The 109756-nt window shown below is 67.8% G+C and carries 109 protein-coding genes, 1 tRNA gene and 2 pseudogenes (1 of these 112 cut by a window edge); 63 read left to right on the plus strand and 49 right to left on the minus strand.

Going from position 1 to position 109756, the window contains the following annotated elements; translation table 11 throughout:
* The first annotated feature begins 53 nt into the window (after positions 1 to 53).
* Genes AC2YG9_RS21020 through AC2YG9_RS21035 form a run of 4 tightly spaced genes read left to right on the plus strand, consistent with a single transcriptional unit; the run spans position 54 to position 3989 of the window.
* Positions 54 to 1142 (plus strand): S41 family peptidase, encoded by a 1089-nt coding sequence (locus AC2YG9_RS21020; protein ID WP_487299956.1) that lies wholly within the window; start codon positions 54 to 56, stop codon positions 1140 to 1142.
* Between the two features lie 3 nt (positions 1143 to 1145).
* The gene (locus tag AC2YG9_RS21025) at positions 1146 to 1784 is read left to right on the plus strand and encodes a LysE family translocator (protein WP_487299957.1); all 639 of its coding nucleotides are present in this window, start codon (positions 1146 to 1148) and stop codon (positions 1782 to 1784) included.
* Positions 1781 to 3547, plus strand: a complete 1767-nt coding sequence (locus AC2YG9_RS21030) for a VanW family protein (RefSeq protein WP_487299958.1) — start codon at positions 1781 to 1783, stop codon at positions 3545 to 3547. Before AC2YG9_RS21025 ends, AC2YG9_RS21030 begins: the two co-directional genes overlap by 4 nt.
* Positions 3548 to 3569: 22 nt before the next feature.
* A complete protein-coding gene (locus tag AC2YG9_RS21035; protein WP_487299959.1) occupies positions 3570 to 3989 on the plus strand; it encodes a hypothetical protein in 420 nt (139 codons plus the stop codon).
* A gap of 6 nt (positions 3990 to 3995) precedes the next feature.
* Here the strand turns inward: AC2YG9_RS21035 and AC2YG9_RS21040 are convergent, their stop codons facing one another.
* A complete protein-coding gene (locus AC2YG9_RS21040; RefSeq protein WP_487299960.1) occupies positions 3996 to 4466 on the minus strand; it encodes an SRPBCC family protein in 471 nt (156 codons plus the stop codon).
* The gene (locus AC2YG9_RS21045; RefSeq protein WP_487299961.1) at positions 4459 to 4806 is read right to left on the minus strand and encodes an ArsR/SmtB family transcription factor; all 348 of its coding nucleotides are present in this window, start codon (positions 4804 to 4806) and stop codon (positions 4459 to 4461) included. Before AC2YG9_RS21045 ends, AC2YG9_RS21040 begins: the two co-directional genes overlap by 8 nt.
* A gap of 143 nt (positions 4807 to 4949) precedes the next feature.
* On the opposite strand from AC2YG9_RS21045, the gene AC2YG9_RS21050 reads away from it, so the two are divergent.
* From AC2YG9_RS21050 to AC2YG9_RS21095, 10 genes are all read left to right on the plus strand, one after another.
* On the plus strand, positions 4950 to 5159 hold the full coding sequence (locus AC2YG9_RS21050) for a hypothetical protein (protein ID WP_487299962.1): 210 nt from the start codon (positions 4950 to 4952) through the stop codon (positions 5157 to 5159).
* A 75-nt stretch (positions 5160 to 5234) separates the two neighbouring features.
* Entirely contained in the window at positions 5235 to 5672 is a 438-nt protein-coding gene (locus tag AC2YG9_RS21055; RefSeq protein ID WP_487299963.1) for a hypothetical protein, read from the plus strand.
* Positions 5673 to 5837: 165 nt separating this feature from the next.
* A complete protein-coding gene (gene lon / locus AC2YG9_RS21060) occupies positions 5838 to 8237 on the plus strand; it encodes an endopeptidase La (protein WP_487299964.1) in 2400 nt (799 codons plus the stop codon).
* A gap of 167 nt (positions 8238 to 8404) precedes the next feature.
* On the plus strand, positions 8405 to 8680 hold the full coding sequence (locus tag AC2YG9_RS21065) for an HU family DNA-binding protein (protein ID WP_271065445.1): 276 nt from the start codon (positions 8405 to 8407) through the stop codon (positions 8678 to 8680).
* 86 nt (positions 8681 to 8766) lie between these two features.
* Positions 8767 to 9204 (plus strand): DUF1036 domain-containing protein, encoded by a 438-nt coding sequence (locus AC2YG9_RS21070; RefSeq protein ID WP_487299965.1) that lies wholly within the window; start codon positions 8767 to 8769, stop codon positions 9202 to 9204.
* 73 nt (positions 9205 to 9277) lie between these two features.
* Positions 9278 to 9730, plus strand: a complete 453-nt coding sequence (locus AC2YG9_RS21075; RefSeq protein WP_487299966.1) for a DUF1036 domain-containing protein — start codon at positions 9278 to 9280, stop codon at positions 9728 to 9730.
* 42 nt (positions 9731 to 9772) lie between these two features.
* Positions 9773 to 9849: transfer RNA gene (locus AC2YG9_RS21080), tRNA-Val, on the plus strand.
* Between the two features lie 5 nt (positions 9850 to 9854).
* Positions 9855 to 10619: a TSUP family transporter gene (locus AC2YG9_RS21085; RefSeq protein WP_487299967.1), complete on the plus strand. Its 765-nt coding sequence runs from the start codon at positions 9855 to 9857 to the stop codon at positions 10617 to 10619.
* A 40-nt stretch (positions 10620 to 10659) separates the two neighbouring features.
* Entirely contained in the window at positions 10660 to 11457 is a 798-nt protein-coding gene (locus AC2YG9_RS21090; RefSeq protein ID WP_487299968.1) for a DUF1295 domain-containing protein, read from the plus strand.
* A gap of 4 nt (positions 11458 to 11461) precedes the next feature.
* Positions 11462 to 12490 (plus strand): SAM-dependent methyltransferase, encoded by a 1029-nt coding sequence (locus AC2YG9_RS21095; protein ID WP_487299969.1) that lies wholly within the window; start codon positions 11462 to 11464, stop codon positions 12488 to 12490.
* Here the strand turns inward: AC2YG9_RS21095 and AC2YG9_RS21100 are convergent.
* The 6 genes and pseudogenes from AC2YG9_RS21100 to AC2YG9_RS21125 all read right to left on the minus strand — a co-directional run bounded on the left by AC2YG9_RS21100 (position 12487) and on the right by AC2YG9_RS21125 (position 16417).
* A complete protein-coding gene (locus AC2YG9_RS21100; RefSeq protein WP_487299970.1) occupies positions 12487 to 13023 on the minus strand; it encodes a GNAT family N-acetyltransferase in 537 nt (178 codons plus the stop codon). The two genes, AC2YG9_RS21095 and AC2YG9_RS21100, sit on opposite strands and share 4 nt — an antisense overlap.
* A 71-nt stretch (positions 13024 to 13094) precedes the next feature.
* Positions 13095 to 13292 carry a cold-shock protein gene (locus AC2YG9_RS21105; protein ID WP_487300086.1) on the minus strand — a complete coding sequence of 66 codons (198 nt, stop codon included), beginning with the start codon at positions 13290 to 13292 and terminating at the stop codon, positions 13095 to 13097.
* Between the two features lie 156 nt (positions 13293 to 13448).
* Positions 13449 to 13646: pseudogene (locus AC2YG9_RS21110) on the minus strand (cold-shock protein); the annotation flags it as partial.
* Positions 13647 to 13868: 222 nt separating this feature from the next.
* Entirely contained in the window at positions 13869 to 14402 is a 534-nt protein-coding gene (locus AC2YG9_RS21115) for an SRPBCC family protein (protein WP_487299971.1), read from the minus strand.
* 399 nt (positions 14403 to 14801) lie between these two features.
* The gene (locus tag AC2YG9_RS21120) at positions 14802 to 16040 is read right to left on the minus strand and encodes an RNA polymerase sigma factor (protein ID WP_487299972.1); all 1239 of its coding nucleotides are present in this window, start codon (positions 16038 to 16040) and stop codon (positions 14802 to 14804) included.
* Positions 16040 to 16417: a YciI family protein gene (locus tag AC2YG9_RS21125; RefSeq protein ID WP_487299973.1), complete on the minus strand. Its 378-nt coding sequence runs from the start codon at positions 16415 to 16417 to the stop codon at positions 16040 to 16042. Before AC2YG9_RS21125 ends, AC2YG9_RS21120 begins: the two co-directional genes overlap by 1 nt.
* A gap of 230 nt (positions 16418 to 16647) precedes the next feature.
* Here AC2YG9_RS21125 and AC2YG9_RS21130 point away from each other — a divergent pair, with 230 nt between their 5' ends.
* Together AC2YG9_RS21130 and AC2YG9_RS21135 are read left to right on the plus strand one after the other, a co-directional pair.
* A complete protein-coding gene (locus tag AC2YG9_RS21130; RefSeq protein ID WP_487299974.1) occupies positions 16648 to 17634 on the plus strand; it encodes a hypothetical protein in 987 nt (328 codons plus the stop codon).
* A complete protein-coding gene (locus AC2YG9_RS21135; protein WP_487299975.1) occupies positions 17635 to 18642 on the plus strand; it encodes a hypothetical protein in 1008 nt (335 codons plus the stop codon).
* 5 nt (positions 18643 to 18647) lie between these two features.
* Here the strand turns inward: AC2YG9_RS21135 and AC2YG9_RS21140 are convergent, their stop codons facing one another.
* A complete protein-coding gene (locus AC2YG9_RS21140; RefSeq protein ID WP_487299976.1) occupies positions 18648 to 28145 on the minus strand; it encodes an FG-GAP-like repeat-containing protein in 9498 nt (3165 codons plus the stop codon).
* A 259-nt stretch (positions 28146 to 28404) separates the two neighbouring features.
* Here AC2YG9_RS21140 and AC2YG9_RS21145 point away from each other — a divergent pair, with 259 nt between their 5' ends.
* The 5 genes from AC2YG9_RS21145 to AC2YG9_RS21165 all read left to right on the plus strand — a co-directional run bounded on the left by AC2YG9_RS21145 (position 28405) and on the right by AC2YG9_RS21165 (position 32394).
* Complete coding sequence (locus AC2YG9_RS21145) at positions 28405 to 29094, plus strand: hemerythrin domain-containing protein (RefSeq protein WP_487299977.1); 690 nt, start codon at positions 28405 to 28407, stop codon at positions 29092 to 29094.
* Entirely contained in the window at positions 29084 to 29530 is a 447-nt protein-coding gene (locus tag AC2YG9_RS21150; protein WP_487299978.1) for an ester cyclase, read from the plus strand. Before AC2YG9_RS21145 ends, AC2YG9_RS21150 begins: the two co-directional genes overlap by 11 nt.
* A 3-nt stretch (positions 29531 to 29533) precedes the next feature.
* Complete coding sequence (locus AC2YG9_RS21155; protein WP_487299979.1) at positions 29534 to 30145, plus strand: TetR/AcrR family transcriptional regulator; 612 nt, start codon at positions 29534 to 29536, stop codon at positions 30143 to 30145.
* 69 nt (positions 30146 to 30214) lie between these two features.
* Positions 30215 to 31423 (plus strand): patatin-like phospholipase family protein, encoded by a 1209-nt coding sequence (locus AC2YG9_RS21160; RefSeq protein ID WP_487299980.1) that lies wholly within the window; start codon positions 30215 to 30217, stop codon positions 31421 to 31423.
* Positions 31423 to 32394: a hypothetical protein gene (locus AC2YG9_RS21165; protein WP_487299981.1), complete on the plus strand. Its 972-nt coding sequence runs from the start codon at positions 31423 to 31425 to the stop codon at positions 32392 to 32394. The genes AC2YG9_RS21160 and AC2YG9_RS21165 overlap by 1 nt, the downstream gene beginning before the upstream one ends.
* Here the strand turns inward: AC2YG9_RS21165 and AC2YG9_RS21170 are convergent, their stop codons facing one another.
* Positions 32395 to 33339, minus strand: a complete 945-nt coding sequence (locus AC2YG9_RS21170) for a DUF808 domain-containing protein (RefSeq protein ID WP_487299982.1) — start codon at positions 33337 to 33339, stop codon at positions 32395 to 32397.
* Between the two features lie 39 nt (positions 33340 to 33378).
* Positions 33379 to 33648 (minus strand): hypothetical protein, encoded by a 270-nt coding sequence (locus AC2YG9_RS21175; RefSeq protein ID WP_487299983.1) that lies wholly within the window; start codon positions 33646 to 33648, stop codon positions 33379 to 33381.
* 139 nt (positions 33649 to 33787) lie between these two features.
* Between AC2YG9_RS21175 and AC2YG9_RS21180 the strand changes: the two genes are divergently transcribed.
* Positions 33788 to 34525: an SDR family NAD(P)-dependent oxidoreductase gene (locus AC2YG9_RS21180; RefSeq protein WP_487299984.1), complete on the plus strand. Its 738-nt coding sequence runs from the start codon at positions 33788 to 33790 to the stop codon at positions 34523 to 34525.
* On the opposite strand, the gene AC2YG9_RS21185 is transcribed toward AC2YG9_RS21180, so the two are convergent.
* Positions 34522 to 34695: a DUF2256 domain-containing protein gene (locus AC2YG9_RS21185; RefSeq protein ID WP_487299985.1), complete on the minus strand. Its 174-nt coding sequence runs from the start codon at positions 34693 to 34695 to the stop codon at positions 34522 to 34524. The genes AC2YG9_RS21180 and AC2YG9_RS21185 overlap by 4 nt on opposite strands.
* 56 nt (positions 34696 to 34751) lie before the next feature.
* Between AC2YG9_RS21185 and dusA the strand changes: the two genes are divergently transcribed.
* The 5 genes from dusA to AC2YG9_RS21210 all read left to right on the plus strand — a co-directional run bounded on the left by dusA (position 34752) and on the right by AC2YG9_RS21210 (position 40606).
* Positions 34752 to 35741 (plus strand): tRNA dihydrouridine(20/20a) synthase DusA, encoded by a 990-nt coding sequence (dusA, locus tag AC2YG9_RS21190; RefSeq protein ID WP_487299986.1) that lies wholly within the window; start codon positions 34752 to 34754, stop codon positions 35739 to 35741.
* Between the two features lie 49 nt (positions 35742 to 35790).
* Positions 35791 to 36243 carry a group III truncated hemoglobin gene (locus tag AC2YG9_RS21195; protein WP_487299987.1) on the plus strand — a complete coding sequence of 151 codons (453 nt, stop codon included), beginning with the start codon at positions 35791 to 35793 and terminating at the stop codon, positions 36241 to 36243.
* A gap of 126 nt (positions 36244 to 36369) precedes the next feature.
* Positions 36370 to 37335 (plus strand): nucleoside hydrolase, encoded by a 966-nt coding sequence (locus tag AC2YG9_RS21200; protein ID WP_487299988.1) that lies wholly within the window; start codon positions 36370 to 36372, stop codon positions 37333 to 37335.
* 21 nt (positions 37336 to 37356) lie between these two features.
* Positions 37357 to 38808 (plus strand): hypothetical protein, encoded by a 1452-nt coding sequence (locus AC2YG9_RS21205; RefSeq protein ID WP_487299989.1) that lies wholly within the window; start codon positions 37357 to 37359, stop codon positions 38806 to 38808.
* Between the two features lie 13 nt (positions 38809 to 38821).
* A complete protein-coding gene (locus AC2YG9_RS21210; RefSeq protein WP_487299990.1) occupies positions 38822 to 40606 on the plus strand; it encodes a multicopper oxidase family protein in 1785 nt (594 codons plus the stop codon).
* 79 nt (positions 40607 to 40685) lie between these two features.
* On the opposite strand, the gene AC2YG9_RS21215 is transcribed toward AC2YG9_RS21210, so the two are convergent.
* The 3 genes from AC2YG9_RS21215 to AC2YG9_RS21225 form a co-directional block, all read right to left on the minus strand.
* The gene (locus AC2YG9_RS21215; RefSeq protein WP_487299991.1) at positions 40686 to 41198 is read right to left on the minus strand and encodes a TIGR02281 family clan AA aspartic protease; all 513 of its coding nucleotides are present in this window, start codon (positions 41196 to 41198) and stop codon (positions 40686 to 40688) included.
* A 106-nt stretch (positions 41199 to 41304) separates the two neighbouring features.
* Positions 41305 to 41538 (minus strand): DUF1289 domain-containing protein, encoded by a 234-nt coding sequence (locus AC2YG9_RS21220; RefSeq protein ID WP_487299992.1) that lies wholly within the window; start codon positions 41536 to 41538, stop codon positions 41305 to 41307.
* The gene (locus AC2YG9_RS21225) at positions 41535 to 42005 is read right to left on the minus strand and encodes a PaaI family thioesterase (protein ID WP_487299993.1); all 471 of its coding nucleotides are present in this window, start codon (positions 42003 to 42005) and stop codon (positions 41535 to 41537) included. Before AC2YG9_RS21225 ends, AC2YG9_RS21220 begins: the two co-directional genes overlap by 4 nt.
* Before the next feature lie 205 nt (positions 42006 to 42210).
* On the opposite strand from AC2YG9_RS21225, the gene AC2YG9_RS21230 reads away from it, so the two are divergent.
* The 5 genes from AC2YG9_RS21230 (at position 42211) to AC2YG9_RS21250 (ending at position 46519) form a co-directional block, all read left to right on the plus strand.
* Positions 42211 to 42537 (plus strand): hypothetical protein, encoded by a 327-nt coding sequence (locus AC2YG9_RS21230; RefSeq protein WP_487299994.1) that lies wholly within the window; start codon positions 42211 to 42213, stop codon positions 42535 to 42537.
* Positions 42538 to 42662: 125 nt separating this feature from the next.
* Positions 42663 to 43316 (plus strand): TonB family protein, encoded by a 654-nt coding sequence (locus AC2YG9_RS21235; RefSeq protein WP_487299995.1) that lies wholly within the window; start codon positions 42663 to 42665, stop codon positions 43314 to 43316.
* The gene (locus tag AC2YG9_RS21240) at positions 43313 to 44005 is read left to right on the plus strand and encodes a TonB family protein (RefSeq protein ID WP_487299996.1); all 693 of its coding nucleotides are present in this window, start codon (positions 43313 to 43315) and stop codon (positions 44003 to 44005) included. Before AC2YG9_RS21235 ends, AC2YG9_RS21240 begins: the two co-directional genes overlap by 4 nt.
* A gap of 101 nt (positions 44006 to 44106) precedes the next feature.
* The gene (locus tag AC2YG9_RS21245) at positions 44107 to 45321 is read left to right on the plus strand and encodes an acyl-CoA dehydrogenase family protein (protein ID WP_487299997.1); all 1215 of its coding nucleotides are present in this window, start codon (positions 44107 to 44109) and stop codon (positions 45319 to 45321) included.
* Positions 45322 to 45373: 52 nt separating this feature from the next.
* Positions 45374 to 46519, plus strand: coding sequence for an acyl-CoA dehydrogenase family protein (locus AC2YG9_RS21250; RefSeq protein WP_487299998.1), 1146 nt, complete (start codon positions 45374 to 45376; stop codon positions 46517 to 46519).
* A 60-nt stretch (positions 46520 to 46579) separates the two neighbouring features.
* Here the strand turns inward: AC2YG9_RS21250 and AC2YG9_RS21255 are convergent, their stop codons facing one another.
* A complete protein-coding gene (locus AC2YG9_RS21255; RefSeq protein ID WP_487299999.1) occupies positions 46580 to 47143 on the minus strand; it encodes a hypothetical protein in 564 nt (187 codons plus the stop codon).
* A gap of 146 nt (positions 47144 to 47289) precedes the next feature.
* Between AC2YG9_RS21255 and AC2YG9_RS21260 the strand changes: the two genes are divergently transcribed.
* Positions 47290 to 47967 (plus strand): nitroreductase, encoded by a 678-nt coding sequence (locus AC2YG9_RS21260; RefSeq protein ID WP_487300000.1) that lies wholly within the window; start codon positions 47290 to 47292, stop codon positions 47965 to 47967.
* A 525-nt stretch (positions 47968 to 48492) separates the two neighbouring features.
* Complete coding sequence (locus AC2YG9_RS21265) at positions 48493 to 50295, plus strand: hypothetical protein (protein ID WP_487300001.1); 1803 nt, start codon at positions 48493 to 48495, stop codon at positions 50293 to 50295.
* Here the strand turns inward: AC2YG9_RS21265 and AC2YG9_RS21270 are convergent.
* From AC2YG9_RS21270 to AC2YG9_RS21280, 3 genes are all read right to left on the minus strand, one after another.
* Positions 50265 to 51134 carry a hypothetical protein gene (locus AC2YG9_RS21270; RefSeq protein WP_487300002.1) on the minus strand — a complete coding sequence of 290 codons (870 nt, stop codon included), beginning with the start codon at positions 51132 to 51134 and terminating at the stop codon, positions 50265 to 50267. The two genes, AC2YG9_RS21265 and AC2YG9_RS21270, sit on opposite strands and share 31 nt — an antisense overlap.
* A 36-nt stretch (positions 51135 to 51170) precedes the next feature.
* A complete protein-coding gene (locus AC2YG9_RS21275; protein WP_487300003.1) occupies positions 51171 to 51749 on the minus strand; it encodes a 3-keto-disaccharide hydrolase in 579 nt (192 codons plus the stop codon).
* Between the two features lie 223 nt (positions 51750 to 51972).
* Entirely contained in the window at positions 51973 to 53772 is a 1800-nt protein-coding gene (locus AC2YG9_RS21280; RefSeq protein WP_487300004.1) for an aminopeptidase P family protein, read from the minus strand.
* 231 nt (positions 53773 to 54003) lie between these two features.
* On the opposite strand from AC2YG9_RS21280, the gene AC2YG9_RS21285 reads away from it, so the two are divergent.
* Positions 54004 to 54540 (plus strand): carbonic anhydrase, encoded by a 537-nt coding sequence (locus AC2YG9_RS21285; RefSeq protein WP_487300005.1) that lies wholly within the window; start codon positions 54004 to 54006, stop codon positions 54538 to 54540.
* A gap of 55 nt (positions 54541 to 54595) precedes the next feature.
* On the opposite strand, the gene AC2YG9_RS21290 is transcribed toward AC2YG9_RS21285, so the two are convergent.
* The 5 genes from AC2YG9_RS21290 to AC2YG9_RS21310 form a co-directional block, all read right to left on the minus strand.
* Complete coding sequence (locus tag AC2YG9_RS21290) at positions 54596 to 55081, minus strand: hypothetical protein (RefSeq protein ID WP_487300006.1); 486 nt, start codon at positions 55079 to 55081, stop codon at positions 54596 to 54598.
* Between the two features lie 65 nt (positions 55082 to 55146).
* Complete coding sequence (locus AC2YG9_RS21295; RefSeq protein ID WP_487300007.1) at positions 55147 to 56022, minus strand: 50S ribosomal protein L11 methyltransferase; 876 nt, start codon at positions 56020 to 56022, stop codon at positions 55147 to 55149.
* Positions 56023 to 56076: 54 nt separating this feature from the next.
* A complete protein-coding gene (locus AC2YG9_RS21300) occupies positions 56077 to 56607 on the minus strand; it encodes a hypothetical protein (protein ID WP_487300008.1) in 531 nt (176 codons plus the stop codon).
* Between the two features lie 57 nt (positions 56608 to 56664).
* The gene (locus AC2YG9_RS21305) at positions 56665 to 57354 is read right to left on the minus strand and encodes a GNAT family N-acetyltransferase (protein ID WP_487300009.1); all 690 of its coding nucleotides are present in this window, start codon (positions 57352 to 57354) and stop codon (positions 56665 to 56667) included.
* Between the two features lie 43 nt (positions 57355 to 57397).
* A complete protein-coding gene (locus tag AC2YG9_RS21310) occupies positions 57398 to 58606 on the minus strand; it encodes a serine hydrolase domain-containing protein (RefSeq protein WP_487300010.1) in 1209 nt (402 codons plus the stop codon).
* 75 nt (positions 58607 to 58681) lie between these two features.
* Here AC2YG9_RS21310 and AC2YG9_RS21315 point away from each other — a divergent pair, with 75 nt between their 5' ends.
* The 6 genes from AC2YG9_RS21315 (at position 58682) to AC2YG9_RS21340 (ending at position 63358) form a co-directional block, all read left to right on the plus strand.
* The gene (locus AC2YG9_RS21315; RefSeq protein ID WP_487300087.1) at positions 58682 to 59284 is read left to right on the plus strand and encodes a TetR/AcrR family transcriptional regulator; all 603 of its coding nucleotides are present in this window, start codon (positions 58682 to 58684) and stop codon (positions 59282 to 59284) included.
* Between the two features lie 106 nt (positions 59285 to 59390).
* Positions 59391 to 60380 carry a hypothetical protein gene (locus AC2YG9_RS21320; protein ID WP_487300011.1) on the plus strand — a complete coding sequence of 330 codons (990 nt, stop codon included), beginning with the start codon at positions 59391 to 59393 and terminating at the stop codon, positions 60378 to 60380.
* A gap of 3 nt (positions 60381 to 60383) precedes the next feature.
* Positions 60384 to 61049: a hypothetical protein gene (locus AC2YG9_RS21325; RefSeq protein WP_487300012.1), complete on the plus strand. Its 666-nt coding sequence runs from the start codon at positions 60384 to 60386 to the stop codon at positions 61047 to 61049.
* A 79-nt stretch (positions 61050 to 61128) separates the two neighbouring features.
* Complete coding sequence (locus AC2YG9_RS21330; protein ID WP_487300013.1) at positions 61129 to 61902, plus strand: SDR family NAD(P)-dependent oxidoreductase; 774 nt, start codon at positions 61129 to 61131, stop codon at positions 61900 to 61902.
* Between the two features lie 40 nt (positions 61903 to 61942).
* Entirely contained in the window at positions 61943 to 63082 is a 1140-nt protein-coding gene (locus AC2YG9_RS21335; protein ID WP_487300014.1) for a serine hydrolase domain-containing protein, read from the plus strand.
* Between the two features lie 111 nt (positions 63083 to 63193).
* Entirely contained in the window at positions 63194 to 63358 is a 165-nt protein-coding gene (locus AC2YG9_RS21340) for a hypothetical protein (RefSeq protein WP_487300015.1), read from the plus strand.
* On the opposite strand, the gene AC2YG9_RS21345 is transcribed toward AC2YG9_RS21340, so the two are convergent.
* Entirely contained in the window at positions 63355 to 64251 is an 897-nt protein-coding gene (locus AC2YG9_RS21345; protein WP_487300016.1) for a sulfotransferase domain-containing protein, read from the minus strand. The two genes, AC2YG9_RS21340 and AC2YG9_RS21345, sit on opposite strands and share 4 nt — an antisense overlap.
* A 61-nt stretch (positions 64252 to 64312) precedes the next feature.
* Positions 64313 to 65266: a hypothetical protein gene (locus tag AC2YG9_RS21350; protein WP_487300017.1), complete on the minus strand. Its 954-nt coding sequence runs from the start codon at positions 65264 to 65266 to the stop codon at positions 64313 to 64315.
* 107 nt (positions 65267 to 65373) lie between these two features.
* Between AC2YG9_RS21350 and AC2YG9_RS21355 the strand changes: the two genes are divergently transcribed.
* The 4 genes from AC2YG9_RS21355 (at position 65374) to AC2YG9_RS21370 (ending at position 68479) form a co-directional block, all read left to right on the plus strand.
* Positions 65374 to 65694 (plus strand): ArsR/SmtB family transcription factor, encoded by a 321-nt coding sequence (locus AC2YG9_RS21355; RefSeq protein ID WP_487300018.1) that lies wholly within the window; start codon positions 65374 to 65376, stop codon positions 65692 to 65694.
* Positions 65691 to 66071: an SRPBCC family protein gene (locus AC2YG9_RS21360; protein ID WP_487300019.1), complete on the plus strand. Its 381-nt coding sequence runs from the start codon at positions 65691 to 65693 to the stop codon at positions 66069 to 66071. The genes AC2YG9_RS21355 and AC2YG9_RS21360 overlap by 4 nt, the downstream gene beginning before the upstream one ends.
* The gene (locus AC2YG9_RS21365) at positions 66059 to 66673 is read left to right on the plus strand and encodes an ATP-dependent Clp protease proteolytic subunit (protein WP_487300020.1); all 615 of its coding nucleotides are present in this window, start codon (positions 66059 to 66061) and stop codon (positions 66671 to 66673) included. Before AC2YG9_RS21360 ends, AC2YG9_RS21365 begins: the two co-directional genes overlap by 13 nt.
* A 66-nt stretch (positions 66674 to 66739) precedes the next feature.
* Positions 66740 to 68479, plus strand: coding sequence for an N-acyl-D-amino-acid deacylase family protein (locus AC2YG9_RS21370; protein WP_487300021.1), 1740 nt, complete (start codon positions 66740 to 66742; stop codon positions 68477 to 68479).
* Here AC2YG9_RS21370 and AC2YG9_RS21375 read toward each other — a convergent pair whose 3' ends face one another.
* A complete protein-coding gene (locus tag AC2YG9_RS21375) occupies positions 68480 to 69442 on the minus strand; it encodes a hypothetical protein (protein WP_487300022.1) in 963 nt (320 codons plus the stop codon).
* 145 nt (positions 69443 to 69587) lie between these two features.
* On the opposite strand from AC2YG9_RS21375, the gene AC2YG9_RS21380 reads away from it, so the two are divergent.
* The gene (locus AC2YG9_RS21380; RefSeq protein ID WP_487300023.1) at positions 69588 to 70760 is read left to right on the plus strand and encodes an acetyl-CoA C-acyltransferase; all 1173 of its coding nucleotides are present in this window, start codon (positions 69588 to 69590) and stop codon (positions 70758 to 70760) included.
* Between the two features lie 388 nt (positions 70761 to 71148).
* Positions 71149 to 71610 (plus strand): surface-adhesin E family protein, encoded by a 462-nt coding sequence (locus tag AC2YG9_RS21385; protein WP_487300024.1) that lies wholly within the window; start codon positions 71149 to 71151, stop codon positions 71608 to 71610.
* A 70-nt stretch (positions 71611 to 71680) separates the two neighbouring features.
* Here AC2YG9_RS21385 and AC2YG9_RS21390 read toward each other — a convergent pair whose 3' ends face one another.
* Entirely contained in the window at positions 71681 to 71875 is a 195-nt protein-coding gene (locus AC2YG9_RS21390) for a hypothetical protein (protein ID WP_487300025.1), read from the minus strand.
* Between the two features lie 162 nt (positions 71876 to 72037).
* On the opposite strand from AC2YG9_RS21390, the gene AC2YG9_RS21395 reads away from it, so the two are divergent.
* From AC2YG9_RS21395 to AC2YG9_RS21405, 3 genes are all read left to right on the plus strand, one after another.
* Positions 72038 to 72244: a hypothetical protein gene (locus AC2YG9_RS21395; RefSeq protein WP_487300026.1), complete on the plus strand. Its 207-nt coding sequence runs from the start codon at positions 72038 to 72040 to the stop codon at positions 72242 to 72244.
* A gap of 46 nt (positions 72245 to 72290) precedes the next feature.
* The gene (locus tag AC2YG9_RS21400; protein ID WP_487300027.1) at positions 72291 to 73058 is read left to right on the plus strand and encodes an EAL domain-containing protein; all 768 of its coding nucleotides are present in this window, start codon (positions 72291 to 72293) and stop codon (positions 73056 to 73058) included.
* A 91-nt stretch (positions 73059 to 73149) separates the two neighbouring features.
* Positions 73150 to 73503, plus strand: coding sequence for a hypothetical protein (locus AC2YG9_RS21405; protein ID WP_487300028.1), 354 nt, complete (start codon positions 73150 to 73152; stop codon positions 73501 to 73503).
* Between the two features lie 91 nt (positions 73504 to 73594).
* On the opposite strand, the gene AC2YG9_RS21410 is transcribed toward AC2YG9_RS21405, so the two are convergent.
* The 4 genes from AC2YG9_RS21410 to AC2YG9_RS21425 form a co-directional block, all read right to left on the minus strand.
* Positions 73595 to 73978 (minus strand): hypothetical protein, encoded by a 384-nt coding sequence (locus AC2YG9_RS21410; RefSeq protein ID WP_487300029.1) that lies wholly within the window; start codon positions 73976 to 73978, stop codon positions 73595 to 73597.
* A gap of 136 nt (positions 73979 to 74114) precedes the next feature.
* Positions 74115 to 74630, minus strand: coding sequence for a phage tail protein (locus tag AC2YG9_RS21415; protein WP_487300030.1), 516 nt, complete (start codon positions 74628 to 74630; stop codon positions 74115 to 74117).
* 242 nt (positions 74631 to 74872) lie between these two features.
* Positions 74873 to 77116: a PAS domain S-box protein gene (locus AC2YG9_RS21420; RefSeq protein ID WP_487300031.1), complete on the minus strand. Its 2244-nt coding sequence runs from the start codon at positions 77114 to 77116 to the stop codon at positions 74873 to 74875.
* 270 nt (positions 77117 to 77386) lie between these two features.
* Positions 77387 to 79714 (minus strand): UvrD-helicase domain-containing protein, encoded by a 2328-nt coding sequence (locus AC2YG9_RS21425; RefSeq protein WP_487300032.1) that lies wholly within the window; start codon positions 79712 to 79714, stop codon positions 77387 to 77389.
* A gap of 154 nt (positions 79715 to 79868) precedes the next feature.
* Here AC2YG9_RS21425 and AC2YG9_RS21430 point away from each other — a divergent pair, with 154 nt between their 5' ends.
* Positions 79869 to 80096 (plus strand): hypothetical protein, encoded by a 228-nt coding sequence (locus AC2YG9_RS21430; protein ID WP_487300033.1) that lies wholly within the window; start codon positions 79869 to 79871, stop codon positions 80094 to 80096.
* Here the strand turns inward: AC2YG9_RS21430 and AC2YG9_RS21435 are convergent.
* Positions 80074 to 80286, minus strand: a complete 213-nt coding sequence (locus AC2YG9_RS21435; RefSeq protein ID WP_487300034.1) for a ribbon-helix-helix domain-containing protein — start codon at positions 80284 to 80286, stop codon at positions 80074 to 80076. The genes AC2YG9_RS21430 and AC2YG9_RS21435 overlap by 23 nt on opposite strands.
* Before the next feature lie 86 nt (positions 80287 to 80372).
* Here AC2YG9_RS21435 and AC2YG9_RS21440 point away from each other — a divergent pair, with 86 nt between their 5' ends.
* Positions 80373 to 81161, plus strand: a complete 789-nt coding sequence (locus tag AC2YG9_RS21440; protein WP_487300035.1) for a Coq4 family protein — start codon at positions 80373 to 80375, stop codon at positions 81159 to 81161.
* Between the two features lie 81 nt (positions 81162 to 81242).
* Positions 81243 to 81962 (plus strand): YrzE family protein, encoded by a 720-nt coding sequence (locus tag AC2YG9_RS21445; RefSeq protein WP_487300036.1) that lies wholly within the window; start codon positions 81243 to 81245, stop codon positions 81960 to 81962.
* A 37-nt stretch (positions 81963 to 81999) separates the two neighbouring features.
* Here AC2YG9_RS21445 and AC2YG9_RS21450 read toward each other — a convergent pair whose 3' ends face one another.
* A complete protein-coding gene (locus AC2YG9_RS21450; protein WP_487300037.1) occupies positions 82000 to 82470 on the minus strand; it encodes a hypothetical protein in 471 nt (156 codons plus the stop codon).
* A 53-nt stretch (positions 82471 to 82523) separates the two neighbouring features.
* Entirely contained in the window at positions 82524 to 83183 is a 660-nt protein-coding gene (locus AC2YG9_RS21455; protein ID WP_487300038.1) for a TetR/AcrR family transcriptional regulator, read from the minus strand.
* A gap of 213 nt (positions 83184 to 83396) precedes the next feature.
* On the opposite strand from AC2YG9_RS21455, the gene AC2YG9_RS21460 reads away from it, so the two are divergent.
* Positions 83397 to 85793: a TonB-dependent receptor gene (locus AC2YG9_RS21460; RefSeq protein ID WP_487300039.1), complete on the plus strand. Its 2397-nt coding sequence runs from the start codon at positions 83397 to 83399 to the stop codon at positions 85791 to 85793.
* 57 nt (positions 85794 to 85850) lie between these two features.
* Complete coding sequence (gene ku / locus AC2YG9_RS21465) at positions 85851 to 86696, plus strand: non-homologous end joining protein Ku (RefSeq protein WP_487300040.1); 846 nt, start codon at positions 85851 to 85853, stop codon at positions 86694 to 86696.
* On the opposite strand, the gene ligD is transcribed toward ku, so the two are convergent.
* The 4 genes and pseudogenes from ligD to AC2YG9_RS21485 form a co-directional block, all read right to left on the minus strand.
* Positions 86693 to 89365 carry a DNA ligase D gene (gene ligD / locus AC2YG9_RS21470; RefSeq protein WP_487300041.1) on the minus strand — a complete coding sequence of 891 codons (2673 nt, stop codon included), beginning with the start codon at positions 89363 to 89365 and terminating at the stop codon, positions 86693 to 86695. The two genes, ku and ligD, sit on opposite strands and share 4 nt — an antisense overlap.
* Positions 89366 to 89416: 51 nt before the next feature.
* Positions 89417 to 89535 (minus strand): annotated as a pseudogene (locus AC2YG9_RS21475) (hypothetical protein); the annotation flags it as partial.
* 18 nt (positions 89536 to 89553) lie between these two features.
* Complete coding sequence (locus AC2YG9_RS21480) at positions 89554 to 90429, minus strand: hypothetical protein (protein WP_487300042.1); 876 nt, start codon at positions 90427 to 90429, stop codon at positions 89554 to 89556.
* A 71-nt stretch (positions 90430 to 90500) separates the two neighbouring features.
* On the minus strand, positions 90501 to 91682 hold the full coding sequence (locus AC2YG9_RS21485) for a vWA domain-containing protein (protein ID WP_487300043.1): 1182 nt from the start codon (positions 91680 to 91682) through the stop codon (positions 90501 to 90503).
* Positions 91683 to 91834: 152 nt separating this feature from the next.
* On the opposite strand from AC2YG9_RS21485, the gene AC2YG9_RS21490 reads away from it, so the two are divergent.
* From AC2YG9_RS21490 to AC2YG9_RS21510, 5 genes are all read left to right on the plus strand, one after another.
* Positions 91835 to 92365: a hypothetical protein gene (locus AC2YG9_RS21490; protein ID WP_487300044.1), complete on the plus strand. Its 531-nt coding sequence runs from the start codon at positions 91835 to 91837 to the stop codon at positions 92363 to 92365.
* A 55-nt stretch (positions 92366 to 92420) separates the two neighbouring features.
* The gene (gene folD, locus AC2YG9_RS21495; protein ID WP_487300045.1) at positions 92421 to 93314 is read left to right on the plus strand and encodes a bifunctional methylenetetrahydrofolate dehydrogenase/methenyltetrahydrofolate cyclohydrolase FolD; all 894 of its coding nucleotides are present in this window, start codon (positions 92421 to 92423) and stop codon (positions 93312 to 93314) included.
* A gap of 430 nt (positions 93315 to 93744) precedes the next feature.
* Positions 93745 to 94089, plus strand: coding sequence for a c-type cytochrome (locus tag AC2YG9_RS21500; RefSeq protein WP_487300046.1), 345 nt, complete (start codon positions 93745 to 93747; stop codon positions 94087 to 94089).
* The gene (locus AC2YG9_RS21505) at positions 94089 to 95495 is read left to right on the plus strand and encodes a D-arabinono-1,4-lactone oxidase (RefSeq protein WP_487300047.1); all 1407 of its coding nucleotides are present in this window, start codon (positions 94089 to 94091) and stop codon (positions 95493 to 95495) included. The genes AC2YG9_RS21500 and AC2YG9_RS21505 overlap by 1 nt, the downstream gene beginning before the upstream one ends.
* A 99-nt stretch (positions 95496 to 95594) precedes the next feature.
* The gene (locus AC2YG9_RS21510) at positions 95595 to 96830 is read left to right on the plus strand and encodes a PAN domain-containing protein (protein WP_487300048.1); all 1236 of its coding nucleotides are present in this window, start codon (positions 95595 to 95597) and stop codon (positions 96828 to 96830) included.
* A 212-nt stretch (positions 96831 to 97042) separates the two neighbouring features.
* On the opposite strand, the gene AC2YG9_RS21515 is transcribed toward AC2YG9_RS21510, so the two are convergent.
* From AC2YG9_RS21515 to AC2YG9_RS21530, 4 genes are read right to left on the minus strand one after another with little or no spacing between them, the layout of a single operon-like run.
* Positions 97043 to 97651 carry an ABC-type transport auxiliary lipoprotein family protein gene (locus AC2YG9_RS21515; protein ID WP_487300049.1) on the minus strand — a complete coding sequence of 203 codons (609 nt, stop codon included), beginning with the start codon at positions 97649 to 97651 and terminating at the stop codon, positions 97043 to 97045.
* Positions 97648 to 98586 (minus strand): MlaD family protein, encoded by a 939-nt coding sequence (locus tag AC2YG9_RS21520; RefSeq protein ID WP_487300050.1) that lies wholly within the window; start codon positions 98584 to 98586, stop codon positions 97648 to 97650. The genes AC2YG9_RS21515 and AC2YG9_RS21520 overlap by 4 nt, the downstream gene beginning before the upstream one ends.
* Positions 98586 to 99428 (minus strand): ABC transporter ATP-binding protein, encoded by an 843-nt coding sequence (locus AC2YG9_RS21525; RefSeq protein ID WP_487300051.1) that lies wholly within the window; start codon positions 99426 to 99428, stop codon positions 98586 to 98588. Before AC2YG9_RS21525 ends, AC2YG9_RS21520 begins: the two co-directional genes overlap by 1 nt.
* Positions 99425 to 100540: an ABC transporter permease gene (locus AC2YG9_RS21530; RefSeq protein WP_487300052.1), complete on the minus strand. Its 1116-nt coding sequence runs from the start codon at positions 100538 to 100540 to the stop codon at positions 99425 to 99427. Before AC2YG9_RS21530 ends, AC2YG9_RS21525 begins: the two co-directional genes overlap by 4 nt.
* A 152-nt stretch (positions 100541 to 100692) precedes the next feature.
* Here AC2YG9_RS21530 and AC2YG9_RS21535 point away from each other — a divergent pair, with 152 nt between their 5' ends.
* The gene (locus AC2YG9_RS21535) at positions 100693 to 102486 is read left to right on the plus strand and encodes a DUF4153 domain-containing protein (RefSeq protein WP_487300053.1); all 1794 of its coding nucleotides are present in this window, start codon (positions 100693 to 100695) and stop codon (positions 102484 to 102486) included.
* On the opposite strand, the gene AC2YG9_RS21540 is transcribed toward AC2YG9_RS21535, so the two are convergent.
* From AC2YG9_RS21540 to AC2YG9_RS21550, 3 genes are read right to left on the minus strand one after another with little or no spacing between them, the layout of a single operon-like run.
* Entirely contained in the window at positions 102418 to 103851 is a 1434-nt protein-coding gene (locus AC2YG9_RS21540) for a Mur ligase family protein (protein WP_487300054.1), read from the minus strand. The genes AC2YG9_RS21535 and AC2YG9_RS21540 overlap by 69 nt on opposite strands.
* A 52-nt stretch (positions 103852 to 103903) precedes the next feature.
* The gene (locus AC2YG9_RS21545) at positions 103904 to 104203 is read right to left on the minus strand and encodes a BlaI/MecI/CopY family transcriptional regulator (protein ID WP_487300055.1); all 300 of its coding nucleotides are present in this window, start codon (positions 104201 to 104203) and stop codon (positions 103904 to 103906) included.
* Entirely contained in the window at positions 104203 to 104655 is a 453-nt protein-coding gene (locus AC2YG9_RS21550) for a MotA/TolQ/ExbB proton channel family protein (protein ID WP_487300056.1), read from the minus strand. Before AC2YG9_RS21550 ends, AC2YG9_RS21545 begins: the two co-directional genes overlap by 1 nt.
* Positions 104656 to 104770: 115 nt before the next feature.
* Between AC2YG9_RS21550 and AC2YG9_RS21555 the strand changes: the two genes are divergently transcribed.
* Both AC2YG9_RS21555 and AC2YG9_RS21560 read left to right on the plus strand, forming a co-directional pair.
* Positions 104771 to 105958, plus strand: a complete 1188-nt coding sequence (locus AC2YG9_RS21555; RefSeq protein WP_487300057.1) for an aspartyl/asparaginyl beta-hydroxylase domain-containing protein — start codon at positions 104771 to 104773, stop codon at positions 105956 to 105958.
* A gap of 1 nt (position 105959) precedes the next feature.
* The gene (locus AC2YG9_RS21560) at positions 105960 to 107264 is read left to right on the plus strand and encodes a glucoamylase family protein (protein ID WP_487300058.1); all 1305 of its coding nucleotides are present in this window, start codon (positions 105960 to 105962) and stop codon (positions 107262 to 107264) included.
* Here the strand turns inward: AC2YG9_RS21560 and AC2YG9_RS21565 are convergent.
* The 3 genes from AC2YG9_RS21565 to AC2YG9_RS21575 all read right to left on the minus strand — a co-directional run.
* Positions 107218 to 107472 (minus strand): hypothetical protein, encoded by a 255-nt coding sequence (locus AC2YG9_RS21565; protein ID WP_487300059.1) that lies wholly within the window; start codon positions 107470 to 107472, stop codon positions 107218 to 107220. The genes AC2YG9_RS21560 and AC2YG9_RS21565 overlap by 47 nt on opposite strands.
* Positions 107473 to 107504: 32 nt before the next feature.
* Positions 107505 to 107834 carry a hypothetical protein gene (locus tag AC2YG9_RS21570; RefSeq protein WP_487300060.1) on the minus strand — a complete coding sequence of 110 codons (330 nt, stop codon included), beginning with the start codon at positions 107832 to 107834 and terminating at the stop codon, positions 107505 to 107507.
* Between the two features lie 165 nt (positions 107835 to 107999).
* On the minus strand, positions 108000 to 109756 hold the 3' portion of the coding sequence (locus AC2YG9_RS21575; RefSeq protein ID WP_487300061.1) for a hypothetical protein. The gene runs 718 nt beyond the window's last position; the window shows 1757 of its 2475 coding nt (coding positions 719-2475); its start codon lies beyond the right edge, outside the window — the gene reads right to left on this strand; its stop codon occupies positions 108000 to 108002.

Below are 109756 nucleotides of genomic sequence, written 5' to 3' on the forward strand. Positions count from 1 at the left end.
TGCCGTCTTGTCGGCTCACGCTGTTCGCCGGTAGCTTGGCGACGGAGGCGCGCATGGGCCGCAAGCTGTTGATGATCGCGTTGCTTGGTCTTGGCCTGCTGGCCGGGCCCGTGGCGGGGGCCGAGCCCTTCAATCCCGAGCCCCTGCTCAGCCAGGCGATCGCCGGTGTGCGGCAGCGGGCCTATCGCAGTAATCATGTCGACTGGCCGGCGCTCGAGGCGCGGGTGCGGGCCGCCGCCGTCGGGGCCCGGGACGAACTCGATCTGCTGCCGGCCTATGTGGTGCTGCTGAACGGGCTTGGAGACGGCCACAGCTTTGTCCAGGTTCCGCCGGAGCGGCACAGGGCATACGCCGATCGCCACGGGCGCACCTTCTACATCGACTCCGGCGTGATGCGTCCGGTGAGCCCGTCGCAATCGGCCTTCATGAAGCGGCGGGTGCGTGAGGATCGGATGCTTGGTCTGCCCGGCCAGGGGCGGGTCCTGATGCTGGTCGTGCCATCGGTCAGTGGGCGCGGGCCGGAGGCCCAGGCCTATGCCGACGGCCTGTTCGCGTCCCTGGCCCAGGCGGGGCCGACGGCCTGCGGCTACATCCTCGATCTGCGGGGCAATACCGGCGGCAACATGTGGCCGATGGTCACCGGCCTGTCGCCGCTGCTGGGTGACGGCATGGGGCTGGGCGAAGAGGATGGGTACGGTCGCAAGTCGGTCTACGGCAAGCTGCGGGGCGGAGAGGCGATCATCGCCAACGGCGGCGGGACGGGGAACCGGCTGTTCGCCGTGCAGGGCTGGCGCGACCTTGGCCTGACCGGCGCGCCGGTCGCCATCCTGCAGGACGACGGGGTGATGAGTTCGGGCGAGGCGGTGCTGGCAGCTTTCAAGGGGCGGCGCGACACCCGCAGCTTCGGACAAAGGAGCCGGGGCCTGGCCAGCGCCAATGCCGGCTATCAGCTCCCGGACGGGACCAACCTGCTCATTACTGTCGCCATGATGACCGACCGCGACGGGCGGACCTATCCCGAGGGCTTTGCGCCGGACGAGATCGTGGCCGCCGGACCGGGCCTGGAGCGCGATCCGGAAGACGCCGTGGTCGAGGCGGCCAAGGCCTGGCTGGATCGCCAGCCGGCCTGCCGGTCGACCTGACCCATGGATCCGTTCGCCAGCCTCGCCGCCTTCTTTCTCGCCGCCGGTCTGCTGACCGTTACCCCGGGAGTCGATACCGCCCTGGTGCTGCGGACGGCGGCGGTCGAGGGGCCCCGGCGGGCCATGGCGGCAGGGGCGGGGATCATCCTGGGCGTAATGGTCTGGGCGGTGCTGACGGCGGTGGGGTTGTCGGCCCTGTTGGCGGTGTCGCGGACGGCCTATCTGGTGCTGCAGATCGCCGGGGTCGGTTACCTGCTGTTCCTGGGTGGGAGGATGCTGTGGTCGGCGTTGCGCGGCGGCGGCATGGCCCATGACGCGCCGTCGGCGGCGGCCAGTTCTACGGCGGGCTGGTTCCTGCGCGGGCTGATGACCAATCTGCTCAATCCCAAGGTCGGGGTCTTCTACGTCAGCTTCCTGCCGCAGTTCATTCCGGTCGGCGCCGACCCGCTTGGCTGGAGCCTTCTGCTGGCCGGGGTGCATGGGTTGCAGACGGTGGTCTGGTTCGGCGCCTTGATCGCCGCGACCCGGCCGCTGGGGCGGTGGCTGAAGAAGACGGCCGTGGTGCGCTGGCTGGACGGGGTGACCGGGGCGCTGCTGGTGGCGTTCGGCATCGGCCTGGCGCTGCAGCGGCGGGCGCCATGAATTCGCGACCCGATCCGGCCGGTTTCACGCCCGATCCCGACCTCGACTGGTGGGAGCGGCCGAGCCGGCTGTCGGGGGCGATCTTCAACGCCAAGGTGGCGGTGTTCCGGACCCGGCGCGGGCTGTTGAACCTGACCGCCGGGTTGAAACCCCTTCGGGCCGGGCCCAAGCCGGCCAACTATGTGCTGCTGGCCGAGGCGCGCAGCGGGCTGTGGACCGACGAACGCTCGCGCGAGCACAGGCATCAGCGGGGCAAGGTCGAGAACCTGCGGCGGGCGACGGCGGCGATCGGGTCGGGGATGCTTGAGGCCGGGCAGGTGTTCAGCTTCTGGCGGATCGTCGGCAAGGCGACGCGGCGGCGCGGCTATGTCGATGGGCGGATGATCCAGGAGGGCTGCCTGGTGCCGGCAGTCGGCGGCGGCCTCTGCCAGTTGTCGAACGCCCTCTACGATGTGGCGCAGCGGGCCGGATGCGAGATTCTCGAACGGCATGGTCATTCCAAGGTGGTGCCAGGATCGGCCTCGACGCACGGGCGTGACGCGACCGTGGCCTGGAACTATGTCGACCTGCGGTTCACCCATGCGTCGCCGCTGCATATCGAGACGCGGCTGACCGAGGGCGAACTGATCGTGCGGTTCAGCGGGCCCGCCGGTCAGGACGGGGTCGCGCCCAAGGGCTGTGCCGAGCCCGGAACAGGGCCGACGCGCGAGGCGCGCAGCTGCGATAGCTGCCAGCAGGTCAGCTGTTACCGGCATGAGGGCGTCAGCCCGGCGACGGCGTCTGCGCGCCAGGTCTGGCTGGTCGACGAAGCCTGGCCGGAGTTTCAGGCGCTTTGGGCGCAGCGGGCCGGGGCGGACGATGTCCTTGGCCTGCCGCTCGACGGCGGGCGTTGGGGGATGGCGCGCTATCTCTGGGCCGGCGCGCCGGCGGGGCGCACGAGGGATGCGATGCTGGCGGCGCTGGGGCGGTCGGCGGCGGTGCGGCGGCTGGCCACCAAGGGTCCGGAGCGGCGGCTGGCCGAACTGGCCGGGGCCGAGGCTATCGCCCGATCGCTGGAGCGACTGTTAACGCCGGACGACCTCGACGTGGTCGTAGCCCAGAGCTTGCTGCCGTATCTGTGGCGGCGGGGGCGGTTAGGCGGGCGGCGGTTCAGCGTGCTGATGACGCGGGCGCCGATGGGCGTGCTGCAGGCGCGGCTGGATGAGGCCCATGGGTGCGCGCCTGAACAGGCGAGTCTGGCCGATTTCCGGGCCGATCCGTCGCTGGTGGCGGCCGAGGCCCAGGCTCTGGCGGCGGCGCACAGGATCCTGACCCCGCACGCGGCGGTGGCGGTCCTGTTCGGCGAGCGGGCCGAGCGCCTGGCCTGGATCGCGCCAAACCGGGGCCCGGCCAGCGGGTCTGTCAGCCGACGGATTGCTTTTCCAGGACCGACGGCGGCCCGCAAGGGCGCCTGGGCTGTGCGCGAGGCCGCGCGGGCTCTGGACCTGGAGGTGGTGCGGGCCGGCTCGGAGCTGGAGGGCGCCGGATTCTGGGACAGGGTGAAGACCCTGCCGGCGGGCGGCGACTGGCTGGACGGCGTCGCGGTGGTGGTCCAGCCGGCCGTGGTCGAGGACAACCCGCGCCGCCTGCTCGGCGCCCTGGCGGCGGGCGTGCCGGTGATCGCCACGCCGGCCTGCGGTCTGGACCCTCAGGACGGGCTGACCTTGATCCCGCCGGGCAACGCGCCGGCCTTAATTGCGGCGCTGAAGTCGGTGATGGGCTGAAGGGACATTCCCGGAGGCCGCTATGCTCAACACCGCGCTCGCGCTTGCCCTGCTGCTCAGCGCCGATCCCGTTGATCCCTTCGAGCGACAGATCGCGCTTGGCCGGCTCTCGGCCATGGTCGGGGCCGCCGAGGCTGTCATGGGTGAAGGCGTCGACGAGGGCGAGGATGGCGCGGCCCAGTATGGTCGGCTCTATCGCACGACCCTGGAGCTTGAGGCCCTGCGGGCCCGGGCCTGCGGATCTGGACGGATTTCCGGCAAGGTCTGTCGACAAAGGTTCGCGCCAAAATGGCTGCGGCCGCCGGGTAGTTTCAACCCCACGCTCGAGCAGGTCTGGCGTTGGACCGACCAGCTTCAGGGCGAGGTGATGGACGTGACCGGGGCGGTCTGCGCCACCGCGCCGCCCGACCCCGAAGGGCCGGGCGCCTGTTCTGTGGAGTAGGGGGGCTTAGGCCGACATCCCGGCGACATGCCGTTCCAGCTGGTCCATGCCGGAATTGGTCCCCTGTTCAAAGCCGGCCCCGACGTGTTCGGCGTACATGCGTTGCGAGGCGAACACGGTGGTCGAGGTGACGGTGGTCTTGCCGTCCAGTTCGTCGAAGGTGATGGTCGTCGTCATCCGCTCGGCGCCGGGCATCTCGAAGCCGTTGTCCCACTTGATCAACCTGTCCGGTTCGATGGCCAGGTAGGTCCCGCCGAAGGGCGGATTCTGCACGCCGGTCGAGCCGGTCATCGCCATGCGCCACTTGCCGCCGACCCGGAAGTCCATCTCGCAGAAGGTCACCGGCCAGCCGACCGGGCCGAACCACCGCATGATATGCTCGCGCTCGGCATGGGCCTTGAACAGCAGCCGGGCCGGGGCGTCGAACACCCGGACAATGGTCAGAGTGCGGGCCGCAACGTTCGTGTCGTCACTCATCTTTAGCGTCCATATCCTTGAGTTGTTTCACATAATCATCGAGCCGCTCAAAGCTCTCTTCCCAGAAGCGGCGGTAGTCGCCGAGCCAGGCGTCGACCCCGGCCAGGGCCGCAGGGTCCAGCCGCACGGGGCGGAACTGGGCCTCGCGCCCCCTGGAGACCAGGCCGGCCCGCTCCAGCACCTTGAGGTGTTTAGAGATGGTCGGCTGCGCCAGGTCGAAGGCGTCGACCAGCTGGTTCACCGTCGCCTCGCGCCCGGCGATACGGGCCAGAATGGCGCGGCGGGTGGGGTCGGCGAGGGCGGCGAACACGCGGTCCAGGGTGTCGTCGGCGGCAGGCATGGTGCATTGCTCAACTTCAATATAGCCAGATGGCAATATAATGGTTGGGCTGTCAAGCGAAGGTGCGGGGCCGTGTCGCAGAGACAGCGACTCCGGGCTCCACTATTCGGGGCGCCTTGCCGTCTTCGAGTGAGCGTCCCGTCATGAACGAGCTGATCCGCGCCTGTTTTTCCGCCCGCTGGCTGTCGGGCGCCACGGTGTTCCTGGTCGCATGGATCATCGGCTCGAAGGCCGCCGAGGGTATGAGCGCCCTGCAGTGGCTGGGCGCCTTTGTCGCCCTGGCCGGCTCCATCGCCTGGGCGGTGATCGAGCAGGTCTGGCCCGCCCAGCGCCGCCTGCCGGCCGAAGACTAGTTACAATCGTAAAATTTGCTTGCTTCGGCGGTCGGGCCGCGCGAGGCTCTCCCTCAAGACCCCGGGGGAAACATCATGCGCCTGACATTCGGATTACTGCTGCTCGCGACCAGCCTGGCCCTGGCCGGCCCTTCGCTCGCCCAGGACACGGATGCCGACAAGGCCGAGTTCCTGGAGTTCATGGGCCGCAAGCCCGCCGCCGAGGTGACGCGCATCGCCGCCGAGGCCGATGCCAAGGGCATTCCGCTGGGCGCCAGGGAAAACCCGGTGCGGGTCGATGATCCGGCCGGCGAGCGCGACTATCTCAAACGGCTGCGCTGCTCGGACGGCAGTCGCCCGATGTTCGAGCGGGACGGCAGTGTCGGCGCCGGTCCCTACGGCTCGATCCTCGATCTCTACATAGTGGTCTGCAAGAGCGGCGCGCCGCTGGACGCCGCCGTCTACATGGACATGTACCATCCGACGCACGTCGAGACGCGAGCTGTGCCTGGATTTACACTCGCGCCACGCTAATCACGCGGAATTTCCTGATTCTTTCGGTGCTTATCCCCGCCTGTGACAGCAGGTCCGCTTGAATGCGCCTGCGAAGCGCCCAACTATCTCGGCAAAGGTACCCGTTCGTAACGGAACGTGTACGCCACGACGCCGATTATCGGGTCGTGGGCAGGAGACAGGTAAATGTCAGAACTTCGTACGCTTCCGGTGTTGCCGCTTCGGGACATCGTCGTATTCCCCCACATGGTCGTGCCGCTGTTCGTCGGCCGCGAGAAATCCGTCCGCGCCCTCGAAGAGGTGATGCGCGGCGACAAGCAGATCCTGCTGGCCACCCAGAAGAACAGCGCCGACGATGATCCGGCCGCTGACGCCATCTATGACGTCGGCGTGGTGGCCACCGTGCTGCAGCTGCTGAAGCTGCCCGACGGCACCGTCAAGGTGCTGGTCGAGGGCAAGCAGCGCGCGGCCGTCACCCGCTTCATCGGCTCCGAGGACTTCTACGAGGCGGAGGCCGCCATCCTCGACGAGGACGATGGCGAGGAGCATGAGGCTGAAGCCCTCAGCCGCGCCGTGGCCGAACAGTTCGAAGCCTACGTCAAGCTCAACAAGAAGATCCCGCCGGAAGCCCTGGCGTCGATCCCGCACATCACCGAGCCCGGCAAGCTGGCCGACAGCATCGCCGCCCACCTGTCGGTGAAGATCGGCGACAAGCAGCAGCTGCTCGAGCTGTTCAACGTCGTGAAGCGGCTGGAGAAGGTGTTCTCGCTGATGGAAGGCGAGATTTCCGTCCTGCAGGTCGAGAAGAAGATCCGCAGCCGCGTGAAGCGGCAGATGGAGAAGACCCAGCGCGAGTACTATCTCAACGAACAGATGAAGGCGATCCAGCGCGAGCTGGGCGACCAGGACGACGGTCGCGACGAACTCATCGAGCTCGAAAAGCGCATCAAGAAGACCCGGCTCTCCAAGGAGGCCCGCACCAAGGCCGAAGGCGAGCTGAAGAAGCTGCGCAACATGAGCCCGATGTCGGCCGAAAGCACGGTGGTGCGCAACTACCTCGACTGGCTGCTCTCGATCCCGTGGGGCAAGGCCAAGCCGAAGAAGATCGACATCGCCAAGGCCGAGGCCATCCTCGAAGAGGATCACTACGGCCTGGAGAAGGTGAAGGAGCGCATCCTCGAGTACCTGGCGGTCCAGTCGCGGACCAACAGCCTCAAGGGCCCCATCCTCTGCCTCGTCGGCCCGCCCGGCGTCGGCAAGACTTCGCTCGGCCGTTCGATCGCCAAGGCGACCAGCCGTGAGTTCGTGCGCCTGTCGCTCGGCGGCGTGCGCGACGAGGCCGAGATCCGCGGTCACCGTCGGACCTACATCGGCTCGATGCCCGGCAAGATCATCCAGTCGATGAAGAAGGCCAAGGCGGTCGACCCGTTCTTCCTGTTCGACGAGATCGACAAGATGGGCAGCGACTATCGCGGCGATCCGTCCTCGGCCCTGCTCGAGGTGCTGGACCCGGCCCAGAACTCGACCTTCGCCGACCACTATCTCGAGGTCGACTACGACCTGTCGCAGACGATGTTCGTCACCACGGCCAACAGCCTCAACATGCCCCAACCCCTGCTGGACCGCATGGAGATCATCCGCATCCCCGGCTACACCGAGGCCGAGAAGATCGAGATCGCCAAGCGGCACGTGCTGCCCAAGCTGACCAAGGACCACGGCCTGACGCCGGAAGACTTCGTCGTGCCCGAAAAGGCCATCCAGGACCTGATCCGCTACTACACCCGGGAAGCCGGCGTGCGGTCGCTGGAGCGGGAACTGGGCAACCTGGCGCGGAAGGCCGTGCGCGATCTGGCCCGTGAGGACGTCAAGTCGATCACCATCGACGACGAACGCCTGGCCAAGTACGCCGGCATCCAGAAGTACCGCTACGGCGAGACGGACGAGGAAGACCAGGTCGGTATTGTCACCGGTCTGGCCTGGACCGAGTTCGGCGGCGAAATCCTGACCATCGAGGCGGTCAAGATGCCCGGCAAGGGCCGCATGTCGATCACCGGCAATCTCAAGGACGTCATGAAGGAGTCCATCGCCGCGGCGAACTCCTACGTGCGGTCGCGCTCGACCAAGTTCGGCATCAAGCCGCCGCAGTTCGAGAAGACCGACGTCCACGTCCACGTTCCGGAAGGCGCCACGCCCAAGGACGGGCCGTCGGCCGGCGTCGCCATGGCCATCGCCATCATTTCGGTGCTGACCGGCATTCCGATCCGCAAGGACATCGCCATGACCGGGGAGGTGACCCTGCGGGGCCGCGTCCTGCCGATCGGCGGCCTGAAGGAAAAGTTGCTGGCCGCCCTGCGCTCGGGGATCAAGACCGTCCTCATCCCGCAGGAGAACGAGAAGGACCTGGCCGACGTGCCGCAGACGGTGAAGGACGCCCTCGAAATCGTCCCGATCTCGACGGTGGATCAAGCCATTGCGCGGGCTCTGACCAGTGCTCCGGTCGCCATCGAGTGGTCGGAAGACGACGAGCCGGTTGTTGCGCCTGCGAAGGCCGAAGAAGCGGACGGGGATGCCGTGATTACCCACTAAGGGTAAACATTGGTATGTGAACGTCGATAATGTGCGCGGCCCGGGGCGACTCGGGCCGCGTTTCTTTTGACGGCCTGCCGCCAGCCTTCATAATCGTTGCAGGCGAGGGGGCTCGCGCCAGACGCGAACGCCGCGCCGCACAACGGATTTCTGCTGGGAGACTGCGTATGACGAAGGCCGAACTGGTCGCCGCGATCGCGGACGGCGCGGGATTGAACAAGACCCAGGCGGGGGCCGCCCTCGAAGCCTTCACCGCGGCGGTGACCGCTTCGCTCAAGAAGGGCGAGGACGTGCGTCTGGTCGGCTTTGGCGCCTTCAAGGCCGTCTCCCGCGCGGCGGGCACGGCCCGCAATCCGCGCACCGGCGAGACCGTCAAGCGCCCGGCCAGCAAGACCGCCCGCTTCCAGGTCGGCGAAGGCCTGAAGTCCGCCCTCAACGGCTGATCTCTGGACGCGCCGGCAGGGCGCTCGCGCGATCCCAGGATGCTGGATCTGGCCCTGTCGGTGCGCCGACCTGGGGAGTGATCGATATGCCGGTCAAGCCATTTCTGCTGTGCGCCCTGATCGTCGCCGTATCCGGGCCAGGCTATGGGGCGATGCCCGCCCACGCCCAAACCGGGCCCTCATCCTTGAGCGTCTGCAACCAATCGATCGTCAGCGTGATTCTGGCGGTCAGCTACCGCGAGGCGCCGGGATCGTCGCGATGGGTGGCCGAGGGATGGCGCCACGTCGACGTCGACACCTGCGTCACGCTGCAGGTCCCGAGCCATGACGATTTCTATCTGTACGCCTCCGACGCCGACACGGTCTGGGGCGGCGAGACGTTGATCTGCGTTGATCGCGCCCATGGCTTTCGGCGTGTCTACACGCCGGGCCAAGCCTGCACCGACGGCGTGATGTTCGGCTTCTCGAAGGAAAACATGCAGGGCAAAACCAGCGACACGATCAATCTCACCGAGGATTGGTGAGCGAACGCCGCTCTTGCAAAGCCGTTGAAATGGAGGCCTCATTCCCGCAGGTCTGATCCTGCGGGGTTTGAGCATGTCCGTCTATCGACCTGTTACAGCGGCGATGGCCGCGCTTCTGCTGGCGGCCACCCTAGCGCCGTTGGCCACTGCCCAGAGCAACACGTCCTCGCCGCGCGCCGGCTATGTGGACGTGAGCTTCTGTAACAAGACTTCCGGAAGGATCTATCTGTCGGTCGGCTACCGGGAAGCGCCCGGCTCGGAGCGCTGGGTGGTCGAGGGGTGGAAGCTGATCAACGGCAACAGCTGCATCCTGTTGAGCCTGCCCAACGACGGCAAGATTTACGACTATGCCGAGGATGAGAGTGACGGCGACTGGGGCGGCGATTTCACCCTCTGCGTCGAGCGACCGGGGCCGTTCAAGCGGATCAATACGGCGGACTACAGTTGCGCCGGCGACCTGCTTGTCGGCTTTGGCGTGACCGACGTCACCGGCCTGGCGACCAAGACCATCAACTATAACCCGTAAGGCTTCCGTCCGGGAGCCGCAGCGGCTACATCCCACCGGCGCGGGCGACTAGCTCAGCTGGTTAGAGCATCTCGTTTACACCGAGAGGGTCGGCGGTTCGAATCCGTCGTCGCCCACCAATCCTTTGGGGGATCGCGCAATCACCGCCGCCACCAGCGCCTTCATCCTCGTCGTTGCCTTCCTGACCGCGGTGCTGACCGGGGTGTTCGGGCTGGCGGGCGGGCTGGTGCTGATGGGGGCGTTGGCGCTGGTGCTGCCGGTGTCGGCGGCCTTCGTGACGCATGGGGTGATCCAGATCGTCGCCAACGGCTCGCGGGCGATCCTGCATCGAAAGCACCTGAATTGGCGGATCATCGGCCTCTATGCGGCGGGCGCTCTCGTAGCCGGGATCATCGTCACACTGGTCAGCTACAGCCCATCTAAGCCGCTGCTGTTCCTGCTTCTCGGCCTGTGCCCGATCCTGGTCTGGCTGCCTCGGGGTTGGCTGTCGCTGGATGCGGCCAAACCGCCACAGGCGCTGGCCTGCGGGCTGCTGGTCACGGGGTTGAACCTGCTGGCCGGGGTGGCCGGGCCGCTGCTCGACATCTTCTTCGTGCGCACGGAGATGACCCGCCACCAGATCGTCGCGACCAAGGCCGGGACCCAGGTGTTCAGTCATCTGGCCAAGGTGGTGGTGTTCGGCGCGCCGCTGCTGCGGCTGGGCGGGGAGGGGGTTCCGCCCTGGTGGGTGTTCGTCCTCGCGGCCCCGCTGTCGATCGCCGGGACCATGGTCGGGGGGAAGATCCTCGACCGGCTGACCGACGTGTCCTTCCTCAAATGGACGCGCTGGATCGTGACCGCAGTGGGGGCGGTCTATCTTTATCAGGCCTGGAGGCTGTTTCAGGCCTGAGGCCCCAATCCAGTCGAAGGCGCCGTGCGTAGATATGGACATGATCCTTCTCGCCGCCGCCGTGGCCCTTGGCTTGAGCGTCTGGATGACCATGGCCTGGTCGTACCAGCGGGCGGTGGCCAATGGCGGCTGGACCGACGTCTTCTGGAGCTTCGGCATGGGACCCGCCGGGGCGGTCGCCGCCCTCTGGCCGCTTGGGGGTGAGACGAGTCCGCGCCAGTGGATCGCCGGCGGATTGATCCTGATCTGGTCATTGCGGCTGGGCGCGCATCTGCGACGCCGGGTGTCGGAAGCGCCGGACGAGGACCCGCGCTACGCCGGTTTCCGCAAGGCCTGGGGCGCGCGCTTTCAGCGGCGGATGTTCGGCTTCCTGCAGTCGCAGGCGGTGGCGGGGGCCTTGCTGTGTCTGGCCATCCTGGTGGCGGCTCGCAATCCCGCGCCAGGCCTGGCCTGGAGCGATATCGCGGCGGGGCTGATCATGGTCGGCGGCATCGCCGGCGAGAGCCTGGCGGACGCGCAACTGGCGCGGTTCAAGCGGGACCCCAAGAACAAGGGCAAGGTCTGCGACGTCGGCCTGTGGGGCTGGTCGCGGCATCCCAACTATTTCTTTGAGTGGACCATCTGGCTGGCGTGGCCGGTGATGGCCCTGGGAACATCGCTGACAGCCTGGCCCTGGGGCTGGCTGGCGCTGATCGGGCCGGCCTTCATGGCCTGGCTGCTGATCAAGGTCTCCGGCGTGCCGCCGCTCGAGCAGGCCATGCTGAAATCGCGGGGCCAGGCCTACGCCGACTACCAGGCCCGTGTGTCTTCCTTCTTCCCCCTGCCGCCGAAAGCGTAAGCCCATGGATCTCCTGAAGACCGCCATCAATGCCGCCGAGAGCCTTCCCGCGCCCGACATGATCCGCAAGGCGGCGATCAGCTGGCTGGTCGAGAAGCAGCGGCTGGAACTGCTGGGCCTGCCGGACAGTCTGCCGGGGCAATTCGCCCAGGACATGCGGACCCGCGCCATCGCCGAGCACACCGACGCCGCCAACGACCAGCACTATGAGGTGCCGGCAGAGTTCTTCCGCATCGTGCTGGGGCCGAGGCTGAAGTACTCAAGCTGCCTCTATGACCAGGGTGCGCGGACCCTGTCCCAGGCCGAGGACCGGGCCCTGACGGTGACCTGCGAGCATGCGCGGCTGGAGGATGGCATGGACATCCTCGAGCTTGGCTGTGGCTGGGGTTCGCTGTCCCTGTGGATGGCGGCGCGGTACCCAAACGCGCGGATCACCAGCGTGTCCAACTCCCACGGCCAGCGCGAGCATATCGAGGCCCAGGCGCGGGCGCGGGGCTATGACAACCTCAAGGTCATCACGGCCGACGCCAATGTCTTCCAGCCGGACGGGACGTTCGACCGGGTGGTGTCGGTCGAGATGTTCGAGCACATGGCCAACTGGGGCCAGCTGCTGGGCCGGGTGCGCGACTGGCTGAAGCCCGAGGGGCGGCTGTTCATCCACATCTTCAGCCATCGCTCGCAGCCCTACCGGTTCAGCCACGAGGACCAGGACGACTGGATCGGGAAGTACTTCTTCACCGGCGGCTTCATGCCCAGCCACGACCTGATCCGCGATTTCGGCGACCTGTTCGAGGTCATCGAGGACTGGAAATGGAACGGCGGCCATTATGAGAAGACGGCCCTGGACTGGCTGGCCAACATGGACCGCGAGGACCTGGCCGTGCGGCGGATCATGAAGGCGACCTATGGCGACCAGGCAGGCGTCTGGCGGCGGCGCTGGCGACTGTTCTTCCTGGCCACGGCCGGGCTGTTCGGCCATCGCGACGGGCAGGAGTGGGGCGTGAGTCACTACCTGCTGCGGCCGGTGCGCTAGACCCAGTCCCGTCGGAAGATGATGGTCGGCTCGCCGTGGTAGGTGGTGTGAGCCAGTTCCTGGAAGCCGAGCTTTTCGGCGACGCGGATCGAGGGGCCGTTGCCCGGTGAGATGATACAGCAGGTGGGGGCGGTGAAGACCGACTGGCCCCAGGCGATGGCGCCGGCGATGGCCTCCGTCGCATAGCCCTTGCCGTGCGACCAGGGCATCAGGGCCCAGCCCATTTCCGGCATGCCGGCAAGGCTGGGGGAGATGTCACGGTGGAAGTCGGCGAAGCCGGCCTCGCCGACGAAGCGGCCCGAAGATTTTTCGACGATAGCCCAGAAGCCGTAGCCCAGGGCTTGCCAGTGGCCGACGTAGCGCAGCGTGCGGGCCCAGACCTCTTCGCCACTGGCCGGCCGGCCGCCGATGAAGCGGGTGACCTCGGGATCGCTCCAGAGGCTGAGGCAGGCGTCGAAGTCGTCGGGAGTATGGCCGCGCAGGATGAGGCGTTCGGTTTCGAGCACCGGCGCGGCGGAGAGGGCAGGAGTCACTCGGTGGCTCACCCGGAAATAATCAGAAAGAGAAAGGGCCGGTCCCTGATGGAACCGGCCCTTGGAAGCTCTTAGTCGAGGCGGAGGTTGGTCGCCGAGGTCTTGCCGCTGCGACGATCCTGCTCGAGGTCGTAGGAGACGGCCTGGCCTTCGTTGAGGCCACGCAGGCCGGCTTGCTCAACCGCCGAGATGTGGACGAACACGTCGCCGCCACCGTCGTTGGGCTGGATGAAGCCGAAGCCCTTGGTGCCGTTGAACCACTTGACCACGCCCGAACCCGGACCGGCCGGTTCACGCGAGCCACCGCCGCCACCGCCGGCGCGGGGGCCGTCGAAGGAGCGCGGCGGACGATCGAACGAGCGTTGCGGACGGTCGAAACCGCCACGGGCGCCGCCGCTCGGGGGCGGGCCGCTGCCGGTGACAACCAGTTGGCCGGCCGACAGTTTGCCGCTGCGGCGGTCCTGTTCCAGCTCGTAGTTGACTTGATCGCCGTCGTTCAGGCCATGCAGGCCAGCTTGCTCGACTGCCGAGATGTGGACGAAGACATCGCTGCCCCCATCATCGGGTTGGATGAAGCCAAAACCCTTGGCCCCGTTGAACCATTTGACCGTACCGCGCGCCATGTAGTCGTCCTAGTAGAGTAGTGGCCGCCCGCGGGCGGCCGAGAATTCCGCCACGATGGCGGGATCGACCGGTGGATTTAGCCGCATAGTGGCAAGAGCGCTAGATGTTACCGTGCCGTTCGGGCGAACGACGTTTGAAGTTTTTCACGCCCTGCTTTGAGCTATCTCCCTTCCGCACCCTGAGGTTGGGCGCCGCATGTGGCGGAAGGGAGGCAGGTCGGCTCACTTTTCGGCGGCGGCCTTCATGTCGGCCAGGCCCTTGTCGAAGTCCTTTCCGAGGGTCTTGTCCATGCCCATCAGGGTGTCCATGACCTTGAACATCAGGGGAGATTTGCCTGTCATGGCCCAGGTCACCCTTGTGCCGTCACCGACGGGTTCGAGGTCGAAAGTGGCGGTGTTGCTGGCCGGGAAGGGCTTGGTGAAGTCGAGCGCGATGGCGACGCGGCGAGCGGGCGTCGCCTCCTTGATCTTCATGGAGCCCGTTCCGGCCTTCTTGCCGTCCCAGCTGTAGGTTCCGCCGAGGCCCGCGGCCGGTTCGCCGAAGGTGCGGCTCATGTCCGGGTCGAGTTTCTCGAACGGCGACCACTGGCCCCACTGATGGAAGTCCTGGATCAGGGCGTAGACCTTCTCCGGCGGGGCGTTGATGGTCGTGCTGCGCTGGATGACGAAGGTGTCGGGCTTTGTGCTGGCGAAGGCCACCAGGCCGATGATGGCAAGGGCGATGACGCCGAGCACGATGAGGATGATCTTGAGCATTGCGGTTGTCCCGAACTCTTGATGATACGGACGTGTAGGCGTCTTTCTCGACGGTCTGATTGAACGCCCACCTGTCTCTGACCCAAGGACGGGCGAGGGGCCGGCGATCCGACAGGCCAGGGCCGTATTATCGAAGCGGCACACCATTATATCCCGCGCGCCGGCAGTCGAACGATTTGAACTTTCTATCTCTCTGAATTCCTGTGCTTTCCAGGTTGGTCTCGGCGCAGTGAAGGTTGGCGCCCGCGTTGATGGGGCGTTGATACGGCGGCGGGGAATGTTGATGCGTTTGTGAGGCGAGTATCAACAATCAGGCCCGGCGCGACGCACGCGATCAGCAGGGCAAGAATTCCGCCGAAATGAATATGTCTAGACATATTCATCCGCCCGGAGGCGGCGTCAGCCCGCCTGCAGGCTGTCGATCTGCTTTCGGATGTGGGTGGCCTCGGCCAGGGTGCCGGCCAGGCCGATGGCGCGGTCGAAGGCCTCGCGGGCCTCGCGGGGGCGGCCCAGCTGCATCAGCAGCCAGCCGCGCAGGCCGTGGAAGTGAAAGTAGCCGGAGAGGCGGTCGGCCAGCGGCTCGACCATGGCCAGGGCCGGTTCGGGGCCGAGGGATTTGGCGACGGCGACGGCGCGGTTGAGGGTGACGACGGGCGAGGGGTTTAGCCGCTCGAGGCTGGCGTAGAGGGCGTCGATCTGCCGCCAATCGGTGTCAGCAGGCGTGGCGGCGCGGGCGTGCAGGGCGGCGATGGCGGCCTGGATCTGGTAGGCGCCGGGCCGGCGGTGGCGCATGGCCTTGTCGATCAGGGCCAGGCCCTCGGCGATCATCTTGCGGTTCCAGCGGCCGCGGTCCTGGTCATCGAGCAGGATGACCTCGCCGGCCTCGTCGAAGCGGGCGTCGGCGCGCGACTGCTGGAGCAGCATCAGGGCGGTCAGGCCCATGATCTCGGGCTCGGTCTGGAACAGGCGCAGGAGCAGGCGGCCGAGGCGGATGGCCTCGGCTGCCAGCTGGCCCTTGTCGGCGTCGTCGCGGCCGGCCGAATAGCCCTCGTTGAAGATCAGGTAGGTCATGGCGGCGACGGCGGCGAGGCGTTCGCTGCGCTCGACGGCGCCGGGGGTTTCGAAACTGGTCCCGGCGGCGGCGATGCGGGCCTTGGCGCGGGTGATACGCTGTTCCATCGCCGCCTCGCCGACCAGGAAGGCCTTGGCGATCTGGCGGACGGTCAGGCCGCTGACGATGCGCAGGGCCAGCGCGATCTGCTGGGTGGCCGGCAGGGCCGGGTGACAGCAGATGAACATCAGGCGCAGGACGTCGTCGCGGTAGTCGGCCCCGTCGAGGCGCTCGGCAAGGTCGGGCTCGGCGTCCTCGAGGTCGCTGATCTGTTCCTCGTCCGGCAGGGCGGTCAGGCGGCTGACCTTGCGGACCTGGTCGATGCCGGCGTTGCGCCCGACCATGATCAGCCAGGCGGTCGGGTCGCGCGGCGGACCCTTGTCGGGCCAGGTGCGCAGGGCCCGGAGGCAGGCGTCCTGAAAGGCTTCCTCGGCGGTGTCCAGGTCGCGGAAATGGCGCAGCAGGGCGCCGACCGCCTGGGGGCGGGCCGAGGTCAGGGCCGACTGGATCCAGGCCGGATCGGTCATCAGAGGGCGCCGAGGGCCGCGCCGGGGTCGAACAGGGCCAGCGGGCGGATTTCATAGCTGCCGAGACCGGGGTTGGCCTTGGCCAGGTCCCTGGCGACGCCGAGGGCCTCGTCGAGGTCGGCGACGTCGAGGATATAGAAGCCCAGCAGCTGTTCCTTGGTTTCGGCGAAGGGGCCGTCGATCACCAGGGGTTCTTCGCCCTTGCGGAGGGTGGTAGCAGCCGTCGTCGGCAGCAGGCGGGCGACGGGGCCGAGCTTGCCGGCGGCGGTCAACGGGGCCTGGACGGCGCGCAGGTCGGCCATGACCTTGGCCTCGTGGGCGGGCTCCCAGGCGGAGGTCACGTCTTCCTGATTGTAGCAGAAGATGGCGTACAGCATGGCGGGCTCCCGGGTGTCAGGCTAAGGACGGGTGAGGTTTGGGCGAGCCGACAGCCTCCGGGAAAAAATGTCCAGCGGCGCCGTTTGCTCTCCCCCGCTTCAAGGGGGAGTTTGATTTGCCTGCTTTGCCCAGTTTGGGCGCTCTATGTCGGGTCATCGACAACAGCGGCAGACCGGCGTTACCCTACTTGAATTGGGTATAAGTTCCTCGAGGGGCCGCGGGCGGGATCGTGTTCAACGACGAGCGATTTCAGCGGCGTGTCGAGCGGGTGCGGGCCGATGTCCTGCCCGGGCTCGATGTCGCGCCCTATTCGCATGGGCCGTTGGACCAGTACCTGGACCGAATCCGCGATGAGATGGCGGTGGCCCGGCATCAGGCCATCTGGAGCCATCCGGCCTATCGCGAGGTGATCGCCCGGATGATCGACCTGGGGCTGCCGGGCGAGGGGGCGCCCAGTCCGATGAGCGAGACCCTGCGCGATCCTGTGCGGTTCACCATGGCCATCTGGGCCATGGGGCTGCATCTGACGCCGGGTGGGCTGACCTATGCGCGGTTCCACGGCATGACCCAGCTGGTCGGGGCCGGCAGCCGGACGATGACCTACGCCCTGTTCGGCTACCTCAGGTTCCTTCGCTATATCGAGCCGGCGCCGGACGCCGGCGACCGGCGCGAGAAGCGGTTCCAGCCGACGCCCCTGTTGCACAAGGCTTTGCGCGGGCATCTGGCGGCCGGACTGAAGGCGATCCGGGCAATGGACCCGATGGCCGGCGCCATCGGCGACCGCATCGCCAAAGAGGACCGGGTTTATGACGCCGTGGTGCGCAACTGCAGCGACGGCATGCTGGCCGGGGCGTTGGTCGAGCAGACGGAGGGGCCGGGGCTTCTGGCGGTAATCAACCGCCGCCGGTCCGGATCTGCCATGCAGTGGGCGCTGATCAAGGCGGCGCCGGACGACAACGCCTGGCCTTCGGCGCGGCCTTTTCCCGTCAAGGTCGCCGAGCTGGCCCGGTGGTCCGGGGTTTCGCGGCCGCACTTCACCCGGATGCTGCGCCAGGCGGAAGCGGCCGGGCTGCTCAGCCTGGACAGCGGCGGGATGCTGACCCTGGCGCAGCCGCTGCGCGACGAGATGAACGCCCTGGTCGCCTTTAACGTGATCTGCTTTGGCCTGGCCGCCCGCTACACCGAGGAAGCGCTGCAACGCGACCAGGCGGCCTGAATGCCCCGGATGGTGTTCAACGACGCCCGGCTGGCCGGCAAGATCGAGCAGGTGCGGGCCGAGCAGCGGCTGCGGCGCGAGACCGCCGCCCGCAAGGACTCGCCGGTGCATGCGGTGTCGGACGACATCCTGCTGTCGCTGCGCGACCAGCTGAACGAGGCCAATTTCATCCGCGTGCAGAGCCACCCGGCCTATCGCGCGGTGGCCCTGGCCCTGGCCGAGAACGAAATCCCGGTCGGCGACAACCCGACCATGAACCACGTGCTGCGCGAGGTGGTGCGCTATGTGGCGGCGATCTGGTGCCTGGGGCTGGCGGCGGGGCCGGGCGGGCTGACCTTCTCGCGGTTCAACGCCCTCCTGGAAACCCTGCAGGTCGGCAGCCGGACCTTCGCCTGGGCGACCTTCGGCTATCTGCGGTTCATCGGCTACATCGAGCCGGCCCCGGCCTCCGACGACCGCCGCGAGCGACGGTTCCAGCCGACGGCGCGGCTGCGGCAGGGCTTTCGGACCCGGCTCGCGCTGAGCCTTCGCGCCATCGGTCCGATGGACCCGGTGGCCCTGGCCATGGGCGGGCGGCTGGAGACGGACGATGCGGTGTTCGACCAGGTGGCCCTGCAGGTCAGCGACGGGCTGGTCGCCGGCTGGCTGGTCAACTCCGTTACCCGCGAGCAGACCCTGGCGGTGCTGACCAGGCGGCGGTCGGGGATGAGCATGCTGTGGAGCCTGGTGCTGGCCGCGCCGGCCGGCGAGGAGTGGCCGACGCCCGAGCCCTACCGGATCAGTATCGCCGATCTGGCGCGGCGCAGCGGCGTCTCGCGGCCCCACTTCACCCGCATGCTGCGCGACGGAGAGGCGGCCGGCATGCTGGCGCTGGACGGGGCCGGAACCGTCCGCCTGCGCCAGCTGCTGCGCGATCACATCAACACCCTGACGGCGATGAACATCATCAGCTACGCCCTTGCCGCCGACTATGCGCAGACGGCGCTGGAGAGCGCCTCCGCCGCCTGAAGGCGTCAGAGGATCCACCCGCCATTGCTGTCTCCCAGACCGGTGTAGAGGTTGGCGGTGGTCAGGGAATGGTCGCCGGTGAGGGCGATGTTCAGGTCGGCCTTGCCGTCGCCGTCGACGTCGATCGCCACGGTGGTGATGCCCGAGGCGAACTTGATCGTGGCCTGGCCGGCGACCTTGGTGAACTTGGCCGCGAAGACGAGGGCCTGGTCGCCGGCAAGCGTGGTGTTGCCGTCGATGCCCGACAGGTCGATGACGTCGCCGTCCGCGAAGTTGAGGTCGAGAATGGCGTCGCGGTCGGCGATGAGGCCGGCGCCGGTCAGGCGGATGTCGTCGACAGAGAAGGTGAAGGTGTCCGCCCCGGCGCCGCCGGTCAGCTTGTCGGCGTCGAAACCGCCGGTCAGCACATCATCGCCGGCGCCGCCCAGCAGGGTATCGATGCCCTCATTGCCGAACAGGGTGTCGGCGCCGTCCAGGCCGCTGAGGGTATCAATGCCGGCCAGGCCGTAGAGATAGTTGGCGCCGCTGTTGCCGATCACGGTGTTGGCCAGGGCGTTGCCCACGCCCTGGATGTTGGCGGAACCGGTCAGGGTCAGGTTCTCGAAAATGTGGGCCAGGGTGTAGCTGATCGAGGCAAGGATCGTGTCGACCCCGCCGGTGTCGGCCAGGCTGTCGTACAGGCTGTCGACGCCGTAGGTGTCGTTGCCCAGCCCGCCGTCGAGATGATCGTCGCCGGCGCCGCCGTCGAGGCTGTCGTTGCCGTCGCCGCCGGTCAGGGTGTCGGTTCCTGCCCCGCCCGTGAGGGTGTCGATGCCGACGCCGCCGTCGAGCAGGTCATTGCCGTCGCCCCCGTCGAGGATGTCGTTGCCGGCAAAGCCGCTCAGGATGTCGTCGCCGGCCAGGCCCGACAGCCGGTTGTTGCTGAGATTGCCGGTGATGACGTTGCCCACCGCATTGCCGGTCCCATCGACGGCGCCGGTGACGGTGAAGATCAGGTTCTCGATGCCGAAGCCCATGGTCCAGCTGATCTTCGACTGAATGGTGTCGATGCCGCCGCCGCCGATCTCGACCGCGAAGTCGTCGACGTTGTCGATGATGTAGGTGTCATTGCCGAGGCCGCCGAGCATGGCGTCGGCCCCGAGGCCGCCGTCGAGCAGGTCGTCGCCATCGCCGCCGATCAGGATGTCCTCGCCGGCCATGCCCAGGAGGGTGTCGTTCCCTTCGAGGCCGGTCAGGGTGTTGATGTAGGCGTTGCCGGTGATGACGTTGTTCAGGCTGTTGCCCGTGCCGTCCTGGGTGGCCGTCTTGCCAGTCAGGGTCAGGTTTTCGAGGCCGGCGATCAGGGTCCAGGCCAGGGTCGACTGGATGAGATCGATGCCGTCGCCGCCGGTTTCGTCGGCCAGGTCGCCGGCGTTGTCGATGACGTAGGTATCGTTTCCGGTCCCGCCCTGCATCAGGTCGGCGCCGAGGCCGCCGCTCAAGATATCGTCGCCGGCGCCGCCGACGATGATGTCATGGCCGGCCCCGCCGTTGATGTTGTCGTTGCCGTCCATGCCGAACAGCTGGTTGGCGGCGGCGTTGCCAAGGATGGCGTTGTTCAGGCCGTTGCCGACGCCGGTGATGGTCGCCGTGCCCGTCTGGGTCAGGTTCTCGATGAAGTCGCCGAGGGTGTAGGTGAAGGACGCCTTGACCGTGTCGACGCCTTCGCCGTCCAGTTCGACCACGGCGTCGAGGGCGTCGACGATGTAGGTGTCGGCGCCCAGGCCGCCGAACATTGTGTCGGGGCCGGCCTTGCCGTCGAGGGTGTCGTTGCCGGCGTAGCCGAAGATGGCGTCGTCGTGGGCGCCGCCGTTGAGCGTGTCCTCGCCGGGCGTGCCGTAGACGTATTCCGGATCCGGCATGACGGTGAGGACGAGGTTGATCCCCTGCGACAGGCTGCGGAAGTAGGTCTGGCCCGGCGTCATCAGCCGGAAGTACTGAAGGTAGTCGGTCGTATAGAGCTCCCAGACGCCGTTGGCGTTGAGGTCGGTCAGGACGGCCTGGTTGAGAGGGTTGTTGGCCGAGGTCGACGAGGCGAAGACCCTGGGCGTGACGTCGAACCGGCCGCCGCCGAGGTTGTCGTAGACGGCCAGCTGCTCGCCCGCGGCGCCGGTGGCGACGAGCATGTCGATGTCGCCGTCGCTATCGACGTCGCCCAGCCAGGGGCGGGCAGAGGGGGCGACGGTCAGACCGTCGAAGTCCTGGCGCTGGGCGAACAGCGGCGCGGTGGCGGTTCCGATGTTTTCGAAGCGGCTGAGCCGGCCGTTGCTGGCCACCACCATGTCGAGGTCGCCGTCGCCGTCGAGGTCGCCGAAGGACGGCGAGGTGATCATCGGCTGACCGCCGGCGTTGAAATCAAGGCCGTCGAAGGGGTTGTCGATGCCCTGACGCTGGACCAGGCCAGCCAGCGCGCCCGGCCCGCCGGTGTTTTCGAAGTAGGCGATGGTTCCGCCGACGCCGCCGGAAATGACATCCAGATCGCCGTCCCCGTCCAGGTCCACGACGGACGTCATGGCGCTTCGGCCGCTGATGGAGTCACTGGGGAAGCCGTCGAGAGACCCCAGGGGCAGGGCCACGGCCTGCGGGACGAAGACGGGAGCCTGCGCCGTGCCGGTGTTCTTGAGCACGCCCAGGCTGGTCCAGTCGCGGGTGAAGACGATGTCGAGGTCGCCGTCGTTGTCGTAGTCCACGAAGTTCGCGGACTCGTAGTAGGGCGCGCTGTACGTCGACATGACGTTGGAGACGGCGCCGGAATTGACCCGCGCCCAGTCCTGAACCTCGTAAGGACCGGCGTTCAGCGACAGGGTCAGGAGACGAAGCTGAACCGGGTCGTTGCTGTCGGTGGTGAAGCCGATAGCCCCGAGCAGGGCCTGGACCGCCGCGGGCGTGGCGTTGTCGTTGAACGCGACGGCGGCGCTGCGCGCATTGTAGCCGACGGCCGTTTGGAAGGTTCCGATCGCGACGCCTTCGTAGGTGACGGTCCCGTCGGCGTAGCCGATCTGTCCGGGTCCCGTGCCCTGGTTGATGACCGAGAAGGCTTCGCCGGCGGCGTAGTGGTCCATGCCCAGCGCCAGCGAGGCGTTGACGTAGCTGACCAGGCTGTTGATCGTGACGCCGAAGTCGAGGGCGACGACGCCGGCGTTGGCGGCGTTCTCTGCGACCAGGATTTGGGCGTAGGAAACCCCGCTGAGCAGCTGAGAACTGGTCGAATGGACCGGGGCCGTCGTCTGGAAGTCGATCGTCAGGGCCTGGGGCGCGCCGCCGCCACCCTGGGCGAAGGAGAGCTGCAGGCTATGGGCGCCTGGGGCGGCCAGTTGGCTGTTCCGGGTCCAGCCGAGCTGGTGGATGACGGTTTCGACGAGGGCCTGGTCGGCCGCCGCGTTGAAGGTGACGGTGAAGTCGCCGCCCATCCCGCCGCTGGCCTGGCCGATGAGGACGCCGTTCACCCGGACGGCGCCGTCGGCGTCGAGGCTGGCGGCGCCGGCGCCGAGGGCGTTGATCAGGCTGACGCGTTCGTCGGCGGCGAGGCCGCTGACGGTCAGGACCGCGCCGTTGAAGACCGGTGCCGCGCCGCCGTCGGGATCGCTCAGAGTGACGTCGCCGGCAAAGGCATTGAGGGGACCGCTGCGGAACGTCAGCGCATCGCCGCCGGAACGCGGGGCGAAGGGCTCGTCGAAGGCGGTGACGTTGACGGTGACGCTGACCGGGGCGGGGGGGCTGTAGTCGGCGGCCGCCGAGGCCGTTTCGAGGACCTGGAGGGTCAGGGTGCGGCTGGCGGACGGGCTGTCGCTGACGTTGGCGTAGGCCAGGCGTTCGAGGATGGCTTCAAGATTGGCGAGCCGGACAGCGGAGGAGGCGCCGACGACGGCGATGTTGAAATCGCCGCCGGCGCCGCCGGTCGCCGATCCGATCACCTGACCATCGAGGGTGACCTGGCCGGTCGTGCTGTTCCAGGCCAGGTGGGCGTCGCCGAGCAGTGAGACACGGTCTTCGGCCAGCAGTCCGCTGACCGTCAGGCCGGTGATCGGCCGGCGCTCCGGCGAGGCCAGGCTGACGTCGATGTCGAGCCGCTGCGGCGCGCCGTTGACCAGCTGTTCGCCGAAGGTGTGGGTGGCGGTCACGTCGGTCAGGGTGGTCGGGTCGAATTGCGGGGCGATGGTGACCTGATGGAAGACATCGAAGCCGCCGCCGGCCTGAATTTCGAAGCGCAGGTTGAAGCTGTCGATGGGGGTGTCGCTGGCGTCCTGGATCACCAGGTTGGCGAGGATGGCCTCGACCTGGGCGACGGTGGCGCCGTTCAGGTGGATGATGATCGGGCCGGTCGCGCCGTTCGGGCTGGCGAACAGGAGGTTGGCGCCGGCATAGGTGACGCTGACGTTGCGCAGGTCCGGGACGGCGGCGTCTTCGCCCTGGGCCCGGAGGCTGAGGACGATCTCGTCGGGGATGTTGCTGATGATGATGTGGACGCCGGCGCTCTCATCGACGTCGGTGAAGCTGATCTGCGGCAGCAGCAGCTGGCCGCCGGACTGGAGGGCGTTTTCCTGCAGGGTGACGCTGCCGATGCCGGTGAGGACGGCGGCGTCGTCCTCCGGGCTGATGTAGAGGTCGAGGGTGCTTTGCGTGCTCGCGCCAGTGGCGTCCGAGAGCTCGACGGTGACGGCGCGGTGGGGCGTCGGGGTATCGTCGTCATTGCGGTAGAGGATGGCCTGGACAAGGCGGTTCAACAGCGCGGGCGTGGCGTCGCCGGTGAGGGCGAAGCTGATCGCGCCGGCGCTGCTGGTCCAGCTCGAGGCGACCTGGACGCCATCGATCCGGATGTCCGTGTCCAGGAGGATGCCCGCGGCGGCGCTGTCGACGCTGAACAGGTCGTTGGCGTCGGGGCTCTGCAGGCTGAGATGACCGCCGGCGAAGCCGCTGCCCTCAGGGGCGGAGACGGTGACCGAGGCATCGAGCTGGACCCAGGCGCCGTTGACGGAGCTTTCGCCGAAGCCGGCGGGACCGAAATCGAGGACGGCGGGCGCCTCGTAGTAGGGCGTGACGTTGATGGTAATCGACTGGGGCGGGATGAAGCCGGTGACGGCGTCCAGGTACTGGAGGGTAAAGGTGCGGCTGGCGGCGGGGGTGTCGCTGGTGTTGCCGTAGACGAGGTTCTCGATGATGGCCTCGATCGCCGGCCCGGTGACGTCGATGGTGAAGGTGATGGTCAGGGTCTGGGCCAGGCCGCCGGCGACCTGGCCGATCAGAACGCCGTTGTAGCTGACCGCCCCGGTGTTGGGGTCGACGTCGAGGGCGCCGTTGCTCCAGACCTCCACCCGGTCGTCGGGTCCGATGCCGGTGATCTGCAGGCTGCTGCCCGAGCCCAGCTGGACTTCGGGCATGGAGAAGGTGACGTCGGTGTCGAGCCGCCACGGGACCATGTTCACCATCTGCTCGTCGAAGGTGATCTCGCTGGTCAAGCCGGATAACGTGGGAGCGTCGTAGAAGGGCGTGACCTCGACGACGATGGACGGAACCTGGCCGCCGGCGTTCAAGGCGTGGTGGCCATAGAGGTTGACCAGGTCGATGCTCAGGGTGCGGCTGGCGACCGGGGTGTCGTTGCTGGTGGCGTAGGCCAGGGCCTCGATGACGGCCTCGACGGCGGCGGCCGTGGCGTCCGCGTTGAAGGTGACGACCAGGCTGGTTCCGACGGTGACGACGGCCTGGGCGACCAGGACGCCGTCGACGGTGACCGCGCCCGACGGCTCGTCGAAGCTCAGGGATGCGCCGTTGAGCAGGGTGACGCGGTCGAGGGCGACCAGGCCGCTGACGGTCAGCACGGCGCCGTCCAGGGATTCCCCCTTGGCGTCGAAGCTGACGTCGGTGGTCAGGGGCCGCAGTCCGGCGTTGACGAAGAGTTCCGAGAAGCTGGCGGTCTCCGGGACGCCGTTGAGGTCGGTCTGCTCGCCGTTGGGCGTGACGCTGAACTTCCAGCCGGCCTGGATGAAGTTGCCCGAAGGGCCGAAGAGCAATTCGAAGGTCCGCGAGTCTTCGGACGGGTCGTCGTCGCTGTTCTTGAAAATGAGCTGGCGGAGGACGGCCTGGATCACGGCCGGCTCCTGGTCCCCGTAGAAGCTGAGGCCGAAATAGCCACCGATGGTCTGGAATCCGCCGACGGCCACGCCGTTGTAGAGGACCTGCTGGTTGTCGACGGCGACGCCGTCGGCCTCGCGGAAGAAGAAGCTGTCCCCGGCAATCAGGTTGCCGATCTGGAAGCTGAACAGGGAGATCGGCCCATCGGAGAAGACGACGACGTCCTGGAATCCGGCGACGCCGCTGTGGTTGAGGTCGTTCTCGCTGAAGCTGCCGATGAAGCTGAAATTGCTGTAGGCGATCGCGTCGGGGGACTGCTCGACATTGACGACGATCTCGACCGGGCCGGTCTCGCCGTTGCGGTGCAGGACTTCACCGGCGGCGTTCAGCAGCGACAGGGTCAGGGTGCGGACGGCTTGCGGTGAGTTGTCGTCGGTGCGCATGGCCAGGTGTTCGAGGACGAACTCGACCTCGGCGGCCGTGACGCCGGCGGCGAAGGTGACGGTCAGGGCCTGGCCGTTCTCGCCGCCCGTGGTGGTGGCGATGACCTCGTGGTCCATGGTGACGGCGCCGGTGGCCGGATCCCACGCGCCTGACGGATCGTCGAAGTGGAGGCCGAGCACGTCCTCCGCGGCGGCGCCGGACACGGTGAGGACCGAGCCGGAGAAGCCTTCGCTGGTGTCGCGCAGGGTGACGGACGTATCCAGCCAGTTGAAGCCGAGGTTGAGGTATTGCTCCTCGAAGGTGACGCTGGCCGCGAGGTCGGCAAGGTCGGCGCTGTAGGTCGTGCCGCCGGCGACGTTGACGACGATCCGGTTGTGGTCGGAATGGCCGTCCGGGTCGGTGAGGGTGAGCGTCAGGGTGCGTCGGGCGTCGGGCGTCGCCGTGTTGACGAAGGTCAGGGCCTCGATGATGGCCTCGACATCCTCTCCCGTCGCGTCGGCGAAATAGATGATGAAGTTGGCCGGGTCGCTGCCCAGCTGGGCGATGACCTGCCCGTTCCGGTGGATGTAGAGGGTCCCCTTGTCCTCGATCAGCTGGAAGTCGCCGTCGGGAGCCAGCGCCACCATATCGCCGTCGCCGAGGCCGGTGACGGTCAGTTGGCCGCCGATCCAGTTGGCCGGGCCGATCACGGTGACGGCCGCGTCGAGGCGGATCGGCGTGGCGGCCTCGGCCAGGGTCAGGTCCAGGGTCGCGGCGAGGTCCTGCAGGTCGCCCGGCTGGAAGACGGTGATCTCGACGCTGACCGGCTGGCCGCCCTGTTGCAGGCTGTGGCCGCCCTGGTCGGTCAGGCTGACGGACAGGGTCCGGCTGCCGATCCCGGCGCCGGGGCTGGCGAAGGTCAGGGCGTTGATCAGGGCCTGGACGGCGAGGGTGGTGGCGTCGCCGTTCAGGGTGACAGTGAAATCGGCGCCCTGGCCGCCGGCGGCGATGCCGATTTCGACGCCGTCGAAGCTGACGACGCCGGCGGTGATGGTCAGGTCCTGGCTTGGGGTCAGGCTGATCCGGTCGGTGGCTTCCAGGCCGCTGACGGTGAGCGCCGAGCCGTCGAAGTCGCCCTCGGCGTCTTCGAGACCGGACCCGCCGGCCAGGGCCAGCGGTTCGCCCGCATCACCGACTGCGACGCGGTAGCCAGAGCCGAAGCCGCTGAGGCTGACCTGCTCGGGATTGTCGATGATGTTCAGATTGACCGTGAACTGGGCGAGCAGGTTGTAGCCGCTGTCGAGGAACTGGAGAGACAGCTGCGAGGCGACCGGCGAATTACTCTGGTTGGCGTAGGTCAGGTTTGAGATCACCGCATCGATGGCGATGCTCGGCGCGCCCTGGAAGGAGATGGTCAACTGCGACGAGTCCGGCTGGTAGTAGCCAACCGGGAAGCCGCTGAAGTAGATTTCGCCCATCGGGCCGATCCCGAGCTCGCCCGGCCCCATGCCCTGGTCGCGGAGGCCGATCTGGTCGTCGCTGTTCTGCCAGCTGATGATCAGGATGCTGTCGGTCAGGTCGTTTTCGCTGTCGGTCACGACGACCTGCGGGAACAGCACCACCGGCGCGACGCTGACGTCATCCTCATTCAGGGACGCGGTGACCGGCAGGTTGCTGATGGAGATGTCGCCCGGCTGGTCCTGGACATAGATGTCGATGGTGTTGCTGACCGGCGGCGGGGCGTAGATGGCGCTGAGGCCGTTGGCGTCATCGACCAGGACGTCGAGGGCGCCATCGCCGTTGAGGTCGATGGCCACGGTCACGCCCGGGCCGCTGAGGGTGAAGCCGGCGAACGGGTTGGGGCCGTAGAGGCCGCTGAAGTTAAAGCCGCCCATACCATCGCCGACACCGAGCGAGATGGCGCCGCCGTTGAGGGCGATGACCATGTCCAGCACGCTGTCGCCGTTGAAATCGCCCAGCGTCGGCCGGCCGGTGGCGACCAGGCCGACGGCGGCGCCCCAGACGAGCTGAAGGCCCATGCCGTAGGCGTTGTAGTTCATGTAGCTGAGGATCTCGCCGGCGCCGGTCACCGCGACGATGTCGTCGAAGCCGTCCTTGTTGAAGTCGGCCAGGGTCAGGGAGCCGCCGGCCCCAAGGGCGAGCTGGCTGGTCAGGCTGGCCGAGACGCCCGCATCCTCGGCGTAGGTGTCGTTGCCGGCCGGGCCCGGCGCGTTGGTGTTGCTGAACACCCGGATGTCGCCGTTGGCCTCGACCGCGATGATGTCGCGCAGGCCGTCGAGGTTGGCGTCGCCGAACGACAGGCTGGCCCCGGCGCCGAGGGGCGTGGACATGGTGATGAAGTCGAGGGCGACGGCCGAAAAGCCGGTCGGCGAGCCATGGTAGAGGACGAGGTCGCCGTCCTCGGTGACGAAGACGAGGTCTGTGCCGTTGGTGTCGACATCAAGGGCCAGGGCGGATCCGGCCTGCCGCGTCTCGCCGCCCTCGGTCAGGGGAACCGCGCCGGCCAGGAAGTCGGTCACGCTGCCGGTCATTTGGCCGGCGCCGTCGGTGACGTCGATGGTCAGGGTGCGGCTGGCGACCGGGTGGGGGCTGTTGTTGGCGAAGGTCAGGTGCTCGATCACCGCCTCGACCGCCGCCAGGGTGGCGGCGCCGTTGAAGGCGATGGTGAAGTCGGTCCCCAGGGACCCGCCCGAGGCGATGCCGATCAGCAGGCCGCCGAAGGTGACCTCGCCGGTGGCGGCGTTGTAGCCGACCTGACCGGCCCCGGTTCCCGCGTTGAACAGCGAGATGACGTCCTGGAAGGTCAGGCCGCTGACCCGCAGCGATCCATTGGCCATGTCGCCTTCGGCGTCGGTCAAGGTGACGTCGCCGTCGATGATCTGGGGCGTCGCGCTGACGTCGTTCTCTTGCAGAACGACGGCGTCGAGGTCGGTCAGGGTCGGAGCGGTCATCGGTCGAAATCCAGGCGAACGGAGTTTTGCGACCGTGCGTTGCCATGCCCTCAAATCGGGGGGGAGTGCACAAACCGTGATGCATTTTGGCGCGAGCCGGTTCGCCTGACGGGCGACGACTACCTCAGGTAGCGAGGATTAAACCTCCGTCATGACGAGATTGTAATATGGTAATGAGACAACTGTCTCAATATATAGCGACGTATCGAGTTTGCGATTCCAACCAAACCTCCCCCGAGAGACGCCAGGGACCTCATAGATGACCGCTACCCAAACACCCAGCCGCCACGACCTGTACGGCCCGATCCACAAGGGTCTGCGCCTCGGCTCCTCGCGCCTGTTGATGGCGCTGGGCCAGATCGAAACCCGCGACCGCCGCGCCGTTGTCAGCCTGGTCGGCGAAATCCGCATCCACCTGCAGCTGGCGGAAGAGCACCTGCAGCACGAGGACGCCGAGTACAACGAACCGCTGCGCAGCCGCGCGCCGGAGCTGGCGGCGCAACTCGACGACGATCACCATCACCACTACGAGACATTCCGCGAGCTCGAAGGCCTGGTCGATGCCCTGGAAGCCGCCGACGACGAGGCCCGCGCCGCCGCCGGCCGCGCCCTCTTCCTGCGCTTTTCGACCTACTTCGGCGACGACCTGGCCCACATGGCCCGGGAAGAGCAGGAGGCGCTGCCCGCCTTCCACGCCCACTTCACCGATCAGGAGCTGATGGACATGGAAAGCCGCATCATCCAGTCGATCGCGCCGGAACGGCTGACCCAGTACTATTTGATCATGCTGCCCGGCATGAACCCGGCCGAGCGGGCGACCTTCCTGCGCTACATCCGCGCCAACGCCCCGCCCGAGGCCTATACCCACATTCTCGACGACGTCGCCCGCACGGCCCTGCCGCCCGAGCAGTTTCGGGTTCTGAACGAGGAGCTGGCCTATGTCGCTTGACTGGACCCGCCCGGCGCCCCTGACCCCCGCGGAGATGGACGCCCGCATGGACGAGCACTTCGCCTTCGAGGCGGCAGACAATGTCCAGGGTGTCCTGGCCACCCTGACCGCCGATGTCGAGCATGACATCGTCGGCTGGCCCACCGGCCCGACGCAGGGCCGCGATGGCGCGGCGCCCTTCTATGAGGCCCTGTTCGCCGACCTCGCCGACGGGCAGGTGCAGACGCTGCGGCGGCTCTACGGCGAGGCCTTCATGGTCGATGAGTCCCTGTGGCGCGGCCGCGCGCCCGGGCGGCCGTTCGGGCTGGAGGGCCGGGACCGACCGCTCGAATTCCGCCTGCTGCATGTGGTGGAATTCGCCGACTCGGGGGCAATCAGGCGGGAGAACGTCTGGGTCGACCTCGCGTCGATCATCCAGCAGCTGCCGCAGGACTGAGGATTGCCACGCGCCCCCGCCAAGCCCGACCGCAGCAACCAGCGCCGGCGGACCCGCAAGGATCTGCTGGAGGCGGCCGGGCGGCTGATGCAGCGGGGGACCAAGCCCAGCCTGGAGGAGATCGCCGAGGAGGCGATGGTCAGTCGGGCGACGGCCTATCGATACTTCACCAACCTCGAGGACCTGCTGGTCGAGGCGGCGGTGGATACGAACATCCCGTCTGTGGCGCAGATCTTCCCCGACGGCCCGCCCGAAGATGCGCTGACGCGTCTGGGCCGTATCGACGCGGCCCTCGACTCCATGATGGCCGGCAACGAGGGACCGTTGCGCTTCATGCTGGCGGCGGCGCTGGAGAAGGGGCGAGGGCGCAGCCGCAACGACCCGCCGGTCCGCCAGAACCGCCGCACGCCGCTGATCGAGGCGGCGCTGGAGCCCTGGCGGGATGAGTTCGATCCGGCGGCCTTTGATCGGCTGGTCACGGCCCTGGCCCTGGTGGTCGGCTCCGAGGGCATGATCGTCTTCAAGGACGTCGTGCCGCTTTCGCAGGCCGAAGCGACGGCGACCAAGGCCTGGGTGATGGCGGCGCTGATCGAGGCGGCGAAGAAGGGGCTCTAGACGGCCACCTTCGGCTGACAGAGGCGTTGTGGCGTGCAGTATGGCCTTTGCAGGCCTCAGGGATTTCCAATGAGCGACACCCCCAACTGGCGAAGCCGACTGCCGGGCGCGCGGCTGCCCGCCCCGGGTCTGACCAAGGCGCAAATCGTCGGGTTCGAGGGCGTGCGCCTGAGCGTTGAGGAGGCCGAGGACAGCCTGCTGGCCGCCGCCGACCGGCTGGCGCCGCTGCGGGCGCCCTGGGCGCGGGAGGCGTTCAACATCCTGGCCATCTCGGGCGGGGCGGCGGGCGGCGCCTATGGGGCCGGCATCCTGGTCGGCCTGACCCGGGCCGGGCGGCGGCCGGACTTCGCCATTGTCACCGGGGTCAGTACGGGCGCGCTGATCGCCCCCTTCGCCTTCCTGGGGCCCGGTTGGGACGACCGGCTGATGGACGCCTACGTCGGCGGCCATGCGGCGGACCTGCTGTCGCTCGGCAAACTGGGGCCGGGGACGGGGGCCATCTTCCGATCGGAGACGCTGGACCGTCTGGTGGCGCGCTATGTTGATGCCGAAATGCTGGGCTCGATCGCCGCCGAGCATGCCAAGGGACGGCGGCTGCTGGTCGCCACCACCGATCTGGACCGGCAGCGGACGGTGATCTGGGACATGGGCGAGATCGCCAGCAAGGGCGGGGATGAGGCGCTCAGCCTGTTCCGCACGGTGCTGGTCGCCTCGGGCAGTCTGCCGGGCATCTTCCCGCCCAAGCGCATCGTCTGCCAGGCCGGCGGGGTGCTGTACGAGGAGATGCATGTCGACGGCGGGGTGACGACGCCGCTGTTCCTGATGCCCGAGGCGTTGCTGCGCTGGCGCAAGCTGGGCCAACGGCTGGCGAGGAGCCAGGTCTACGCGATCGTCAACACCGTGCTCGACCAGGCGCCGCGCACGACCCAGAACAACATGCCGGCCATCCTGATCCGCAGCTTCGACACCATGCTGCGCTTCAGCTACCGCCACGCCATCGAGGTGACGGCGGCGTTCTGCGCCCGGCACCGGCTGCCGTTCAGCATCGCTTCGATCCCGGACCCGGGCGAGGCCTTCAGCATGATGAGCTTCGACACCGCCACCATGCGCCGCAACTTCGACGCCGCCGTCGAGCGGGCGATGGGCGACAACCTCTGGGTGACGCCGGTGGCGGAGCCCAGTATTGCGGCGGGGCTGCTGCAGGCGCTGAAGACCAGGCCGGACCGGGCCGGAGCGGTGCCGCGCAATGAGCCGATCGAGGATGCGGGGACCGAGTAATGCGTGGATCGTTGTGGATGGGCCTGCTGGCCTGGACGGCGCTGGCCGTTCCGGCTCTCGCGGCGTCGCCGGCCCGTGTCGAGAAGCTGGAACGCGGCGGCTATCTGGAGGTCGGCAGCGACAAGCGCGTGGGCGACCAGGTGTCATTCAACTACATCTCCCTGGCCGACTACGATGTCCAACGAGGGGATAGATGGACCCTGGACATGGCCTGGAGGCGGAACCGGATCACCCTGTCCTGTGACTGGCGCATGATCATCGCCCAAGATTTTGTCGATGCGTCGCAGAAGGGCGTTCTCTGGCCGGTCGCTGATCTTCGCAGCTATGGCGGCGGCACGTTCGTGCCGTACGACGGCGATATGGGCAATGTGTTCCAGCGCTTCTGCGGAATGACTGACGGCTGGAGCGACCCGGTCGCCTTCGACAAGGTGATGGCGGAGAAGCGGGCGATGTTGCCGAAGGCCGTCGATGCCCCGGCCAGTCCGAAGCCCTCGCTCAAAGCGGTGCTCCGCGCAGTGAAGAACCGGACCCCGCTGCCTGACCAGCACTTCTGGGATTTCGGCCCGGCCGCCTGGCGGCGGATGGACGCCCACCCCAAAGACCCGGCTATCGTCTTCGTCAACGCCGCGCGGATCGCGATCCTGCAGGACACCCGCAGCGCCTGGGTGTTCATGGTCCCGCCGCCGAAGGACCCCGAGGACGCCGAGGTGACGCGCGACGCGGCCATGCGGCAGTACCAGATCGACTGCGCGACCGGCGAGGTCGAGCTGATCGGTCAGACGGTGTGGTGGGCCGCCGGCGGAAACTACCCGGAGAGCGACCGCTTGGGCTCCACCGGCCCGGCGCTCGACGGGTCGCTGACCGGGCGGCTGAAGGAAACGGTGTGCACGATGAAGCTGGGCGCCGAGGCTCTTCCCAGCATGGACGCGGCCTACAAGAGCGTTGTAGGCCGGTCGCGCTGGTTCTGGTGACTAGTGGGCCTCGGCCTTCTTCTTCGGGAGGAAGTGCAGCACCGCGACGATGATCCCGCCGACGACAAGACCGACCACGGCCGAGAGGCCGGCGAAGGTGAACCAGCCGAGCAGCGGGCCGACCCCGGGAACGGCGCCGGCGGCGTGGGCCGCGCCCTCGACCCAGACCGGCACCGGGCTGAAGTGATAGTGCTCCAGCCCGTGCACCATGATGCCGCCGCCGACCCACAGCATGGCGGCAGTGCCGACCACCGACAGCCCCGTCAGCAGGGGCGGCATGGCGCGGACCAGGCCTTCGCCCAGGGCGGCGGTCGGCCGGCGAGGGCTCTTGGCCAGGTGCAGGCCGATGTCGTCCATCTTCACGATCAGGGCGACGACGCCGTAGACGATGACGGTGATGCCGATGCCGACGGCCAGCAGGGCCATGGCGCGCACCATTAGCGGCTGGTCGGCGACTTCTCCGAGCGCGATGGCCATGATCTCGGCCGACAGGATCAGGTCGGTGCGGATGGCGCCGGCGACCTTCTGCTTTTCGAGGTCGGCCGAACTGAGCGCCAGGTCCTCGGGACCGTCCACCTCGTGATCGCCATGGAAGAAGTACTCGAAAATCTTCTCGCTGGCCTCGAAGCAGAGGTAGGCGCCGCCGATCATCAGCAACGGCTGAATGGCCCATTGGGCGAAGACGCTGAGCAGCAGGGCGCCGGGCAGCAGGAAGACCAGCTTGTTGATGAAGCTGCCCTTGGCGATCTTGGCGACGATCGGCAGCTCGCGGTCGGGGGTGAAGCCGACGGCGTAGCCGGGGGTCACGGCGGTGTCGTCGATGACCACGCCCGCGGCCTTGGCGCCCGCCTTGCCCGCGGCGGCGGAGACGTCGTCCAGCGAACTGGCGGCGATCTTGGCGATGCCGGCGATGTCGTCGAGAAGGGCGGCGAGTCCGGAAGCCATCGGTGTCCATCCGTTGCGGGGTTGGACGTTCGGTAGAGGCTAAGCGGGATTCCGTAAAGGCGGCAGGCGCCGGGCGCGGACCTTGCCGTCGTTGTGGAACTCGCCGGCCAGGCCGAGACGGGCGTTGCAGGCCGGGCAGCGAATTTCCTGATCGGCCGGTTCCTCACCGGTGATCACAACCACGCCGCCACAGGGCTTGCACTTCCAGCGGTCGCCAGCCGACGGCGCGTCGGCCACCGGCTCCGCAGCCTTGGGGGCCGGCGGCGAAATCTTCAACTTCAGGATGGGGCGGCGGGGTGCGTCGGTCATGGGAGCGGCAATCGTTGGGCTGCGGACCATAGGCCGGAGAACGCGCGACGCAACCGTTCAAACGGGCGGGGCCGTCGGTCCGGGGTCGACGGCCTTCGGGAACGATCTAGTTCGGCCTCAGGCGCAAGCGAGAGGTCCGGTGCTGACATCCTTTGGACAGAGCTACCGGGCGGCGGTCTTCGGGGGCACGGGCGGCATCGGATCGGCCCTGGTTGCGGCGCTGGCGGCTGATCCGCGCTGCCAGTCGGTGTGGAGCGGCGCGCGCCGGCCCGGGCCGTCCTCGGGCAAGGTCCGGGGGTTTGAGTTCGATCTGGAGGACCATGCCAGCATCGTGGCGGCGTCACAGGCGATGCTGCTGGACGGTCACGCACCGGACCTCGTCATCGTCGCCACGGGTCTTCTGCATGACGGGACGTTGGCGCCGGAGAAGACCATCGCCGCCCTCAACGCCGAGGCCATGGCCAGGGCGTTCGCCATCAACTGCATCGGACCGTCGCTGATCGCCGGCGCCCTGGCGACGCGCCTTCCGCGCGACAGGAAGTCGGTGTTTGCCGTGCTGTCGGCCCGTGTTTCGTCGATCAGCGACAACCGGCTGGGCGGCTGGCACAGCTATCGGGCCTCCAAGGCGGCCCTCAACATGATCGTCCGCAACCTCGCCCTCGAGCTGGGGCCTCGTCGGCCGCTCGCGGTGTGCCTCGGCCTGCATCCGGGAACCGTCGACACCGCGCTGTCCACGCCCTTTCAGCGGGGCGTGCCGTCCAGCAAGCTGTTCACGCCGGCGTTCGCCGCCGAGCGCCTGCTCAGCGTCATCGATAGCGCCTCGCCGGCCGACAGCGGCAAGCTGCTCGCCTGGGACGGCGCCGAGATCGGCTACTAGGCGACCCCGACCTGTCGGCAACGGTCGGAGCAGAATTTCACCGCCTCCCAGTCGCGGGCCCATTTGCGCCGCCAGGTGAAGGGGCGGCCGCAGGCGACACAGGGTTTCGAGGGCAGGTCCGCTTTCCGCGGCGCCTGGCCGTTCGCGTTGCGCCGACCGCCCTTGGCCATCGCCTTCCTGCCCGCTGCTGTGGCGTTCGCCGCCTTCACCGACTATCTAGCGCGCCGTGAGCCAAAGACCGCCCCATACCTTCTCCGTCGCGCCGATGATGGACTGGACCGACCGTCACTGCCGGGCGCTGCACCGGACGCTGACGGGGCGGGCGCTGCTCTATACCGAGATGGTCACGACCGGGGCGGTGCTGCACGGCGACCGTGAGCGGCTGCTGGGCTATGACCCGGTCGAGCATCCGGTGGCCTTGCAGCTGGGCGGGTCGGACCCGAATGATCTGGCGGCCAGCGCCAAGATCGGGGCCGAGCTGGGCTACGACGAGATCAACCTGAACGTCGGCTGTCCCTCCGACCGGGTGCAGTCGGGGCGGTTCGGGGCCTGCCTGATGCGCGAGCCCGAGCTGGTGGCTGACTGCATGGCGGCGATGATCGCGGCGGTCGATGTGCCGGTGACGGTGAAGTGCCGCATCGGCGTCGATGACCAGGAGCCGGAGGAGAGCCTGTTCCGGCTGGTCGACCTGTCTGCGGCGGCGGGGGTGAAGACCTTCGTGGTCCATGCCCGCAAAGCCTGGCTGAAGGGGCTGTCGCCGAAGGAGAACCGGGACATCCCGCCGCTCGACTATCCGCTGGTCTATCGGCTGAAGCGCGAGCGGCCTGAGCTGACCATCGTCATCAATGGCGGGGTGGCGTCGCTCGACGAGACGAAAGCGCACCTGGAGCATGTCGATGGGGTCATGATGGGGCGCAGCGCCTATCACGAGGCCGGGCTGCTGGGCGAGGTCGACCGGCGGCTGTTCGGCGAGGGCGGCGAGGATGTCTCGCCGTTCGAGGCGGTGGCGCGGTATCGGCCCTATCTCGAAGCGCGGCTGGCGGAGGGCGTGCACCTGCCGGCCATGGCGCGGCACATGCTGGGTCTGTTCCACGGTCGGCCCGGCGCGCGGACCTGGCGACGGATCCTGACCGTCGAGGGGGTCAAGGCGGGGGCCGGGATCGAGGTCGTCGACCAGGCTCTGGACGCGGTGAGCGGCGCGCGGGCGGCGGCGTAGGGGGTTTCCCCGGGTTGCGGCGGCTGGAAGCGCCGCCTACTTCACCGCCATGGCCGATAGACCAGAAGACCATCCGCGCGGACCCGGACCGCGACTTGGCCCCGGCGTCGCGGTCGGCATCGACGAGGCGATGATCCGGACCCTCGTCCACGCTTTCTACGCCCGGGTCCGGCAGGAGCCGGTCCTGGGGCCGGTGTTCGAGCGGGCCATCGGCGAGAGCTGGGACGCGCACCTGGCCAAGCTGTGTGATTTCTGGTCTTCGATCATGCTGGCGACCGGCCGGTTCCAGGGCCGCCCCATGCAGGCCCACAACCGGCTGCCCGATATCAGGCCTGAGCATTTCCCCCGCTGGCTGGGGCTGTTCGAGAGAACCGCATTGGAGGTCTGCCCGCCAGCGGCGGCCGCGATGTTCATCGAGCGCGCACGGATGATCGGCCGCAGTTTCGAGATGGGTCTGGCGGTGAGCCGGGGTGAGCTGCCGCCGGTGCGGCTGCAGAATTAGACGCCGATCTGACCGGATCACGGCGGGCGGCTGACCCGCAAGCGACGGCGTTCGCCGAATAATACTATTTCAAGTTGTATGACTCGGAAATCGATCATAACGTTTCCTCAATTCCAGGGAGGCCGCATGACCGACACCACGCCGCTGGTTTTCATTCACGACGCCGCCATCGACGATTTCGTCGCGACGCTGCTGATCCAGTCGATGAGCCAATACGAGCTCAAGGCGGTGATCATCGCCGCCGCCGACTGCGTGCCGCAGCCGGGGCTGGATGTGGCCTCGCAGGTCAACCAGTTCATGGGCAAGCCCGATCTGCCGCTGGGGCTGAGCAGCGCCCGGGGCTGGAACGCCTTTCCCTGGCCCTACCGCAGCGACTGCATCAGCCTGGCCGGGATCGACATCCTGAAGCCGTACAAGTCGACGGTTTCGGAACTGAACCCGCCGTCCGGTGACGACATCCTGGCCGAGGTCCTTCGGCAGGGGGCGGCGAGCGGCAATCTGGTCACCGTGCTGCTAACCACCGGCTTTACGCCACTGACGACGGTGCTGGAGAAGGACCCGCTACTGGCCAAAGGGATCGGCAAGGTCGTCTGGATGGGCGGCGCCTGGGCCGTGCCGGGCAACCTCGATCCGACGACCATCCCGCCGCAGATCGCCAACAAGCACGCCGAATGGAACGTCTTCTGGGACCCCTTCGCGGCTGACGACGCCCTGGCGACCCTGCCGTCCATCGCCGTCTTCCCGCTGGATATCACCGACACGGCCAAGATCACGGAAGCCTTCATGACCACCCTGCAGACGCAGGGGGCGACCGATACCTTCTCGGCGTTCGCTTATCAGGCCTACAGCCTGGTCTCGGATGAGCCGTTCTACGACATGTGGAACGTGACCTCGACGGTCTTCCTGGACGCGCCGCAGCTCTATTCGGCGCCGACCGGCAGCCCGCTTGGCGTCGTGCGATGGGGCTTCGAGCAGGGGTGGATGCAGGCGGCGACGGCCAAGGGACGGCCGGTCCACGACCTCTATCTCAGCTTCGCCGATCAACCCGGCTTCTACGACTACGTCACCAACGGCCTGGCCCGTTCGGCCTGATCCTCGGGGAGGGGATTTCACATGACCTTCAAACTGACAAAGGCAGCGGCCATCGGCGCCGCGCTCAGCATGGCGGTGCTGGCCGTCATGAGCTGCAGCAAGGGGCCCGAAAAGCCCAAGGCCGGTTCGGCCGCGGATCTGGCCTTCCGAAACTCGGTCGATACGCCGCCAGAAGGCTCGACGGGCAATTTCAAGCTCAGCGTCAACTATCCCAAGGAGGCCGGGGAATGCCCTGAGTGCTCTTGGCTGAAGCTGGATGTCGACTTCATCCCCGAGTTCCCGGCCAAGCCCAATCCCAACGCCTGGACCGAGGGAAAATGGGCCGAGTACATCGACCTGATCCTCAAGTACGTGAAGCAGGATCAGGACCCGAACCTGGCCGACAACGTCGGTTGGAAGACCGAGGTCGGCGGCAAGACCCGCTGGTTCAACGTGCCCTGGATGGCCTACGACCCGACCGTCGGGCGTGAATACCGCCACGGGACGACCAACGAGCGCACCGCCCACCTGCAGGACCTGGTTGGGCCGGACGGCAAGGAGATCCCGGACGATGAGGTCTCCATCGGGGGCGCGCACTTCTTCCCGAACATGACCGCCGACTGCAAGAAACTGTACCCCAACGGGTTCGAGACCTGGTCGGTCGGCTACTACAACCCGCAGGGCGGCTATGCCCTCGGCAAGTCGATCCCGAAGGACGGCGTGCCCAAGACGGGCAAGTTCATGGGCGCCGACATGCCCGCCGGCCTGCCGTTCCCGGACGGCACGGCGGTGATGAAGGTGCTGACGACGACCGCGCCGGTCGACTGCGTGCCCTTCCTGAAGAATTCGCCGGTGTGGACGGTCAACCGCCACGTCCTCGACCCGGTCAGCAAGGAGTACATGTGCGAGCGCAAGGTGCAGGAAACCCGCATCGTGCAGATCGACGTCGCCGTGGTCGATCGCCGCTCGCCGACCGGCTGGGTCTACGGCACCTACGCCTACAACGGCGACAAGGAGGGCGCGACCTTCTGGGACCGTCTGGTGCCCTTGGGCGTGCAGTGGGGAGCCGATCCCTGGACCTTCCCGGCGGTGCCGAAAGGCGACAGCCAGCCGTTGCAGCAGTCGGTCGCCAATCCGAACATGGGCATGTACCAGCACATGGGCTGCGAGGGCCGTCTGGCCGGTCCGGTCGACAATCCGCAGTCGTCCTGCATGAGCTGCCACGGCAGCGCCTATGCGGCCAAGGACGGGGTCCAGTCGGTGATGGGGACGAACGTTCCGCCGTCGTTCGGCTTCTCGGGGCTGTGCACGGCCTACTCGCTGGACAACGCCGGCTACTTCCAGAACCAGCCCGCGCCCCAGTCGTTCGGCGGCGGCAAGTATCCGAATGCCATGTCGCTGGACACCTCGCTGCAGATGGAAGTGGCCTACCAGAGCTACGGCCAGTTCAAGACGGTCGGCAAACCCGCCGCCTGCGTGAACCCCAAGCCGTAGACGGGAGGATTCCATGACAGGCATTTCCCGCAGACAGCTGTTCGAGGGCGCGACCGGCGTCGCCCTCGCCACAGCCGCGGCTTCCGCGGCGACGACCGCCGCGGGGGCCGAGAGGCCCGAGCAAGAGCCCCGGGGCGACCGTCAGGACATCACCCTGACCTGCGCCTATCTGGACCAGCCCAACTTCGCTGGACCCAAGGGGGACTATGGCGATCCAAAGCTGGAGGGCACGGGCGGCGTCCGCGCCCGGCTGCGGGCCTACAACGGCCAGGTGCCGGGGCCACTGATCACCACCAGGCCGGGGCAGCTGTTGAACATCAAGGTGGTCAACGACATGCCGCCCTATGATTCAAAGGGCTGGAACGGCAATCACAACGTGCCGCACGCCATCAACTCGACCAACCTGCATACTCACGGGCTGGATGTGCGGCCGCACCTGTTCGAGCCACTGGGCACCTCCAACCCGCTGGCCGAGATGATCTCGATCCATCCCGGCGAGTCCAAGGAATACCCGTTCCAGATCCCTGACGACCAGCCGCCGGGCCTCTACTGGTACCACCCGCACCACCACGGCTCGACCGCGGTGCAGGCGGTCAGCGGCATGGCCGGCCCCCTGATCGTCAAGGGCGACATCGACGAGGTGCACGAAATCAAGGCGGCGCGCGATATCCTGCTGGCCCTGCAGGACATCGGCCTGTTCGTCAGCAACGACTCCAAGGCCACCGATCCGTCGCCGCTCTACTGCTACGACCCCAGGCAGAACGCGATCTGGCAGACCTTCGGCGGCAACGTCACCATCTACGACCCCAAGACCGGCCAGCCGGGCAAGACCGATCTGACCTGCGGGTTCACGACCGGGGACTATCCGCTCCGCTACTACCTGCTGAACGGCAAGGCCTTCTTCAAGGAAACCCACAACCAGGCCAACCCGACCAGCCCGACCCCGGCCCAGATGCCGGTCCAGCGCTACCAGATCGCCCAGGGCGAGGTGGTGCGGTTCCGGATGCTGAACGCCTGCTCGGACAACCTGATGCCCATCGTGGTGCAGGGGCACGAGATGCACCTGATCGCGCTGGACGGGGTGAACTTCAGCGAGGTCCGGACGATCCCGGTCTATGACAAGATGACCGGCGACGGGCAGGTGCTGCTGGCGCCGGCCAACCGGGCCGAGTTCCTGATCCAGGGCATCAACAAGCCCGGCGTCTACAAGATCATGCAGCTGGCCCAGGGGCAGCAGTTCCTGCACAGCGCCCAGAAGACGATCTGTGAGATCGAGATCACCAAGAAGACGAAGAAGATGGGGCTTCCCACGAAGCTGCCCAGGCAGGAGCGCAACTACCCGCTGATCAAGCCCGAGGAAATCAAGACCATCCGCACCATCCAGTTCGGCGGGACCTTCCCCGGCGTGCTGAACCCGGTGGTCGGCATCGATTTCCTGATCAACAACATGCAGTACGAGGAACGGGCCGTCCCGGTAATCGTCGAGCGCGATACCTGCGAGGAATGGCATCTGGTCGTCGAGGGGCCGCACCACGGCGGGACCGAGGGGCACCCGTTCCATATCCACGTGGACTCATTCGAGGTGATCTCGATCAACGGGGTGGCGCAGCCGCCGGGCACCTTCATGGACACCATCTGGGTGGCGGCGAAGACGACGGTGGTGATCCGGATGAAGTTCGTCGAATGGGTCGGGAAGAGCGTCTTCCACTGTCACATCCTGCCCCATGAAGACACGGGCATGATGCAGAACTTCCTGATCGTGGATCCGGCGACGGCCCACAAGCAGGATCACCACTAGGGGATCACGACATCTTCCCGCCTGCGCCATTCTTCGGCCCGCCCCCGCGCGCCGAAGGATGGCGTTCTTTTGGGGCGGTTCAGGGCTTGAGGATCAGCGCCGTGCGCGTGGCCTCGAAGGAGGACAGGCGGCCGAGGTAGCTCATGCCGAGCAGGCTGGTTTCGAGGCCGGTCTGAAGGACCAGGGCGTCGACGTTCTCGACCCGGGCGCCGGCGATGGTGACGCTGCGCAGCTTGACCTGGGCCGCCATGGTCTTGCCGTCGGCAGTGGTCACCGGCACGCCGTAGGTCAGCTTGGTCAGATCGAGGCCCAGACGTTTCGCGTCATTCGCGGTCAGGGCCACGGCAGTGGCTCCGGTGTCGACCAGGAAACGCACTGCGCTGCCGTTGACGTCGGCGGTGGCCCAGTAGTGGCCGTCGGCGGCCTTGGTCACCTGGGCGGGCGCGGCGGAGGAGGCGGCGACAGGCGCCACCGCCAGCTGGGCGTTGGCCGGCTGGCCGAACGTCTGGGTCGGGTCGAAGTTGACCACGGCGCCGGCCGCGCCAACGGCCGACAACGCTCCCACCAGCACAACGGCTGCGAACTTCAACATCGATGACACCCCGCCCTTTTGGCTTCGTCGGGCCGCTCCAAGGCGATCCGTTGACGAGGGTTTTAAGGGGTCAGGGTTTGCATACGGTGAATCCCGGCCACGGAAATCAGGCGGTGAAGATTCCCAGCTTCTCCGGCCGAATGCGCGAGCGGCGGGTCGGCAGCTCAGTCATCAGGGCGGCGCGTTCGTCTTCGCTGAACCGGGCCCAGCCGCCGATCTCGTTCAGGGTGCGGAAGCAGCCGAGGCAGAGGTTGCTCTCCGGATCGACGATGCAGACCTTCACGCAAGGGGTGGTGATGGCCTTGGGCGGGCTGCCCCACGGGGGACCGGGCGTACTCACGAGACAGCTCCTTCGGGGATGGCGTAGGCGACAGTGGCCTTGGCGGCGGCCCGGTCAGGGCCTTCGGTCCACATCAGCACGTCGACGGTGGCGATCCGGCGGCCGAGGCGCAGCAGCCGGCCCTCGGCCATCAGCCGACCGGGTTTGCAGGGCCGCAGGAAGTGGATGTTGAGTGAGGTGGTCACCGCCATCGCGACCTCGCCGATATGGGCCAGGATCAGGGTGTAGGCGGCGCTGTCGGCAAGGCTCATCAGGGTGGGACCGGAAATGACCGCGCCCGGCCGGTGATGCCGCTCACTGGTCGGCATGGCCAGGGTGACGATGCCCGGGTCGACCTTGATCACCTTGACCATGGCGTCGGGATCATTGTGCGGGAAGGCCCGCTGCAGAAAGTCGTTGAGCGCGGCGGCGTCCATCTTCAGGGCGCCCAGGCCCGGGCCGGTGATGTCTGGCGAGAGGTCGGTCATCGGCCTCAAGGATCGCGGTCCGGCGGCGCGCTGGCAAGTGTGACGAATGCGTCAAGAAGGCGCCATGATTTCGCCCGGAGGATTACAACAAGTTTAGATATGAAATCTCTGTCATACTCAGAGTCTTTCAAGAGTTTAATTTGCGAATACGGTGTTCGCGGCGCACGCTCCAGTCATCGAATTCAACCACTGACGGGAGCGAACCATGAAGACCCTGCTGATCTCCGCCACTCTGCTGGCCTTCGCCGGCGCCACCGCTGTTTCGGCCCAGCCGGCCGAACGCCTGAGCGACTCCCAGTTCGTCAAGGCCGCCCGCTGCAAGGGCCTGGCCAAGGCCGACGGCGTCGACACCAAGGGTGTCGATGCGGTGATCAAGGCCAACAAGCGCGGCCGCGCCGACTGGATCATCGACAAGGCCATGAACGCCCAGGACGACGCGCAGGTCGAAGCCAGCAAGGCCGACTCGACGCGGAAGGCCGAACTCATCGCCGAGCGAAACGGCGCCTGCCAGGCCTTCGGCGTGGAAGGATAATTTCGCACTCCTCTATCGAGCACCCAGAGCCCCTTGGCGCCCCGTCTCCCCAGACGGGGCGCTCTTTTTTGTGGTGTTGCGGGCGCAGCGTCCGCTAGCGTTGGCTGGTTGAGTTCGGGGGATGCATGTTCGCTGTTGTTTTGATGACTCTGGCTATGGCTGCGGAGTCGCCCAAGGCGATCAAGCCGACTCCCAATCCCGTCGTCACCAAGCCGGACTGGATCCAGCGGCCGAGCGGCGACGACGTCAGTCTGTACTACCCAGCCCGCGCGCTCGAGGAGCGGGTCTCCGCCAAGGTCAAGCTGCGCTGCGAGGTCAAGGCGGACGGCTACCTGACCGGCTGCGCGGTGATCGAGGAGGAGCCGAAGGAGTACGACTTCGGCGTTGCCGCGATCCTGCTGTCGAGCAAGTTCCGGATGAAGCCGCAGACGGTTGACGGAATGCCGGTCGGCGGGGCGACCGTGATCATTCCGATCAGTTTCACGCCGCCGGATGAGGGCGGCGACTTCGAGGGCATGCCCTCCCTGAGCCAGTCCCTGGCCTGCTACGGCTACTATGCGGCCCGCTCTTCTGTCGAACCGGACAATTCGGACGTCCGGGCCGGCGCCACGATCTTCGGTATGGCCAGCCTGGTCGGTGCACAGATGGAGGGCTGGAGCGTGACCCGGGTCGAGTCGGCCATGTCGGCCGCGCGCCAGACGGCCGATACCAGTGCGCGCCCCGTTGACTGCGCGATGCCTGAAGGCGCCGCCGAGGCGTTCTCGAAGCCGCAGAAATGATCGGCTTGATGGTCATTCTGGGTTTGCTGGCGGTACAGGAGGTCACGCCGACGCCGACGCCCATCCCGCCGGCGCCCGCGATCGAGCTCCGGGTCGAGCCGATGACGCCGTACCGGTTGAAAGGGCCGGTCGTCGTGCGACCGACCTGGAAGGTGCGGCCAACGGGCGAGGACTTCTCTCGCCACTATCCTGAGCGGGCCGCGACGATCGGTCTGGGCGGGCAGGCGACTTTGGAGTGCCTTGTTCACGTGTCCGGCGCTGTGAGGCAATGCGCCGTCCTTTCGCAGACGCCTGACGGCTGGGGGTTCGGCGTCGCCGCCTTGCGCATGTCGCGGAGATTCCAGATGACGCCGCTGATCGATGACGGGGTTCCCGTCTCAGGCGGCGTGGTCCGCATTCCGTTGCGGTTCCTGCCGCCGGATGGGGATGCGCCGCCGCAGACCTACGCGGGGGCGGCCCACTGCCTGATGGTCCATCGTCTGAGGCTGAAGCTGTTTCCCGGTGATCCGCTATCAACCGCGAATCTGGGGCCGACCGTGCGCCTGTTCGACAGCCGGGCCAGGGCCGAGCGTATTGCCCCTGAGCAAAAGGCCGAGGATCAGCGCGTCGCGTTGGCCGCGGACGAGGAGACCTGGTCAAGGTTGGAGCGTATCGATGAATACGCCCAGCCGTGCTTGATCCCACTTTAGACTTCCGTTGACGCAAGCGTCATCTTTCCAAACAAGCGTTTGGCTTTTATGATCGCGCCCGACTAGAACACGGCCTTTCAGAGCCGCGCCGGGAGCCCCTGATGAATCTCGATTTCTCGCCCGAAGATCTCGCCTTCCGCGACGAGGTCCGCGCCTTCGTGGCCGAAAACTACCCCGCCGAGCTGCGGGCCAAGTCGTCGGATGGCGAGGACCTGAGCAAGGAGGACTTCCTCTCCTGGCACAAGATCCTGGCCAAGAAGGGCTGGGTTGCGCCGTCGTGGCCCAAGGAGTGGGGCGGCTGCGGCTGGACCTCGACCCAGAAGTACCTGTTCGGCGAGGAAATGGCCCGGGCCGATGCGATTCCGATCCTGCCCTTCGGCGTCGCCATGGTGGCGCCGGTGATCTACACCTTCGGCACCCAGGAGCAGAAGGACCGCTACCTGCCGAAGATCTACAACGGCGAGGAGTGGTGGTGTCAGGGGTACTCCGAGCCGGGCGCCGGGTCGGACCTGGCTTCGCTGAAGACCAAGGCCGAGCGCGTCACCGGTGACGACGGCAAGGAGTACTACATCGTCAACGGCCAGAAGACCTGGACGACGCTGGCGCAGCACGCCGACTGGGGCTTCTTCCTGGTCCGCACCAATCCGGAAGCCAAGATCCAGGAAGGCATCAGCTTCCTGCTGATCGACATGAAGAGCCCGGGCATCACCGTGCGCCCGATCATCACCATCGACGGCGGCCATGAGGTCAACGAGGTCTGGCTGGAGAACGTCAAGGTTCCGGTCGAGAACCGTGTGTTCGAGGAGAACAAGGGCTGGACCTGCGCCAAGTTCCTGCTGGCTCACGAACGCTCGGGCATCGCCGGCGTGGCGCGCTCCAAGCGCGGCGTCGAGCGGGTGCGCGAGATGGCTTCGGTCGAGTTCGGCGACGACGGCGACAATCTGCTGAAGGACGCCGACTTCAAGCGCAAGGTCGCCGAGCTGGAGATCGACCTGACGGCGCTCGAGTACACCGAGCTGCGCGTGCTGGCGTCGGAAAGCGCCGGCAAGGGTCCGGGGCCGGAATCCTCGCTGCTGAAGATCAAGGGGACCGAGATCCAGCAGCGTCTGACCGAGCTGGCTCTGGAAGCGGCGGGCCACTACGCCTCGCCCTATTTCCGCGGCTTCCCCGGCGATGGCGACAACGCCCATCCGATCGGGCCGGAGAGCGCCCACCGCACGGCGCCCAACTACTTCAACACCCGCAAGACCTCGATCTACGGCGGGTCGAACGAAATCCAGCGCAACATCATCGCCAAGATGGTTCTGGGCCTTTAGGCTTCGGACCAACCAGAACAAGCACAGCGAAACGCATCAGTAGGGACGCCCGATGGACTTCAATTTCTCCGAAGAGCAATCGATGCTGCGCGACACGGTCGCCAGCTTTCTCCAGGACAAGTACGACTTCGAAAAGCGCCAGAAGCTGATCAAGTCCGAGAGCGGCTGGAGCCCGGAGATCTGGGAAGCCTTCGCCAATGAACTGGGCATCCTGGGCGCCCCCTTCTCTGAAGAGCTGGGCGGTCTGGGCGGCGGCGCCATCGAGAACATGATCGTCATGGAAGAGTTCGGCAAAGCCCTCGTGGTCGAGCCCTACCTCGGCACCGTGGTGATCGGCGGCGGCTTCCTGAAGCACTCGGGCTACGCCGGCGCGGCCGATCTGATCGGCGGCATCATCGAGGGCAAGGTCACCATCGCCTTCGGTTACGCCGAGCCGCAGGCCCGCTACAACTGGGCCGATGTGAAGACCACCGCCAAGAAGGAAGGCGACGGTTACGTGCTGAACGGCCACAAGGCGGTCGTCATCGGCGCCCCCTGGGCCAGCCACCTGATCGTCACCGCCCGCACCGGCGGCGGCCAGCGCGATGAGGCCGGCATCTCGGTGTTCATCCTGCCGAAAGACAGCAAGGGCGTCGTTACCCGCGACTACCCGACCGTCGATGGCCAGCGCGCCTCGGAAGTCTATCTCGAGAATGTGTCGGTCCCGGCTTCGGCCCTGATCGGCGAAGAGGGCAAGGGCCTGGGTCTGGTCAACAAGGTGCTGGACGAGGCCGCGGCCGCCGCCTGCGCCGAGGCCGTCGGCGCCATGCGCAAGATGCATGAGCAGACCCTCGACTACGCCCGCCAGCGCAAGCAGTTCGGCACCGCCATCGCCAACTTCCAGGTGCTGCAGCACCGGATGGTCGACATGTTCATGAACGTCGAGCAGTCGGTGTCGATGACCTACATGGCCACCCTGAAGCTCGACGAGAGCGACGCGGAGCGGGCCAAGGCCGTCTCGGCCGCCAAGGTGCAGATCGGCAAGGCCTGCAAGTTCGTCGGCCAGAACGCCATCCAGATCCACGGCGGCATGGGCATGACCGAGGAACTGGCCGTCGGCCATTACTTCAAGCGCGCGACGATGATCGAGGGGCTGTATGGCTCGGTCGACCATCACCTGCGCCGCTACGAGACCCTGAGCTTCGGCAAGGCCGCCTGAGCCTCAAGTCTCTGAACTGAAATTGGGCCCGGTCGCTTCGCAGCGGCCGGGCCCTTTTCGTTACGCCTGAGCCTTGGCCTCGTCCTGGGCCGCGTGGTGGAAGAGGGCGGCGGAGATCAGCCACATGGAGCCGAACAGCGTGGTGCCGACAGCAACTTCCTGCAGGCCCGCGATCCCGGGGCTGGCCCAGCCGGCGGAATAGCCGACGATGCCGACGATGACCTGGGCGATGGCCGCCAGGCCGATGACCCTGGAGAGGCCCCTGGCCTTGAAGCGGACGACGACCGTCCCGACCACCGCGATGACGATGACGCCCAGGAACATCAGGTTGGCCGGGTTGTCCTCATTGCCGAGGAAGCCGACGGCGCCGTTGACCCAGACGAGGCCGACGCAGGCCAGCAGGGCGATCAGGCCGCCGAGGCGGTAGGAGAGGCTGCTGGAGGCCCAGACGATGATCTCGACGACCAGGCCGGCGCCGCCGAGGATGATGCCGGCGAAGACGAAGTCACTCGGGGTCCAGGGAAACTTCAGGATGGCGGGCAGCGACAGCAGCACGGCCAGGGCGCCCCAGCAGGCGATGCGCCAGGGAAATTTGAAACGGGTGGGTTCAGTGTTGTCGGTCATGACGCCTCCTTGCGATGACCCCTGGCTTAGGCCCCGGCCGGGTGAGCGGCATGAGGACGAGGTGAGCAATCGCTGAAAACGATCTCATTCGACTTCCGCAGGGGCAGATAGGCAGAGTGAGCAAAAGCCGTATCCAGGGGATGGGAATGAACTACGAAGAGGTCGTCCGAGGCCGCCGCAGCATCCGCGGCTACCAGCGCAAACCGGTGCCCAAGGCCCTGATCCGCGAGGTTCTGGAGATGGCCATGCGGGCCCCCACCTCGCTGAACACCCAGCCCTGGAATTTCTACGTCCTGACCGGCGAGCCGCTGGATCGCATCCGGGCCGGCAACACCGAGCGCAACCTGGCGGGCGTGCCGCACAGCCGCGAGTTCCGCAATCACGGCGAATACGTCGGGGTCCACCGCGAGCGCCAGATCGGCATCGCCAAGCAGCTGTTCGCCGCCATGGGCATCGCCCGCGACGACAAGGAGGCGCGGATGGACTGGGTGCTGCGCGGCTTTCGGCAGTTCGATGCGCCGGTGTCCATCGTGATCACCTACGACCGCTCCATCCATGGCGGCGATATCGGTCCCTTCGACTGCGGGGGCGTGGCCAACGCCCTGGTCAACGCGGCCTGGTCGCGGGGGCTCGGCTGCGTGATAAACAGCCAGGGCATCATGCAATCGCCGGTGGTCCGCGAGCATGCGGCCATTCCCGACGATCAGGTGATCATGACCTGCGTGGCCATGGGTTGGCCGGACGACGATTTCCCGGCCAACGCGGTAGTCTCCGAGCGCAAGAGCGTCGATGAGGCGGCGGTCTTTATGGGGTTCGAGGACTGAGGCGCGGCCCGAGCCTTGCCGAAGCGGTCAACGATTATACCACGCTCCGGCGTTGCAAAGAGGGGCGCCGGCAGTAAGTCTCTGAACTTGCGTGACAACCTGGTTGTGGTCGAGGCTGTGAAGGTTGGCGCCGGCGTTGATGCGGCGTAGGCGCCGGGGCGGGGAATGTTGCGATGTTGCGAGGCCTCCGCGCCTACGCGGAAGATGCCGAGGGGACAGGCTGAATTGCCGGCTTTCGGTCGTGCATGGCCTTGGCGTGGGCGCTTGGGGCCATTCTACCTGCCCAAGGTTCCGCCTCGATGAATATGTCTAGACATATTGATCGAGAATCACAACTTATACGAGCGAATCGCCAGTTTGAGGTGTAGTTTGCCCGCGGGCGGTGACGCGGGGCTCAAACGCCCGACCCAGGCCCGCGCGCCATCGACGCCCGTCCGGCCCAATCCCCACCCTGCGCCGGGCGGGCTCCCGCCTTTCTTCGCGGGGCGGCGCTGATATGGTGCGGCCACATCGTTGGGAAGCATCATGATTTCAGTCTCTCGCCGTTCGGCCATCGCCCTGTCTGCATCAGCTGTGGCGCTCGCCGCCGCCCCGCGTGTCTTCGCCCAGACCGCGCCGGTCGAATGGACGCCCGAGCAGGCCAAGGCCATCCTCGACAAGACCCAGTCGCTGACCCTGGCGCCGGACCTTGGCCACCTGTCAGCCGGCGAGCAGGCGGCGGTCCGCAAGCTGTTGCAGGTCGGGGCCATCTTCCAGGATGTCTACGAGCTGCAGCGGCATCGCGCCGCCCTGCAGGTGCGCGCCGCGCTGGGCTTGCGCACCGACGCCCATGGCCGCGATCTGGCGACCCTCTACCGGGTGTTCCAGGGGCCGATCGCCACGACGCTGGAGAACAAGCGCGCGCCCTTCGTCGCCATCGACGACGCGCCGGCCGGCAAGAACGTCTATCCCTGGGACCTGACCAAGGCCGAGTTCGACGCCTACCTCGCCGGCCATCCGGGCGAGAAGGCGGCTCTGACCCATGAGCGTTCGGTGGTCCGCCGGGCCGACAGGCCGACCCTGCTGCGCGACCTGGGCAAGCTGAAGCGTTATCCGGTGCTCGACACCCTGCATCCGGGGCTGCGCGCGCGGCTGGAGCGGCTGAGCCGCAGGCCGGACCCGAAGGTGCTGTACGCCGCGCCCTATTCGGTCGCCTTCGCCGACGAGATGATCCGCGCCCACGCCCTGATGAACGAGGCGGCCGACGCGGTCGAGGCCGACGACTGGGCCTTCGCCAAATACCTGCGCAACCGCTCGCGCGACCTGTTGAGCGACGACTACGAGTCCGGCGACGCCGCCTGGCTGAAGGGGCGGTTCAAGAACCTCAACGCCCAGATCGGCGCCTATGAGAGCTATGACGATGAGCTGGCCGGGACGCGGGCCTTCTACAGCTTCAGCCTGCTGGCCACCCGCAACGCCGAGGGGGCGGCGCTGCGCAAGGCGATGAGCGGAATCCAGGCGCTGGAGGACAGCCTGCCGACGCCGCAGCACAAGAAGGTGCAGGAGGACATTCCGGTCGGGGTCTATGACGTGATCGCCGACTTCGGCCAGTCGCGCGGGGCCAATACGGCGACCAACCTGCCCAACGAGGCCTATCTGGTCGAGCGCTACGGCAGCATCATCCTTCTGCGCGTCAACATCATGCGCAATCCGGACATCTTCAAAGGCAGCGGCGACACCTTCGGGGCGGCGATGGCCCAGCCCTATGCGGGGCATCTGACGTCGGACGCCAACTTCTACCGCACCCTCTGGCACGAGGTTGGCCACTACCTGGGCCCCGACCTGACCAAGGACGGCGGCCAGTTCGCCGATGCGCTGGGGGCCGACGCCAGTCTGCTGGAGGAGATGAAGGCCGACCTCGTCTCGCTGTTCGTCAGCGAGGAGCTGACGAAGCGCGGCTACTACGCCGCCGAACAGCAGCGGGCGCTGTACGCCAGCGGCATCCTGCGCTGCCTGCAGAACAACAAGCCCAGGCGCGAGCAGCCCTACAACATGATGCAGCTGATGCAGTGGAACTGGTTCCTCGACCGCAAGGTGCTGAGCTTCGATCCGGCGACGGCGAAGATGTCGATCGACTATGGCCGCTACCACGCCGCCGTGGCGGACCTGTTGAAGGCGGTGCTGGCCCTGCAGGTCGGCGGCGACAAGGCGGCTGCCGAGGCCTTCATCGGCAAGTGGGGAACCTGGGACGAGGCCCTGCACGGCAAGATCGCGGCGAACATCCGGGCCCAGCAGCGCTACCGGTTCCGACTGTTCAGCTATGCGGCGGTGGACGCCGGGGCGCGCTGAGGCCGCAGTTGGGAGGCCAGCAGCCCGACGCCGAGCCAGGCCCCGATGATGGGGCTTGGACCGAGGCCGAGGAAGGGCACGGGGAAGGCGCCCAGTAAGGGCGCGATTGACCAACCCAGGAAGCACAGACCGAGCGCCAGGCCGGGAAGGCGGAAACCCGGCGCGGCGCCGAGCCCGGGGCTGGCGACGGTCAGCGTCAGCAGGGCCGTGGCGAGGAGGCCGAGCGGAGGGGACTGGCTGAAGGCCAGGCCGACGATGCCTTCGACCTCTGGAACCGGGGCGAGCGGATCGGGGCGCAGTCCTGCCCAGACCGCCGCGCCAAGTGCGACCGCGGCGAGGATCAGGCGGATGGCGGGCCGGGCCGGCATGAGCAATCCCGCCAGAAGGGCCACGGCAGTCAGGGTGGCCGCTTGCGAAGCGTCGGGCTGGGCGATGGTCAGGGCCAGGGCGGCAAGCAGGGCGATCCAGGAACTGGCCGGGTAGACGTCGCTGCGGGCGGCGAAGGCGACGATGGCGGCGGGGCCGAAGAGCATGGCGATGTTGGCCTGCACCGGCCCGAGCGCCAGCCAGCGGTGGACGCCCTGGAGGTCCGGGCTGAGAAAGCCGGCCAGCATCCCGGCCGGCAGCAGCCACAGGAATACGGGCAGGAGGCTGCGCTGGCCTTTGAAGGCCAGGGCGCAGCCCAGGACGGCGCCGATCACCCAGGCGGCCAGGTTGCGTAGGGCAAGGCTGGCCGGAACGCCGCTGGCCATGCAGACCGCGATGCCGACGGCGACCGTAGCGAGCGACAGGAGGGCGAAGGCGGCGAGCAGGCGGGCAAAGCGCGACGAGAGGAACACGAAGGGACTCGCTGGGCGGGATGAGTGGCGGTGGGGCTAAAGGGGCAGAAGTTCCAGCTTGCGGAATTTCACGACGCCGGAACCGTACTGCAGGGCGATGGCGCCGTCCGCATGGGCCCCATCGCGCACGGCGTCGACAGTCTTCTGACCGTTGAGGGTCACCGACAGTTCGTCCCGCCAGGCGCGGATCTCCAGCAGGTTCCAGCGGCCGCCGGCCCTGGGCATCGGAGAGACCTTGGCGACATCGACGATGGCCCCGGTGCCGTAGCTGGGGTCGGGGCGGGTGTCGAAGAGGTTGACCTCATAGCCCGTCGCCGGGTTGATCGCCTGGCGGTCGGCGCAGCGGATGAAGATTCCGGAATTGGCCTCCGGGCTGACCCAGACCTCGGCCCGAAGGCCGAAGTCGCGGAAGCTGCCGTCGGACACCAGGAAGCTCATCGGGCCGGCGTCGGCGCAGACGATGCCGTCCTCCACGCGCCAGTTGGCGTCGCCGATCTTGCTCCAGCCAGTCAGGTCATGGCCGTTCAACAGGGGCTTGAAGGTGTTCGTCGCCAAGGCAGGGCTCGCCAGGCACGTCGCGGCCAGGCCGAGCATCAGGTCGCGTCTGTGGATCATGCCGTTCCCCTGTCCCGCGTAGCTTGTCTGTCGGGCGCGGGACTGGCAACCGCCTGGCGCCTCTGCCTCTCGAACCAACTCATTCCGTCATCCCGGCCGCAGTGCAGCGCAGAGCCGGGACCCAGGAGGTTCAGCAATGTGATCGGCACCGTCGCCTGTCGCGCGCTGTCCCTCCCTGGGTCCCGGATCGGCCTGCGGCCGTCCGGGATGACGGGTGTTGTTGCTACAGCGGCGCGCAGGCGTCCTTCAGCCATTCGCCGGCCTCGCCGTCGACCAGCGGGCCGACCTCGGCCAGGACGCGGGCGTGGTAGGTGTTGAACTGGGTGCGCTCGACGTCGGTCAGCATGTCGAGGACGACCAGCCGCTTGTCGATGGGGGCCAGGGTCAGGGCCTCGAAGCGGTGCATCGGGCGTTCGCCGCCGGGGATGTCCTCGGCCGGCATGACCACTTCCAGGTTCTCGATGCGGATGCCGTACTCGCCGCTCTTGTAGTAGCCGGGCTCGTTGGAGACGATCATGCCGGGCTGCAGGGCGATGGTGTTCGGCGCCTTGGCGATGCGGTGCGGGCCCTCGTGGACGCCGAGGTAGACCCCGACGCCGTGTCCGGTGCCGTGGTCGTAGTCGAGGCCTGCCGACCACAGGGCGGCGCGGGCGAAGGCGTCGAGCTGGCTGCCGGTGGTGCCGGCCGGGAAGCGGGCGCGGGCCAGGGCCAGGTGGCCTTTGAGGACCAGGGTGTTTCGCCGCTTCATCTCCTCGGTGGGCTCGCCGATGGCCATGGTGCGGGTCACATCGGTGGTGCCGTCCAGGTACTGGCCGCCGCTGTCGACGAGGAGGAGGGAGCCCGGGGCGCAGCGCTCGTTGGAGCGCTCGGTCGGGCGGTAGTGGGGCAGGGCGCCGTGGCCGTTGGCGGCGCCGATGGTGTCGAAGCTGAGGTCCTGCAGGGCGCCGGTGGCTTCGCGGAAGCTTTCGAGCTTGGCGACGGCTTCCTTCTCGTCGGGCGGGTTGATCTGCCCTTCAGTGGCGATCCAGTGGAGGAAGCGGGTCAGGGCGGCGCCGTCGCGGCGGTGGGCTTCGCGCGTGCCGGCGATCTCGACCTCGTTCTTGCAGGCGCGGGGCAGGGTGGTGGGGTCCATGCCGCGGATGACCGCGTCGCCCAGCTTGTCGAAGTACCAGGCCGAGGACTGGGCCGGATCGACCAGCACCTTCTGGCCCTTGAGGCTGTCGAGGGCGGGTTCGAGGTCTTCGGGGGTCTCGAGGGAGACCTGGTTGCCGAGCCAGGCGGGGAGCTCCGGGGTCACCTTGTCCGGGTCGAGGAACAGGCGGGCCGTGCCGTCGGCGCGGACCACGGCCTGACTGAGCGGCAGGGGCGTGCGGATGACGTCGCCGCCGCGCACGTTGAACAGCCAGGCGATCGAGGCCGGGGCGGTCAGGACGGCGGCGTCGGCGCCGAGCTTCCTGAGGCTTTCGCCGATGCGGGCGCGTTTGGCGGCGCTGTCCTCGCCGGCGTATTCGATGGGCTGGGGAACGACCTTGGCCTTGGGCTGGGCCGGACGCTCGGCGCCCCAGGCGCTGTCGAGCGGGTTGGGGGTGACGGGCTTGAGGGTTGCGCCGGCCTTGTCGGCGGCCTTCTTCAGACTGCTAAGGGCATCGGGGCTGTGCAGGCGCGGGTCGTAGCCGATGACCGCGTCCTTCTGCAGCTCGACGTAGGCGGGGACGCCGCCTTCGACGAGGTCGCGGATCTCGAACAGGTTCTGATCGACCTGCTCGCGGACCTGCAGGGTGTAGCGGCCGTCGACGAAGACGGCGGCCTTGTCCTTCATGATCACCGCCGCACCGGCCGAGCCGGTGAATCCGGTGGCCCAGGCCAGCCGGTCGTTGGCAGCCGGCAGGTATTCGTTCTGATGCTCGTCCTCGTGCGGGACCAGTAGGCCGTCGAGGCCCATCTGGGCCATGGCGGCGCGGATCAGCGGCACGTGCCTGGAGCCGAAGGTCGGGTCGGTGGATTCGTCGAAGGTCTGGCGCATGGCAAGGATTTAGGCCTGCGTGCTGTTTGGCGCAAATGCTCCGTCATCCCGGCCGCAGCGAAGCGGAGAGCCGGGACCCAGGAGGGACGGGGCGATGTACGGACAGTAGCGAACAGAGGTGGATGTGGCCCCTGGATCCCGGTTCTTCGCGCTGCACGCTGCGGCCGGGATGACGGTGATAAGGGCTCGCTAACCAAAACACGCCAAGGGTCGGGTTCCAGACATCGGGGGATGACCATGACTTGTGACTGCAACAGCCTGGGCCGCTGGCCCGTCGTGACCCGCCGGGCGGCGCTGGGCGGAGCGGTGGCCGTGGGGCTGGCGGCGATGGCGCCGGCCGCGGCCTATGCCGGCGGACATTGCGAGGCGCTGTTGCTGACCTGCATGGACTATCGCCTCGACAATGAGGTCACCGCCTACATGGACGCGCGGGGCCTGCGGGACAAATACGACCACGTCATCCTGGCCGGCGCCTCGCTGGGCGCGCTGAACGACAAGTTCCCGGCCTGGAAGGACGTGTTCATGACCCACATCGACCTGGCGGTGCAGCTGCACGAGGTCCACCGGATCATCATCCTCGATCATCGGGACTGCGGCGCCTACAGGCTGGTGCTCGGCGAGGCGGCGGTGAAGGACCCCGAGACCGAGCTGAAGAGCCATGTGAACCAGCTCTACGCTGTGCGCTCGGCGATCTTGGCCAAGCATCCGCACATGGAGGTCGAGATCGGCTTGATGGGCCTGGACGGCAAGGTGCTGCAGGTCGTCTGACAGCAAAAGGCCCGCGCCGGATGACGCGGGCCTCTCGGTCACTTCTGCGGACCGCCTACTGCTGGGGCGCGGTGTCGTCGATGATCACCGGATCACGGGCGGCGGCTTCGGCGGCCTGGGCGCGCGAGCGTTCGGCCGCGGCCCGGGACTCGGCGGCGGCGGCGCGAGCGTCGGCGGCGGCGCGGTCGGCGGCGAGCTGGGCGTTGGCGGCCTGGGCGTTGTAGCTCGACTGGGCGTTCAGGTTCGACTGGACCTGGGCTTGCGTGGCGGCGGCGTTGTAGCCGGCCTGGGCGCCTTCAAGCGCGCCCTGGGCGCGGGCCTGCTCGGCGGCGATGGCCAGATCTTCCTGAGTGACAGCCGTCTCGCGGTTTGAGCTGGCGACCATGAAGGCCACCGCGATGATGGCGACAACCGCGATCAGGGCGGCCACGATCCAGGCGGTCGTGTTGTTGCTCCGGGCCGCGATGCGCGCGTCTTCTCGTGCCGCCTGCAACGGAGTTTCCTCGTAGACGGCGCGGGGTTCGCCGGGTTGATAGGTCATGACTGGCCTTCGTTCTGCTGAACTTGATGACAGCAGAACGGGGGCCTGTGAGTCGGGTTCCGGTGTTAACCCTTTTCAAGCACCAGCGTGGCCCAGGCGTCCCTATGGAGGCGGCGCTTGAGGCGGAAGCCGCGCGACAGATAGGCGGCTTTCACCCGCCGTTCCTGGGTGCGCAGCAGGCCCGACAGGATGGCGATGCCGCCGGGCTTCAGGGCGCCCTTGATGTCCTGGGCGAGGGAAACCAGCGGCGGGGCCAGGATGTTGGCGAACACCAGGTCGTAGGGGGCCGTGGCGGCGACGCGGCGGTGGTTCAGGCCCGAGGCATGGACGAAGCGGGCGTTGGACCTGTTGACCCTGGCGTTCTCTCCGGCGATCCGCACCGAGGGCCGGTCGATGTCGGTGCCGACGGCCAGCTTGCTGCCGGTGCGGGCTGCGGCGATGGCCAGCACGCCGGTGCCGGCCCCGACGTCCAGAACCTTGCCGAAGCGGCGACCCTTGAGCAGGTCGTTGAACACCCGCAGGCAGCCGGCCGTGGTGCCGTGGTGGCCGGTGCCGAAGGCGGCGCCGGCCTCGATGCGCAGCTGCACGGCGCTGAGCGGGGCCAGGCCCTTGTCATGCAGGCCGAAGACGAAGAAGCGGCCCTCGCGCACGGGCGGCAGGCCCGACAGCGACATGGCCAGCCAGTCGGCGTCGGCGAGGTCTTCGGTGACGACCTTGAGCTCGGGCCAACCGGCCAGAACCTTGCGGATCTCGTCGGCCTCGCCCTGGGTGACCGGGAAGGCGTCGATGCGCCACACGCCCCGGTCCTCGTCTTCCTCGAGGATGGAGTAGGTGGCGCCCTCGAGCAGGGGGTTGTCGTCCATGGCCTCGGCGGCCGTCTCGGCGGCCAGGCGGGGGCCGCGGGCGATGATCTGGACGGCGTCGTCGACAATTTCGGTCATGGGGCGGGGGTTTAGCGGAAAACCGCCGCCGCTCAATGACCTATGACGTTTGCTCTAGGATTGGGGAACGGCCCGCGAGGTGTCGCCGCTGGCCGCCGCCTCGTCGCGTTCGAAGGCGGCCATGGCGGCCGCCGGAGCGTCGGCGGGCTCGAAGACCTCGGGGCCAAGGTCGGCGGGGGCCTCGTCATTGGACAGGCCCGCGAGAATGCCGCCGCCCTGGCTGGGGTAATGGACGGTGACGTCGTAGCTGGCGGTCTTGTAGGTGGCCGGCGTGTAGCTGGCCGGCTCGACCACCGGCAGGTCCGGCCGGGCGTCCTGCCAACCGGTGTCGATGTAGGCGTCGCTGGTCGCGACATAGTCGACCGGCTGGTAGAGGTGATCGGTGCCGATCACATAGTCCGGAATGCCATACGGGTAGTGGCTTGAGGTCCCCGCCTCGGCGTCGCCGTAGGCCACCCGGCCCGTGTCGCCCAACGCGATCTGCGGTCCGCCGATCCGGCCCTCGGCCAGGGTCGGGCGCAGGACGCCCCCAACGCAGAGGCCGGCCATGGTGGCGACGGCGATACCGTAGAACATTGACTTCATCGCGGTGCTCCTCACGGGGCAGAGCGCGGATCGAGGGCTTTGGTTGCGTGGCCGACTCTAGGCCGGCGCCAGGACCGAAACGGTGAGTTCCGCGCGCAACACAAACCCCAGGGTTTCGTACAGGCCGATGGCGCCGGTGTTGCTGGCCCAGGCGTGCAGGAAGGGGGTCTCGCCGCGCGCCTGCATGGCCCCGGCGATGTGGCAGGTCAGGGCGCCGGCCAGGCCTCGGCCGCGATACTCCGGCAGGGTGCAGACGCCGCTGACCTCGGCGAAGGGGCCCGTGCGCATCCGTTCCCCGGCCATGGCGATGAGGACGCCGTCTTCGCGGACGCCGACAAAGTCGCCCAGTTCATGCGTGCGGGCGAAGAAGGGGCCTGGCTGGGTCAGGGTGGCCAGGGCGAGCATTTCGGCGGCGTCGGCCTCGGTCAGGCGCTGGATGTCGAAGGTCGTCTTCGGGCTGGGGATCTGCCGCTCGGCGATCATCTGGATGACGGGCGCCTGGACGACCAGGGTCGTGCCCGGCACGGGCGGCAGGTCGGCGGGTTCGAACAGGATGACCTGGCCGTGCTGGCGGACGAGCCAGCCCAGGGCGTCAAGGCTTTCGGGCGAGGTGTCGGGGATGGCGGCGAACTGGCCGATGGCCGGGTCGAAGCGCACGGCCGGGCCGTGGGTGATCGCGTGCTGGCGCTGGTTGAGCTTCAGCGCGTTCCAGATCGGGCGATTCAGCGGGTGGGGGCCGGTAACCATCGGGCGGTCCTTATCGGACCGTCAGGGACCCGACGCAATCGCTTCAGGCCTTCAATCCACAGCCGAGGGCGTGGAACTCGCCGATCGCGCCGTAGACGCCGAGGCCAATGCCCTGGGCGGCGAGGTCGAGGTCCATGACGTTGTGGGTCAGGAAGATCATCACCGAGCCGTCGGTGGGATCGGCCTGCCACCAGCCGCCGAAGGCGCCGGGCCAGCTGACGGTGCCGACGCCGCCCTTGCCGCGGGTGAAGCTGGCGGTTTCCGGGTCGAGGACGGTGGCGAGGCCCAGACCGAACCCGTGGCCGGGCAGGAAGGTTGGCATCCCCATCATGGTCGCCGCCTGGCGCTGCGGCTCGGTCAGGTGGTTCCTGACCATCAGGTCGTGGGCGAACGGCTGCAGCAGGGGGCCGCCGCCTTCGACGAACAGGCGGGCGAAGGTCAGGTAGTCGTCGAGGGTCGACCACAGGCCCTGTCCGCCGGACTCATAGGCAAGGTCGTCGGGGCGTTCGGGCAGGCTGGAGCCGGCCGAGGCTGTCTGGCGATGCTCGATGACGCCGTCGGCGCTCCAGCCGTAGAGGTTGGCGCGGCGATGGCGCTGGTCATGGGGGACGAGGAAGCCGGTGTCGGTCATGCCGAGCGGGCGGAAGATGCGGCGGGCCAGGACCTCTCCGAGGGGGACGCCTTCGATGCGGGCCAGCAGGAAACCGAGCAGGTCGGTGGAGCAGCCGTAGTTGAAGGCCGAGCCCGGCTGGGCGATCAGGGGCAGGGCGGCCAGGGCGGCGATCCAGTCGTCGGGGGCGAGGTGGCTGTCGATGTCGCCGCCGAGGGCCGCGCCGTAGGCGTCGGAGAGAGGGCCGGGGTGCAGGCCGCCGTAGGTCAGGCCGGAGCGGTGGGTCAGGAGGTCGCCGAAGGTGATCGGGCGCTCGGCGGGGACGCTGTCGTCGAGCGCGGCGTCGGGGGCGCGGAGGACCCGCATGTCGGCGAACTCGGGCGCCACCTTCGTGATCGGGTCGTCGAGGAAGAACAGGCCGTCCTGCAGCATGGTCATTGCCGCCACCGAGGTCACCGGCTTGGTCATCGAGGCGATGCGGAAGAGGGTGTCGCGGCTGATCGGGCGGCGGCCTTCGATGTCGGCCCAGCCCACGATGCAGTGCTGGCGCTCGCGGCCCTGGCGCCAGATCAGGGTCGCGGCCCCGGCCATGGCGCCGGCGTCGACGTATTGTTGCAGGGCTGCGGCGATGGGGTCGGACACGGGAGGGGCCTTTGAAGAGTAGGCTTGCTATAAAATAGGCAAATTATAAAATAGCAAGATGGTAGCGTGTCGCGCATGACCGACGAGGCCTCCAATCGCCGCCGGCCCAAGGGCGACAAGCGGGAGCGGACCCGCGCGCGCCTGCTGGACGCGGCCCTGTCGCTGACCCGCGAGAAGGGCTTCGACCGCACCACCCTGGCCGATGTCGCCGAGCGGGCCGGGATGACCACCGGGGCCATCTACGGCAATTTCCGCAACCGCGAGGCGCTGTTCATGGCCTTGGCCGAGCGGCAGTGGCAGCCGGTGCGGCCGGTGTTTGCGGAGGGTTCGACCTTTGCGCAGAAGATGCGGGCGGTGTCGGAGGCGGTGCTGGCCTCGGTCCCCGAGCGGCGGGACGCGGCGGTAGGGGCGCTGACCTTCCGGGCCTACGCCCTGACCCATGAGGACGTGCGGCGGCAGGTGACCGAAAGCATGGAGAAGGGCTTGTTGGCCGGCGCCGACTGGTTCGAGGCGGTCTGCGCCGAGGGGGAGTTGCCCATGCCGGCCGATGTGCTGGTGCGGGTGATCAACGCCCTGATCGAGGGGCTGCTGTTCCAGCGGTTCATGACGCCCGAGCTGATGCCCGACGAGGTCTTCCACGCGGCCTTCGCGGCGCTGGCGGGCAGGCCTGAAGTCTGACCTTTGACAACTCGAAGTGGGCGTAAATCCCGCAATTGGGGAATCTTCCGGCCAAAACAAAACTACAAGTCGTATGGTTAATGCGCTCTCGGGGAGGGAGCTCACCATGGCCGACAACTATGCGATCGAGACGGCGACGCGCCTTCGGGACATCGGGTTCGCCGAATTCACCTCTGACCTGATCACCAAGACCTTCGAGGCGCTGATCAAGGCCAATCTCGACCAGACCGAGAGCTACATCGCCCTGGTCCAGGAGATGACCAAGTCGTTGAGCGTCTACATCAACGAAACGGTCGACACGATCGACAATACGGAAGTGCAGGGCTACCTGGCCGCGCTGCCGCCGTTCTCGAACGCGGATGGAACGCCGGTCCTCAATCAGGCGGGCTCCGGAACGCCGCCCGTCACCCTGACCGCCGGGGAGACCGTCAACCCGGCCGGCCTCAACGCCCTCGGTCAACAGTTCACCTCCGGCCAGTTGGTCGAGACCATCGTCAGCGCGGCGGGAGCGACCGGGCTGACTTCATTGGTCAAGGATGCGCTGGGCAAGGTCTCTTCGATGATGACCGGTCAGCCGGCGAATGTGCAGGCGGCCGTGTACCCGATCCCCGGCAATACGGACTACTATTCACCGGCGGCTTTCGAGGCGGCCTTCCCGCCGGCGACCTCAATTCCGATCGACCAGGTTGCGATCGCCAAGATCTATGACTCGGTGGCCGAGGTCATCGCCAGCAACAAGTACGCCCTGCTGCAGGAGATGGTGAAGCTGGGTGTGCTGCGCCTGGTTGTCGAGCGGGGGGTGATCCGCACCGCTCTGTCGTTCACCACCTGGGAGAACGAGAACAAGAGCGCCAGCAGCTACGATCACCACAAGGCCGCGGTGACCGAGCGTCATGTCGAGCGCAGCCGCCGGGCCGGCGGTATCATCGGCATGATGCGCAACCGCACCATGTCCAGGGACCGCACCAAGACGCGGGACCTGCGGGTCGAGACGACGCGGGAAAGCTCCAGCAGTTCGCAAGGCACCAACATCGTCATCACCGGCGGGGTGGAGATCTATTTCAAGACCGACTACCTGCCGGTCGCCCAGGCCTGACCGGTGCCTGACGACCGGCGCCAGGCCGGCGCCATCGGCCTGGCGGAGTTTGTGGCCACGGTGGTCGACGAGATCGTCGACGGCGCCCACCGCGCCCAGATCGCCCAGGAGGAAGACACCCGCGAACTGGAGGCCATCGCCGCGCTCGATCCGGCCGTGGTGGCCGACCAGTTGGTCAGTCGCGAGGCGGCCGAGGACTGGACCGATGCCCTGCTGGAGCGGGCTGGAGCAAGCGACGGCTGGCCTCGCGCCAGCGCCGGCTTCCTGCGCCTGCTCTGGCAGGAGCTTGAGGTCGGCCTGGACCGGAACCGCGACTTCGACCGCTTCGGCCTGACCGAAGCGGGCCGCGGCAGGGTGGTGGACGCCGCCCGCCGAAGGCTGGCCGCAGAACAGATCCGCGCCGTGCAGCGGGTGCTGCGGCAGGGGGCGCCGAGGGTGCGGATCACCTCGGGCGAGGTGGTCGTCAAACTTGAGATGAAGGCCCGGCGGACGGCCATGGCGCCCGGACTGCCGGCCGCGGCCGGGGCGGCGCTGAAGCCGTTGCGCGTGGTCAGCCGGGTTGGCGGCGTCGCGGCCTCGGACCTGCGCATCGAGGTCAGTCCGGTCGAACGCAAGGATGCGGCGGCGGCCATGGTGTTCGGCGAGATCCGGCTCAGCTTCACCACCTGACCCTCACGCTTGACCTTAGGGCCCCCTTGCTGGCGCGTCCGGCGCGTGATCGGTTGGCGCAAAGGCAGAGGAAATATCCATGGGCGATCTGACGGGGCGCGTGGCGCTGGTGACCGGGGCGGGACGCGGGATCGGGGCGGCCTGCGCGCGGGCCCTGGCGGCGGCGGGGGCGATGGTGATCTGTTCGGACCTTGCCGCGCCGGACGATCTGGCCGCCGAACTGGGCGGGCTGGCCCTGGCTCAGGATGTCACTGACGAGGGAGACTGGGCGAAGGCCATGGACTTCGCGAAGCGCGAGGCCGGTGGGTTGGACATCCTGGTCAACAACGCCGGGCTGTTCCTGATGAAGCCGCTGACGCAGACCAGTCTGGAGGACTGGCGGCGGGTGCATTCGGTGAATGTCGAAGGGGTGTTCCTCGGCTGCCGGGCGGCGATACCGTTGCTGGCCGAGCGGGCCGGCAAGTGGGGCGGCGGAACCTCGATCATCAACCTTTCGTCGATCGCCGGCCTGGTCGGGTCGGCCGGGGCGGTTTGTTACAACGCCTCCAAGGGCGCGGTGCGGCTGCTCACCAAGGGCCTGGCCATGGAACTGGCCGCCGCCGGGGTGCGGGTCAACTCGGTGCATCCGGGCGTCATCGACACGGCCATGGGCGACGAGGTGGTGGCGGCCTTCTCCGGCGCCGCCGGCATCGGCGACAACGAGGCGCGGACACAGCTGGCGGCGCGCCACCCGCTTGGCCACATGGGCCAGCCGGGCAATATCGCCGACGCCGTGGTCTTCCTGGCTTCCGACCGGGCCGCCTTCATGACCGGCTCGGAGGTCGTCGTCGATGGCGGCTTCACCGCCAACTGAATGCTGTTTAGTCTTGGCCCAAACATAAGGGGAGAGACAGGTGGCGGACGGTTCGGTTCAGGGTTTGACCCACGACAGATACGAAGGCGTGCGGGGGGTGTTCGAGGGCAACCTGGCCAGCGGCGCCGATCTGGGCGCCAGCTTTTGCGCCATGGTGCACGGCGAGGTCGTGGTCGATCTGTGGGGCGGCTGGGCTGATCCGGCCAAGAGCCGCGTCTGGGGCAAGGACACCATCGTCAACGTCTATTCGACCACCAAGACGATGACGGCCCTGACAGCCCTGCTGGTCGCCGACCGGGGCGAGCTGGACTTCGACGCGCCGGTGGCCAGGTACTGGCCGGAGTTCGCGGCCAACGGCAAGGCGGACGTCAAGGTCAGCCATCTGATGAGCCATTCGGCCGGCCTGTCGGGCTGGAAGGAGCCGCTGACCAAGGACGACGTCTACGATTGGGAAAAGGTCACCAGCCTGCTGGCCGCCCAGGCGCCGTTCTGGGAGCCGGGCACGGCAAGCGGCTATCACGCCCTGACGCAGGGCTATCTGGTTGGGGAGGTGGTGCGGCGCATCACCGGCAAGACCGTGGGTACGGTGTTCCGCGAGGAGATCGCCGAGCCCATCGGGGCCGACTTCCACATCGGCCTGCCGGCCAGCGAGGACGGCCGGGTGGCCGAGCTGATCCCGCCGCCGCCGGGTCAGGCCATCGGTGAGGGCGAGGGGAGCGAACTCCTCAAGAACATGGCGACCAACCCGGGCATCGACGTGTCGGAGACCAGGACCCGGGCCTGGCGCGGAGCCGAGATCCCGGCGGCCGGCGGCACGGGCAATGCCCGGTCGGTGGCGCTGTGCCAGTCGATCCTGTCGAACGGCGGCGCGGCCGGCGGCAAGCAGATCATGTCCGAAGCCGGCTGCCGCAAGGCGCTGGAGCCGCAGATCGAGGGCATCGACCTGATCTTCGGGACCCAGGCCAAGTTCGGGCTGGGCTACGGGCTGAGTGGCGGGATCGTGCCGTTGCCGGGCCCCAACTGCCTGTTCTGGGGCGGCTATGGCGGCAGCATGGTGATCAACGACCTCGATAAGGGGACAACCGTCGCCTACGCCATGAACAAGATGGCCGGGACGACCACGGGCGATGTCCGCGGCTTCAGCCTGGCGATGACGGCCTGGGGCGCGATGGCCGGGTAACGCCGGTCGCCAGAGTCGATTTCCCGACAATGGGTTGAACGACGCCTCCAGCGAGGCGTTGTCGCCTTGAACGCAACTGGCAGTTGGCTGGCTGCGTGCAGGGCGTAGGTCATGGATGCGGCTCACTATCGGGAGAAGGCGCAGCAGTGTCGGAGGTTGGCGCGCGACGTCACCGCCCGCGACGTCGCCGAACGCCTGACCACCCTGGCCGCGGAATACGACGCCGAAGCCGAGGCCGCCGATACCGCCCCGGACGAAACCGACAAACCCCACTAACCGTCAAGCGCCGCCCGCAGGGCCGCGTAGTCGGCGAAGCCCGTTACAGGCGTGACCCGGCTCTGCCAAATCCGCTCCAGCTGGGCTTCCAGGGCTGTCGACATCAGACTGGGCCCGCCGGCGACCTTGGGGCGAACCTTGGCCGAGTCGCTGCCGGGCGGCAGGTTGCAGCGAACTTCCGACAGCCGGCGAAGGATCGGGTCTTCGAAGCGCTCCTTGTGCTGCAGCATGAACTCGCGGGAGGAGTTGCGCAGGGTCAGGGCCAGCAGCGCGTCGTCGAGCGCGATGTCGCAGAAGGCGGCCAGGCGGCGGATCGCGCCTTCTGGGTCGGCGGTCATGCCCTCGTAGGTCAGCAGCAGGACGTCGGGATTGTCCCGTTGTTCCCACCAGGTGATCAGGTGATGCCAGAAGTCAGGACCCGGGCGGCTGAGACGGGACTGGGCGAAGTCGTCGAAGGTCACCGCGCCGGGTTCGAGGAACCAGCCGTCGAAGAAGTTGTACAGCGAGACCATGGCGTCGCGCGGATCGCGGAACGAGACGACGTACTTGGCGCCCTTCGGGATGGCGTCGAAGGGCAGGTGGCTCTTGAAGCCACGGGGCGCGGCCCGTTGCGCGTCGTCCAGGTTCTGGCCGCAGATGCCGGCGACCTCGATCCAGGGCGTGACCTCGGAGATATCCTCGAAGTCCATGTCGCCCCGCGTGCGCAGGGTGTGGAAGGTCTGTTGCAGCCAGGTGGTGCCGCATTTTCCGAAGGGGCTGATGACCACGTCGCCGGGCTGGGGGCGATAGCGGCTGATCGAGGCGCCGACCTCGTCGGGAACGAACAGCAGGCCCTGCAGCCGCTGCATCTCCTCGGCCGTGCGCGCCCGGCGCGGCGTGGCGTCCATGGTCATTGCGTCGTCCCCGTCCCTGCGGCGAGCCTACGCCCGGGAACGGAAAGCGCAATGAACGCCGTTACTGGACCCGGGTCTCCGTCGGCCCCGACAACGCCATCAGTTTCTGACGCACGGCTTCGGTCTCCGTCTGCAGGCGCTGACCATTCTCCACGATGGCCCGGAAGCGGATCAGGTCGCCCTGGCGATAGAAGTAGAAGGCCTCGTCCTGCCACTTGCCGGGCGCGGTTCTGAGAAAGGTCAGGCTTTCGGCCATGTGGTCGACGCCCTTGTTTTGCAGGGCCCAGTACTGGTCGAGCAGGGGGCGGGCCTGGGCCACCTCGGCGTCGAACTCACGGAGGATTCGCTTGCGTTGGCCCTCGCTCTTGATGGCGGTGGCCAGCTGGCGGCGGGTGCCGGCGAAGCGTTCGGCTTCGCGCTTGCGGTACTTGGCCACGACGGCGCGCAGCTTCTCGACCTTGGCGCCGGCCTTCCGGTAGCCCGGATCTTTCTGCAGGTTGGCGCCGGTCAGCACGCCGCCGTCGGCGATCTGCAGGACCTCGCGGTCAATCCCCAGCGCATCGGCGTTGTTCGCCTCCAGATGGGCGGCGCGGATCGGGTTGGCGATCTTGTTAGCCGCCATCGCCGGCGCGCCGAGGGCGATGACCAGGGCGATGGCCGCCAGCCCGCCGCCGAGGGCGCAGAGGAAGGGCCCGAGGAAATCCTCGCCGCTCGAGCGCTGGCGCAGCTTGCGGGCCTGGGTCAGCGACAGGACGACCATGCCGGCCAGGCCGATGACCCCGGCGTAGATCGCCTGGGCGCCGAGCTTGTAGCCCAGCATGTAGGCGACGGCCCGGTCCATCTCGACCGGTCGGTCGGGGACGCCGCCGATGAAGAAGGCGATGAAGCCGACGATGAAGGCGGCGCCGCAGATCAGATAGACCGGCACGCGACTGGCCGGCGGCTGTGGCGCATAGCGGGCCCGGGCGGCCTCATAGAACGGCTTTTCGTCGGCGACATCGGTCACGGTACGCATTCCCCCCAAAACACAGATGGACTTATGCGGGCTTTGGCAGGGCTCGCAAGTGCGACGCGCGGACGCGCAGGACCGGCTTGACGATTCCATAAGTGCAGACTTATGTAATGGCCATGGCCGACCCCGACATCTTCCGCGCCCTGGCCGACCCGACCCGCCGGGCGGTGTTCGAACGGCTGAGCGCCGCCGAGCTGACGGTCTCCGAGCTGACGCGGGGCTTTGACGTGTCTCAGCCAGCCATCTCGCAACATCTGTCGGTGCTGAGGGGCGCCGGCATGGTGGCCGAGCGGCGGCAGGGGCGGCAGGCCTGGTACCGGGCCGCGCCCGGCGCCCTGGAGGGGCTGGAGGCCTGGGTGGCCCGCTACCGCACCTTCTGGCCCGAGCGGGTCGAGGCCCTGAAAGATGTGCTCAAGGAGATGGACCAATGAGGGACATCGATCTCGCCTTCGATCTGGAAGAGAGCGCGGCCAAGGTCTGGCGGGCGTTGACCACGCCGGCCCTGCTGGCCCGCTGGCTGGGGCCGAACAACTTCCGCGCCGAACTGGGGGCCAGGTTCTCGGTCGGGGCGGCCAACGACAATGTCGACTGCGAGGTGCTGGCCATCGAGGAGGGCCGGTTGCTGCGGCTCGGCTGGCGGGAAGGGGCAGTCGACAGCGTCGTCACCTTCGCCCTGGAGCCCGGGATAAGCGGCGGGGTGCGCCTGCGGCTGACCCACGATGGCTTCGTCACCCACGGCGGCCTGCCGGCGCCGTTGACCATGGATCCGGTGGGAACCGGCGGCTGGAGGATGCAATGGGCGGCCTGATGAACCTGGTGCCGATGGTGGTCGAGCAGACCAGCCGGGGCGAGCGCAGCTTCGACATCTTCTCGCGGCTGCTGCGGGAGCGGATCCTCTTCGTCAACGGGCCGGTCGAAGATGGCATGGCCAGTCTGATCTGCGCCCAGCTTCTGTTCCTGGAGGCCGAGAACCCCAAGAAGGAGATCGGCATGTACATCAACAGCCCCGGCGGGGTGGTGACGGCCGGCCTCGCGATCTACGACACCATGCAGTACATCAAGAGCCCGGTTTCGACCCTGTGCATGGGTTTCGCCGCCTCGATGGGCAGCCTGCTTTTGATGGCCGGGGAGCCGGGCCAACGGGTCTGTATGCCCAACGCCCGCATCGTCCTGCACCAGCCCTCGGGCGGTTACTCGGGCCAGGCGTCGGACGTGGCGCGCCACGCCGAAGACATCATCAAGATGCGCCAGCGGATCTACGAACTCTACGCCAGGCACTGCGGCCGGACGATGGAGGAGGTGGCTACCGCACTGGACCGCGACAATTTCCTGGATGCGCAGGAGTCGAAAGCCTGGGGACTGGTGGACCACGTCTACTCGACGCGGGAGGAGGCCGAGGCCGCCGCCTGACGCCACGTCATACTTTCCGTCCACGTCACCTGAGCGCATGATCGGCGATAACTCAGGGAGAGACGCATGTACGATCTGGTGATCCGGGGCGGCCGGGTGGTCGACGGAACGGGCGCGGCGGCTCTTGAAGGCGATGTCGCCATCACCGACGGCGTCATCGTCGCGGTCGGGGCGGTCAAGGGCGCCGGCAAGCGCGAGATCGATGCGGCCGGCAAGATCGTCACCCCGGGCTGGGTCGACATCCACACCCACTATGACGGCCAGGCGACCTGGGACCCCTATATGTCGCCGTCCAGCTGGCATGGCGTGACCACGGTGGTCATGGGCAATTGCGGCGTCGGCTTCGCGCCGGTGAAGCCCGACAAGCACGACTGGCTGATCGAGCTGATGGAAGGCGTCGAGGACATCCCTGGCGCCGCCCTGGCCGAGGGCATCAAGTGGAACTGGGAGACCTTCCCCCAGTACATGGACAGCCTGGACGCCCAGGACCGGGTGCTGGATATCGCCACCCATGTGCCGCACAGCGCCGTGCGGGCCTATGTCATGGGCGAGCGCGGCGCGCACAACGAGCCGGCGACGCCGGAAGATATTGCGGCCATGGCCGAGATCGTCGCCGAGGGCGTGCGGGCAGGCGCCCTGGGCTTCTCGACCTCGCGGACCATCGTCCACACGGCCAAGAACGGCGAGGTCATGCCGGGCACCTATGCCGGCGACGACGAGCTGCTGGCCATCGGCAAGGCCATGGCGGCGGTCGGCCCGGGCGTCTTCGAGATGAGCTCTGACATGGCGCCGGCCGAGCATGAGTTCGAATGGATGAAGGCCATGGCCACCGAGACCGGTGTGACCGTGACCTACAGCCTGCTGCAGTCGCCGATGCGGCCCGACAACTGGGTCGATCTGCTGGACCGTACCGCGAAGGCGCGGGCCCAGGGCGCGGCCATCACCGCCCAGATCGCCTGCCGACCGACCGGCCTGGTGCTCGGCTGGCGCAGCACCGTCCATCCCTTCGTGGGGCGGCAGACCTATCGCGACATCGCCGCCCTGCCGTTCGAGCAACGACTGGAGAAGCTGAAGGACCCGGCGGTGCGGGCCCGGATCCTGGCCGATCCCAGCAAGAAGATGGGGCCCCTCGGCGAGATCATGACCAAGGGCTTCGACCGCATGTTCCGGCTGGTGCAGCCGGACGGGTCGCTGGACTACGAGCCGCGCGCCGAGGACAGCATCAAGGCCATCGCCGAACGTACCGGCCAGGCGCCGGACGCGATCGTCTACGACATGCTGATGGAGATGGACGGCAAGGGGTACATCTACCTGCCGCTGCTCAACTACGCCCAGTTCGACTTCGACCACATCCACGCCATGATGCACGACCCCAACACCGTGCTCAGCCTGTCGGACGGCGGGGCCCACTGCGGGGTGATCTGCGACGCCAGCTTCCCGACCTACATGCTGACCCACTGGGTGCGCGACCGGAAGCGGGGGCCGACCCTCACCCTGGAGAAGGTGGTGTCGATGCAGACGCGCGACACCGCCCGGCTTTACGGCCTCAACGACCGGGGCGTGCTGGCCGTCGGGATGAAGGCCGACGTCAATGTCATCGACTTCGAGCGGCTGGCCATCCAGGCGCCGGAGATGGTCTTCGACCTGCCGGCCGACGGTCGCCGGATGATCCAGAAGGCGGAAGGCTATGTCGCCACCGTCGTCAGCGGCGTGGTCACCTACGAGGACGGCGTCGCCACCGGCGCCATGCCGGGCAAGCTGATCCGGGGGCCGCAGGGCCTCGAGGCGCGGATGGCGGCGGAGTAGCTACTGCACGGTCGCCGTCGCCCGGTTGATGCTCTCGAAGTTGGACAGGCCCATGGTGCGGGCCTGGGCGTTGACGTCGTTGACCAGGGCGCGATGGCGCTTCAGGTCCGCTTCGAAGGCATCGAAGTCGGATTTGCGGTTGAAGGTATAGCCCCGGCCGTTCCAGCCGCCGGGCGAGGCGCGGACACGCCTGATCAGGCCCTCAATGGAGTCCATGATCTCTTCCTGGCCATTGTAGAAGTTGGCGTTGACCTCGATGTCCTGGGCCATGCGGCGGTCCCAGGTTGCCAGGGCCGCGTCCTTCCAGGGCTTGTCCCTGGCGTAGACGGCCAGGGCGGCGCGGCTTTCGGCGAAGCGGCCCTCGGAGGCCTTGCGCTGGCGGGCGAACAGGGCGCGCAGTTCGCTGACGATCCTGGCGGTCTGGCGGTAGCCGGGGTCGTTGGACAGGCGGCGGGCGTCCAGCGGCGCGCCATGCGTGGCCAGCAGTTCCATCAACTCGGTGTTGAAGGCGCGGTTGTCGGCGTTGACCCGTTTGACGTGGCTGTCGATGGCGGTGGAGACCGCGACCTCGGCGTTGGCGGCGTTCAGCGAGGGGCCGATGGCCACGGCCAGGGCGATGCCGCCGCCCACCACGGCGGCCAGCAGCAGCGGCGCAAAGTCCTCGAACCAGCCGCGCAGCCGCTTCTTGCGGCGCGGCGTCCAGGCGAGGGCGAAGGTAACCACCGCCGCCAGCACCAGGCTGACGCCGACGACCGGCAGGCTGGCGAAGCCGACCAGATAGACCACCTGTGAAACCAGATCGGCGCCGATCTGACCGCCCTTGGGAAAGCCGATCAGCCAGGCCAGGCCGCCGCTGACCACCGCGGTGACGGCCAGCAGGCCCCAGTAGAGATTGCGTGTCTCGTCCGGCGCCCTGGCGGCGCGGGTTGCGTAGAAGGGCCGGTCGGCCGTTTCGTTGCTCATGGGCATCCCCCGATACTGCCGGCGAGCCTGAGGTGAGGCCCTGGTCGGCGTCAACGGCAATCTCTTCCAAACAACTGTTCAAATCCGCCGGGCTTCCTGCCAAGATGGTGGAAAGGAATAATCCTCGGGAAGGGAACCCACAGCCATGCGTGAAGCCGTCATCGTCTCCTATGCCCGCACGGGTCTGGCCAAGGCTGGGCGCGGCGGCTTCAATGTCACCCCGCCGATGAGCCTGGCGGCCCATGCCATCAAGCATGCGGTGGCCAAGTCGGGCGTTGACCCCAAGGACATCGAGGACTGCTACCTCGGCAACAACGCCCACGGCGCGGCCAACATCGGCCGGCTGGCGGCGCTGCTGGCCGGGATGCCGGTGACCACGGCGGGCGTGACCATCAACCGCTTCTGCTCCTCGGGCCTGCAGGCCATCGCCATGGCCGCCAACCATGTGCGCGGCGACGGCGCCGACTGCGTGGTGGCCGGCGGGGTGGAGAGCATCTCCATTCCGGGCGGCGGGGCCGGCGGCGCGGCGGCCAACGATCCGCACCTGATCGACATCGCCCCGGCCATCTACATGGCCATGATCGACACCGCCGACATCGTCGCCGAGCGCTACGGCGTCAGCCGCGAATACCAGGACGAGTACAGCCTGCAGTCCCAGCAGCGGATGGCGGCGGCCCAGGCGGCGGGCAAGTTCAAGGACGAGATCGTGCCGATGGCCACCAAGATGAAGGTGGTCAACAAGGAGACCAAGGAAGAGTCCTTCGTCGACTATGTGGTCGATCGCGACGAGTGCAACCGGCCGGACACCACGCTCGAGGGCCTGTCCTCCCTGCAGCCGGTAAAGGGCCCCGGCAAGTTCATCACCGCCGGCAACGCCAGCCAGCTTTCCGACGGCGCCGCCGCCGTGGTGGTCATGGAGGCCAAGGAGGCGGAGCGCCGTGGCCTCACGCCCATGGGCCGCTTCGTCAGCTGGGCCGCCGCGGGTTGCGAGCCGGACGAGATGGGCATCGGCCCGGTGTTTGCCGTGCCGCGCTTGCTGGCCCGCCAGGGGCTGAAGGTCGACGACATCGACATCTGGGAACTGAACGAGGCCTTCGCTTCGCAGTGCCTCTACAGCCGCGACAAGCTGGGCATCGATCCGGAGAAGTACAACGTCAACGGCGGTTCCATCGCCATCGGCCACCCCTTCGGCATGACCGGCGCGCGTTGCACCGGTCACCTGCTGCAGGAAGGCAAGCGTCGCGGCGCCAAGTGGGGCGTGGTGACGATGTGCATCGGCGGCGGCCAGGGCGGCGCCGGCCTGTTCGAGATCTACTAGGGATCGAATGGCGGCTCAGCGCCTCTGTGGCGCTGAGCCCTTTACCCACCGGCCCGGGCCGTCGAAGATCACGTCCAGGCTTGGCGAAGCGGCCTACGATTATAACCCGGCGACGGCGGGGGAAGCATTGAATTTCGGCCAAGGCCTTGAATTCCTGTGCCTTCCTCGTAGGCGCGGAGTCGGCGATTGTGGGTCCGCGCGTAGGCTTGGCGTAGGCTGGTCATTTGCGAATGTAGGCCGGTTCGGGGCCAGTCAGGCCTACGCCGTCGGCGATGAGCGGCCGGGAGGCGGAAAAGGGGCCGTAATTTCACCCGGTGAAAACCCCAAACCCTTGTGGCGAAACGGATTTTCGCGCGCTAGGATCAGGCGACCAGTGGGGGAGGGGATGATGAGAGCAGCGGTTATGGGCGCGGCCCTGGCAGTGGGCCTGGCGGTCGGCGGCGCGGCGCAGGCGGCGGACTATGTCGTCGTGCGCTATGAGGATTACGCCGGGATCATCGATCTGGCCGGCATCACCCGGACGGGCGACATCGCCAGGGGCACGGTGACCCGCATCTGGCCGTCGGACCAGGATCTGGGAGGCGGAACCATCTTCCGCTACCTGACCACGTCCGAAGAGTTCAACTGCACGACCCGGGTGTCGTACAACAACAGCCTCAAGGCCTTCAGCCGGACCCATGTCATGGTCTACCAGAGCACCGAGCGGTCCGGTGCGCTGGACGCCGTCGAGCCGGGCAGCCTGGGTCACGAGGTCATGCGCACCCTTTGCGAGGCCGGGGCCGCGCCGGTCGGTGAGCGCCGCTCCGCGCCCGACCGCCAACGGTTGGTCGACCAGCTGATCAGCGAGTAGTCACGGCGACAGGGTCCGCCTCCGCCGGGTGGCATGCCGCGCAAGGCGTCGGCCTGGAAGGGCCTGGCCGTCAAAGCCCGCGCAGCACGACCCCGGCGGTCAACAGCACGAAGGCGGCGGTCAGGGTCTCGATCACATGGGTGCTGACCCAGGGAACGGCCACGCCGCCATAGTTGGCGACCAGGGCGGCAATCGCCAGTACAACGGCGATGGCGAACAGCGGCACGCTGGGGGCGGTCAGAACGAAGGCGGGACGGACGGCCATGATCAGGCTCCTGGGCGCGCCCGGGCAGACTGGACGCTGGTCACCATGGGCGCTGGACGGGGCGGTGGCAATGCGCAGGTCGTCGGGGACGAAGACGGGGACGGGGGCGGTTCTGTAACCTTTGCGACAGAGCCGGGGGCCGCGATCGACTAGAAGACCGGCATGCCCGCGTACAGATTCTACGACCTCACCCCGCCGGACCCGGAGGAAATCTGGCAGGGCGCCTTCTACAGCGACGGGGCGGCGATGGCCTGGGGGTTCCGGCGAGCCGGCCCCGGCGGCATCGAGGTCTGGCAGGGCGAGCGCTTCGTCGGCCGGCTGCATGGGGCCGACGCGCAGGCTGCGGTCCTTCCGGCAGCCCATCCTTAACCTGTTCCCGCTACCCGGGAAGGGTAAGGCTGGAAAAGGTGGCGTGATGGCGTGCAGCGGGTGTCGGGACGGGGCGGGGTTCGAGCTGCCGATCACCATGGCCTTCCAGCCCATCGTCGATGTGAGCACGCAGACGGTGTTCGCCTACGAGGCCCTGGTGCGGGGACAGGACGGCCAGGGCGCCGGCGCCGTGCTCGCCCAGGTCTCTTCCGAGAACCGCTATGCCTTCGACCAGCAGTGCCGCACCACGGCGATCGAGCTGGCCGCCGGCCTGGACCTGGCGGCCGACGGGGCCAACCTGTCGATCAACTTCCTGCCCAACGCCGTCTATGAGCCCAAGGCCTGTATCCGCCTGACCCTGGCCGCCGCCATGCGCACGGGCTTTCCGCTGAACCGCATCATCTTCGAGTTCACCGAGAGCGAGGAGGTCGACGCTCACCACCTGCTGAACATCCTGCGCAGCTACCGCTCGATGGGCTTCAAGACGGCGATCGACGACTTCGGGGCCGGGTACGCGGGGCTGGGCGTGCTCAGCCTGTTCCAGCCGGACATCGTCAAGCTGGATATGGCGCTGATCCGCGACATCGACCGGGACAAGGTCAAGCGGACCATCGTCAGCCACACCCTGGCCATGCTGCGGGACCTGGGGATCGAGCCGGTCTGCGAGGGGATCGAGACCGTGGGCGAACACGACGCCCTGCGCGACCTGGGGGTCGAGCTGATGCAGGGCTACCTGCTGGCCAAACCGGCGACGGCGGCCCTGCCGGCGGTGTCGTGGGTGGCGGCGGCGGCGGATCAGGCGCGGCGGGCGTAAGGGCGCCGGCGCCAAGCTGGCGGATATCATTGTTACGCGAATTGGTTTAGCGTTCGCCTACACCGTGTCTTCGGACCGTTGGGGGACTGACATGAACATCGCCAAAGTCATCGCGCCGCTGGCCTGCATCGCCGCGCTTTCCGTCGCATCCAGCGCCTTGGCCGAACAGTCGAGAACCGTCGAGTGGACGGTCGGCTCAGAGATCCTGAAGATCCACGCCACCGGCAAGACCGGCCCCTTCTCCACCAAGATCAAGCTGTTCGTGAACGGCGAGGTCGTGGCCGAAGGCGCGACCTCGCAATTCCGCCCGCTGGTCAACCTGATCGGCGACTACAAGGGCAAGAAGGTCGAGGCCGAGTGCCAGAGCGTCGCCACCGGGCCGATGCTTCACCGGGAATGCACGGTCTTTGTCGACAGCAAGGAAGCGGCGAAGCTGAAGTTCTAGCCTCGCCGCCGGGCCCTCAGAGCCCGCGCAGCACCACGCCGGCGGTCAGCAGCACAAAGGCGGCGGTGGCAATGCGGGTTCAGAGCCCGGTTTAGCTGAAGCCGCCGAGGGCGAAGGAGAGGCCGAGGCCGGCGACGCTTCCGAGCATGCACGCGGCGAGCAAGGCGCCGAAATCCTCGCCGAAGGTCCGCTGTTTGTACCGTCTCGCGGCTGAGCCGAGCAGCATCACCGAGCCCAGGCCGGCGATGATCAGCGCGCTGACGAAGAGGGACACGGCGATGAAGGTGATGGCCCCGGTGCGTTCGTGCGGCAGGATGTCGGGGCCAATGCCGGATCGCGACTGCAGCAAGAAGCCGAGGACCCCGGCGATGATCGCGCCGATCATCAGAGGCGTCCGGCTGGCGGCGGGCCGCGAGGCGGCGGGCACGTGGTCGGTGGTTTCGAAGAATGGCCGTTCGGCCGATGGTTCGGTCATGGATGGTCCCCCCAACGATCAAGCAGACCGCGTCACCAGCCGCATGGCAAGGCCTTCGACGCCTTCACGGCCCTGGTGGCGACGGGGAAGATCAGCCGGCGCCAACCGAACGGCCACACCGAACACCGCCGTTGGTTCAATACGGCGACGGCGCGGGCGGGACGACGTCGGCCCGGCGTTCCCAGCCCTCGTTCTGCAGGACCAGGGTCTGGATGGCGAAGACGTTGGCGTCGTCGTCCAGCTCCGGCAGGGCGACGTACTCCGAGGGCCAGCCGTTGTAGATGTCATAGGCCATCACCCGTTGGCCGGCGGCGTTGTAGCGCTCGAGGGTCAGGTCGCGGCGAAAGTCGGCCAGGCTGGTTTGCAGGCCCTGGCCGGCGCTGAAGTTCCACACCTGATCGCCCCATTGCTGGAAGCCGGGATCGGTGGTCACCCCCCGCTCAAGGGTTATGGGTTCGAACAGCGATTGGCCGGGCAGAAGCCGGACCGTCGAAGGATCGCCGGCCTCGCGAAAGGGGACCGCTTGGGTCGCGCCTGTCAGGCCACTGACCTTGCTGAAGCCGGCCACCAGTTGACCGTCATGGAGAAGGCGGAACTGGAATTGAGGTAGAGGGACATGGCTCAAGGTCGTGCGCGGCCGCGACGGGGTCAATGCCTTGAGCCCCAGGTCATTGCGGCGACAGTGGGCTCATTGCAGGTTTTCGTCCGCGCTTGGCGGGCTGCAACATCCGCCCCGCCTCGGCCTCGAGGCGGCTGCGAAGACTGCCCGAACATGCGCGTTATCCGGGGATGGCTTATGCTCAAGGGCGGTCGTCAATTTAGTGCACTGTCACCGTAAATACGGTCAGCACGGGATAAAGGCCCAGCCGTGGCAATTCAGGGGGCCTGAAGACCTCAGGCGAGGACCCGCGCCGCCTCGCCGAGCAGGGTGGCCGGTGAGATCGGCTTGCCGACGAAGCCGTCGAAGATCGACAGGTCGGCCCGGCTGGTGGTTGCGTCGTCGGCCGAAAAGGCCAGCACCGGCACCCGCTCGTTGGGCCCGCCCCGCTCGCGGATGGCCGTCAGCGCCTGCGGGCCGTCCATGCCCGGCATCCGCAGGTCCATCAGGATCAGGTCGACCGGAACGCGGTCGGCGATGGCCACGGCGGTGGCGCCGTCGGCGGCCTCGGTGACGTCGATTCCCACGAGTTCGAGGATGGTGCGGGCGAGGTCGCGATTCATGGCGTTGTCATCAACGACCAGAACCCGGGCGCCCGCCAGCGTATCCCAGGCCGAGGCTTCGGCGTCCGCCGGATCGACCAGGTCGCAGGCCTCGGCCGGCAGTTCGAAATGGAAGATGCTGCCCCTGCCCGGGGTGCTGGTGACGCCGATCTCGCCGTCCATGGCCTCCACGAGACCGCGACAGATGGCCAGGCCCAGGCCCGTGCCGCCATGACGGCGGGTGGTCGAACCGTCAATCTGGGAAAATCGCTGAAACAGTCGGGCCTGCTGCTCGGCGTCGAGCCCCGCGCCGGTGTCGGTGACCGACACTAGCAAGCGCCCGGCGCGGTAGGCCGCCCGCAGGGTGACCCCGCCGGCGTCAGTGAACTTCACGGCATTGCTGACCAGATTGAGCAGCACTTGCCGAACCCGGTCCGGATCAAGCAACAGACCATCCGGGAGGCCGGCTTCCGGCGCAAAGGTCAGCGTCAGTCCCTTGGCCTGGGCCTGGCCAGACAGCAATTGCAGGCCGTCGTCGAGGAGCTCGCGGACGGCGACCGGCCGGGATGCGAAGTTCATCTGGCCGGCCTCGAGCTTGGAGAAGTCGAGGATGTCGTTGACCAGGGTCTGCAGCGCCTGGCCGGCGACCTTCAGGCGAGCGACGTGGGCGCCGGCCTGTTCCGGCAGATCGCGCATGTCGCTCAGCAGGCCGCTGAAACCGAGGATGGCGGTCAGCGGTGTCCTGATTTCGTGGCTCATGTTGGCAAGGAAGTCGGTCTTGGCCCGGGCGGCGCTCTCTGCAGAGTCGCGCGCCCGGCGCAGGTCTTCCTCGATCTGGCGCTGGGCGCTGACATCGCGAAGCAGATCGATGATTTCGTCCTGGCCGTCGGCGCCGCGCAGTAGGGTCGGCGTGCTTTCCAGCGAGATCCACTGGCCGTCGGCGCGCTGGAACCGGAAGGTGAGCCGGGCGAAGTCGCCGGATTTACCGTCTATCACCTGCTTGACCCCAGCGCGGCAGGCGTCGACATCGTCCGGGTGGATGCGCTCGATAATCGCGGTCGGACTGCGGGCCAGATCCGTCAGACTGAACCCCGTCAATCTGTTGAGGGCCGGCGAGGCGTAGAAGAGCTCGCCTGCCTTCGTGGAGCGGGTGATGAGGTCGGTGGAATTCTCGGTCAGGACGCGGTAGCGCAGTTCGCTGGCCCGCAACGCCTCCTCGATCTCCCTGCGCTCGGTGATGTCGCGCATGACGTTGATGATCTCGACGGGAGCGCCGGCCGCATCGCGCACGATCGTCGGGTTGCTCTCGGCCCAGATCCAACGCCCGTCAGCACAGCGGAAACGAAACTGGCGAAACGCCCCCGGCGGATCTTCCAGCCCCGCAAGGCGGCGCTTGCGCATCGCCAGGACCCGCTCGCGGTCGTCGGGATGGACCAGGTCCTGGGCCTTCAAGCCGAGCAGGTCCTCCGGCTCGTAGCCGTAGATGCGGCAGGCGCCCGACACCCAGGTCACGCCCTTGCCGGGCTCCACCCGCGTGATGACGTCCGCAGAGTTGTCGGTCAGGCGGCGCAGCCGCGCCTCGCTTCGGCGCAGCGCTTCCTCGGCCTCGGTCGCGCTGGTGATGTCGAGAAAGACGCCGAACAGCCGCTCGACGGCCCCGTCTGGACCGTGCCGGGCCTCTCCCCGGGCCGTGACGTGGCGTAGGCCGCCGTCTGGACGGTGGATGCGGGCCCGCAGCGCATAGGGCTCACCATGGCTTATGGCCCGTCCGACAAGCCGTTCGAGTTCGGCCGCGTCCTCGGGCTCGTAAAGGCTCAACACCCCGGCCAGATCGGGCGGCGGCAGGGCCGGGTCGAGGCCATGAATGGTGTAGACAGCGGGGGACCAGATGGTGCGGTCGTCAGCCGGATACCAGGCCCAGTAGCCGAGTCCGGCCATCGCCTCCGCCTGGCTCAGCAGGCTGGCGCGTTCATCGGCGTCATGACCGGGGCGCGGAGCTGGGCATGCGGACGTCGGGGATTGAGGCAGGGGCTGTCGGCGGACCATGGCCGTGGACAGTGCGGCCGCCGGACGGAAATGCGGTTAATGGAAATCTGAAATGGCCGTCTCGGGCGGGCGCAAAATGTCGCAGCCACAGAGTGAGGGTAGGAACCGGGCCAGAATCCTCAGGATGGGTAGGCATCGGAGGCTCAGCGCTGCCCTTTGCGATCATCCCCGCTCAACAAACGAGTCGATCACCTTCTTCTCGCCCGCCTGTTCGAACGCCACCGTCAGCTTGTTCCCCTCCACGGCCACCACCGCGCCGTAGCCGAACTTGATGTGGAACACCCGGTCGCCCCGGGCGTAGGCGCTCTCCTTTTCCGGGGATGACACCGCCACCAGGCGGCCTTCGCCTTCGATGACCTGTTGGCGGCCGGGGTGGCCGCCCTGGTAGTTTCGCGACTGGGCGCGTTTCCAGCCGGGGCTGGTGTAGCCCTGGCCGAAGCTGGAGTCGGCGTCCCAGCGGCTGGTGGTGGGCTGGCTCATGCCGGGGCCGCCGCCGTAGTAGCCGGTCTCGGACGCGGCATCGACCGTCTCGGGCGGCAGTTCGTCGACGAAACGGCTGGGGAGCTGGCTGGTCCAGCGGCCGTAGACCTGGCGGTTGGCGGCGAAGCTGATGCGGGCCTGTTCGCGGGCGCGGGTGATGCCGACGTAGGCGAGGCGCCGCTCCTCCTCCAGGCCCTTGTCGCCCTTCTCGTCCATGCTGCGCTGGCTGGGGAAGACGCCTTCCTCCCAGCCGGGCAGGAAGACCAGGGGGAACTCCAGGCCCTTGGCGCTGTGCAGGGTCATGATCTGGACGCTGTCGTCGCTGCCGCCGCGGTCGAGGTCCATGACCAGGGAGACGTGCTCGAGATAGTCGCCGAGGGCGTCGAACTGGCCCATCGACTGGACCAGCTCCTTGAGGTTTTCCAGCCGGGTCTGGCTGGTCGGGCCCTTGTCGAGGCGCAGGGCGTCGGTGTAGCCGCTCTCCTCCAGGATGGTCTCGGTCAGGCGGACGTGGTCGGTCTGGCCGGACTGCAGCTGGGCGGTCCAGCGGTCGATGTCGCGGACGAAAGCGGCGAGGGCGGTGCGGGTCTTGCCGACCAGTTCGTCGGTGTTGACCAGGCCCCGGCTGGCGTCGATGGCGCTGATCCCATGGTGGCGGGCGAGGGTGAGGATCTTCTGGACGCTGGTGTCGCCGATGCCGCGCTTGGGCACGTTGACGATGCGCTCGAAGGCCAGGTCGTCGTCGGGCGACTGGATCAGGCGCAGGTAGGCGTGGGCGTCGCGGATCTCGGCGCGCTCGAAGAAGCGGGGGCCGCCGATCACCTTGTAGGGGATGGCCAGCATGACGAAGCGCTCTTCGAAGGCGCGCATCTGGAAGGAGGCGCGGACCAGGATGGCGACATCCTTGTAGCGGCGGCCGGACTTCTTCCAGCGCTCGATCTCCTCGGCGATCAGGCGGCTCTCGGCCTCGCCGTCCCAGACGCCGCGGACCATGACCTTTTCGCCGGGCTGGTCCTCGGTCCACAGGGTTTTGCCCAGGCGACCCTTGTTCTCGGCGATCAGGCCGCTGGCGGCGGCCAGGATGTTGCTGGTCGAGCGGTAGTTGCGCTCCAGCCGGATGACGGCGGCGCCGGGGAAGTCGCGCTCGAAGCGCAGGATGTTGTCGACCTCGGCCCCGCGCCAGCCGTAGATCGACTGGTCGTCGTCGCCGACGCAGCAGACGTTCTGGCGGGCCTGGCCGAGCAGCCGGAGCCACAGGTACTGGGCGACGTTGGTGTCCTGGTACTCGTCGACGAGGATGTAGCGGAACCTGTCGTGGTATTCGGCCAGCACGTCCGGGTGCTTCTGGAAGATGGTGATGTTGTGCAGCAGCAGGTCGCCGAAGTCGCAGGCGTTGAGCGTGCGCAGGCGGGCCTGGTAGGCGGCGTAGAGCTCCTGGCCGCGGTTGTTGGCGAAGGCGCTGTTTTCCGGGCTGGGCAGGTTTTCGGGCGTCCAGCCGCGGTTCTTCCAGTGGTCGACGAGGCCGGCCAGGGTCTTGGGCGTCCAGCGCTTGGCGTCGATGTTGGCGGCCTCGATGACCTGTTTGATCAGCCGTTCCTGATCGTCGGTGTCGAGGATGGTGTAGCTGGATTTCAGGCCGACGAGGTCGGCGTGGCGGCGCAGGATCTGGGCGGCGACGCTGTGGAAGGTGCCGAGCCAGCGCAGGCCCTCGGCGCTGGGGCCGATGATGGCGGCGATGCGCTCGCGCATCTCGCGGGCGGCCTTGTTGGTGAAGGTGACGGCCAGCAGTTCCCACGGCCGGGCGCGGCCGGTGGCCAGGATGTGGGCCAGGCGGGTGGTCAGCACGCGCGTCTTGCCGGTGCCGGCCCCGGCGAGAACGAGGACCGGGCCTTCGGTGGCCTCGACGGCCTGACGCTGTTCGGGGTTGAGGCCGTCCAGATAGTCGGGCTGGCCCGAGACGCGGTCGGCGCGGGCGAGGTCGGAGATTTTGGGGGTCAGCGATTCAGACATCAGGGGAACGTATGTAGCACAAAGCGCCGGGAGGAGGGCGACGGCGCAGAAACTCTCCGCCCGCTTGCGGGGGGAGAGTTGGATGGGTGCGCTGCGCCGCCTGGCGGAACGGCGGTCTGGGTTGGGCCGTTTACCCGTCACGGAGGAGCAAGCCATGGCTCATGCCCATTCACCTCATCGCGGCGGCACGTTCTGGGGGTTCCTGCTGGGGGCGGTGTTCATTCTCGCCTTGCTGATCGGCTGGGCGGTGTTCAGCGGCAATACGCCCAACCTGGCCAACCAGGCGATGAACCTCGATGTGCAGCTGCCCAAGGCCCCGAAGCTGCCGGCGACGCCCAATCCCGAACCGCTGCCGCTGCCTAGTCCCGCGAAGCCCGGCTAAGGGCGTAGACGCGGCACGCCGAGGCCAGCGGCCGCTCGCCCCGGCCCGCGTCAATGCGGACGATGAGGGCGGCCGTGCTCAGCCCCTCGGCGGCGGCGGCGGCGTCGAGAACCGCCCAGAACTCGGGCTCCAGCGCCAGCGAAGTGGCGTGTCCCGTTAGTGACACCGATCGTTTTTGCAGACGCGGCAATCTGGCCCCCTTGCCATCTAAGCAGTGTTCACATAGTAGCTAACGCCCACATACTGCCGAAACCTCTCTCCCCAGAGTTTCCGACCATGAACGCCATGACCCCCATCGTCGCTTCCGCGCGCCCTGAAGTCGAGTTCCGCAAGGGCGAGACGATACGGCTGCAGCCGGTTCGCGCCCTCAAGGCCGTTCGCAGGCTGATGGCCGACAAGGAGGACACCGCTGCGGTGTTCGACCTGATGCGGGCCCTGTCGGGCAACGCCATCTCCAAGGGCTATGCCCGGCTGATGAAGACGCCGCGCGGGGGCCGTATCGCCTATGAGCGCGACGAGCTGAACGACCGGCTGATGGATCGCGCCTGGCTGGAGAGCTTCGCGCCCGGCACGGTCGGGGCCGCCTACCTGGCCCATATGGACGAACGCGGTTTCACGGCCGATGGCCTGAAGGAAATCAGCGAGCAGACCCGGGACAGCCAGGTCGAGGCGGCGCATCCGCTGACCTGGTACGGCCGCCGCCTGCGCGACGTGCACGACATCTGGCATGTGCTGACCGGCTATCGCACCGATGCGCTGGGCGAGGCCTGCCTGGTGGCCTTCTCCTACGAGCAGACGCGCAGCCTGGGCTTCCGGGTCATCGCCTTCGCGGCGGGGAACAAGATGAGTTCGGCGAAGAACGGCCAGCCCTACAAGGCGGCGATCAAGCAGGCGTTCGCCAACGGCAAGGCCGCCGCCTGGCTGCCCGAGGTCGACTACCCGGCGCTGTTCGCGGAGGACCTGGAGGCGGCGCGGGCGCGGCTCGGCATCAAGCTGCCGACGATCTACCTCTCGATCCCGCCGGAATACCGCGACGGGGCCTTCGAGCCGGCGACGACCCACTGATCCTGCGGCACCGAACGATCGGGGCCCTGCCGCGTTAGGCCTCCCACAGGCGCGTCCCCGCGCCGCAATGGGAGGCCAACCATGTCTGTAATTCAGCCGACGGCGCGAGAGCCGCATCCGTTACACACCCTCATCTCCTGGCCGGCGGTGTTTGCCGGCGCGGTGGTGGCCATCGCCGTCGGGGCGATGCTCAACCTGCTGGGCGTCGCGCTCGGCGCCGCCTCGATCAACCCCTATGACCTGACCACCGGCGAGGCCAAGGCGTTCAGCGCCGGGGCCGGCGCCTGGATCGCCATTGCCAATGCGCTGGCGCTGTTCGTCGGCGGCTTCGTGGCCAGCCGGGTCGCCAAGTACACCGATCACCACAAGGGCTACCTGCACGGACTGGCCGTCTGGGCCCTGGCCTTCATCATCGCCCTGTTCCTGGCCGGCTCCAGCGCCGTGGGCGGGGTCAATTCGATGATCGACGGGCTGTCGAACAACGGCGTGCAAGAGGTCAACGTCCTTGATCGCGAGCCGCTGGCCGGCGACCTGCCCGACAGCGCCGCCGCCATCCCGCCAGCCGCGCAGCCGGAAGCCAACGCCGCCGCCGACTCGACGGCGACGGTCGCCCTGTGGGCCTTCATCGCCATGCTGCTGGGCGCCATCGCGGCGGTCTTCGGCGGCCGCTACGGCGCGCGCAGGCACGCCTGGGAGACCCGGGCGCATGTGACCGAGACCCCGACCACCGTGGTCGGCACGGACCCGCACCTGCATACGACGCCGCACACGGCGCCGCATTCGACGACGCCGACGATCTGACCGGGACGGCGGCTGGCGGAAGCCGGCCGCCGGACCCTCAGGGAGCGTCCTGGCAGCTGATGCTGACCAGGCCGTCGCCCTCGTCGATCACCCAGATCTGGCGCGGCGCCCCGGCGGGCGCCTTCTGGTTGTGAACGATCTTGGAGCCGAACTTCGGCTCCACATCGAGCGGCTCGGCCCCGACCGCCACGCGGATGGTCTCCGCGATCTCCCCCACCTTGCCGCGCACCACGGCGTTTCGGTTGCGGGTCCCGCTGGGTTCGACGACCGTATAGATCATCTCGGGATCGAGGCCGTAGGCCGTTACCCCGGCGGGCGGCAGGTAGTGGATGAACTGGCCGGTCGGCTTCTTCTCCCGCGCGACATCCGGCAGCGGGGCGGCCGAGCCGTCCCAGGCGATCCGGCATTCGATGAAGGCCTGGGACCTGGCGAGGTCCGGCTCCAACGCGGCGGCCGGCTGGGCGGCGATGAACAGGGGCAGGGCGAGCAGGAGAGGGCGCGGGGTCATGTGGCGATCATGCCCTGTCCGGGCGCTAAGTCCATGGCTGGAAAAGGGGGCGTCTAGCCGTCGAAGCCGGCGGCGGCGAAGTTGACCATACGGCGCTGCAGGGCGGCGATGTCGTCCTCGCGGGTGAGGCCCTCCGACAGGACGTGCAGGCGGTCCAGTTCCATGAAGCGGTTCTGGTGGATCATGCCGAGCACGAAATGCAGCCGCCAGTAGACCTCCTCCGGCGCCAGGTCGGGCCGGGCGGCGAGCAGGGCGTCGCTGAAGCGGCGCAGGTGGGAAACGTCGGTCGACAACACTTCCTTGATCTCGGCGGCGCCCTCGCTGCGGGCGCGGATCAGGAACTGCAGGGAGATGCGGCGGTCGTTGGCCGGATCGAGCCAGCGCAGGGGCGGGGCGATCAGGGCGGTGAGGATCTCGCGCACAGGCGGGCTGCCGCCGTGGGCGTCCGAGACCTCGTGCAGCAGACGGGCGCGTTCGCGGTTCAGCTCGGTGGTGCGCCGACGGAAGATTTCGAACAGCAGGCTGTCCTTGGACCCGAAGTGGTAGTTGACGCTGGCCAGGTTGACGCCGGCCTCGGCGGTGATGTCACGCACCGAGACGTTCTGGAAACCGTTGAGGGCGAACAGCCGCTCGGCGGCGTTGAAGACCAGCTGTTTGGTGGCCGCTTCGGCTTCGCCGGCCCCTTCGGGCGCACCGTTTTCAATCTGACTCACTGTGTCCCAACCCTTCCCTTCCGGAAGCGGAGCATTACGGGCGTGGGGGAATTAGGCAAGGGCGATAAAACGGGCGTTCTAAACGCCGGGGCCGGGCCGGGTGAAAGCGCCTTCAGAAAAACTGTCTAATTCTATCGCCATAGTAGGAATAAGGACGATGTCAGGTCGGACGCGACGCCATGGGGGCTAACGCGTCCACCGGGGATATTCGTCATGGCCGCATCCAATCGCCTGTCGCGTAAACTTCTGCTGCTGACCGGCGCCGCCTGCCTTCTGGCCGCGCCCGCCGCCTTTGCCGCAGAGGTCACGGCCCCGGCCGAGGAGGGCGCGGCCGCCGCCGGTGTGGAGGCCGACCAGGGAGAGAGCACCGTCGACACCCTGATCGTCACCGCCCGCCGCCGCGAGGAAAGCGCCCAGGACGTGCCGATCGCCCTGCAGGTGACCAGCGGCGTCAAGCTCGAGCAGGCGGGTGTCGGTAACGTCAGCCAGCTGACCCAGCTGGTCCCGACCCTGCAGGTGCTGTCGCCGAACGGCCGCAACACCAACCTGACCATCCGGGGACTTGGGGCCAGCTACGGCCTGGCCAATGACGGGCTGGAGCAGGGCGTGGGCATCTATATCGACGGGGTCTACAACAGCCGGCCGGGCGCGGCCCTGTCGGACTTCATCGACATCGAGCGGGTCGAGGTGCTGCGCGGGCCGCAGGGCACCCTGTTCGGCAAGAACACCACGGCCGGCGCCCTGAACATCGTCACCGAGGACGCCGACACCCAGGAATTCCAGGCGCGGGTCGAGGGCAGCTACGGCAGCTATGACTTCCGCCAGGCCAAGGCGAGCGTCAGCGTTCCCATCGTCAAGGACGTGCTGGCCGTGCGGCTGTCGGCGGTGGCCACCTATCGCGATGGCGACATCTACAACACCGTCCGGAAGCAGGACCAGAACGCCCGCGAGAGCGAGACCGTGCGCGGCCAGATCTACTGGCAGGCCACCGACAAGCTGCTGGTCCGCTTCGCCGCCGACTACACCAGCCAGCAGCCGGAATGCTGCACCCAGCTGTTCTACAAGTACGGTCCGACCTTGAAGCCCGCCAACCAGCAATACCCGGCCCTGGCCGCCGGCAAGGGCTATGCGCCGCCGAGCACCAACATCTTCGACCGCAAGGCCGATGTGGACAGCAACATCCAGGCCGACCAGTGGCTGAGCGGCCTTGCCCTGACCGCCGACTACGACTTCGGCTTCGCCACCCTGACCGCCATCGGCGCCCACCGGGAGTGGGACTGGGAGCCGCGCAACGACCGTGACTACACCGCGCTGGACGTGACCCGCCAGTCGGCCAACCCCAGCCACCAGAAGCAGGACAGCCTGGAGATCCGGCTGGCCTCGAACGGAGCCAACACGCTCGATTGGACCGTCGGCCTCTACTACTACGACCAGAACATCACGACGGCCGGGGTGACCGAGTACGGCGCCGACGCGACCTACTGGCTGCTGCCCGGGACTGTGACTCCGCCGGCGCTGCTGGACGGCTATACGGTGTTCAACAACTCCAGCATCGACACCACCTCCTACGCCGCCTTCGGCCAGCTGACCTGGAACATCACCGACAAGCTGAGCATCACGCCTGGCATCCGCTACACCCAGGAGGACAAGGAGGGGGTCTATGTCGCCACCGTCGCCGGCGGGCTGGTGACGGCCGATACCACCCTGATCAACCGCCGCCTCGGCATCGCCCGGCCCCAGGCCTATGCGGCCGACACCAGCGATGGGTCGTGGTCGGGCCAGATCGCGGTGTCCTACGACTTCACCGACGACATCCATGTCTACGGGACCTGGTCGCAGGGCTTCAAATCGGGCGGCATCAACATGTCCGGCATTCCAAACACGGCGGCCGGCACGCCGTCGCTGACCAGCGCCGTGGTCAAGCCGGAGGAGGTGACGACCTATGAGGTCGGCCTCAAGACCCAGCTGTTCGACAACCTGCTGGTGTTCAACGCCGCGGTGTTCGCCACCGACGTCGAGAACTTCCAGGCCAACGTCGTCGACACCGGCCCGGGCGCCCTGCGCGGCTATCTGGCCAACGCCGAGAAGGTGACCCTCAAGGGGGTGGAGGTCGACTTCAACACCCGCTCGATCGGCGGCTTCACCTTCTACGGCAACCTCGCCTACACCGACGGCCAGTACGACAGCTTCGAGAACGGGCCCTGCCCGCTGGAGCGGATCGGCACGGCGACGGCGGCCTGCGACCTGTCGGGCAAGGAGCTGCCGGGGGTGTCGAAGTGGGCGGGCTCGTTCGGGGCTGAGTACCGCCAGGAGGTCACGGTCGGCAAGTTCGTCGGCGAGGCCTACCTAGGCGCCGACGCCAGCTTCCGCTCGGCCTATTTCGCCGATGCGGCGGTGTCGAAGTATTCGCGCCTGCCGGCCTATGAGCTGGTCAACCTGCGGGCCGGCTTCAAGTCGGACAGCGGCTGGGAGGCCTTCCTGCTGCTGAAGAACGCCTTCGACGAGGAGTATGTGCAGAACATCACCATCGTCTCGGGCAACAGCGGCCTGATCGTCGGCACGCCCGGCGAGGACCGCACGGTCAGCCTGACGCTGCGGGCCCGGTACTAGGCTTTCGCAACCCCAGGCAGGGGCGGGCGTTGGACTCCGCGAATCGGAGATCCTTTCATGGCTGCCCGCCCCACCTGGCAAGGCCACCTGCGCCTGTCGCTCGTCACCTGTCCCGTGGCCCTCTACACGGCGACCCAGGCCAGCGGCGAGGTGCACTTCAACCTGCTGCACAAGGACACCCACAACCGCATCCGGATGATCCCGACTGACCCCGAAAAGGGGCCGGTCGAACGCAAGGACCTGGTCAAGGGCTACGAGTACGAAAAGGACAGCTACATCGTCGTCACCCAGGACGAGATCGACGCGGTGCGGCTGGAAAGCACGCGGACCATCGACATCGAGCGGTTCGTCGACGCCGCCGATATCGACCGGCTGTACTGGGACAATCCCTATTACCTGGTGCCGGACGGCAAGTTGGCGCTGGATGCGTTCAGCGTCATCCGTGACGCCATGGGCAAGACCAAGAAGGTGGCCCTGGCCCGGCTGGTGATGCACCAGCGCGAGCGACTGCTGGGCATCGAGCCGCGCGGCAAGGGGCTGATCGCCTGGTCGCTGCGCTCGAACAAGGAGGTGCGGGACGTCGCGGACTACTTCGACGACATCCCGGCCCACAAGGGCGACAAGGAGATGGTCGCCATCGCCGAGAAGATCATCGAACAGAAGGAGGGTCCGTTCGATCCCTCCAAATTCAATGACCGCTACGAGGACGCCCTGCGCGACCTGATCGCCGAGAAAAAGAAGGGCAAGGGCAGGACCGTGAAGGCCGAGGAGCCGGAAGACACCAATGTGGTGGATCTGATGGCGGCGCTGAAGAAGAGCCTCGAGGCGAAGGGGAAGGCCGCGCCGGCCAAGGCTGCGGCGAAGAAGGCCCCAGCCAAGGCGCCGGCCAAGAAGCGGGCTTAGGCCGCCGCCTTCGCCCCGCGCTCGAGCCGCTTGATCGCCGCCGCCAGCGGGCGTTCGCTGTCGCAATAGTCTTCCCAGGCGCTCATGCTCTTCACCAGCTTTGGCGCGGTGCGGATGGTGTATTTCGCCGGGTCCAGCCCCTTCTTCACCTGTGTCCAGGTCAGCGGCATTGACACCGTCGCCCCCGGCCGGGCTCTCGGCGACAGTGGCGCGACGGCGGTGCTCATCCGGTCGTTGCGCAGGTAGTCGAGGAAGATGCGGCCTTCGCGCTGGGCCTTGCTCATGGTGATCAGGTAGCGGTCGGGGTTGTCGGCGGCCATGCGGGCGCAGACTTCGCGGGCGAAGGCCTTGGCGGTTGGCCAGTCGATCTTCGATTTGGCCAGCGGCGTGACGACGTGCAGGCCCTTGCCGCCGGTGGTCTTGGCGAAGCTGACCAGGCCCAGGTCCTCCAGCCGGTCGCGGACCTCGCGGGCCGCTTCGATGACATCCTCGAAGGTGACGCCCGGGGCCGGGTCGAGGTCGAAGACCAGGCGGCCGGGGCTGTCGGGCGCGAAGGGTTGGCAGTTCCAGGGGTGCAGTTCGGTGGCGCTGGTCTGGGCCACGGCGATCAGGGCCTCAGGGCGATCGATCTGCAGGTAGCCCTTGCGGTCGCCGCTGACGATCGTTTCGGTCAGCAGGTTAGACGCCCCTTTCATCAGGTGGCGTTGAAAGAACTTCTCGCCCTCGATGCCCTCGGGCGTGCGGATGATCGAACAGGGGCGGCCCTTGATGTGGGGCATCATCCAGCCGGCGACGGCTTCGTAGTACCGGGCCAGTTCCAGCTTGGTGATGGGCGAGCCGTCGCCGCCATCCGGCCATAGGGGTTTGTCGGCGCTGGACAGGCGCACCCCGAGGACCTCGGCGGAATTGGCGGGTCTGACGGTGACGGGCTTTGACTTGACCACGGCCGGGTTGGGCTCGGCCAACTCCGTGGAGGCGGGCGCGACCTCGGCTTCCACCTCCTTCGCCGGCTTGTCCTCGCGCAGGCCCTTGAAGGCGGCTTGGCGGATGTTGCCGTCGCCGGTCAGGCCGGCGTACTCGATTTCGGCGACCAACTGCGGCTTGACCCAGTGGGAGTCGCCGGCCTTGGTCCCGCCGCGGCCCTTGGGCTCCTTGTCGCTGAAAGGCGACTTGTCGATCTCCAGGGCCTTTAGCTTCGGCAGCAGTTTGGCGACCTTGTCCTTGCCGAAGCCCGTGCCGATGCGGCCGACGTGGACCAGCTTGCCGTCCTTGAAAACCCCGGCGATCAGCGAGCGGAAGGCGCTGCCGGTCTGGGTCCAGCCGCCGATGACGACCTCATGGCCGGCCCTGCACTTGGACTTGTTCCAGGTCGTCGAGCGGCCGGATTCATACGGGGCCTTGAGGTCCTTGGAGATGATGCCTTCCAGATCCATCCGGCAGGCGGAGCTGAGCACCGCCTCGCCGGCCTGGGTGAAGTGTTCGACGTAGCGCAGGCGCGGCGTGCCTTCGCCGATCAGGGCCTGCAACCGCGCCTTCCGGTCGGCGAGGGGGAGGGGACGCAAATCCTCGCCGCCTTCCGCCAACAGGTCGAAGGCGAAGAAGATCAGATTGTCGGTCTTGCCGTCCGACAGGGCCGCCTGCAGGCCGGCGAAGCTGGGCGAGCCGTTGTCGTCGAGGGCGCAGATCTCGCCGTCGAGGATGCCGTCGGGCAGGGCGGCGCCGTCCCTGGCGATGGCGGCGAACTTGTGGGTCCAGTCGAGGCCCTTGCGGGTCCGCAGGGTCGCCTTGCCTCCGGCGACGCGCAGCTGCATGCGGTAGCCGTCGAACTTGATCTCGTGGCCGAAGTTAGCCCCGACCGGCGGCCGGTCGACCAGCTTGCAGAGTTGAGGTTCAACGAATTCGGGCAGGGATTTCAGCGCCTTGCCTTTCACTTTTGAGGTTTTGGGTCGCGCCGCCTTGGCGGCCGGCGCAACCGCCTGTCTGGCGGCGGCTTCGCCGGTCGCCTCAGGGTCGCCGGAGCGCCAGACGGCGTCGGCCTTCGGCGCTGTCCTGGTCATGAAGGCGGTGGGACGTTTGCCCTTGCCGGCGGCGATGTCTTCCATGCTGCGCCCGGAGGCGATGGAGGTCGTGTTGCGCTTGAGGATACCCTCGCCGTCGCCGTCTTTGACATACTCGTCGCGGTGCTTGATCAGCAGCCAGTTGGTGCGCTTGCCGCCGAACTTGTCTCCGCGCAGCCGGACCAGGACGTAGCCGCCCTTTACCCGTTCGCCGGCGAAGACGACCTTCAGCTCACCTTTCTTGAGCCCCTTGGCGACATCGAACCCGGGCTCCGGCGCCCAGTAGCCTCGATCCCAGAGCATGACCGTCCCGCCGCCGTACTGGCCCTTGGGGATGGTCCCCTCGAAGTCGCCATAGGCCAGGGGATGATCCTCGACCTCGACGGCCAGGCGCTTGTCAGCCGGGTCGAGCGAAGGACCGCGTGTCACCGCCCAGGACAGGAAGACGCCCTCCCACTCCAGCCGCAGATCGTAGTGCAGGCGGGTGGCGGCGTGCTTCTGGATGACGAAGCGCAGGGCTTGCGACGGCTTGACGGCCGCTTGGCTGCTTGGCTCGGCGGTGACGCCGAAGTCGCGCATGGAGTCGTAGGTCTTGAGGTCCCGCTTGGCCATGGCGGGACAACGCACACGGCATGCGCTTGGCTTCAATCCACCCCAACTTCCGTCATCCCGGACGGCTCGTAGAGCCGATCTGGGACCCAGGGGCCGGCGCAGGCACGGTCGAAGCAGCCAGTTCACGCACCCCCTGGGTCCCGGCTCTTCGCTGCGCTACGGCCGGGATGACGGAGGTTGGTGGGGTGTTACAACCCCTTGCCGACGTTCAGGCGGCCGACCGCGGCGGCCTTGGCCGGGGGCAGCTTCAGGGTCGCGTCGAGGAGGGCGATGTTGTAGCGGCAGAGCAGGCCCTGGCGCTTGGGATCGCTGACCGAGATGTTGCGGCCGGTCAGCTGGCGAACGACCTTGGCGTCCTCCGCGTCGAAGCCGGCCAGGGCCTGGTCGCCGATCTGGTTCTTCATCTGCACGTCGTACCAGAGGTCGACGAGCTTGCCGCCGTCCTCGGGGTTGAGGTTGGCGCCGGCGGCATCCTTCACCGGGTTGGTTGCGACCTGCTCGAGAATGGCGGCGGTGGCGTCACGCTCGCGCTTGACCAGATCAGCGCTGACCACGGTGTCCGGATCGAACGCCAGGCGGGCCCCGCGGGTGAAGTCGTAGCAGTACCCGACGTTGACCTTGCCCAGCGCCTCGGCCTTGTCGCGGCGGATCTTCATCAGGGTGATGAGGTTCTCGTCGGTGGCCTTCTTCATCTCGCGGCTCAGAACAGTGCGGGCGTTGGAATGGACCAGCTGGGCGATGCCGGTGCTGCCCAGGCGCTTGCCCTTCACCAGCTCCATGTCGTTCTGCATCTTGGCGTAGTCGGCCGGGTAGTACTTCTTGAGGGTGGCCACCTCGGGCAGTTTCTCGGCCTCCTTGCGGGCCAGGGCGAACTTCTGGTTGGGCACCAGGTCATGGTCGGCGAAGAACCAGCCCAGAGCCCCGCCGCCGGCGCCGATGACGGCCATGGCGGCGATCATCAGGGCGCCCTTCATGCTCAGGGCCCTGGCGAGTACGAAGCCGCCGACAGCGCCGACGGCCAGGCCGGCGACAATGGAAATGATGGTGATGGTGTTGGCGTCCACGACGAAGGCCCCCCGCTACTTTTGACTGGCGGGGACCATCGCGGGATTTGTTTGGCCGTGCAAGCGCCGGGTCAGTGACCCCGCACCAGCTCCTTCATCGCCTTGTCGAGGCCTTCGATGGTCAGCGGGAACATGCGGTCGCCGACCAGCTGTTTCATCACTCCGATCGACTGGGTGTAGTCCCAGTGGCGCTCCGGCGTCGGGTTGAGCCAGATGCAGCTGTGATAGATCTGGGTGACCCGGTCCATCCAGATGGCGCCCGGTTCCTCGTTCCAGTGTTCGACGCTGCCGCCCGGATAGGTGATCTCGTAGGGGCTCATGGTGGCGTCGCCGACGAAGATGACCTTGTAGTCGCTCGGGAATTTGTGGAGCACGTCCCAGGTGTTGGTCTTTTCGGTCGAGCGGCGGCGGTTGTCCTTCCACACGCTCTCGTAAAGGCAGTTGTGGAAGTAGTAGAATTCGAGGTTCTTGAACTCGGTGCGCGCGGCGCTGAACAGTTCCTCGCAGAGCTTGATGTGGCTGTCCATCGAGCCGCCGATGTCGAAGAAGATCAGCACCTTGATCTTGTTGCGGCGCTCGGGCCGCATGACGATGTCGAGGTAGCCCTTGCGGCTGGTGCCCTTGATCGTGCCGTCGAGATCGAGCTCGTCCGGGGCGCCCTCGCGGGCGAATTTGCGCAGGCGGCGCAGGGCGATCTTGATGTTGCGGGTGCCGAGTTCGACAGAGTCGTCGAGGTTCTTGTACTCGCGCTTGTCCCAGACCTTCACGGCGCGGCCATGGCGGCCCTTGTCCTGGCCGATACGGACGCCTTCGGGGTTGTAGCCGTTGGCGCCGAAGGGGCTGGTGCCGCCGGTGCCGATCATCTTGTTGCCGCCCTCGTGGCGCTTCTTCTGTTCCTCGAGGCGCTCCTGCAGGGTCTTCATCAGCTCCTCGAAGCCGCCCATGGCCTCGATGGCGGCCTTCTCCTCGTCGGTCAGGAACTTCTCGGTCAGGGCTTTCAGCCATTCGGCCGGGATTTCGGAGGTGGCGCCGTCGCCGACCATCTCCAGGCCCTTGAAGACGTGGCTGAAGACACGGTCGAACTTGTCGAGGTTCTTCTCGTCCTTCACCAGGGCGGCGCGCGACAGGAAGTAGAACTCCTCGACGGACCGGTCGATGACCGATTTGTCGAGCGCCTCCATGAGCACCAGGTACTCCTTGAGCGTCACCGGCACCTTGGCCTGGCGCAGCTCCGAGAAGAAGGTCATGAACATGGGCGGTGTCCGAACAGTCGTTTGAAGTTGCAGGATGCGGGCTTGCGGGCCTCATGTCCAGCGTAACGCAAGGTCGCGATGACACCCCCTTTGAGAGGGTGCGGCGGGCCCGTCCGCGCGGCAGGCTGCTGCGATCTAAGGGAGCCAAGCCAATGCATCGATTTGCCGCCGCCTCTATCCTGGCCCTGGCGCTGGGCCTTCCCGCCGCAGCCGCCGCTGCAACGGTTGATCTGGGGAATGGCCGTTCGATTGTCGCCCCGGATAGTTTTGCCGGTTGTACGGCCCACCCGGTACAGAATGGCGCCAATGGCTCGAGCAGCCACGTCTTCGATTGCACCCTGACGATCAACGGCAAGCCGGCCAAGCTGCAACTGGCCTACAGCATCTTGCAGCCCAACAACACCACGCCACAGAAGTTCATCGAGACGGTGATGACCCGCATGGAACGGTCGGCGATGATCGGCGATCCCTCGATGGGTATTCAGCGCAAGATCCTGAAAACGGCGGGCAAGGCGGGGACCTTCCTGTGCTGGTCTTATGACGATGTGCCCAGCCTGAGCGGCGGGGCGATCTGTGCTCTGGATGAGCCGAGCGTCCGGTTCTCGATCTTTGTTTCCAGCTCGGATGCCTACACGGCCATGAGGGGGATCGAACAGGCCGTTGCTCTGACCTCCCTGCGCTGAGCGTTGCCAGAACGGCCGACTGGGGGTAGGGCCACGCCAACCTGACGGAGGCTCCATGAGCGAAGCGACCATCATCGACGGCAAGGCTTTCGGCGCCGGGGTGCGCGAGCGGGTGGCGGTCGAGGTGGCGGCGCTGAAAGCCTCGCACGGGCTGACGCCGGGATTGGCGGTGGTGCTGGTTGGCGAGGATCCGGCCAGTCAGGTCTATGTGCGCAACAAGGGCGAGCAGACGACGGCCGCCGGGATGTACTCGGAGACGCATCGGCTCAGCGCCGATGTGACCGAGGCCGAGCTGTTCGGACTGATCGACCAGTTGAACAGTGATCCGAAGATCCACGGCATCCTGGTGCAGTTTCCTGTGCCGCCGCACCTCAGCCAGGACCGGATCGTGGCGCGGATTTCGCCGGACAAGGATGTCGACGGGCTGACCGTGACCAACGCCGGGCGGCTGGCCAGCGGCCTGCCGGCCCTGACATCCTGTACGCCGGTCGGCTGCATGATGCTGCTCAAGGACGCGTTGGGCGACCTTAAGGGCAAGCGGGCGGTGGTCATCGGGCGGTCGAACCTGATGGGCAAACCGATGGCCCAGCTGCTGCTGGCGGCCGACTGCACGGTGACGATCGCTCATAGCCGGACAGTCGATCTGGCCGGGGTGTGCCGTGAGGCGGACATCCTGGTGGCGGCGGTCGGGCGGACCGAGATGGTGCGGGGCGACTGGATCAAGCCGGGAGCGGCGGTCATCGATGTCGGTATCAACAGACTCCCCTCGAAGGATCCGGAGAAGGCGGCGCAGGGCAAGACCCGGCTGGTCGGCGACGTGGCGTTCGAGGAGGCCAAGGCGGTGGCCGGCTGGATCACGCCGGTGCCGGGCGGGGTGGGGCCGATGACCATCGCCTGCCTGCTGCAGAACACTCTGACGGCGGCCAAGCGGCTGCACGGGATCGCCTGACCGCTATCGAAGCGGCGGACCATTATACCGAGCCGCCCCGATGCCTACAAAATGCGGGCGCTGGGGGCCAAGAGCGCGACCGAGCGCAAAAGCCCAGCAGGTGTTGGCTTTGGCGTTGTTTCGGCGTCCGGGAATGTAGGCGCCGGCGTAGGCCCGACGTTGACATCGGCGCTGTGATTGTTGGTGGCTTGGGCTCAACACAGCGCTACGCGGGCGGGCGGACCGGGACTTGTGGCCGAAAATGCCGCTGAACTGAGATGAATATGTCTAGAAATATTCCTTAAGCAGTTGAATTAACGTCATTATTCTCTGCTTCTGCCTGGGCCGCGCCGTCCGATTTGGACCAGTGGCCCACCGAGGCTTGCCAAAATAGGTGACGCTGGTGTCACCTTCGCTCAAGAGCGGACTCACGCGCTCAACAGGGGACGGCATGATCAGACTTCTAGCAGTCGCGGTAGCGGGCCTTGCGCTTTGCGCCTGTTCGCCTCAGGCCAAGCCAATCACCCAGGAAGAGTCGGCGGCGTTGATGCCATCGGACGCGCGACTGGCGGGACTGTACGAGACCTCCTGCAAGACCTGCCACACGATCAAGGCGTCGGGCGCGCCGTTGTCCGGGGATGTCGCCGCCTGGGCGCTGCGGATGAAGCAGGGGATGCCGACGCTGGTGGCGCATACGGTGCAGGGCTTCAAGGCGATGCCGGCCGGCGGTCAGTGCGCGGGCTGTACGGCGGAAGACTATGAGGCGCTGATCCACTTCATGTCGGGAGCCAAATGATGGTCACGCGGCGCAAGGCGATTGTTCTGGGCGCGGCCGGGGTCGGTGGCGCGGTGCTGGCGACCGGCGGGGCGGCGGTGATCGCCAACCGGGACAAGCCGGAGCCGCCGTCGCCCGATGCGGTGAACCCGCAGGGGCGGATGCTGTGGCGCAACTGGTCCGGCATCCAGAACGCCTATCCCGAGCAGCGGCTGGCGCCGAAGGACGAGGGGGAACTGGCGGCGGGGCTGAAGACCGCTCCGGGGCCGATCCGGGCGGTCGGGGCGGGGCACAGCTTTACCGCCCTGGCGGCGACCAACGGAACACTGGTGTCGCTGGACGCCATCGCCGGCGTGGTCGGCTGGGAGGGCGACACGGCGGTCGTGAAAGCGGGCACACGGCTGGGCGCCCTGGGGCCGGCGTTGGCCGCCAAGGGCCGGGCGATGGCCAACCTGCCGGACATCAACAAGCAGTCGGTGGCCGGGGCCATCTCGACGGCGACGCATGGCACTGGGATCAGCCTGCCGGCCATCCACGGCGACGTGACGGCGATGACCCTGGTTACCGCCGACGGCGAGATGATGGAATGCGATGCAGCCCGGCGCCCGGAGGTCTTCAACGCCGCCCGGGTGTCGCTCGGGGCGCTGGGGATCATTACACAGGTCAAGCTGCGGACCACGGCCAACCGCCGGCTGCGGCGCCGGGTTTGGATCGAGCCGTTCGAGGAAACCCTCGCCAAGGCCGAAGAGCGCTGGAAGACGCACCGCAACTTCGAATTCTACGCCATCCCCTTCACCGGCCTGGCCGCCAACATCACCCATGAAGAAACGGACGAGGCCGCCGTCGCCCCGCCGCCGAGCCAGGACGACGCCTTCCTCGAGGCGCTGAAGATGCTGCGCAACACCTTCGGCTGGTCGAGCGGGGTGCGGAAGAGCGTGGCCGGCATGCTGTTGGGCGGGACAGAACCGGAGACAGCGGTCGACGAGGGCTGGAAGCTGCTCTCGACCGAACGGCCGGTCCGCTTCAACGAGATGGAATACCACCTGCCGCCGGAGACCCAGCTGGCGGCGCTGAAGGAGGTTCAGGCGGTCATCGAGAAGGAGCGCAAGGACGTCTTCTTCCCCATCGAGGTGCGAAGGATCGCGGCCGACGACGCCTGGCTGTCGCCCTTTGCTGGAGGCCCGCGCGGCTCGGTCGCCGTCCATGCCTGGTACAAGGACGACTACGCCTTCTTCTTCGACCTGATCGAGCCGATCTTCCAGCGGGCCGGTGGGCGGCCACACTGGGGCAAGCTGCACAGCCTCAAGGGCCAGCGGCTCAGCGGCCTGTATCCGCACTGGAAGGATTTTCTGGAGGTGCGGCGCGAGCTCGATCCGAAGGGCCGGATGCTCAACCCCTATCTGACCGGCCTGTTCGACCTGGCCTAGAATGGGGTGTGGGCGCCCATTTTGAGCGCACTTCGCGTTGTTCTTCCCCGTGCCGGTTCCTAGCCTGCCGCGCACCGTTCGCGCGCCCGGGAGGGGACAATGGGATCCTTCAAGTCGTTGAGCCTCGTTGGCCTGTTGGTCGGCCTGCTGGCCGTGGGACTGTCGCCGGCCCGGGCCGATGTCGAGACCATGATGGGTCTGGGCGTCGACCTGCCCGGCGGCGACTATCACAACTACGCCCTTCAGACGCCTGATCCGGGCTTCTGCCGCCTGGCCTGCGACCAGGCCCCGCAATGCCAGGCCTGGACCTTTGTCAAACCGGGCGTCCAGGGGCCCTACGCCGTCTGCTGGCTCAAGAGCCAGGTGGCGGCCGGGGTGCAGAACCAGAACGCGATCTCGGGCACGAAGAACAGCGGTGGCGGGCCCTACCCGGGCGGGGCCCAGGTCGAGGGCGACATGCTGCTTGGAGTCAATCTGGGGGGCGGCGACATCGCCTCCTTCGCCCTGGCCTCGGGTAATCCGGCGCTGTGCAAGCAGGCCTGCCTGGCGCGGGGCGACTGTCAGTCCTGGACCTTCGTCAAGCCGGGCGGCCAGGGGCCGCAGGCCATGTGCTGGCTGAAGGGCAGCATCCCCGGGTCCAGCTTCCACAACGGCGTCATCTCCGGGACCCGGCAAGGCGCCGGCGGCGGCGCGGGTGGTGGAGGCGGCGGCGGGGGCGCGGGCGGCGGCGGCCCGGGTTCCGGCGCCTGGGGCGTCTGGGCCTACCGGGCCTACGGATCAAACTGGGGCGACGCCTGCTCGATCCAGTATGTCGCCTCGCCGATCGGCAACGCCCGTTATGCCGGCAATCCGTCGATGTATGTGCTGGTCCGCACGCGGGAAAACCAGCGGGACGCCGACCTCGACATCCACGAGTTCAGCCTGTTCCACAAGAACCAGCCCGACGGCGTGGTGAAGATGATCCCCTGTCCGACCGGGACCAACGGTGGCGGCGGAGGGGGCGGCGGCGGAGCTGGCGGTGGCGGCGGTGGCCAGGGCGGCGACTATTCCGCCTGGATGACCGGGACGTTCGACACCGGCGGCGGCGTCATGACCCTGACCCCGGCCGGCGGCAGCTATCCCTACGCCAACGGGACCATGAGAACGACCAAGATCACCGGCAACGTCATGGAAGGCATCTGGACCCAGACCAGCTCCGGCGGTCAGTGCCCGGACGGCTCGCACCGTGGCCGCTATCGGCTGGAGTTTACCGAAAGCGGCTTCAGCGGCGTGTTCGGCTACTGCGAGGAAGAACCGCACCGCAGGGGCGGCTTCCAGGGCACGCGGCGAAGGTAGCGGGGAGGGCGGTGGGCGCTGGCGCCTGCCGCCCTTTTCACCGTCATCCCAAGACTTGTTCTTGGGATCCACGGTTCCGCTGCAGCTAACGTTGATCGTGGAGGCGCGGCCGCGCCTCCAAAGCGCTGATTGTCGACACATCGACCGTGGGCCCCAAGAACAAGTCTTGGGGTGACGGTGTGTGGGATAGGCGTCGTGGCCCTACGCTGACCTCAGCGCGGCCCGCCCGTCGCCACGATCCAGCTGTTGAGTTCGGTCAGGTTCTTCGTCAGGGCGCTGTTGAACGCCGGGACGATGGCGCCGACGCGGTTCTCGCCGGCCTGGACCTCGGTCTTGATGACCGTCTCGAAGGTGTCGCCATCGCGGACATTTCGGGTCAGGGCGACCTTGATCTCGATGACGATGATCGGAGCGCCCTCGGGCCCGTTGCGGTAGTCGGCCTCGAACCGCTGGACGTCGAGCCGCATCAGCCAGTCGCTCTTGCCGACCTCGCCGCGACCGATCAGGCGGGCGGGACCGGCCTGGAAGGCGCGGACCAGTTCCTCCTCGAAGATCTGCTGGGCCGGCGCCGCCCAGCGGGCGCTGTCGATGTACTGGATCTGACCATTGGTGACCGCGATGATGCCGTCGCTGGCGGCGGCGCGGTCGAAGGCGATCGGACCCCGGGTGACGGTGAAGGTCTTGGCGGCGACCTCCGACGGGGCGGTGATCTCGAACCGGTAAAGCTTGGCCGGTTCGGCCTCGGGGAACAGGGTGATGCAGCCCGACAGGGCCACGGCGGTGGCCGCGACGGCTGCGGCACGGAACAGGTTGGTCCTCACGGCTTCACCTTCTTCTTCTCGGCGGGCGGCTTGCCGACCAGGTTCTGCGGGCTCTTTTCGGCTTCCGTCACCAACCGGTCGAGAGACTCGGCGGCCCCCTGCAGGGTGGTGATGGCGTTGGTCAGCTGGGGCAGGCCCTCGGTGGCGAAGTCGTTCACCGGTCCGTCCAGCTTGGTCAGGATGGCCGAGACATCGGCGGCGGCCTTGTCGACCTTGAGGGCGGCCTCGTCGATGTTGGCCATGGTCTTCTTGGCGTCACCGTTGATGAAGGTCTGACCGTCCTTGGCGAGCGCCGTATAGGCCTTGGCGGTTTCCTCGAAGGTGGCCAGGGCGCGGCGGGCGTCGGCGATGATTTCCTTCTGCTCGCGGGCCTCGGCGGTGACCGCCTGCAGGTCGTCGAGGGCGGCGCCGAAGGTCTTGATGTTCTCGTCGCCAAGCACGCGGTTGATACGGTCCAGCGCCTCGATGGTTCGGGTCAGCACTGTGCCGCCACCGGCCAACAGGTCGGAGAGGGCGCTGCGCTGGGTCCTGATGACCGGGATCTCGCCGGCCGGGACCGTGTCCTTCAACAGGCGTTTGGCCGGGTCGCCGGCGGTGATCTGGACGTAGTTGATGCCGGTGATGCCCTGCGGCTCCAGGGTGGCGTAGCTGTCCTCGCGGATCGGCACGTCGCTGGTCACCTTGACCCGGGCGATGACGCGGTTGGGGTCACGGGCGTCGAGCTTGATCGAGGACACGTCCCCGACCTTGATGCCGTTGAAATGCACCTCGCCGCCCTCGGTCAGGCCGCGCACGGGGCCGACGAACAGCACATCGTATTCGTCGTAGTTCTTGTTGAACCCGAGGCGGGCCAGCCAGAAGACGAAGACGATGGCGGCGATGAACAGCAGCAGCGTTGCCGCCCCCACCAGCGCATAGTTGGCGTTTCTTTCCATCAGACCCTCGTGCCCCCCCTGCCGATGGCCGACTGAGCGGCGCGTCCGCGTGGACCCAGGAAGTATTCCCTAATCCAGGGGTGATCGGAATGCTCAAGTGTATGGACAGGTTCAACCGCCACGACCTTTTTATCGGCCAGCACGGCGACGCGGTCGGTGATTGTGTAGAGACTGTCCAGGTCGTGGGTGATCATGAACACCGTCAGCGACAGGCTGCGGCTGAGGTCCAGGATCAGTTCGTCGAAGGCGGCGGCGCCGATCGGATCGAGGCCGGCGGTCGGCTCATCGAGGAACAGCAGCTCCGGGTCGAAGGCCAGGGCGCGGGCCAGGCCGGCCCGCTTGCGCATGCCGCCAGAGAGTTCGGAGGGCTTCAGGGCGCCGGCCCGGGGCGGCAGGCCGACGAGGGCGATCTTCAGTTCGGCCAAGTCGTCGATCTCGCGGCGGGACAGGTCGGTGTGCTCGTGCAGCGGGGCGGCGACGTTTTCCTTGACCGTCAGGGAGCTGAACAGGGCGCCGGCCTGGAACAGGACGCCCCAACGGCGCTCGATGGCCGACCATTTGCGGCGGCTGGCGTGCTGAATGTCCTGGCCGAAGATGCGGACGACGCCGGCGTCCGGTTCCTTCAGCCCGATGATGGTGTTGAGCAGCACCGACTTGCCGGTGCCCGAGCCGCCGACGACGCCCAGGACCTCGCCCTTCTTGACCACGAGGTCGAGATTGTCGTGGACGACGTTGTCGCCGAACGCCGAGCGCAGGCCACGCACCTCGATGGGCGGGGCGGCGGCGTCGAGGCCGTCCTCGGCCAGGGAAGCAGTGTGCGCCAGATCGGACTGATCGGTCATATGTTCAGCTCCATGTAGAGGAGCGCGAACAGGGCATCGAGCAGGATGATGGCGAAGATGGCCTGGACCACGGCGGAGGTGACCCGGCGTCCGAGGCTCTCGACATCGCCTTCGACCTCCATGCCCTGGCGACAGCCGATGCCGGCGATGACGATGGCCATGACCGGAGCCTTGGAGATGCCGACCCAGAAGTTGGTGGCCCCCACGTTGTCGGCGATCCGCTGCCAGAAGAAGGTCGGCGACAGGTCGAGCATCGAGGTGGTCACCGCCAGCCCGCCCACCAGGCCCGCCAGGTCCGCGACGAAGGTCAGCAGCGGCATGGTGACCAGCAGGGCGAGGAAACGCGGTAGAACGAGGGCGTCGAACGGATCGACCCCCATCACCCGCATGGCGTCGATCTCCTGGTTCATCTTCATCGAGCCGATCTCGGCGGCGAAGGACGAGGCCGAGCGGCCGGCCAGCAGCACGGCGGTGATGACGATACCGAACTCGCGCAGCACCGAGATGCCGGTCGCCTCGACCACCAGCACCTCGGCGGCGAAGGCCCGCAGGGTGTTGATGCCGAGCAGGGCGACAACGGCCCCGATGAAGAAGGTGGTGGTGGCCACGATCGGGATGGCGTCGAGGCCGGCCCGCTCGCACAGCGAGATGAAGGGCGCGCCGCGGAACTTGCGGGGATTGGTCACCGCCCGGCCGATAGAGGTCATCAGGTGGCCGAGGAAGATCAGCGTCTCGTAGAGATCGAGGCCGACATTGACGACGCCCCGGCCGATGCGGACCAGCAGGTCGTAGAAGCCGCGGTGCTGGCGCGGAGGCGTCGGTTCGGCCTGCACCGCCTCGCCGACCAGATGGAGCAGGCGTTCGGTTTCGGGCCGGGCCATCAGCACACCGGCGGTGTCGCGGCCGTCGGCGGCGCGGATGATGGCGTAGGCGCCGGCCGTGTCGCAGCGGCCGATACCCGTCATGTCGAGGCTGACGGCCTTGGAATGCAGCAGGTTTTCGGCCAGGCGCAGACCGGCGTCTTCAAGCGTCTCGGCCGTCCAGTCCCCGGTGAGGACGGCGGTCGAACCATGCTGGCCCTGCTGCAGAGAAAATTCGGCGGGGTTGGGCATGGACGGCTTAGCGGCTTTCCTTGTCGCGAACGGAAACTGCCACGCGCCGGGCCTGTCGCAAAGGCTTTCGCGTCAAAGGCCCTGCACGGAATGCGCACTTGCTCGCGGTTGAGGTCCGGGCGAGGCTCGCCGGCCACAGGGGGAAGCACGATATGAGCATGGATACCGAGCACAACGCCGGGGCCGGGCGCCGGTTGCTGCTGATCCGACTGGGCGTCGGCCTGATCGTCGGCCTGGTGCTGTTCGGGCTGTCGGAGGCCGTCGAGCAGAAGGCGTGGCCGTCGACCGACCGGCCTATCTTCATGGCCCTGTTGATCGCCGCGCTGTCGACGGGGGCGGTGTTGCTGAGCGGACTGGGATCGCTCAAGCGAAGCACCCTGATCGTCTGGGCGCTGGCCGCCGCCGTGACCACCGCCGGCATCGGCTGGGTGGAGGGCTATCGTGGGCTGAAGGGCTTCGAGAGCATTCCCTCGCCCCTGGTCATGGCGGCCGTGCTGGTCGGGCTGTTCGTGGCCCACAGCCTGATCGTGGCGGCGGCGCGGGATCGCGGCCGTATCGCAACCTATCCGACCTATTTCGACGTCTCCTGGAAGCACGGAGTGCAGCTGGCCCTGGCCCTGGCCTTCACCGGCATCTTCTGGGGCGTCCTGGCGCTGGGCGCGGCCCTGTTCGACGTCATCGGGGTGAAGCTTGTCAGCGAGGTCATCGGCGAGCGCTGGTTCTCGATTCCGGCCAGCGCCCTGGCGTTCGCCGCGGCCGTGCACCTTACCGACGTGCGGGTCGGGCTGATCCAGGGCGTGCGGACGGTGGCCCTGACCCTGCTCGGCTGGTTGCTGCCGCTGCTCGCCGGCCTGGCGCTGGCTTTCCTGCTGGCGCTGCCGTTCACGGGGCTGAAGCCGCTGTGGAACACCGGCAACGCCTCAGCCATCCTGATCGGCGCCGGGGCGGGGCTGATCCTGCTGATCAACGCCGCCTATCACGACGGCGGGCGAGAGAAACCGCTGCCGGCCGTCCTGCGCTGGGCCATGCGGCTGGCCGGGCTGCTGCTGGTTCCCCTCACCGTGTTGGCGGCCCAGGCCCTGATGTTGCGGATCGGCCAGTACGGCCTGACCATCGAGCGGATTATCGGCGTCGCCTTCGTCGTCATCGGCGCCTGCTACGCCCTGGGATACGCCCTGGCCGCCGTCCTGCCCGGACCTGCCATGCGCCGGCTGGAGCCGACCAATGTGGCGACCAGCTTCGTGGGCCTCGCCGTGCTGCTGGCGCTTCTGACGCCGCTGGCAGATCCGGTGCGTCTGTCGGTGGACAGCCAGGTGGCGCGGCTCAAGTCGGGCAAGGTCAAGCCGGCGGACTTCGACTTCGAATACCTGAAGTTCTCGGCTGGCCGGTTCGGCGAGGAGGCGTTGGCCAGGCTGGCGGGGGACAAGGGCGAGATCGGCGAACTGGCCGTCGCGGCCCAGAAGCAGAAGAACCGCGTCTGGGAGCCGGCGGGCGGCAGGCAGGCGGCGACCGACGTCAAGGTCTATCCGGCCGGCAAGACCCTGCCCGAAACCTTCACGGCGCAGTGGGATCAGGTGGCGGGCTCCCTGTGCCCCAAGGCGGGTGAGGCCTGCGAGGCCTTCCTGCTCGACCTGAACAGCGACGGCCGCGAGGACCTGTTGCTGGGCGAGGGCTCGATCCTGGTGCTGTATGAACAGGACGCCAAGGGAGTCTGGGCCAGGCGGGGCTACATCGAAATCGGCCTCGGCTGCGCCAAGACCGACCAAAGGATCGCGCTGCGGGCCGGCCAGGCTCTGGTCAAGCCGAACCGCTGGAATGAGATCGAGGTGGACGGCGCGCGCCTGACCGTTGAGCCCGATGACGACAGCTGTCCGGGCTCAGTCCTCTCCGTGCCCGCCCCAGCGCCCGTCAAGGAGGGCGGGCAGGCTGGCGGGAAGGCCAAGTAGCGGGCCGGACGAGAGCAGCAGCACCACCTCCTCGCCGGTGAGCTCGGCGAGCGCCGCCTCGCATTCGCTGGGCGTCGTCGCGCCCACCGCCGGAACGCCGGCGGCGTTGATGCGGGCCAGGATCTGGCCGTGGGTCAGCTGGTCGTGGGTGGCCGCGCCGTGGGTCGGGGGCGGGATGACGATAACCCGGGCCACGTCGTCGAAGACGGTGTCGTACCAGGTCAGACCCTCGGCGTTGCGCCAGCTGAAGGTGTGGGGCTCGAAGATTACCACCAGCGGCCGGCCGGGGTAGTGCAGCAGCATGGCCTCGATGGCCGAGCGGGCCTTTTCGTAGGACGAGCCGAAGCCTTCGATGACCGGGACGCTTGAAACCGTGGTCAGCCGGTCGAGGCGACGGCGGATGCCCTGGAAGCTGGCGACGGCGGACTGAAGTTCGGCTTCGGTGACCAGGTTCCGGGTGAGCAGGAAGGCGGCGACGCCGACCACATTTTCGATGTTGTGGGCCCCGAGCAGCTGGGTCTCGAGCGCCAGTTTCCGGCCGTCCGGCGAGACCAGGCTGAAGGCCGAAACCTCGCCAAAGGTGACGTCCTGGCAGTACCAGCCTTCGCCCGGCGCCGTGCCGTACCAGACCGGAGCGGCGGCGCTGTCGCCGACGATGGCCCGCAGGGAGGGGCTGTCACGCAGCACCAGGGTGGCGTCGGGACTGAGGCGGGCGAGCAGGTCGCGGAACGGCTTTTCGTACTCGGGGTAGGTCGGGAAGACGTTGAGGTGGTCGTGCACCAGCGAGGTCAGCAGCAGGTGGTCGACGTCGTAGAGCATGAACTTCGAGCGTCGGTCGGTCTGGCTGACGATGTACTCGTCGCCCTCCAGCACCATCGGGCCTGAGCCCCAGGCCCCGGTCGGGCCGCCGCCGGCCGGGATGGCGCCGATCATGTAGCCCGGATCCTTGCCGGCCTCGCGCAGGATGTGGGCGAGCAGGGCGGTGCAGCTGGACTTGCCGAAACTGCCGGCGACGATGGTGACGTCGCGATCCCTGGTCTGTTCGGCGACCAGCTGGGGAAAGCCGGTCATTTCGATTTCGCGACGGCGGGTCTCGGTGAACTCCGGGTTGGCCTCGCCCGCCAGCTTGGCGCTGCCGCCGAGCACAACGAGGTCGATCTCCGGTCCGATGTTTTCGGCCGCCAGGGTCCGCTTGAACGGGATCCCCATGGTCTCGAGATAGGTGCTGATCGGGGGGAAGGCTTCCTCGTCCGAGCCACCGATGACGTGGCCGGCGTCGCGCATCATCAGGGCGGCGGCGCTCATGCCGGCGCCGGCGATGCCGATGAAGTGGATGTGGCGGGGTTTGGAGGCGTCGGCCGTCATCCTGCCGGATGTCGGCCGGGCCGGGGCCGATGTCAAACCCAAGATGGCCCGCTCAGTCGGCGAGGGTGGCGATCAGGGCGGCCCGGTCGCCGGCGAACAGGCGGTCGGCCAGGCTCTGGATCTGGTCCTGCACATAGGCCGCGCGGCTGAGTTGCGGATGGTAGAGTTGGCGGCCGTCCTGGCGGACCGAGGCGACGGCGCCCTTCTGGATCAGCCGGTGAAGCAGGGTCTTGATCGTGGCGTCGCCCCACGGCTGGACCTGCTTCACCGCCTCGATCAGGGCGGCGAAGGACATCGGTCCCCGCCGCCACAACGCTGCCAGCACCTCGCTCTCGGCGTCGGTAATGCGCATCAGCGGCTCAGCACCGTGCGGTCCACCTGGGCCTCGACGGCCCAGTGACAGATCACCGCCACCACGCCGCAGATCAGGCCGAGCAGCACCAGCAGGGCGCATTCGGCCAGGCCCGGGGCGACCACGTGGAAGGGCTGCGGCCCTCGCGACAGGCCCATGAAGATCATCAGCCCGTTGTAGGCCGCGCCCAGCAGGCCCAGCAGCGGCCCGCCCAGCCGCAGCGCCGACAGGAAGGCCGAGCCGCCGGTCAGGTTCGGCCCGGCGGCCAGCTTGCGCACGCACACAGCGACGGCGGCCAGTGTGAGGACGACGAGGAGCAACATCACGAGCTTCATCGCTGGCGCGGCGTCGAGGAAGACCAGGGTCGGGTTCAGGGTGGCGGCCTGGGCAGAGGCCGGGGCGAGGGCCAGCAGCAGGGCGGCCGAGATCAGGGAAAGGGCGGGGGTCTTCATCGATCAGCTCCGTGTCTACGTTTGTAGACTTACAAGATTACGACTGTAGACATCTGTCAAGCGTAAATTCAGATGGGCGGTTGACCGCTCCCACCCTCCCATTTCACATCGGCCCATGTCTTCGGTGATCGATCCTCGCCTTCTGACCCAGTCCGGCGCCCAGGCCCTTGGCCGCGGCGACTTCGCCGGCGCGCGGGCGCTGTTCGAGCAGATCGTCGCCACGGGCCGAGCCGACGGGCCGGTGTTCCTGGGTCTGGCCGTGGCCGCGCGGGGGCAGGGGGACAGCGGCGCTATGCTGGCGGCGCTGGACCGGTTGCTGGCCATCGATCCGCGTCACCTGCGCGGCCTGATGATGAAGGCCGACCATTTCGCCGCCACCGGCGACGCGCGGGCCGCCGCGGCCTTCTGCCGTCAGGCCCTGAAGGTCTCGCCGCCGGCGGACCGTCTGCCCCCGGAGCTGGCGTCCGAGCTGCGCCGCGCCCAGGCGATGAGCGATGGCTATGCCGCCGACTACGAACGCCACCTGCTGGAGGCGGTCGGACCGGCCGCCGAGGGCGTGAGCGGCGAGCGGTTCCGGGAATCGCTGGATCTGATGCTGGGGCGCAAGCGGGTCTATCTTCAGGAGCCCCGCCACTACTATTTTCCCGGCCTGCCGCAGATCCAGTTCTATGGCCGCGAGCCCTTTCCCTGGCTGGCGGACCTGGAAGCCGCCGCCCCGGCGATCCGAACCGAACTCGACACCCTGCTGGCGGACGGCGCCGCCTTCGCCCCCTATGTGAAGAGCCAGTCGGACCGGCCCTTCGACGATGGCCACGGCATGCGCGACAACGCCGACTGGAGCGCCCTCTACCTGTGGCGCGACGGGGCGCCGGTCGAGGATGTTGTCGCCCGCTGCCCGTCGACCATGGCGGCGATGGCGCGGCTGCCCTTGTGCGGCATCGCCGGCCGCACGCCCTCGATCCTGTTCTCGCGGCTGGCTCCGGGGGCGAAAATCCCGCCGCACAATGGCTTCATCAACACCCGGCTGATCGGGCATCTGCCGCTGATCGTGCCGGGCCAATGCGGCTTCCGGGTCGGCAACGAGGTGCGCGAGTGGCGTGAGGGCGAGGCCTGGCTGTTTGACGACACCATCGAGCACGAAGCCTGGAACGACAGCGGCAAGGATCGCATCATCCTGATCTTCGACGTCTGGCGGCCGGAACTCAGCCAGGCCGAGCGGGATATGGTCGCTGGCTTGTTCGCCGCCGTGGACACCTACGGCGGCGGCCCGGCGGGCCCCCAGAGCGTTGGATGGGGCGTCTGACATGACCGATGAAGACCTGATCGCCCAGATCCAGGCGCGGACCTTTGCCGGCCTCGTCTCGGCCACCGACCGGACCTCGGGCCTGACGGCGGACCGTTGGCCGACGCCCTCGGCCTGTTCCATCGCGGCGGTCGGATTTGCCTTCACCTGCTGGGTCGCGGGCGCCTCGCGCGGCTGGCTGACCCGGGAGATCGCCGCCGACATGACGGCGCGGGCCCTGCGCACCCTGGAGACCGCGCCGCAGGGCGACGCCGCACAAGGGGTGTCGGGGACACGGGGCTGGTTCTACCACTTCCTCAACATGGACACCGGCCTGCGGGCCAGCGACTGCGAGCTGTCGACCATCGACACCGCCCTGCTGCTGGCCGGGGCCCTGACGGCGGCCCGCTATTTCGATGGGCCGGTCCCGCTGGAAGTCGAGATCCGGGAGCGGACCGGGCGGCTGATGGCGCGGGTCGACTGGGCCTTTGCGCTTAGGTCATCAGGCCGGTTCGCGCTGGGCTGGAAGCCGGAGAGCGGGTTCATTCCCTATGAGTGGGGCGGCTACAACGAGGCCATGCTGCTCTATGTGCTGGCCCTGGGGGCAGAGAACTCGCCGGTCCCGCCGACGGCCTGGGAGGCCTGGTGCGCCAGCTACCCGCGCAGCTGGACCAACGACCCGGTCCCGCACCTGGCCTTCGGCCCGATGTTCGGCCACCAGTACAGCCATCTGTGGATCGATTTCCGGGGCATCCAGGACCGCTTCATGCGCGAGGCGGGCATCGATTATTTCGAGAACAGCCGCCGCGCCGTCCTGACCCAGCAGGCCTACGCCCGCGACAACCCGGGGCGCTGGAATGGCTATGGCGTCGACGCCTGGGGCCTGACCGCCTGCGACGGGCCGGGCCATTTCACCCGGCTGCGCGGCTTCTCGCTGAAGACTTTCAAGGCCTATTCGGCGCGCGGCGCCTATGACTTCGACGACGGCACCCTGGCCCCGACGGCGGTGGCCGCCTCCCTGCCGTTCGTCCCGGAAGCGGTCACGCCGGCCCTGCGGCGGATGATCGAGGACCATGGCGCGGCCATCTATGGCCCGCACGGATTCCAGGACGCCTTCAACCCCTCGGTCGACCGGGCGCCGCCCGAGTTCGGCGAGGTCAGGCCGATGACCGGCTGGGTCGGCAAGGACATGCTGGGCATCGACCAGGGGCCGATCGTGGCGATGATCGAGAACCAGCGCACGGGCCTGATCTGGCAGCTGATGCGCGAGGAGCCGGTGATCAGACGGGGCCTGGAACGGGCCGGCTTCCAGGGGGGCTGGCTTTAGCCTTTGCCCGCTCGGCGTCGGCCCGGCGCTTGTCGAGGAAATAGCTGGTCCAGCGAAAGACCATCCCGGCGACCGCCGCGAACATTCCCAGCATTAGCCAGTGCTCCAGATCGGCCTCGCTGGCCCCTGGCCAGGCGGCCACGCCGAGCGCCACGATGCTGAAACTGGAGATCAGATAGCCGGCGGTCTTGAGAACGAAGGGGCTCATACCCCTCTCAACGCCGTCCGCCGACGGATGTTTCAGGCGGCCGGACGCAGTGGCCGGCGCAGGTCTGGCTTGAGGCTGCGCAGGCAAGCGCGGAACGGGAACCAGGCGTTGACCTGGACCAGCGAGGCGGTCTCTGCCGGATGGTGGGGGGCGGCGTGTGGCGGGGCGCTGCCGGCGATGGCGTCCGTCTCGGCCTGACGACGGTTCCGGTAGGCGCGGATCTCGATGAGCGTGCGGCGGCCGGGGGCGGCCTCGCGCTCGATCAGCACGCGCGACAGGCCAAACCAATGGCGATGTTCGTCATTGCCGATGACGGGCGTCGGCCCGCTCGGATGCCGGATGACGCAGTACCACTGAAGCACGACAGGTCCCTCTCCAATCCGGAGAGCATTGTTACGTCAACGTCCTCGGCTGGAAACGCGGCGTAGCGTCGCTGGCGCGACAGGTGGCGGCGGCGGTGAAGATTGCACTCTGGCGCGAAGCAAACTCCCTCCGCCGACCATATGGTCCGGCGGACGCCGGCTGGCTCAGAATATCCAGCCGGCGCTGTCGCTGGTGACGTCACCGTTGATCTTCAACTGAAAATCGACCTTGCCGTCGCCGTTGACGTCCAGCCGAAGGAGCGTTTGGCCCCCTGAGAACGCGAGGGTCATTTCCCCGGCGGTCTTGCTGAAGCTGGAGACAAGGATGAAGGCCTGGTCCCCGGCGGAATTGATGTCGGCGTCGATACCCCCCAGGTCGATGATGTCATCCTCGGCAGTGGAGAAGTCGTAGATGATGTCCGTCTCCAGCACCGGACCGAATCCGTGGGCGACGGTGAACACATCCGCACCCGTCCCACCGCGCAGCAGGTCGTTGCCGAGGCCGCCTATGATGGTGTCGTCGCCATCACCACCGTTGAGCGTGTCCACCCCGGCCCCGCCGTCGAGACGGTTATTCCCGCTGTTGCCCTGGATGTTGTTGGCCAGCGCGTTGCCGGTCCCATCGACGTTGGCGGAGCCTTGCAGCTGCAGGCCGTCAAAATGGTCGTCGAGAGTCCAACCGAGCCCGCTGCGGACGATGTCATAGCCTTCTCCCGCCAGTTCAACGGTCTGGTCCCCCGCGTCATCGACGATGTAGACGTCATTCCCGGCGCCGCCGGTCATGGTATCGGCGCTGGTCCCGCCGTCGAGGTGGTCATTGCCGGAGCTGCCAGAGAGCGTATCGATCCCGTCGCCGCCTTCAATGCGGTCGTTGCCGTCGCCGCCATCGAGCAGGTCGGTTCCAGCTCCGCCGAGCAGCTTGTCCGCCCCGTCGCCGCCGTCCAGTCCATCGCCCTCCGCTCCGCCGTCAAGAATGTCATTGCCCAGCCCGCCGATGATGTCGTCCGCGCCGTTACCGCCGAACAGCTGATCATTGCCGTCGCCGCCGTCGATCAGGTCGTCGCCCGCCAGGCCCCGCAGTCTGTCCTTATCGCCACCACCCACCAGCTGGTCGGCCAACCGGCCGCCGTAGAAGCTGTCAGCGCCCGCCGTGCCTGCGAAGTCACGGGCCTCGGCCTGTCCGAACACCACATAGGCGCGACCGGCGCTGGCGTTGACACCGCTGGCGCCTACGATCAGGTCGTCAATTCCATCGCCATTGATGTCGCCGATTCCCGCGACTGACTGTCCGGCGAAGTCACTGGCCGCCGCGCCGCGCAGCTGGAATCCTGTGAATCCGTCAAGGCTGCCCAGGCTGACGTCCGCGGAGAAGTCCGATCCCCGCCCGAAGACCACATAGGCGGCGCCGCTCTGGGCGCCATTTCCGTCGGCAAAATAGGCGCCGACAATCAGGTCGTCATAGCCGTCGCCATTGATGTCTCCCGCTGAAACCGCCCGCCCGGCGATGTCTCCTCCAGCTTCGCCGCTGATCTTGAAACCACTGCTGCCATCAAGGGCGCCCAGGTCGATATCGGCGGCAAATCCGCCTGCCGCGCCGAAGAGGACGTAGGCGGCGCCGGAGTCACTCGCGCCCTGAAGCCGCGCCCCGACAATGATATCGCCAAATCCGTCGCCGTTGACGTCACCGGCGGCAGAAACCGCGAACCCGGCCCGGTCGTTTGCAACCGCGCCGTTGATCCGGAAACCGTTGGAGCCATCCAGGCCGCTGAGGTCGAAGGCCGCCAGCGATGTGGTGCTCCCGAAAACCACATAGGCAGCGCCCGACTGACCGCCATTCGGGTCGGCGTCGTCGGTTCCGATGATGATGTCATCAAGCCCATCGCCGTTCAGGTCACCGGCCGAACTGACAGAGCGACCGAGGT

The sequence above is a fragment of the Caulobacter sp. SRI_014 genome (assembly GCF_057586315.1).

What these genes read in the sequence shown, in the direction of transcription:
- AC2YG9_RS21020 (WP_487299956.1), top strand. Translation starts at nt 54, where the DNA reads ATGGGCCGCAAGCTGTTGATGATCGCGTTGCTTGGTCTTGGCCTGCTG.
- AC2YG9_RS21025 (WP_487299957.1), top strand. Translation starts at nt 1,146, where the DNA reads ATGGATCCGTTCGCCAGCCTCGCCGCCTTCTTTCTCGCCGCCGGTCTG.
- AC2YG9_RS21030 (WP_487299958.1), top strand. Translation starts at nt 1,781, where the DNA reads ATGAATTCGCGACCCGATCCGGCCGGTTTCACGCCCGATCCCGACCTC.
- AC2YG9_RS21035 (WP_487299959.1), top strand. Translation starts at nt 3,570, where the DNA reads ATGCTCAACACCGCGCTCGCGCTTGCCCTGCTGCTCAGCGCCGATCCC.
- AC2YG9_RS21040 (WP_487299960.1), bottom strand. Translation starts at nt 4,466, where the DNA reads ATGAGTGACGACACGAACGTTGCGGCCCGCACTCTGACCATTGTCCGG.
- AC2YG9_RS21045 (WP_487299961.1), bottom strand. Translation starts at nt 4,806, where the DNA reads ATGCCTGCCGCCGACGACACCCTGGACCGCGTGTTCGCCGCCCTCGCC.
- AC2YG9_RS21050 (WP_487299962.1), top strand. Translation starts at nt 4,950, where the DNA reads ATGAACGAGCTGATCCGCGCCTGTTTTTCCGCCCGCTGGCTGTCGGGC.
- AC2YG9_RS21055 (WP_487299963.1), top strand. Translation starts at nt 5,235, where the DNA reads ATGCGCCTGACATTCGGATTACTGCTGCTCGCGACCAGCCTGGCCCTG.
- lon (WP_487299964.1), top strand. Translation starts at nt 5,838, where the DNA reads ATGTCAGAACTTCGTACGCTTCCGGTGTTGCCGCTTCGGGACATCGTC.
- AC2YG9_RS21065 (WP_271065445.1), top strand. Translation starts at nt 8,405, where the DNA reads ATGACGAAGGCCGAACTGGTCGCCGCGATCGCGGACGGCGCGGGATTG.
- AC2YG9_RS21070 (WP_487299965.1), top strand. Translation starts at nt 8,767, where the DNA reads ATGCCGGTCAAGCCATTTCTGCTGTGCGCCCTGATCGTCGCCGTATCC.
- AC2YG9_RS21075 (WP_487299966.1), top strand. Translation starts at nt 9,278, where the DNA reads ATGTCCGTCTATCGACCTGTTACAGCGGCGATGGCCGCGCTTCTGCTG.
- AC2YG9_RS21090 (WP_487299968.1), top strand. Translation starts at nt 10,660, where the DNA reads ATGATCCTTCTCGCCGCCGCCGTGGCCCTTGGCTTGAGCGTCTGGATG.
- AC2YG9_RS21095 (WP_487299969.1), top strand. Translation starts at nt 11,462, where the DNA reads ATGGATCTCCTGAAGACCGCCATCAATGCCGCCGAGAGCCTTCCCGCG.
- AC2YG9_RS21115 (WP_487299971.1), bottom strand. Translation starts at nt 14,402, where the DNA reads ATGCTCAAGATCATCCTCATCGTGCTCGGCGTCATCGCCCTTGCCATC.
- AC2YG9_RS21120 (WP_487299972.1), bottom strand. Translation starts at nt 16,040, where the DNA reads ATGACCGATCCGGCCTGGATCCAGTCGGCCCTGACCTCGGCCCGCCCC.
- AC2YG9_RS21125 (WP_487299973.1), bottom strand. Translation starts at nt 16,417, where the DNA reads ATGCTGTACGCCATCTTCTGCTACAATCAGGAAGACGTGACCTCCGCC.
- AC2YG9_RS21135 (WP_487299975.1), top strand. Translation starts at nt 17,635, where the DNA reads ATGCCCCGGATGGTGTTCAACGACGCCCGGCTGGCCGGCAAGATCGAG.
- AC2YG9_RS21140 (WP_487299976.1), bottom strand. Translation starts at nt 28,145, where the DNA reads ATGACCGCTCCGACCCTGACCGACCTCGACGCCGTCGTTCTGCAAGAG.
- AC2YG9_RS21145 (WP_487299977.1), top strand. Translation starts at nt 28,405, where the DNA reads ATGACCGCTACCCAAACACCCAGCCGCCACGACCTGTACGGCCCGATC.
- AC2YG9_RS21150 (WP_487299978.1), top strand. Translation starts at nt 29,084, where the DNA reads ATGTCGCTTGACTGGACCCGCCCGGCGCCCCTGACCCCCGCGGAGATG.
- AC2YG9_RS21160 (WP_487299980.1), top strand. Translation starts at nt 30,215, where the DNA reads ATGAGCGACACCCCCAACTGGCGAAGCCGACTGCCGGGCGCGCGGCTG.
- AC2YG9_RS21165 (WP_487299981.1), top strand. Translation starts at nt 31,423, where the DNA reads ATGCGTGGATCGTTGTGGATGGGCCTGCTGGCCTGGACGGCGCTGGCC.
- AC2YG9_RS21170 (WP_487299982.1), bottom strand. Translation starts at nt 33,339, where the DNA reads ATGGCTTCCGGACTCGCCGCCCTTCTCGACGACATCGCCGGCATCGCC.
- AC2YG9_RS21175 (WP_487299983.1), bottom strand. Translation starts at nt 33,648, where the DNA reads ATGACCGACGCACCCCGCCGCCCCATCCTGAAGTTGAAGATTTCGCCG.
- AC2YG9_RS21185 (WP_487299985.1), bottom strand. Translation starts at nt 34,695, where the DNA reads ATGGCCAAGGGCGGTCGGCGCAACGCGAACGGCCAGGCGCCGCGGAAA.
- AC2YG9_RS21195 (WP_487299987.1), top strand. Translation starts at nt 35,791, where the DNA reads ATGGCCGATAGACCAGAAGACCATCCGCGCGGACCCGGACCGCGACTT.
- AC2YG9_RS21200 (WP_487299988.1), top strand. Translation starts at nt 36,370, where the DNA reads ATGACCGACACCACGCCGCTGGTTTTCATTCACGACGCCGCCATCGAC.
- AC2YG9_RS21205 (WP_487299989.1), top strand. Translation starts at nt 37,357, where the DNA reads ATGACCTTCAAACTGACAAAGGCAGCGGCCATCGGCGCCGCGCTCAGC.
- AC2YG9_RS21210 (WP_487299990.1), top strand. Translation starts at nt 38,822, where the DNA reads ATGACAGGCATTTCCCGCAGACAGCTGTTCGAGGGCGCGACCGGCGTC.
- AC2YG9_RS21215 (WP_487299991.1), bottom strand. Translation starts at nt 41,198, where the DNA reads ATGTTGAAGTTCGCAGCCGTTGTGCTGGTGGGAGCGTTGTCGGCCGTT.
- AC2YG9_RS21225 (WP_487299993.1), bottom strand. Translation starts at nt 42,005, where the DNA reads ATGACCGACCTCTCGCCAGACATCACCGGCCCGGGCCTGGGCGCCCTG.
- AC2YG9_RS21230 (WP_487299994.1), top strand. Translation starts at nt 42,211, where the DNA reads ATGAAGACCCTGCTGATCTCCGCCACTCTGCTGGCCTTCGCCGGCGCC.
- AC2YG9_RS21235 (WP_487299995.1), top strand. Translation starts at nt 42,663, where the DNA reads ATGTTCGCTGTTGTTTTGATGACTCTGGCTATGGCTGCGGAGTCGCCC.
- AC2YG9_RS21240 (WP_487299996.1), top strand. Translation starts at nt 43,313, where the DNA reads ATGATCGGCTTGATGGTCATTCTGGGTTTGCTGGCGGTACAGGAGGTC.
- AC2YG9_RS21245 (WP_487299997.1), top strand. Translation starts at nt 44,107, where the DNA reads ATGAATCTCGATTTCTCGCCCGAAGATCTCGCCTTCCGCGACGAGGTC.
- AC2YG9_RS21250 (WP_487299998.1), top strand. Translation starts at nt 45,374, where the DNA reads ATGGACTTCAATTTCTCCGAAGAGCAATCGATGCTGCGCGACACGGTC.
- AC2YG9_RS21255 (WP_487299999.1), bottom strand. Translation starts at nt 47,143, where the DNA reads ATGACCGACAACACTGAACCCACCCGTTTCAAATTTCCCTGGCGCATC.
- AC2YG9_RS21260 (WP_487300000.1), top strand. Translation starts at nt 47,290, where the DNA reads ATGAACTACGAAGAGGTCGTCCGAGGCCGCCGCAGCATCCGCGGCTAC.
- AC2YG9_RS21265 (WP_487300001.1), top strand. Translation starts at nt 48,493, where the DNA reads ATGATTTCAGTCTCTCGCCGTTCGGCCATCGCCCTGTCTGCATCAGCT.
- AC2YG9_RS21275 (WP_487300003.1), bottom strand. Translation starts at nt 51,749, where the DNA reads ATGATCCACAGACGCGACCTGATGCTCGGCCTGGCCGCGACGTGCCTG.
- AC2YG9_RS21280 (WP_487300004.1), bottom strand. Translation starts at nt 53,772, where the DNA reads ATGCGCCAGACCTTCGACGAATCCACCGACCCGACCTTCGGCTCCAGG.
- AC2YG9_RS21285 (WP_487300005.1), top strand. Translation starts at nt 54,004, where the DNA reads ATGACCATGACTTGTGACTGCAACAGCCTGGGCCGCTGGCCCGTCGTG.
- AC2YG9_RS21290 (WP_487300006.1), bottom strand. Translation starts at nt 55,081, where the DNA reads ATGACCTATCAACCCGGCGAACCCCGCGCCGTCTACGAGGAAACTCCG.
- AC2YG9_RS21295 (WP_487300007.1), bottom strand. Translation starts at nt 56,022, where the DNA reads ATGACCGAAATTGTCGACGACGCCGTCCAGATCATCGCCCGCGGCCCC.
- AC2YG9_RS21300 (WP_487300008.1), bottom strand. Translation starts at nt 56,607, where the DNA reads ATGAAGTCAATGTTCTACGGTATCGCCGTCGCCACCATGGCCGGCCTC.
- AC2YG9_RS21305 (WP_487300009.1), bottom strand. Translation starts at nt 57,354, where the DNA reads ATGGTTACCGGCCCCCACCCGCTGAATCGCCCGATCTGGAACGCGCTG.
- AC2YG9_RS21315 (WP_487300087.1), top strand. Translation starts at nt 58,682, where the DNA reads ATGACCGACGAGGCCTCCAATCGCCGCCGGCCCAAGGGCGACAAGCGG.
- AC2YG9_RS21320 (WP_487300011.1), top strand. Translation starts at nt 59,391, where the DNA reads ATGGCCGACAACTATGCGATCGAGACGGCGACGCGCCTTCGGGACATC.
- AC2YG9_RS21330 (WP_487300013.1), top strand. Translation starts at nt 61,129, where the DNA reads ATGGGCGATCTGACGGGGCGCGTGGCGCTGGTGACCGGGGCGGGACGC.
- AC2YG9_RS21340 (WP_487300015.1), top strand. Translation starts at nt 63,194, where the DNA reads ATGGATGCGGCTCACTATCGGGAGAAGGCGCAGCAGTGTCGGAGGTTG.
- AC2YG9_RS21345 (WP_487300016.1), bottom strand. Translation starts at nt 64,251, where the DNA reads ATGACCATGGACGCCACGCCGCGCCGGGCGCGCACGGCCGAGGAGATG.
- AC2YG9_RS21350 (WP_487300017.1), bottom strand. Translation starts at nt 65,266, where the DNA reads ATGCGTACCGTGACCGATGTCGCCGACGAAAAGCCGTTCTATGAGGCC.
- AC2YG9_RS21355 (WP_487300018.1), top strand. Translation starts at nt 65,374, where the DNA reads ATGGCCATGGCCGACCCCGACATCTTCCGCGCCCTGGCCGACCCGACC.
- AC2YG9_RS21360 (WP_487300019.1), top strand. Translation starts at nt 65,691, where the DNA reads ATGAGGGACATCGATCTCGCCTTCGATCTGGAAGAGAGCGCGGCCAAG.
- AC2YG9_RS21365 (WP_487300020.1), top strand. Translation starts at nt 66,059, where the DNA reads ATGGGCGGCCTGATGAACCTGGTGCCGATGGTGGTCGAGCAGACCAGC.
- AC2YG9_RS21370 (WP_487300021.1), top strand. Translation starts at nt 66,740, where the DNA reads ATGTACGATCTGGTGATCCGGGGCGGCCGGGTGGTCGACGGAACGGGC.
- AC2YG9_RS21375 (WP_487300022.1), bottom strand. Translation starts at nt 69,442, where the DNA reads ATGAGCAACGAAACGGCCGACCGGCCCTTCTACGCAACCCGCGCCGCC.
- AC2YG9_RS21380 (WP_487300023.1), top strand. Translation starts at nt 69,588, where the DNA reads ATGCGTGAAGCCGTCATCGTCTCCTATGCCCGCACGGGTCTGGCCAAG.
- AC2YG9_RS21385 (WP_487300024.1), top strand. Translation starts at nt 71,149, where the DNA reads ATGAGAGCAGCGGTTATGGGCGCGGCCCTGGCAGTGGGCCTGGCGGTC.
- AC2YG9_RS21390 (WP_487300025.1), bottom strand. Translation starts at nt 71,875, where the DNA reads ATGGCCGTCCGTCCCGCCTTCGTTCTGACCGCCCCCAGCGTGCCGCTG.
- AC2YG9_RS21395 (WP_487300026.1), top strand. Translation starts at nt 72,038, where the DNA reads ATGCCCGCGTACAGATTCTACGACCTCACCCCGCCGGACCCGGAGGAA.
- AC2YG9_RS21400 (WP_487300027.1), top strand. Translation starts at nt 72,291, where the DNA reads ATGGCGTGCAGCGGGTGTCGGGACGGGGCGGGGTTCGAGCTGCCGATC.
- AC2YG9_RS21405 (WP_487300028.1), top strand. Translation starts at nt 73,150, where the DNA reads ATGAACATCGCCAAAGTCATCGCGCCGCTGGCCTGCATCGCCGCGCTT.
- AC2YG9_RS21410 (WP_487300029.1), bottom strand. Translation starts at nt 73,978, where the DNA reads ATGACCGAACCATCGGCCGAACGGCCATTCTTCGAAACCACCGACCAC.
- AC2YG9_RS21420 (WP_487300031.1), bottom strand. Translation starts at nt 77,116, where the DNA reads ATGGCCGGACTCGGCTACTGGGCCTGGTATCCGGCTGACGACCGCACC.
- AC2YG9_RS21425 (WP_487300032.1), bottom strand. Translation starts at nt 79,714, where the DNA reads ATGTCTGAATCGCTGACCCCCAAAATCTCCGACCTCGCCCGCGCCGAC.
- AC2YG9_RS21430 (WP_487300033.1), top strand. Translation starts at nt 79,869, where the DNA reads ATGGCTCATGCCCATTCACCTCATCGCGGCGGCACGTTCTGGGGGTTC.
- AC2YG9_RS21440 (WP_487300035.1), top strand. Translation starts at nt 80,373, where the DNA reads ATGAACGCCATGACCCCCATCGTCGCTTCCGCGCGCCCTGAAGTCGAG.
- AC2YG9_RS21445 (WP_487300036.1), top strand. Translation starts at nt 81,243, where the DNA reads ATGTCTGTAATTCAGCCGACGGCGCGAGAGCCGCATCCGTTACACACC.
- AC2YG9_RS21450 (WP_487300037.1), bottom strand. Translation starts at nt 82,470, where the DNA reads ATGACCCCGCGCCCTCTCCTGCTCGCCCTGCCCCTGTTCATCGCCGCC.
- AC2YG9_RS21460 (WP_487300039.1), top strand. Translation starts at nt 83,397, where the DNA reads ATGGCCGCATCCAATCGCCTGTCGCGTAAACTTCTGCTGCTGACCGGC.
- ku (WP_487300040.1), top strand. Translation starts at nt 85,851, where the DNA reads ATGGCTGCCCGCCCCACCTGGCAAGGCCACCTGCGCCTGTCGCTCGTC.
- ligD (WP_487300041.1), bottom strand. Translation starts at nt 89,365, where the DNA reads ATGGCCAAGCGGGACCTCAAGACCTACGACTCCATGCGCGACTTCGGC.
- AC2YG9_RS21485 (WP_487300043.1), bottom strand. Translation starts at nt 91,682, where the DNA reads ATGTTCATGACCTTCTTCTCGGAGCTGCGCCAGGCCAAGGTGCCGGTG.
- AC2YG9_RS21490 (WP_487300044.1), top strand. Translation starts at nt 91,835, where the DNA reads ATGCATCGATTTGCCGCCGCCTCTATCCTGGCCCTGGCGCTGGGCCTT.
- folD (WP_487300045.1), top strand. Translation starts at nt 92,421, where the DNA reads ATGAGCGAAGCGACCATCATCGACGGCAAGGCTTTCGGCGCCGGGGTG.
- AC2YG9_RS21500 (WP_487300046.1), top strand. Translation starts at nt 93,745, where the DNA reads ATGATCAGACTTCTAGCAGTCGCGGTAGCGGGCCTTGCGCTTTGCGCC.
- AC2YG9_RS21505 (WP_487300047.1), top strand. Translation starts at nt 94,089, where the DNA reads ATGGTCACGCGGCGCAAGGCGATTGTTCTGGGCGCGGCCGGGGTCGGT.
- AC2YG9_RS21510 (WP_487300048.1), top strand. Translation starts at nt 95,595, where the DNA reads ATGGGATCCTTCAAGTCGTTGAGCCTCGTTGGCCTGTTGGTCGGCCTG.
- AC2YG9_RS21520 (WP_487300050.1), bottom strand. Translation starts at nt 98,586, where the DNA reads ATGGAAAGAAACGCCAACTATGCGCTGGTGGGGGCGGCAACGCTGCTG.
- AC2YG9_RS21525 (WP_487300051.1), bottom strand. Translation starts at nt 99,428, where the DNA reads ATGACCGATCAGTCCGATCTGGCGCACACTGCTTCCCTGGCCGAGGAC.
- AC2YG9_RS21530 (WP_487300052.1), bottom strand. Translation starts at nt 100,540, where the DNA reads ATGCCCAACCCCGCCGAATTTTCTCTGCAGCAGGGCCAGCATGGTTCG.
- AC2YG9_RS21535 (WP_487300053.1), top strand. Translation starts at nt 100,693, where the DNA reads ATGAGCATGGATACCGAGCACAACGCCGGGGCCGGGCGCCGGTTGCTG.
- AC2YG9_RS21540 (WP_487300054.1), bottom strand. Translation starts at nt 103,851, where the DNA reads ATGACGGCCGACGCCTCCAAACCCCGCCACATCCACTTCATCGGCATC.
- AC2YG9_RS21545 (WP_487300055.1), bottom strand. Translation starts at nt 104,203, where the DNA reads ATGCGCATTACCGACGCCGAGAGCGAGGTGCTGGCAGCGTTGTGGCGG.
- AC2YG9_RS21550 (WP_487300056.1), bottom strand. Translation starts at nt 104,655, where the DNA reads ATGAAGACCCCCGCCCTTTCCCTGATCTCGGCCGCCCTGCTGCTGGCC.
- AC2YG9_RS21555 (WP_487300057.1), top strand. Translation starts at nt 104,771, where the DNA reads ATGTCTTCGGTGATCGATCCTCGCCTTCTGACCCAGTCCGGCGCCCAG.
- AC2YG9_RS21560 (WP_487300058.1), top strand. Translation starts at nt 105,960, where the DNA reads ATGACCGATGAAGACCTGATCGCCCAGATCCAGGCGCGGACCTTTGCC.
- AC2YG9_RS21565 (WP_487300059.1), bottom strand. Translation starts at nt 107,472, where the DNA reads ATGAGCCCCTTCGTTCTCAAGACCGCCGGCTATCTGATCTCCAGTTTC.